General features: G+C 58.5%; 88 protein-coding genes and 1 pseudogene. 39 read left to right on the forward strand and 50 right to left on the reverse strand.

The genetic code is table 11. The features are described from left to right. Window positions 1–121: 121 nt before the first annotated feature. Both KGB24_RS08590 and KGB24_RS08595 read right to left on the reverse strand, forming a co-directional pair. A pseudogene (locus KGB24_RS08590) lies at window positions 122–493 on the reverse strand (DUF6124 family protein). Window positions 494–924: 431 nt separating this feature from the next. Then, window positions 925–1551: a LysE family translocator gene (locus KGB24_RS08595; protein ID WP_223415158.1), complete on the reverse strand. Its 627-nt coding sequence runs from the start codon at window positions 1549–1551 to the stop codon at window positions 925–927. Window positions 1552–1773: 222 nt separating this feature from the next. Here KGB24_RS08595 and KGB24_RS08600 point away from each other — a divergent pair, with 222 nt between their 5' ends. The 5 genes from KGB24_RS08600 to KGB24_RS08620 all read left to right on the forward strand — a co-directional run bounded on the left by KGB24_RS08600 (window position 1774) and on the right by KGB24_RS08620 (window position 10241). Beyond that, complete coding sequence (locus KGB24_RS08600; protein ID WP_223415159.1) at window positions 1774–3219, forward strand: sensor histidine kinase; 1446 nt, start codon at window positions 1774–1776, stop codon at window positions 3217–3219. A 183-nt stretch (window positions 3220–3402) separates the two neighbouring features. Continuing rightward, window positions 3403–6210: a multicopper oxidase domain-containing protein gene (locus KGB24_RS08605; protein WP_008034158.1), complete on the forward strand. Its 2808-nt coding sequence runs from the start codon at window positions 3403–3405 to the stop codon at window positions 6208–6210. Window positions 6211–6227: 17 nt separating this feature from the next. Then, entirely contained in the window at window positions 6228–7244 is a 1017-nt protein-coding gene (locus KGB24_RS08610) for an SCO family protein (protein ID WP_223415160.1), read from the forward strand. 104 nt (window positions 7245–7348) lie between these two features. Further along, the gene (locus KGB24_RS08615) at window positions 7349–8845 is read left to right on the forward strand and encodes a sensor histidine kinase (RefSeq protein ID WP_008034155.1); all 1497 of its coding nucleotides are present in this window, start codon (window positions 7349–7351) and stop codon (window positions 8843–8845) included. After that, the gene (locus KGB24_RS08620) at window positions 8814–10241 is read left to right on the forward strand and encodes a sigma-54-dependent transcriptional regulator (protein ID WP_207286177.1); all 1428 of its coding nucleotides are present in this window, start codon (window positions 8814–8816) and stop codon (window positions 10239–10241) included. The genes KGB24_RS08615 and KGB24_RS08620 overlap by 32 nt, the downstream gene beginning before the upstream one ends. On the opposite strand, the gene KGB24_RS08625 is transcribed toward KGB24_RS08620, so the two are convergent. Then, window positions 10232–10627 (reverse strand): hypothetical protein, encoded by a 396-nt coding sequence (locus KGB24_RS08625; protein WP_223415161.1) that lies wholly within the window; start codon window positions 10625–10627, stop codon window positions 10232–10234. The two genes, KGB24_RS08620 and KGB24_RS08625, sit on opposite strands and share 10 nt — an antisense overlap. A 169-nt stretch (window positions 10628–10796) precedes the next feature. On the opposite strand from KGB24_RS08625, the gene KGB24_RS08630 reads away from it, so the two are divergent. The 6 genes from KGB24_RS08630 to KGB24_RS08655 all read left to right on the forward strand — a co-directional run bounded on the left by KGB24_RS08630 (window position 10797) and on the right by KGB24_RS08655 (window position 17912). Further along, window positions 10797–11603: a class I SAM-dependent methyltransferase gene (locus tag KGB24_RS08630; RefSeq protein WP_223415162.1), complete on the forward strand. Its 807-nt coding sequence runs from the start codon at window positions 10797–10799 to the stop codon at window positions 11601–11603. A 197-nt stretch (window positions 11604–11800) separates the two neighbouring features. Beyond that, window positions 11801–12469, forward strand: a complete 669-nt coding sequence (locus KGB24_RS08635) for an ABC transporter ATP-binding protein (protein ID WP_223415163.1) — start codon at window positions 11801–11803, stop codon at window positions 12467–12469. Between the two features lies 1 nt (window position 12470). After that, complete coding sequence (locus KGB24_RS08640) at window positions 12471–14942, forward strand: ABC transporter permease (protein WP_223415187.1); 2472 nt, start codon at window positions 12471–12473, stop codon at window positions 14940–14942. Then, window positions 14932–15999, forward strand: coding sequence for a lipocalin-like domain-containing protein (locus KGB24_RS08645; protein WP_223415164.1), 1068 nt, complete (start codon window positions 14932–14934; stop codon window positions 15997–15999). The genes KGB24_RS08640 and KGB24_RS08645 overlap by 11 nt, the downstream gene beginning before the upstream one ends. A 158-nt stretch (window positions 16000–16157) precedes the next feature. Then, window positions 16158–16736: a hypothetical protein gene (locus KGB24_RS08650; protein ID WP_223415165.1), complete on the forward strand. Its 579-nt coding sequence runs from the start codon at window positions 16158–16160 to the stop codon at window positions 16734–16736. Between the two features lie 354 nt (window positions 16737–17090). Continuing rightward, window positions 17091–17912, forward strand: a complete 822-nt coding sequence (locus tag KGB24_RS08655) for a VanW family protein (RefSeq protein ID WP_223415166.1) — start codon at window positions 17091–17093, stop codon at window positions 17910–17912. A 44-nt stretch (window positions 17913–17956) separates the two neighbouring features. Here the strand turns inward: KGB24_RS08655 and KGB24_RS08660 are convergent, their stop codons facing one another. The 14 genes from KGB24_RS08660 to KGB24_RS08725 all read right to left on the reverse strand — a co-directional run bounded on the left by KGB24_RS08660 (window position 17957) and on the right by KGB24_RS08725 (window position 35838). Further along, window positions 17957–19030 (reverse strand): DUF6708 domain-containing protein, encoded by a 1074-nt coding sequence (locus KGB24_RS08660; protein ID WP_317846480.1) that lies wholly within the window; start codon window positions 19028–19030, stop codon window positions 17957–17959. Further along, window positions 19027–20130 (reverse strand): DUF6708 domain-containing protein, encoded by a 1104-nt coding sequence (locus KGB24_RS08665; protein WP_317846481.1) that lies wholly within the window; start codon window positions 20128–20130, stop codon window positions 19027–19029. The genes KGB24_RS08660 and KGB24_RS08665 overlap by 4 nt, the downstream gene beginning before the upstream one ends. 195 nt (window positions 20131–20325) lie before the next feature. Continuing rightward, a complete protein-coding gene (locus tag KGB24_RS08670; protein WP_223415167.1) occupies window positions 20326–21261 on the reverse strand; it encodes a DUF6708 domain-containing protein in 936 nt (311 codons plus the stop codon). 40 nt (window positions 21262–21301) lie between these two features. Beyond that, window positions 21302–22261, reverse strand: coding sequence for a hypothetical protein (locus tag KGB24_RS08675; protein ID WP_223415168.1), 960 nt, complete (start codon window positions 22259–22261; stop codon window positions 21302–21304). Window positions 22262–22279: 18 nt separating this feature from the next. Continuing rightward, window positions 22280–23233: a DUF6708 domain-containing protein gene (locus KGB24_RS08680; protein WP_223474766.1), complete on the reverse strand. Its 954-nt coding sequence runs from the start codon at window positions 23231–23233 to the stop codon at window positions 22280–22282. 135 nt (window positions 23234–23368) lie between these two features. Then, window positions 23369–24202 carry a hypothetical protein gene (locus KGB24_RS08685; protein WP_223415170.1) on the reverse strand — a complete coding sequence of 278 codons (834 nt, stop codon included), beginning with the start codon at window positions 24200–24202 and terminating at the stop codon, window positions 23369–23371. A gap of 86 nt (window positions 24203–24288) precedes the next feature. Beyond that, window positions 24289–25392 (reverse strand): hypothetical protein, encoded by a 1104-nt coding sequence (locus tag KGB24_RS08690; RefSeq protein WP_223415171.1) that lies wholly within the window; start codon window positions 25390–25392, stop codon window positions 24289–24291. Between the two features lie 26 nt (window positions 25393–25418). Then, the gene (locus tag KGB24_RS08695; RefSeq protein ID WP_223415172.1) at window positions 25419–26471 is read right to left on the reverse strand and encodes a DUF6708 domain-containing protein; all 1053 of its coding nucleotides are present in this window, start codon (window positions 26469–26471) and stop codon (window positions 25419–25421) included. Between the two features lie 78 nt (window positions 26472–26549). After that, a complete protein-coding gene (locus tag KGB24_RS08700; RefSeq protein ID WP_317846482.1) occupies window positions 26550–27587 on the reverse strand; it encodes a DUF6708 domain-containing protein in 1038 nt (345 codons plus the stop codon). A gap of 26 nt (window positions 27588–27613) precedes the next feature. Beyond that, on the reverse strand, window positions 27614–28666 hold the full coding sequence (locus KGB24_RS08705) for a DUF6708 domain-containing protein (protein WP_223415173.1): 1053 nt from the start codon (window positions 28664–28666) through the stop codon (window positions 27614–27616). Continuing rightward, window positions 28659–32099, reverse strand: coding sequence for a toxin VasX (locus KGB24_RS08710; protein ID WP_223415174.1), 3441 nt, complete (start codon window positions 32097–32099; stop codon window positions 28659–28661). Before KGB24_RS08710 ends, KGB24_RS08705 begins: the two co-directional genes overlap by 8 nt. A gap of 169 nt (window positions 32100–32268) precedes the next feature. After that, the gene (locus KGB24_RS08715) at window positions 32269–33156 is read right to left on the reverse strand and encodes a DUF4123 domain-containing protein (RefSeq protein ID WP_223415175.1); all 888 of its coding nucleotides are present in this window, start codon (window positions 33154–33156) and stop codon (window positions 32269–32271) included. Further along, complete coding sequence (gene tssI / locus KGB24_RS08720; protein WP_223415176.1) at window positions 33149–35191, reverse strand: type VI secretion system tip protein VgrG; 2043 nt, start codon at window positions 35189–35191, stop codon at window positions 33149–33151. Before tssI ends, KGB24_RS08715 begins: the two co-directional genes overlap by 8 nt. Window positions 35192–35322: 131 nt before the next feature. After that, on the reverse strand, window positions 35323–35838 hold the full coding sequence (locus KGB24_RS08725) for an Hcp family type VI secretion system effector (protein WP_007919523.1): 516 nt from the start codon (window positions 35836–35838) through the stop codon (window positions 35323–35325). Window positions 35839–36247: 409 nt separating this feature from the next. On the opposite strand from KGB24_RS08725, the gene KGB24_RS08730 reads away from it, so the two are divergent. Next, window positions 36248–36925, forward strand: coding sequence for a type 1 glutamine amidotransferase domain-containing protein (locus KGB24_RS08730; protein ID WP_223415177.1), 678 nt, complete (start codon window positions 36248–36250; stop codon window positions 36923–36925). Between the two features lie 114 nt (window positions 36926–37039). Here the strand turns inward: KGB24_RS08730 and KGB24_RS08735 are convergent, their stop codons facing one another. The 3 genes from KGB24_RS08735 to KGB24_RS08745 all read right to left on the reverse strand — a co-directional run bounded on the left by KGB24_RS08735 (window position 37040) and on the right by KGB24_RS08745 (window position 40959). Next, window positions 37040–38416 (reverse strand): VOC family protein, encoded by a 1377-nt coding sequence (locus tag KGB24_RS08735; protein ID WP_223415178.1) that lies wholly within the window; start codon window positions 38414–38416, stop codon window positions 37040–37042. A 109-nt stretch (window positions 38417–38525) separates the two neighbouring features. Continuing rightward, window positions 38526–39482, reverse strand: coding sequence for an alpha/beta fold hydrolase (locus KGB24_RS08740; protein ID WP_008026747.1), 957 nt, complete (start codon window positions 39480–39482; stop codon window positions 38526–38528). A gap of 22 nt (window positions 39483–39504) precedes the next feature. Beyond that, window positions 39505–40959, reverse strand: coding sequence for a flavin-containing monooxygenase (locus KGB24_RS08745; RefSeq protein WP_223415179.1), 1455 nt, complete (start codon window positions 40957–40959; stop codon window positions 39505–39507). Between the two features lie 185 nt (window positions 40960–41144). Here KGB24_RS08745 and KGB24_RS08750 point away from each other — a divergent pair, with 185 nt between their 5' ends. Then, window positions 41145–42218 carry a diguanylate cyclase gene (locus KGB24_RS08750; RefSeq protein WP_223415180.1) on the forward strand — a complete coding sequence of 358 codons (1074 nt, stop codon included), beginning with the start codon at window positions 41145–41147 and terminating at the stop codon, window positions 42216–42218. 159 nt (window positions 42219–42377) lie between these two features. On the opposite strand, the gene KGB24_RS08755 is transcribed toward KGB24_RS08750, so the two are convergent. From KGB24_RS08755 to KGB24_RS08765, 3 genes are all read right to left on the reverse strand, one after another. After that, complete coding sequence (locus KGB24_RS08755; protein ID WP_008026744.1) at window positions 42378–43247, reverse strand: oxaloacetate decarboxylase; 870 nt, start codon at window positions 43245–43247, stop codon at window positions 42378–42380. 146 nt (window positions 43248–43393) lie between these two features. Further along, on the reverse strand, window positions 43394–44428 hold the full coding sequence (astA, locus tag KGB24_RS08760; RefSeq protein WP_008026743.1) for an arginine N-succinyltransferase: 1035 nt from the start codon (window positions 44426–44428) through the stop codon (window positions 43394–43396). A 61-nt stretch (window positions 44429–44489) separates the two neighbouring features. Next, entirely contained in the window at window positions 44490–45506 is a 1017-nt protein-coding gene (locus tag KGB24_RS08765; protein ID WP_223415181.1) for an arginine N-succinyltransferase, read from the reverse strand. 543 nt (window positions 45507–46049) lie between these two features. Here KGB24_RS08765 and KGB24_RS08770 point away from each other — a divergent pair. Next, the gene (locus tag KGB24_RS08770) at window positions 46050–46622 is read left to right on the forward strand and encodes a histidine phosphatase family protein (RefSeq protein WP_223415182.1); all 573 of its coding nucleotides are present in this window, start codon (window positions 46050–46052) and stop codon (window positions 46620–46622) included. After that, the gene (cobF, locus tag KGB24_RS08775) at window positions 46622–47377 is read left to right on the forward strand and encodes a precorrin-6A synthase (deacetylating) (protein ID WP_223415183.1); all 756 of its coding nucleotides are present in this window, start codon (window positions 46622–46624) and stop codon (window positions 47375–47377) included. The genes KGB24_RS08770 and cobF overlap by 1 nt, the downstream gene beginning before the upstream one ends. Window positions 47378–47483: 106 nt before the next feature. Here the strand turns inward: cobF and ftrA are convergent, their stop codons facing one another. Continuing rightward, window positions 47484–48458, reverse strand: coding sequence for a transcriptional regulator FtrA (gene ftrA / locus KGB24_RS08780; RefSeq protein WP_223415184.1), 975 nt, complete (start codon window positions 48456–48458; stop codon window positions 47484–47486). A gap of 101 nt (window positions 48459–48559) precedes the next feature. Here ftrA and KGB24_RS08785 point away from each other — a divergent pair, with 101 nt between their 5' ends. Continuing rightward, window positions 48560–48994, forward strand: a complete 435-nt coding sequence (locus KGB24_RS08785; RefSeq protein ID WP_223415185.1) for a rhodanese-like domain-containing protein — start codon at window positions 48560–48562, stop codon at window positions 48992–48994. A gap of 130 nt (window positions 48995–49124) precedes the next feature. Here the strand turns inward: KGB24_RS08785 and KGB24_RS08790 are convergent, their stop codons facing one another. Then, a complete protein-coding gene (locus KGB24_RS08790) occupies window positions 49125–49775 on the reverse strand; it encodes a type 1 glutamine amidotransferase (RefSeq protein WP_263287237.1) in 651 nt (216 codons plus the stop codon). 162 nt (window positions 49776–49937) lie between these two features. On the opposite strand from KGB24_RS08790, the gene KGB24_RS08795 reads away from it, so the two are divergent. The 3 genes from KGB24_RS08795 (at window position 49938) to KGB24_RS08805 (ending at window position 52919) form a co-directional block, all read left to right on the forward strand. Continuing rightward, the gene (locus KGB24_RS08795) at window positions 49938–50717 is read left to right on the forward strand and encodes an ABC transporter substrate-binding protein (RefSeq protein WP_192228756.1); all 780 of its coding nucleotides are present in this window, start codon (window positions 49938–49940) and stop codon (window positions 50715–50717) included. Between the two features lie 203 nt (window positions 50718–50920). Beyond that, window positions 50921–52033, forward strand: a complete 1113-nt coding sequence (locus tag KGB24_RS08800) for a succinylglutamate desuccinylase/aspartoacylase family protein (RefSeq protein ID WP_223415666.1) — start codon at window positions 50921–50923, stop codon at window positions 52031–52033. Between the two features lie 169 nt (window positions 52034–52202). Then, window positions 52203–52919: an alpha/beta hydrolase gene (locus tag KGB24_RS08805; protein ID WP_223415667.1), complete on the forward strand. Its 717-nt coding sequence runs from the start codon at window positions 52203–52205 to the stop codon at window positions 52917–52919. A gap of 3 nt (window positions 52920–52922) precedes the next feature. Here KGB24_RS08805 and KGB24_RS08810 read toward each other — a convergent pair whose 3' ends face one another. From KGB24_RS08810 to KGB24_RS08820, 3 genes are all read right to left on the reverse strand, one after another. Next, on the reverse strand, window positions 52923–53483 hold the full coding sequence (locus KGB24_RS08810; protein WP_223415668.1) for a hypothetical protein: 561 nt from the start codon (window positions 53481–53483) through the stop codon (window positions 52923–52925). A 133-nt stretch (window positions 53484–53616) separates the two neighbouring features. Continuing rightward, a complete protein-coding gene (locus tag KGB24_RS08815; protein ID WP_223415669.1) occupies window positions 53617–54105 on the reverse strand; it encodes an RES family NAD+ phosphorylase in 489 nt (162 codons plus the stop codon). Continuing rightward, window positions 54102–54560 (reverse strand): antitoxin Xre/MbcA/ParS toxin-binding domain-containing protein, encoded by a 459-nt coding sequence (locus tag KGB24_RS08820; protein ID WP_207286155.1) that lies wholly within the window; start codon window positions 54558–54560, stop codon window positions 54102–54104. The genes KGB24_RS08815 and KGB24_RS08820 overlap by 4 nt, the downstream gene beginning before the upstream one ends. A 630-nt stretch (window positions 54561–55190) precedes the next feature. On the opposite strand from KGB24_RS08820, the gene KGB24_RS08825 reads away from it, so the two are divergent. Continuing rightward, on the forward strand, window positions 55191–55562 hold the full coding sequence (locus tag KGB24_RS08825) for a DUF6124 family protein (RefSeq protein WP_223415670.1): 372 nt from the start codon (window positions 55191–55193) through the stop codon (window positions 55560–55562). A 49-nt stretch (window positions 55563–55611) separates the two neighbouring features. Here the strand turns inward: KGB24_RS08825 and KGB24_RS08830 are convergent, their stop codons facing one another. From KGB24_RS08830 to KGB24_RS08840, 3 genes are all read right to left on the reverse strand, one after another. Continuing rightward, window positions 55612–55938, reverse strand: a complete 327-nt coding sequence (locus tag KGB24_RS08830) for a putative quinol monooxygenase (protein ID WP_192418420.1) — start codon at window positions 55936–55938, stop codon at window positions 55612–55614. A gap of 28 nt (window positions 55939–55966) precedes the next feature. After that, window positions 55967–56641 (reverse strand): glutathione S-transferase family protein, encoded by a 675-nt coding sequence (locus tag KGB24_RS08835; RefSeq protein WP_008026724.1) that lies wholly within the window; start codon window positions 56639–56641, stop codon window positions 55967–55969. An 84-nt stretch (window positions 56642–56725) separates the two neighbouring features. Further along, window positions 56726–57517 carry a hypothetical protein gene (locus tag KGB24_RS08840; protein ID WP_008044943.1) on the reverse strand — a complete coding sequence of 264 codons (792 nt, stop codon included), beginning with the start codon at window positions 57515–57517 and terminating at the stop codon, window positions 56726–56728. Between the two features lie 157 nt (window positions 57518–57674). Here KGB24_RS08840 and KGB24_RS08845 point away from each other — a divergent pair, with 157 nt between their 5' ends. Together KGB24_RS08845 and KGB24_RS08850 are read left to right on the forward strand one after the other, a co-directional pair. Then, window positions 57675–58208, forward strand: coding sequence for a chalcone isomerase family protein (locus KGB24_RS08845; RefSeq protein WP_223415671.1), 534 nt, complete (start codon window positions 57675–57677; stop codon window positions 58206–58208). A gap of 206 nt (window positions 58209–58414) precedes the next feature. Next, window positions 58415–59734 (forward strand): Nramp family divalent metal transporter, encoded by a 1320-nt coding sequence (locus KGB24_RS08850; RefSeq protein ID WP_223415672.1) that lies wholly within the window; start codon window positions 58415–58417, stop codon window positions 59732–59734. A 91-nt stretch (window positions 59735–59825) separates the two neighbouring features. On the opposite strand, the gene KGB24_RS08855 is transcribed toward KGB24_RS08850, so the two are convergent. After that, complete coding sequence (locus KGB24_RS08855; protein WP_223415673.1) at window positions 59826–60719, reverse strand: LysR family transcriptional regulator; 894 nt, start codon at window positions 60717–60719, stop codon at window positions 59826–59828. A gap of 112 nt (window positions 60720–60831) precedes the next feature. Here KGB24_RS08855 and KGB24_RS08860 point away from each other — a divergent pair, with 112 nt between their 5' ends. Next, window positions 60832–61434 carry an NADPH-dependent F420 reductase gene (locus KGB24_RS08860; RefSeq protein ID WP_223415674.1) on the forward strand — a complete coding sequence of 201 codons (603 nt, stop codon included), beginning with the start codon at window positions 60832–60834 and terminating at the stop codon, window positions 61432–61434. Between the two features lie 175 nt (window positions 61435–61609). On the opposite strand, the gene KGB24_RS08865 is transcribed toward KGB24_RS08860, so the two are convergent. The 3 genes from KGB24_RS08865 to KGB24_RS08875 are packed head-to-tail and all read right to left on the reverse strand — an operon-like array spanning window position 61610 to window position 64203. Beyond that, window positions 61610–62791 carry an acetyl-CoA C-acetyltransferase gene (locus KGB24_RS08865; RefSeq protein ID WP_207286150.1) on the reverse strand — a complete coding sequence of 394 codons (1182 nt, stop codon included), beginning with the start codon at window positions 62789–62791 and terminating at the stop codon, window positions 61610–61612. 11 nt (window positions 62792–62802) lie between these two features. Beyond that, window positions 62803–63468 carry a CoA transferase subunit B gene (locus KGB24_RS08870; protein WP_008026717.1) on the reverse strand — a complete coding sequence of 222 codons (666 nt, stop codon included), beginning with the start codon at window positions 63466–63468 and terminating at the stop codon, window positions 62803–62805. 36 nt (window positions 63469–63504) lie between these two features. Further along, the gene (locus tag KGB24_RS08875) at window positions 63505–64203 is read right to left on the reverse strand and encodes a CoA transferase subunit A (RefSeq protein ID WP_008026716.1); all 699 of its coding nucleotides are present in this window, start codon (window positions 64201–64203) and stop codon (window positions 63505–63507) included. Window positions 64204–64431: 228 nt separating this feature from the next. Between KGB24_RS08875 and KGB24_RS08880 the strand changes: the two genes are divergently transcribed. After that, window positions 64432–65331 carry a LysR family transcriptional regulator gene (locus KGB24_RS08880; protein ID WP_008026715.1) on the forward strand — a complete coding sequence of 300 codons (900 nt, stop codon included), beginning with the start codon at window positions 64432–64434 and terminating at the stop codon, window positions 65329–65331. Between the two features lie 12 nt (window positions 65332–65343). On the opposite strand, the gene KGB24_RS08885 is transcribed toward KGB24_RS08880, so the two are convergent. From KGB24_RS08885 to KGB24_RS08895, 3 genes are all read right to left on the reverse strand, one after another. Then, on the reverse strand, window positions 65344–67059 hold the full coding sequence (locus tag KGB24_RS08885; RefSeq protein WP_223415675.1) for an amidase: 1716 nt from the start codon (window positions 67057–67059) through the stop codon (window positions 65344–65346). A 134-nt stretch (window positions 67060–67193) separates the two neighbouring features. Beyond that, window positions 67194–67712, reverse strand: coding sequence for a G/U mismatch-specific DNA glycosylase (gene mug / locus KGB24_RS08890; protein ID WP_223415693.1), 519 nt, complete (start codon window positions 67710–67712; stop codon window positions 67194–67196). An 8-nt stretch (window positions 67713–67720) separates the two neighbouring features. Beyond that, window positions 67721–68344, reverse strand: coding sequence for a TetR/AcrR family transcriptional regulator (locus tag KGB24_RS08895; protein WP_207286147.1), 624 nt, complete (start codon window positions 68342–68344; stop codon window positions 67721–67723). A gap of 226 nt (window positions 68345–68570) precedes the next feature. Between KGB24_RS08895 and KGB24_RS08900 the strand changes: the two genes are divergently transcribed. The 5 genes from KGB24_RS08900 to KGB24_RS08920 all read left to right on the forward strand — a co-directional run bounded on the left by KGB24_RS08900 (window position 68571) and on the right by KGB24_RS08920 (window position 74685). After that, complete coding sequence (locus KGB24_RS08900; protein ID WP_223415676.1) at window positions 68571–69707, forward strand: HlyD family secretion protein; 1137 nt, start codon at window positions 68571–68573, stop codon at window positions 69705–69707. After that, the gene (locus tag KGB24_RS08905) at window positions 69707–71200 is read left to right on the forward strand and encodes a DHA2 family efflux MFS transporter permease subunit (RefSeq protein ID WP_223415677.1); all 1494 of its coding nucleotides are present in this window, start codon (window positions 69707–69709) and stop codon (window positions 71198–71200) included. Before KGB24_RS08900 ends, KGB24_RS08905 begins: the two co-directional genes overlap by 1 nt. Before the next feature lie 19 nt (window positions 71201–71219). Beyond that, entirely contained in the window at window positions 71220–72698 is a 1479-nt protein-coding gene (locus KGB24_RS08910) for an efflux transporter outer membrane subunit (protein WP_223415678.1), read from the forward strand. 31 nt (window positions 72699–72729) lie between these two features. After that, a complete protein-coding gene (locus KGB24_RS08915; protein WP_223415679.1) occupies window positions 72730–73680 on the forward strand; it encodes an aldo/keto reductase in 951 nt (316 codons plus the stop codon). A 66-nt stretch (window positions 73681–73746) separates the two neighbouring features. Continuing rightward, entirely contained in the window at window positions 73747–74685 is a 939-nt protein-coding gene (locus KGB24_RS08920; protein ID WP_223415680.1) for a LysR family transcriptional regulator, read from the forward strand. A 48-nt stretch (window positions 74686–74733) separates the two neighbouring features. Here KGB24_RS08920 and KGB24_RS08925 read toward each other — a convergent pair whose 3' ends face one another. Then, complete coding sequence (locus KGB24_RS08925; RefSeq protein WP_223415681.1) at window positions 74734–75006, reverse strand: DUF2790 domain-containing protein; 273 nt, start codon at window positions 75004–75006, stop codon at window positions 74734–74736. Between the two features lie 247 nt (window positions 75007–75253). On the opposite strand from KGB24_RS08925, the gene solA reads away from it, so the two are divergent. Both solA and KGB24_RS08935 read left to right on the forward strand, forming a co-directional pair. Continuing rightward, the gene (solA, locus tag KGB24_RS08930; protein ID WP_223415682.1) at window positions 75254–76414 is read left to right on the forward strand and encodes an N-methyl-L-tryptophan oxidase; all 1161 of its coding nucleotides are present in this window, start codon (window positions 75254–75256) and stop codon (window positions 76412–76414) included. 353 nt (window positions 76415–76767) lie between these two features. Continuing rightward, window positions 76768–77103, forward strand: coding sequence for a hypothetical protein (locus KGB24_RS08935; protein ID WP_008033343.1), 336 nt, complete (start codon window positions 76768–76770; stop codon window positions 77101–77103). 51 nt (window positions 77104–77154) lie between these two features. Here KGB24_RS08935 and KGB24_RS08940 read toward each other — a convergent pair whose 3' ends face one another. The 6 genes from KGB24_RS08940 to KGB24_RS08965 all read right to left on the reverse strand — a co-directional run bounded on the left by KGB24_RS08940 (window position 77155) and on the right by KGB24_RS08965 (window position 84112). Continuing rightward, window positions 77155–77574 (reverse strand): organic hydroperoxide resistance protein, encoded by a 420-nt coding sequence (locus tag KGB24_RS08940; protein WP_008033339.1) that lies wholly within the window; start codon window positions 77572–77574, stop codon window positions 77155–77157. A gap of 291 nt (window positions 77575–77865) precedes the next feature. Beyond that, window positions 77866–79422, reverse strand: a complete 1557-nt coding sequence (locus KGB24_RS08945; RefSeq protein WP_207286138.1) for an amino acid permease — start codon at window positions 79420–79422, stop codon at window positions 77866–77868. A gap of 108 nt (window positions 79423–79530) precedes the next feature. Beyond that, window positions 79531–80691 (reverse strand): iron-containing alcohol dehydrogenase, encoded by a 1161-nt coding sequence (locus tag KGB24_RS08950; RefSeq protein ID WP_223415683.1) that lies wholly within the window; start codon window positions 80689–80691, stop codon window positions 79531–79533. A gap of 3 nt (window positions 80692–80694) precedes the next feature. Continuing rightward, window positions 80695–82086, reverse strand: coding sequence for an aldehyde dehydrogenase family protein (locus tag KGB24_RS08955; protein WP_223415684.1), 1392 nt, complete (start codon window positions 82084–82086; stop codon window positions 80695–80697). Between the two features lie 7 nt (window positions 82087–82093). Further along, window positions 82094–83467, reverse strand: coding sequence for a glutamine synthetase family protein (locus tag KGB24_RS08960; RefSeq protein WP_223415685.1), 1374 nt, complete (start codon window positions 83465–83467; stop codon window positions 82094–82096). 159 nt (window positions 83468–83626) lie between these two features. After that, window positions 83627–84112, reverse strand: a complete 486-nt coding sequence (locus tag KGB24_RS08965) for an adenosine-specific kinase (RefSeq protein ID WP_008033334.1) — start codon at window positions 84110–84112, stop codon at window positions 83627–83629. 185 nt (window positions 84113–84297) lie between these two features. On the opposite strand from KGB24_RS08965, the gene KGB24_RS08970 reads away from it, so the two are divergent. The 3 genes from KGB24_RS08970 (at window position 84298) to KGB24_RS08980 (ending at window position 86264) form a co-directional block, all read left to right on the forward strand. Further along, window positions 84298–84687, forward strand: coding sequence for a c-type cytochrome (locus tag KGB24_RS08970; protein WP_008033333.1), 390 nt, complete (start codon window positions 84298–84300; stop codon window positions 84685–84687). A 103-nt stretch (window positions 84688–84790) separates the two neighbouring features. After that, window positions 84791–85498 (forward strand): TetR/AcrR family transcriptional regulator, encoded by a 708-nt coding sequence (locus KGB24_RS08975; RefSeq protein ID WP_223415686.1) that lies wholly within the window; start codon window positions 84791–84793, stop codon window positions 85496–85498. Beyond that, window positions 85488–86264: a pyrroline-5-carboxylate reductase family protein gene (locus KGB24_RS08980; RefSeq protein ID WP_223415687.1), complete on the forward strand. Its 777-nt coding sequence runs from the start codon at window positions 85488–85490 to the stop codon at window positions 86262–86264. Before KGB24_RS08975 ends, KGB24_RS08980 begins: the two co-directional genes overlap by 11 nt. Window positions 86265–86308: 44 nt before the next feature. On the opposite strand, the gene KGB24_RS08985 is transcribed toward KGB24_RS08980, so the two are convergent. Beyond that, entirely contained in the window at window positions 86309–88345 is a 2037-nt protein-coding gene (locus KGB24_RS08985) for an NADH:flavin oxidoreductase (RefSeq protein ID WP_223415694.1), read from the reverse strand. A gap of 320 nt (window positions 88346–88665) precedes the next feature. Here KGB24_RS08985 and KGB24_RS08990 point away from each other — a divergent pair, with 320 nt between their 5' ends. After that, window positions 88666–89571, forward strand: coding sequence for a glycine betaine ABC transporter substrate-binding protein (locus tag KGB24_RS08990; RefSeq protein WP_008033329.1), 906 nt, complete (start codon window positions 88666–88668; stop codon window positions 89569–89571). A 24-nt stretch (window positions 89572–89595) separates the two neighbouring features. On the opposite strand, the gene KGB24_RS08995 is transcribed toward KGB24_RS08990, so the two are convergent. Next, complete coding sequence (locus KGB24_RS08995; protein WP_223415688.1) at window positions 89596–90162, reverse strand: chorismate mutase; 567 nt, start codon at window positions 90160–90162, stop codon at window positions 89596–89598. A gap of 152 nt (window positions 90163–90314) precedes the next feature. After that, entirely contained in the window at window positions 90315–90638 is a 324-nt protein-coding gene (locus KGB24_RS09000) for a hypothetical protein (protein ID WP_223415689.1), read from the reverse strand. A 424-nt stretch (window positions 90639–91062) separates the two neighbouring features. Between KGB24_RS09000 and KGB24_RS09005 the strand changes: the two genes are divergently transcribed. Continuing rightward, complete coding sequence (locus tag KGB24_RS09005; RefSeq protein ID WP_223415690.1) at window positions 91063–92721, forward strand: tetratricopeptide repeat protein; 1659 nt, start codon at window positions 91063–91065, stop codon at window positions 92719–92721. A gap of 33 nt (window positions 92722–92754) precedes the next feature. Here the strand turns inward: KGB24_RS09005 and KGB24_RS09010 are convergent, their stop codons facing one another. Next, complete coding sequence (locus tag KGB24_RS09010; protein ID WP_223415691.1) at window positions 92755–93519, reverse strand: alpha/beta fold hydrolase; 765 nt, start codon at window positions 93517–93519, stop codon at window positions 92755–92757. 216 nt (window positions 93520–93735) lie between these two features. Between KGB24_RS09010 and KGB24_RS09015 the strand changes: the two genes are divergently transcribed. Together KGB24_RS09015 and KGB24_RS09020 are read left to right on the forward strand one after the other, a co-directional pair. Next, window positions 93736–95412 carry an MFS transporter gene (locus tag KGB24_RS09015; protein ID WP_223415692.1) on the forward strand — a complete coding sequence of 559 codons (1677 nt, stop codon included), beginning with the start codon at window positions 93736–93738 and terminating at the stop codon, window positions 95410–95412. Between the two features lie 832 nt (window positions 95413–96244). Then, the gene (locus KGB24_RS09020; RefSeq protein WP_223414048.1) at window positions 96245–97087 is read left to right on the forward strand and encodes a helix-turn-helix transcriptional regulator; all 843 of its coding nucleotides are present in this window, start codon (window positions 96245–96247) and stop codon (window positions 97085–97087) included. Between the two features lie 60 nt (window positions 97088–97147). Here KGB24_RS09020 and KGB24_RS09025 read toward each other — a convergent pair whose 3' ends face one another. Beyond that, the gene (locus KGB24_RS09025; RefSeq protein ID WP_223414049.1) at window positions 97148–97657 is read right to left on the reverse strand and encodes a YkgB family protein; all 510 of its coding nucleotides are present in this window, start codon (window positions 97655–97657) and stop codon (window positions 97148–97150) included. A 283-nt stretch (window positions 97658–97940) separates the two neighbouring features. On the opposite strand from KGB24_RS09025, the gene KGB24_RS09030 reads away from it, so the two are divergent. Further along, on the forward strand, window positions 97941–98396 hold the full coding sequence (locus tag KGB24_RS09030) for a hypothetical protein (protein ID WP_223414050.1): 456 nt from the start codon (window positions 97941–97943) through the stop codon (window positions 98394–98396). The last annotated feature ends 343 nt before the right edge of the window (window positions 98397–98739 follow it).

Consider the following 98739-nt stretch of genomic DNA (forward strand, 5'->3'; position numbering starts at 1 on the left):
ACCTGTAGGAGCAAGCTTGCTCGCGATGGGCGCTAACGAAGACGCGTGTTATCTGGATAAGCGCGGCGATCGTGAATCCATCGCGAGCAAGCTTGCTCCTACAGACAGCTGGACGCAGTCGCTACTCGGTGGGGGCTAATTGATCCAGCGCCCGATTCACCGCCAACTCGCCCAGCATGATGACTTGCGCAATCCCCAGCAGGGAGTTGCGGCATGTTCCGTCCAGTTGATCCGCCAGGTCCGTCGCCATGACATTGGCCGATGCCAGGGATTCACACGCATGGGCCAACAGGGTTTCGGTATCGAGCTCCGGGTTGACGATGAACAGGGTGGTGGGTGTTCGCGGAGTGGATTTGATGTGAGCGTTTTAGGCGGCAGGGTTGAAGTAGAAATCGAGGGCGCGATTGACAGCTTCGCGATGTGCTTCTGAATCGGGATTGTCTTGCGGCGATGCCGGATCGGTGTCCGGTGGATTGGGCGTTACTTTGAACATTACAGGTACTCCTAATTAAAAAAGGAGCCTTCACCCTCGCTACCAAACGATGGGTGGCGGCCATACGCGGGTTGGTAGACCGGTAATTAGGAACCCGGCGCCCCCGAGGGAGCCCTGCGCATGGCCACCATAAAACAGAGACTAAAAAGGTCTGCTAACAGTGACGCAATGCGCCTAATTGAACCGGGCTACCAAACCCCATCGCTGTATTTTTCAGCGACCGGAAAACGATAAAGCCCAAGATCAAGGCGCACAAGCCGGCGGATTCTGGCGCAAGCGTAGGCAATGGCGCAAGGCGTTGTAGCCTGCGCGAAGTAACACAAAGTGTTTTTAAACAAGCGTCGTTAAACATAAGCAGGCATTGCTAAACATCGCGGAAAACATCGGATATCTCTTCAGGGTTGGCGGCCCCGCGCGCGCCTACACGGACCCTATTTTTGACTGAGCGCCGCTATCGATACGCCCGAAGCAACGAAGGTGAGTCCTGCCCCTACGTTCAGGCCATTTATCAGCCGTGGCCTCTGACGCAAAAAACCGGACAGCGCCGTGGCAAATACGCCCATAAGTGCGAATCCCACTGCCGTAAGTGCGGCGAACCAGATGCCGTACACCAGCATCTGCACACTCACCGAGCCGCGTTGTGGATCGACGAACTGCGGGATGAACGCAAGGACGAAAAAACCAGGCTTCGGATTCAGAGCTGCCGAGAGGAATCCCGTGAGGAAAATGCTCGGCAGTGATTGCCGGGCCGCTGGCTGAAAGCTGATCAGGCTGCGAGAACGCAGGACTTTTATGCCAAGCCACAGTAAATAACCGGCACCGATAAGCTTGACGACCCAGAAGGCAACGGCGGACGTCTGCATAAGCAACGTCAGCCCCAGCGAAGCGGTTGCCACATGAAAGAGAATTCCCGCCCCGGAGGCCATGCCCGAGACGATAGCGGCAATCCTGCCCTGACTGAGTCCACGGCCTACGGCCAGCAGATTGTCCGGGCCTGGTGCGATTACCAACAGCAAGCACGCGGCCGTGTAGGCAAACCAGACGTTGATCGGAAACATGGCATTCTCCTTAAGCCTCACCGAGGCATCCATCCTCACGTAGCGCCAGACTGTGCTCGTGCCAGGGCGCAAAGTCAAAGCCACGGCATTTGTGGTTGCCGAACGGTTACGCGTGTATCGAGTGATGGATCCAACAGGGGGTCGTCACGTCAACACCCAATACCGGGCAAATGCCTGACCGTGGGCTATAACCAATGGGGGGAATCGCCGGGAAGTACGCCCATGAACATGCCCACACAAACGCTCCAGTCCGAAGAGGGCGATGTGCGCTTGAGCTCGCGAAAGCAACCGTTCAATCTGCTGCGCTGGTTTTCCCTCATCAGCATGGCGGTGATTGGTACGGTGGCGGTGGCGCTGGGGGCTGTGTCCACGCGATTTGTGATTACCGAGAGCGTGCAACGCGATGCATTGCTGACCTCACAGTTCATTCAGACGATTGCCTTGACCGAGGTGCGCCACGTCTCGATTCCCAATGTGCGCAGCATGGGCGAGCTGCTGGACCCGCGCAAAGACAAGGATTTCCCCGACGTAGACCCGATGGCCCGCGCCAACGCCCGGGGCGAATTTCTCGACCACATCGAGCACTTGCCTGACGTGATCCTTGCCAACATCTACGCCCCCGACCGCATGGTGATCTGGTCGACCAACCCGGCATTGATGGGCACCACGATCCATGCCGACGAAGACCTTGAGCGCGCATTCGTCTCCAGGACGGCTGTGTCGGCCAGTTATCACGACGTCGACAAGTCACGCATGGAGCAAAAGTTCGTCACGCCGCCGGAATTCATCTTCATCGAAAACTACGTTCCGCTGTTCGATGCCGACGGCGAGCACGTCACGGCGATGGTCGAGATCTACAAGGAACCCGAGGACCTGATCAGCCGCATGGAGCGCGGTCTGGTGCTGATATGGCTGGCCACCGCACTGGGCGGCGGGCTGATTTATCTGGGGCTGTACTGGATCGTGCGGCGTGCGGCGATCCTGTTGGCGGCGCAACAAAAACAATTGATCACCAACGAAACCTTTGTCGCCCTGGGTGAGATGTCATCGGCGGTGGCCCACAGTTTGCGTAACCCGTTGGCGACCATTCGCTCCAGTGCCGAACTGGCGCTGGAGTTCGACAATGGCCCGGCGCACCAAAACATCAACGACATCATCGGTCAGGTCGATCGCATGTCGACGTGGGTCAGGGAATTGCTGCAATCCTTGCGCCCGCTCACCGATGAACCGGAACCGGTGAACCTGGTGGCGGCGGTGCACGACAGCCTCATGGCCTTCGAGCAGCAGATCGCCAAGGCCTGCGTTCATGTGGTGTTCGAGCCGAAGGACACGCCCATGGTCCTGAGCCAGCAGATGCAGTTGACGCAGATACTCAACCGTCTGCTGGCCAACGCGCTGGAGGCCATGGACCAGGGCGGCACGCTCACCGTCATTCTGGAGCCGGATGCCCGAGACGTCAGCGTGGTGGTGAGCGATACCGGCAGAGGCATGAACGAGGAACAGCGCAGCATGGCTTTCCGGCCGTTTTTCACCACCAAGCAAGGCGGGCTCGGCGTCGGGCTCGTACTGGTCAAGCGGATTATGGAGCGCTGCGGCGGTACGGTGAGCCTGGACAGTCGCGAGGGCGAGGGCACAAGTGTTCGCCTATCGTTCCAACGCAGTCCCTGAAATGGGGACGAACTTTCCCCGGTTGCGGGTGTCATTCCCCAGTCGTTTTTTGGGGCGTGGCACATTGATGTTGATAAGCCATTGTTTCCACGAACATTAGTGCGTTTGTACAGGCTGTTGTAAGTCTGGCGAGCTCCTTGCAAAACCCCCATTACCCCCTTCACGACTTCGAGGCGGCTGGTGATGGACAGAAAAGCGCTGCACCCCTGCAAATGGTTTGGTCTCCTGACGCCCCTGAGCGTCTTTGTGGCCATGACGCTCAGTACAACGAGCCTGCGCGCCAGCCCGATCGACGACGAGGGGCAGCCGGGACCGTCCGATCCTTCGGCGTATCACGACGAGCCGGCTGACAAAGCAGGTGCCTTGAACGCCATTTTGACCATGCCCCCCGCCAACCTGGATGCCTTCGACTTGCCGGCTGGCGTCAAAGGTACCCGAGAGACCCCGCTCAAGGAAAACGTCCTTCCGCCGGCGATACAGACCAGCTTCAATTACCCTACCAACGGCAAACCCAGCCCGTTGTACGGTGCTCTGCCGTTCACTCAGCAACTGGTGCTGTTCGAAGAGTTCGGTCCGGAAAAACTCGACCCCACCACCCCGGCGGCGCAGTTGCCGTTTCCACCGGCCGCCATCGGCCCGCTGCCGCAACAGGATCCCACCAGCGTCGCTCGCAGCGCTCCGCCGAGTGCGGCGCTCGACGCTTTTATGCGGCAACCCGGACTGACCCCGTTCCCCAGCCATTATTCCAACGTGGTCGACCGCAACCCTTGGCAGAAGCAGATCGAATTTTTCCTCAACCGGCGTATCGGTTCGTCGGCTGAAGGCCGTCCACCAGGAAAAGGCTGGTCGCACCAGCGCTGGAACGAGTTTTACCCGCAGATCGCCTACAAGACTGTGCAATCCGGCGCACGGGTGAATACCGGGTTGCGTGACAGTCGTCAGATGCACCGCTATGCCATGGGCGAGTTTGGCCCCGGTGGCCTCTATTACAATGTGGCTGGCCTGCCGACGACCGTAGGCACCGCCAAAGGCGTCGATGCGCGTTTTCACCCGAAAATGCCGGTGCAGAACCACAAATCGGTCTGGACCTTCGACGGCACCTTGCCGCCAAAATTGCTCATGGTGCGTTACGGACAACCCGTGCTGATGCGCCATTACAACGCCTTGCCGATCGACCCGTCGGCGAACATGGGTTTTGGTCTGCACACCCTCAGCACCCACGAACACAACGGTCACCAACCGGCGGAAAGCGACGGTTATGCCAACGCATTTTTCTTCCCCGGGCAATTCTACGACTACCGCTGGCCGATCCAGTTGGCCGGCTACGACAGCATCAACACCAAGGCTGAGGACCCACGTGCAGCTTTTCCGTGCTCGCCGGGCGAAACCCTGTGGACCAACGACCTCATCCCCAGCCGCAAGACCTGCGACAACGGCACGATCAAGATCCGCGGCGACTGGCGCGAAACCATGAGCACCCACTGGTTTCACGACCACATGCTCGATTTCACCGCGCAGAACGTCTACAAGGGCAACGCGGCGATGATGAACTACTACAGCGCCCTGGACCGTGGCAATGAAGCGGTGAATGACGGCGTCAACCTGCGTTTACCCAGTGGCAACGCCTTGCCTTGGGGCAACCGCGACTACGACGTCAACCTGCTGTTTGCCGATAAAGCGTGGGACAAGAACGGTCAACTGTGGTTTAACCCGTTCAATACCGACGGCTTCCTCGGTGATCAGGTGCTGGTCAACTGGCAGTGGAAACCGGTCCTGGATGTGCGCGCCCGCAGCTATCGGTTCCGCATGCTCAATGGCTCGGTATCGCGCTACTTCAAACTGGCGCTGGTGCGCGAGATCAAGGGCACCGGTGGCGAGTTCCCAGGGCCTGTCGGGTCAGGCTTGTCGTACGCCCGCGTGCCGTTCCACATGATTGCCAACGACGGCAATATCATGGAACACGCCGTGCCGTTCGACGGCACCATGGACCTGGATGCCGACGGCGATACTCAAAATCACAACGCGATCCTGCCAACCATGGGCATCGCCGAACGTTTCGACATCATCGTCAACTTCTCGAAAAACGGGGTCAAGGCGGGCGACAAGCTGTTCTTCGTCAACCTACTGGTGCACGAAGACGGCAAGGGCCCGGAAGAACCCGTCGCCCTGGCTGACGTGCTGTCCGAGAAGTACAAGGCCGTCATCAGGCAATCCAGCAAGGGGCCGAAGTGGGAGGATGGTGATCCGGCGATAGGCAAAGTGTTGCAATTCAACGTCAAGGCCTATACCGGTCAGGACCTGGCCATGGACCCGGCGGCCTATGAGCCGGCCAAACCGGGCAAGGCTGAAGGCCTGGTGATGATCCCGCTGAAAATTCACCGCGATAATGTGGCCGACAAGGCGCTGCTGGCCAAGGCCCGTCATCGCACCTTCACCTTCGGTCGTTCCGACGGCACCGATTCGGCGCCGTGGACAATCAAGACCGACGGCGGTTTCGGTTTCAGAATGGACCCTCGTCGGCTGAACGTCTCGACCAAACTGGCCTCCGGTCCGACCGATGCCGGCGCCACGGGCTTCGGTACGCTGGAAGTGTGGAACATCAAGCTCGGCGGCGAGGGCTGGAGCCACCCGGTTCACGTGCACTTCGAGGAGGGGATCATCCTCAGTCGCGGCGGCAAGCTACCACCGGAATGGGAAAAATGGGCACGTAAGGACGTGTACCGCATCGGTCCGGAAAAGGACGGCCTGGACAGCGTCGAGATTGCGATCCACTTCCGCGAATTTGCCGGGACGTACATGGAGCACTGCCACAACACTCAACATGAGGACAACTCCATGTTGCTGCGTTGGGACGTTGAGAAACCGGGGCAACTGCAATTGATGCCGGTTCCGCTGCCGAGTTGGGATGGCGTGCGCTACGTGAACTCTGCTGCACTGCCAACCTTCCGCACCGGCGATGGCTACGGCCCACAAGTGGTGATCAAGCCATGATCCGCAGGGGAGCCGACATGACACTGCACACGCCGCGCTCCCGCGCACTGGGTATGCACCTGATTCTGGTACTGGTGACGTTTCTGCTGGCCAGCCAGGTGCTGCTCGCTCATGAAGGCGCACTGTCGCCGTCGCCGACGGATTCGGCGACACCCTGGGGGCGCGATTACTTTCCCAACACCTTGCTGACCGACCAGGACGGTCGGCAGGTGCGTTTTTTCGATGACATGATCAAAGGCAAAGTGGTGGTGATCAACTTCATCTTCACCACGTGCAGCGATTCCTGCCCGCTGGAAACCGCGCGCCTGCGTCAGGTGCAGCAGTTATTGGGGCCCCGGGTCGGCCAGGACATTTTTTTCTACTCGATCAGCATCGATCCTTTGAGCGATACACCCGAGGTGCTCAAGGCCTACGCGCAGCGCTTCAAAGTCGGACCGGGCTGGCAGTTCCTCACCGGGGAGTTCGAGGCCGTCACCGACCTGCGCAAAAAGCTCGGGCTGTTCATCGAGGGCGTCGACAACGGTCGCAGCAAGGACCACAACCTGAGCCTGATCGTCGGCAACCAGGCCACCGGTCGCTGGATGAAAGCCTCACCGTTCGAGAACCCATGGATCCTCGCCGATCAGTTGGCCAATACCTTGCAGAACTGGAAGCAACCCAGTGTTGAAGAAAATTATGCCGATGCGCCCGAGATCCGCCCGCCGAGCAACGGCGAAGAGTTGTTTCGCACCCGTTGCGCCTCGTGCCACAGCCTCGGGCCGCAAGACGGGCAGGGCATCGGCATGCGCGCCATCGGCCCGGACCTGATCGGCGTAACCCGTGTGCGCGATCCCGCCTGGCTCAATCGCTGGATCCGAGAACCGGATCGCATGCTGGCCGAAAAAGACCCGATTGCGCTGGAACTGTTTCAACGCTTCGACAAAATCCCGATGCCAAACCTGCGCCTGGATGAGAAAGCGGCGCAGTCCATCATTGATTTTTTGCAGGAGGAAACCGATCGTCAGCAATCGTTGCAAGCGGCGCAGGTGCCATAGCGGCGAATTACTATCATTGAACCGCCGACTCGATCAATGACACCTACACTGATGCGAAACGCCACTGAATAGGCTTCAAGCCAGTACCGAATTCAGGACCCACCATGCAGATACTCGAACAACAAAAAGTACCTGCTCCGTCGAACCTTCCGGCGGGGGAATGCACGAGCTGGCGTGGCGAGTTCAATCTGCTGCGCTGGTTTTCCTTTGCCAGTTTTTTGATCATTGCCGCCGTGGCGGCGGGGCTGGGGTACATCTCCACCCGTTTCGTGGTGGAGGAGAGCATCGAGCGCGATTCCATGCTGACCGCGCAATTTATCCAGGCCATCGGTGCTGCCGAAATTCGCCACGCATCGATTTCCCCGGAAAGAACCATGGGCGAAATGCTCGATTCTCGCCTGGATAACGCCCATCCCGACGTGAACCCGGGCGCACGTGCTGCGGCGCGCATCGAGTTTCTCGATCATGTGGCGAACCTGCCGGACCTGCTGTTGGCCACGGTGTATGCCCAGGATCGCACCGTGGTCTGGTCGACCAACCCGGAGCTGATCGGCGTACGTATCGAAGACGACGATGAACTGGACGAATCTTTCGAAATGAAGGAGCCCGTTTCCACCAGCTACCACGAAGTCGATGAAGAACGTCCCGAACAAAAACTGTTGCACGAGCCCCAGTACCTGTTCGTTGAAAACTACATCCCGATGTTCAACGCCGACAAAAGCAAAGTCATCGCCATGGTCGAGGTCTACAAGGAGCCTACTGATCTGGTTGAACGTATCCAGCGCGGTTTCAAGGCCATCTGGCTGGCCACCGTGCTCGGTGGTGCCGCCATCTACTTGGGGCTGTTCTGGATTGTGCGGCGTGCGGCGAAGCTGATCGAGAGTCAGCAGAAACAGCTGATCGCCAACGAAACCTTCGTCGCGCTGGGGGAAATGTCTTCGGCCGTGGCCCACAGTCTGCGCAACCCGCTGGCGAACATTCGCTCCAGCGCCGAACTGGCCCAGGAAATCGCCAGTCAGAGCGCGCAGAAGAACATTGGCGACATCATCAACCAGGTCGATCGCATGTCGCGCTGGGTTCGCGAGTTGCTGGTGTCGTTGCGGCCGGTGAATGACGACTACGAAACCGTAGACCTGGTGCTGGCCATCGACGACACCCTGAGTGCCTTTGACGCGCTGATCAAGCGCTCCGGTGTCGAAGTCCGGTTCACGCCGCAGGTTTGCCCACCGGTCGTCAGCCAACAGGTGCTGCTCACGCAAATTCTCAATAGCCTGTTCGCCAATGCCCTGGAAGCCATGCCCAAGGGCGGCGTGCTGAGCATCGATATCGAGTCGCCGCAGTCCGGACTCTTGCGCATGACCCTGAGCGATACCGGCAAGGGCATGACCAAACAGCAGCAACAAATGGTTTTCAAACCGTTTTTCACCACCAAACAAGGCGGGTTGGGTGTGGGCCTGGCCCTGGTCAAAAGAATAATGGAGCGTTTTGAAGGTTCGGTCGAACTGACCAGCCAAGAGCAGGAAGGAACCCGCGTTTGTCTGAACTTCAAAGTGGCAACGGGAGGGGAATATGGGGTACAGCATTCTGCTGGTCGAGGATGACGAAATCCTCGCCGGGAATCTTCAGACCTACCTGGAACGCAAAGACTTCGAGGTGACGGTCTGCCACTCGGCTGAAGATGCGCTGAAGCAAATGAACACGTTTGCCCCGGACGTCGTACTGACCGACAACTCGTTGCCGGGCATGAGCGGTCACGATCTGATCCAGAAGCTGCGTATCAGCGCGCCGGACCTGAAAGTGATCATGATGACCGGCTACGGCAATGTCGAAGACGCCGTGGTGGCGATGAAAGAAGGTGCGTTCCATTACGTCACCAAACCGGTGGCGCTGCCGGAACTCAAGCTGTTGCTGGACAAGGCCCTGGCCACCGAGCGGATGGAGCGCACGCTGTCGTTCTATCAGGAACGCGAAGCGCAGAAGTCGGGGGTGCAGGCGTTGATCGGCGAATCGGGGCCCATGGTCTTTCTGAAAAACACCATCGGCCAGTTGCTCGATGCCGAGCGCCGGATGGCCAACGCCGATTTGCCGCCGGTGCTGGTGGAAGGCGAGACGGGTACCGGCAAGGAACTGGTGGCCCGCGCGCTGCATTTCGACGGCCCGCGCAGCAAGGGCCCGTTCATTGAATTCAACTGCGCGTCGATTCCCTCCAACCTCGTGGAGTCGGAGCTGTTCGGCCACGAGAAGGGGGCATTCACCGACGCCAAGGACCGTCGCGTCGGCCTTGTGGAAGCGGCGGATGGCGGCACCTTGTTTCTCGATGAAGTCGGGGAAATGGACCTGCTGCTGCAAGCCAAACTGCTGAAGCTGCTGGAAGACCGGACCATTCGCCGGGTCGGTTCGGTGAAGGAGCGCAAGGTCGATTTGCGGGTGATCAGCGCAACCAATTGCAACCTTGAACAAATGGTCCAGCAGGGCAAGTTCCGCCGCGACCTGTTCTTCCGTTTGCGCATCATTTCGATCAAGGTGCCGCGCCTTTATACCCGTGGCGAAGACGTCCTGTTGCTGGCCCGGCACTTCCTCGCCATCCACGGCAAACGCTATGGCAAACCGAACCTGCATTTCAGCGAACAGGCCGAAGAATTGCTCATGAGCTACAGCTGGCCGGGCAACGTGCGCGAGTTGCGCAACATGCTCGAACAAACCGTGCTGCTGGCCCAGTACGACACCATCGCCGCGCACCAGTTGAACGTCTGCCTGAGCCTGGTGGACGAGCCGGTGGCGATGCCCGAGGCGCCCCATAACGAAGTGCGCCCGGCGTACAACGGCAACGAGTCGATGAACCTGCCGGAGGTCGAGCGCGACATGGTGCGCAAGATGCTCGACAAGACCGACTGGAACGTCACCAAGTCCGCACGGTTGCTGGGTTTGAGCCGCGACATGCTGCGTTACCGTATCGAAAAACTCGGCCTCGCCCGCCCGGACAAACGTCAGTGGTAGACGGGCGTCGCCTGGCCCTGTCGACTGAGGCAGGCCAGCAGGCACGTCGGGTCGACGACTTCTTCGTTCACGTAGACGCCGAGTTCCGGGTCATAGGAGCGGATGAACACCCGGACGGTGGCATCCGCGACGGTCGGCAACCGTGAGTCGGAGAACACGTGCTCGCTGGAGATCGGGATGAAATCCTGCGGCGCCGTGGGAATGTACGAGCGCGGTGGCACCGTGCTCAGCGTCGGCGGAACGGGGTGGGCGAACGGCTGGTTTTCGCCGTAATAGTTGAACTCGCTGCTGTACCCGGACGGCGGCGTCAGGTTGTCATCCGCGTGAACCCCCGTGGTGGCGGTCAGGCAGAAGATGAGCAACAGCGTCAAATCGGTGTGTTTCATGGCTGCACCTGCGAAATCGGTTGTCCCGCAATTCCCCAAGGCCATTAACTATAGCTGCCGTACGGGGGCGTTGCCGGCTTACAACATTCCAACAAACGCTACATGGGTTTTTCAAAAACGCTGATCTAGACTCGGGCCGGTCTGATAAACCCGAGTTCTGGAGCGTGCAATGGAAATGCTGACCAAAGAAAAAGCCATCGCCAGCAACCGCGATGCGTGGAATGACTCTGCCCGACACCACAAAGACAATCCCGAATGGCCGTCACTGTTGAAGGCTGTGGCACTGGGCGATTTCTGCTGCATCGACGACACATTGCGAGGCGTGCTGGAGCCGGTCGGTGTCGACGGCAAGGACGTGGTGCAACTGGGCTGCAACAACGGCCGCGAAAGTCTTTCACTGTTTGCGCTCGGTGCCCGCAGCGTCGTCGGCGTTGACCAGTCCGCGGCGTTTCTCGATCAGGCGCGGGAACTGGCTTCCCGCTCGCCGCACGCGCCTGAATTCGTCGAGGCCGACATTCATCACCTGCCGAGTGAACTGCACCACCGGTTCGATGTGGCCCTGATCACCATCGGCGTATTGGGCTGGATGCCGGACATTGGCGAATTCTTCCACCACGTCGCCCGCACCCTCAAGCCCGGCGGGGCGTTGGTGGTGTACGAAACCCACCCGTTCCTGGAATTGTTCGACCCCGAATCAGACGATCCCTTTCGCCCGGTCACTTCGTACTTCCGCCGCGAACCTTTCGTGCAGGACCAGCCGATCGTCTACGAAGGCAAGGTCGAACAGCAGGCCGCGACGTCCTACTGGTTCGTCCACACCCTCAGCGAGATGTTTACCGGCGCCATCGAAGCGGGGTTGCAGATCAGCCACTTCAAGGAGTATCCGCACTCCAACCGGGAGGAGATTTATGATCAGTATCAGCAACGAGAGGCGCAGTTGCCGTTGTGTTTTACGTGGGTGGGGGTGAAGTGCTGAGTTTTTGAGCCGAAAATGAGTTGCCCCTATCGCGAGCAGGCTCGCTCCCACCTTGATCTTTGGCACAACGAAGATCCAATGTGGGAGCGAGCCTGCTCGCGATGAGGCCCTAACGTGCAACGCAAACCTGAAATCTGCCCCAACTCCAGTTTCGCTGCAGCTATCCTTTTCCCCACGCCCCTCAAACAGGTTCACCCATGCTTTCGGTCCAAGGCGTTTTCAAAAGCTACGCCACTCCGCAAGGTCCGCTGTCGGTGCTGCAAGGTGTCGACCTGACGCTGAAATCCGGCAGCAGCCTGGCGCTGATGGGCGAGTCGGGCAGCGGCAAAAGCACCTTGCTGCACTTGATCGCCGGGCTGGACAAGGTCGATAGCGGCAGCATTCGCAGTGGTGAGCATCAGCTTGAACGGATGAGTGAAGGGCAACTGGCGAACTGGCGACGCACCGAAATCGGCCTGGTGTTCCAGCAGTTCAACCTGATCGGCAGTTTGCGCGTGGAGGACAATCTGGCGTTCCAGGCGCGGCTGGCGGGGCGGCATGATGCGCGCTGGCAGGCGCATCTGGTCAAGCGCCTGGGCCTGGGCGATGTGCTGCGGCGTTATCCCGAGCAGTTGTCCGGCGGCCAGCAACAGCGAGTCGCGCTGGGCCGGGCGCTGGCGTCGCAACCTAAACTGCTGCTGGCCGATGAACCCACCGGCAGCCTCGATGAAGCCACCAGCGATGAAGTGCTGAAGTTGTTGCTGGAACTGCTCGACGACAGTCCGACGACGTTGTTGATGGTCACCCACAGCCCGAGAGTGGCCGAGCGACTGGCAGAAAAAGTGGTGCTGCACCGTGGCCGTCTGGCTGGCGCGGACGAGCACTGAGGTGCGGGTCTTTCATGAGACGTTGCGGGCGCTGCTCAGCCATTGGCGGCAGCACCCGGTGCAGTTTTTCAGTGTGCTGACCGGGCTGTGGCTGGCCACCAGCCTGCTGACCGGCGTGCAGGCGCTCAACAGTCAGGCGCGGGATAGTTACGCGCGAGCCAGTCAGTTGATCGGCGGTGAGCCGCAGGCCAGCCTCAGCGCACCCGGTGGCGGGACTTTTTCTCAGGCATTGTTTATCGAACTGCGCCGCGCCGGTTGGCCGGTGTCGCCGGTGCTGCAAGGGCGGGTGACGCTCAAGGGCCATGAAGACCAGCGCTTGCAACTGATGGGCATCGAGCCGGTGTCGCTGCCGGCCGGTTCGGCGGTGGCCGGGCGGGCATTGGACATCGAGCAGATCGTCCGGTTTTTCAGCCCGCCGGGCAGCACCTGGATTTCGCCGCAGACGTTGCAAGCGTTGGGCATGGGCGAAGGCGAGCAGCCGCTGACGTTGAGCGGGGCGACATTGCCGCCGCTGCATGTACAAACTGACATGGCCCCCGGCGTGTTGCTGGTGGATATCGGCTTCGCCCAGCAGATTCTGGGGTTGCCGGAGCAACTGTCACGTCTGCTGCTGCCCAAGGATTTCACCGCCACCTTGCCGGATCAGTTCAAAAGCCAGCTCCAACTCAAAAGCAGCGGCGAAGAAAACAACCTCTCGCGCCTCACCGAAAGCTTTCACCTGAACCTCGATGCCTTGGGTTTTCTGTCTTTCGTGGTCGGCCTGTTCATCGTTCACGCGGCCATCGGGCTGGCGCTGGAACAACGCCGAGGGCTGCTGCGAACCTTGCGCGCCTGTGGTGTCAGCGCACGGATGTTGATCGCTTGCCTCGCCGTTGAACTGGGCGGCCTGGCACTGATCGGCGGCCTCGCCGGCGTTGCCAGTGGCTACCTGCTGGCCAGCGTGCTGCTGCCGGATGTCGCCGCCAGTTTGCGCGGTTTGTACGGTGCCGAAGTGGCGGGGCAGTTGAGCCTCAGCCCATGGTGGTGGCTCAGTGGCGTCGGCCTGAGCCTGCTCGGCGCGTTATTGGCCGGTGCCAACAGTTTGTTGCGGGCGGCGCGTCTGCCGTTGCTGGCCCTGGCCGATCCGCAAGCCTGGCATCAGGCTCACGCACGCTGGTTGCGGCGCCAGGCTTGGGTCGCGGCGATTGCCGGCGTGATCGCGTTACTGGCGCTGATCCGCGGCGACAGTCTCGCCAGTGGATTTGTGCTGATGGCGGCATTGTTGATCGGTGCCGCATTGGCGCTGCCGGTGGTGCTCAACAGCGTGCTGAACCTGACGCTGCATCGCAGCCGCTCGGTGCTCGGCCAATGGTTTCTCGCTGATTGCCGCCAGCAACTGCCAGCCCTGAGCCTGGCGCTGATGGCGCTGCTGTTGGCATTGGCGGCGAACATCGGCGCCGGCAGCATGACCGCCGGTTTCCGCCAGACCTTCAGCAACTGGCTCGAACAACGCCTGACTGCCGAGCTGTACGTGAACCCGCAAAATCCGGCCCAGGCCCGAGAACTGCAGAGCTGGCTCAAACAGCAACCCTCCCTCAGCGCGGTGCTGCCCAACTGGCAGGTGTCGATCCAGTTGCAAGGCTGGCCGGCGGACGTGTTCGGCGTGATCGATCACCCGACCTATCGCCAGCACTGGCCGCTGTTGGAGGCCTTGGGTGACAACCCGTGGGACCGACTGGCCAAGGACGACGCCTTGATGCTCAGCGAACAACTGGCGCGGCGATTGAAAGTGCATCTGGGCGACCACCTGACGATTCCCACACCGGCGGGCCCCTGGTCGCCGCGAATCGTCGGAATCTACGCCGACTACGGCAACCCCAAGGGCCACCTCCTGGTCAACGTCAACCACCTGCTGCGCGGCTGGCCGCAACTGACGCCGAACCGTTTCAACCTGCGCATCGACCCGCCGTTGATTGCGCCGTTCCTGCAAACCCTGCAAGCGCGCTTCGCCCTCGATGACAGTCGCATCGTCGATCAGGCCCGGCTCAAGGGCTGGTCCACGCAAGTGTTCGAGCGCACCTTCGCCGCCACTGCCGCGCTGAACAGCCTGACCCTCGCAGTCGCGGGCGTGGCGCTGTTCATCAGCCTGCTGACCCAGAGCCAGAGCCGCCTCGGACAACTCGCGCCCCTGTGGGCGCTGGGCGTGACGCGTCGGCAATTGATGCTGCTCAACCTCGGGCAAACCTGGCTGCTGGCGGTGCTGACACTGATGTTGGCGTTGCCGTTGGGCATCGCGCTGGCGTGGTGCCTGGACACGGTGATCAACGTTCAGGCGTTCGGCTGGCGCCTGCCGTTGCGGGTCTTTCCATTGCAGTTGTTGCAGTTGATGGGGCTGGCGTTGTTCGCGACCTTGTTGGCGTCGGCGTGGCCGCTGTACGCGCTGTATCGCTCGCAACCGGCGGACCTGCTGAGGACGTTTGCTCATGAGGATTAAGCTCGGTGCATTGTTGCTGGCACTTTTTTTGAGCGGCTGCGATGACACGGCGCCGGTTGAAAAAGGTTTTGCCGGGCTCGGAGGTGAAGCCGCCGCGTTCACACCGGTAGTGCCCGGCCGGGTGTTCAGTTTCCCGGCGGATCACGGTCCCCATGATGGTTTTCGGATCGAGTGGTGGTACGTCACGGCTAACCTCAAGGACGATCAGGGGCGCGAGTTCGGCGTGCAATGGACGCTGTTTCGCAGTGCGTTGAAAGCCGCGTCCGAGGTGGCGGGATGGGGCAATCAGGTGATCTGGTTGGGGCATGCTGCGGTGACGTCTGCCACGGTGCATCATGCTGCCGAGCGCTATTCCCGGGGCGGCGTTGGTCAGGCGGGGGTGAGTCTTGACCCGTTCAATGCGTGGATCGACGACTGGCGATTCAGCAGCCAGAGCGCCGATCCTCTGGCGGAGCTTCAACTCAGTGCCCGCGACAAGGCGTTCGGCTACCAGCTGCGGCTGACGTCCACGCGTCCACTGGTGCTTCAGGGCGACAAGGGTTTCAGTCAGAAATCCGAACAGGGCCAGGCGTCGTACTACTACAGCCAGCCGTTTTTCCAGGCCAGCGGCACGTTGGATATCGACGGCAAGGCCTATCAGGTCAGCGGTCCAGCCTGGCTTGACCGCGAGTGGAGCAGCCAGCCACTGACCGCCAATCAGACGGGCTGGGACTGGTTTTCCCTGCACCTGGACAGCGGCGAACAGGTCATGCTGTACCGCATGCGGCAGAAAAACGGCGAGCCGTATCTCACCGGCACCTGGATCGACGCACAGGGCCAGACTCAGTTATTGCACGCCGCCGACATCATCCTCACGCCACAAGACACCGCGACAGTCGCCGGTCGTTCGATGCCGGTGCGCTGGTCGATCAAAATCCCCGCCAAGCACCTCGACATCACCCTCGATGCCCTCAATCGCAATGCCTGGATGAGTTTGCGCATTCCGTACTGGGAAGGCCCCGTGCGCCTGAGCGGCAGTCACGCGGGGCAGGGCTATCTGGAAATGACCGGGTATTGAGTCGCAACTCTCGACAGCGCGTGCCTCGAAATACCGCGTCCACCCGTGCAAGAGACGGCGGACAATCGCTGAACAGCGTCTATGCTCAGTGGCACAGACGGCGCCGAACCTCGATTCAGAGCCGTCTGCTGCCATCCACCACAGGGAATGTCCCGCTTATGAAACTTCATGCTCTGACTAAAGCCATCACCCTCGCCACCGTGCTGTCCTCTGTCAGCTTTAGCGCCGTGGCGGCGGACATTCCGTTGTCTGCCGTCGTTGAAGCCGATCAAGTCACGACCAAAGTCCTGGCCGTAGACGCCGCTAACCACCAAGTCGTCCTTGAAGGTGCTGAAGGCCGTGAGGTGAATGTACAACTGAGCGACAAGGCCAAGAATCTGGGTAACCTGAAGGTCGGTGATAAGGTCACTGTCGAAGTGATCCGCTCGGTCGCCGCTTACCTCGACACTGATGTCGACAAAGGCCTGCCGGGCTCTACCGAACGCACCGGAGAAATCCGCGCCACCAAAGACGACCCCAACCCAGGGGGTGAAGCCTTCCGTCAGGTGCAGGTACAACTGCAAATCACCAAAATTGATTTGGCGAAAAATCAGGTGACCTTCAAGGGACCCCGCGGACACTCGAAAACCATCAACGTTGAAAAGCCTGAAGTTCAGAAAAAACTGAAAGACTTGAAAGTAGGGCAGAGCGTCGTCGTGACGTATACCGATGTATTGAAAGTGACCACTCAACACTAAAGTTGAGTCTTGGCTCTACAGCTTGATCATTCCTGTACAGTTTCTTGTATAGGAATGATCAAATTTAATGGTCTAACTGGTGGGTTTAAAAGTTGTCGGCGTGATATTGCAATCGACATTTTGTTAAACATTGTGTACACAAATTTCATGTTTATGCACACGGACATATCCGCCAACTTCTATTAAAATCCCTCCCGTTCGCCCAGTGTCAGGGCTCTTTACCAGTGCATGGATTGCCGAGGCCATTACACTGGGCGAACACCTTCTTCAAGTGCAATATGCACTGCATAAATCCGATAGGATGCCTAGCATTTCTTGTAAAGGATAAAAACGGCAGCCGCCGTTCTGACACGGATGAAACCTCTCTCCCTTTATCACCCGGCCCTCTACTGGCTGCGCGTGTGGCAAAAAAGACTGTTCCGCCAACTGGCGTGGCGCTTCTCCCGCAAACGTTACGCTCGCCCGAAAGACACCTTAGAGCGCTTGCCGTATCGATACCTCAAACACACCTCCAAACTGATCCGCAAGCTCGGCGACTCCGATGTACAGCTGCAACACAACAAAGTCGTGAACCTGAAATTGGCCGTGGCTTCAATTGACGGCGTGGTCATTGGCCCCGGTGAATACTTTTCCTTCTGCCGTCTGGTCGGCCGACCGACCCGAAAACGCGGTTATGTCGAGGGCATGGAACTGTCCTTTGGTGAAGCACGCAGCGGCGTCGGTGGCGGGATTTGCCAACTAAGCAACCTGATCCACTGGATGGCGATTCACTCCCCGCTGCTGGTGGTCGAACGATCGAATCACAGCTTCGACCCATTTCCTGACGAAGGGCGCGTGCTGCCATTCGGTTCCGGGGCGGCGATCTTTTACAACTACATCGACCTGGTGTTGCACAACCCGACGGATCGGCACTTTCAGTTGAAGTTGAAAGTGGCTGAGCAGCAGTTGGAAGGGGAGTTGTTGTGTGATCAGATCCGGGCGTTTCGGTATCACGTTTATCAACGGGAACACCGGTTTGTGCGTGAAGGCGGGCGGGTGTTTCGGGAGAATGAAATCTGGCGGGATGTGAGGAGCAAGGGGCAGGAGAGTCAGGTATTGGAGAGTGCGCGGCTTTATAAGAATCGGGTGGTGGTCAAGTATGAGGTTGAAGAGAGTTTATTGGCTGAGCGTGCATAAAAAACGGGCGATCATTTGATCGCCCGTTTTTCTTAACTTGTTTTTTACACCGGATGCTTACTGGCGTCGAAATACTCCATGAAGCTCTGGCCCTGAGCAAAGGCTTTTTCAATCCTGGCGCTCAGTGCAACCAACTCGGCACTTGGCGTTGCCCATTGCTCTGGGGGCAGTGGTTTCGACCAGTCTGCAATCGAGTCCGGCAGCGCTTTCATACTGTAGCCATGGTCCCACTCTGCAACCCAGTACGGAAAACGCCACCAAGTGATCAGGTGTGTCAGATACCACCAGCCAACGCCTAAAGCGGAACGCTCGTTGTGCTGGTATTCCTCATGCATATCGGCACGCTCTTGATCGAAGGTATGGCGGCCTTCGTAAGGTGCCTTGCCGGGGCAGTACTGCGGTCCTTTTTCCATATAAACGCGGATCGCTTCCCACTCGCCCAAGCCATGGATGGGTGTTGCTACGCCTTGGTTTACGAAGTGGACTGTGTCGGACCTGGGATCGTCGAAGGCCATGCCAAAGGTGTAAGTGCTGATGATGCCTTCGCCGGTTGAACCGGTACTGACTGAGAGCCAGGCGACCAGTTCTTCCCATGGCTGGATGACGGGTACGTCGGAGTTGTTGGGGAAAAAGCAGACTTCGCGGCGTTGGCGGTTGAAGCGGATGGGGCGGGTCTTGGATTTATTGAGGGTGGTACTGATCACCGCATACAGTCCTAAAACCGCTGCGCCTGCCGCTCCCCAAGCGCCGACGGCAGCACCCATGGGGAAAAACTCTTTGAAAATGTATATAAATGTTCGGTCGTAGGGATCACCGATACTCATCAAGCCTGCGATAAAAGGTCCTACTATCAAACTTACAATCAACAAGAGCATTACACTTGCGATCATCACTCTGGCTTGGAAAGCCTTATTGAAGTTGCTACTACCGACATCGAGATAAGTATCGTTGACGTCGAGAAAGCTTCCACCCAAATCCATTGGTGTCTGCCCGGTAGGAATGGGTAGTGGTGAAAAGAACAATGCCTCGCCAGCGGCAAAACGTCGGGTCTCACCAGCGACAGGGCGCTGATTGCTCAAGTCCCGCCAATCACCGGGCTGTTTGATCTCTACGCTCATAATGCAGAACTATCCGCTGATTCGTTTGCCTCGGTTTTGCTGAGGTTGGCCTTGAAGTACGTCATGAAATCATGTCCCTGAGCGAAAGCCTTCTCGATCTTGGCGCTTTGCTCGTTTAAAGCTGGGCTCGGTTTGGCCCATTGCTCAGACGGCAAAGGTTTAGACCACTCAGCAATGGATTCAGGTAGAGACTTCATGCTGAAACGGTGGTCCCATTCCGCTACCCAGTACGGAAAACGCCACCAGGTGATCAGGTGCGTCAGGTACCACCAGCCAACGCCTAAAGCGGAACGCTCGTTGTGCTGGTATTCCTCATGCATGTCTTGTCGTTCTTTATCGAAGGTGTGACGACCCTCGTAGGGTGCATTGCCAGGGCAGAGCTCTGGACCCTTTTCCATGTAGATACGTATGGCTTCCCACTTGCCTAGTCCATGAATAGGAGTCATGACCTCTTGTGTAAGAAAGTGCACCGTATCGGCCTTGGGATTATCAATGGCCATGCCAAAGGTGTAGCTACTGATTACGCCTACTCCTGTAAACGCGGTGCTGACTGAGATCCATGCAACCGTGTCTTCCCAAGGCTGGATCACTGGTTCGTCGGAGCCATCCGGGAAGTAACAGACCTCTCGGCGTTGACGGTTAAATCGGATAGGTCGGGTACGGGCTTTGCTTCTGGTGGTGCTGATAATCGCGTACAGACCGATCAGCGCTGCTCCTCCTCCACACCAGAGCGCTAGTGATAGTCCAAACTCAAAAAAATCGTTGAAGTAAAACCAAAAGCTTCTACCGAATGGATTTATGAATGCTGCGAAGCCCATCAAGGTTGGGAGAACAAATAGACAAACGAGAACTACGACTGTAGGAAGCGACACAGCTAAGCGTGCTTGGAAAGATTTGGTGAGGTTGCTGCTGCCTAAGTCCAGGTAGGTGTCGTTGACTTCAACGAAGCTTCCGCCGAGATCCATTGGGATTTGCCCGGTAGGAACTGGCAACGGAGAGAAAAATAGTGCTTCACCTGTGGCAAAACGACGAGTTTCACCCGCCATGGGATGGTGGTTTTTGAGGTCAAGTTCGACTTGCTGTTCTGGTCTGGATGGCATGCTAGCTCAATTGAAAAGTCGGATGACTACAGCGAGTCGATTGTTACTCGCAGCCAAGAGGCATCTGTGCGCGCGTCCTTAACTTAGATAGTCTTGGAAGCAGTTTGCCATTCTGCGCGTTTAGTGAGATGTCTGTAAATTGTTTAATGTGAGCTTGGCTAGTATTTAGTGCGCCTCATAAGGAACTATTTGTCTCTACTTCTCAATATCAACCAGTCTCGTGGTAGGACCATCTGATTGCAGGCGCTCCAGCACAATCTTCGGCCAACGATTACGCGAGCGACGTTTAGCTATTTTGTACGTGAAATCTTGAACTAGGTTCAGGGGGTGGAAAAACAAGTTTCCCAAGAACATTGCGGCATCAATGCCACTTAAATAGTTTTTGCCGTCGGTAGCAGCTTTTTTTTCTGCAATGACTTGTAGGGTGTGACCAAGAAACTCCGACTGTTTGAGGTTCGATGCTAGTAAATTTTTTACGAATGTATCTGATTTGCTTGAGTTGCCATTTTTGTCAAACCAAGGCCCGTTATTCATGTAAGCGCGGATGTACTCCCAAAAGCCCTTTTGCATTTCAAGGGTTTTTCCTATTGGAGAAACAAGGCTAATCATCAATGTATTTTCTGGGTCGCCGAATCGCTGAACCATGATTTCCAAAGAGGCATTTTTCATTTCGGCGGTATAAGGTCCGACCATCTGAAATTCGCACGTTAGTGCTTCCAGGCCATCCCAGGGGGCATGAAACAGTTCCCCGTTGTTGTCAAAATATACTTCGCGGGTGCGTCTGTTGAACATTATAGGTAACGGTAATCGGCGAAAAATCTCCCAAAAAAATGGGATCAGAACCAGTGGAGTTGCGACAATCAGAGCATTGCCGGTACCTGCGTAATTGCCATTTGCGAGTAACCACAGGGCTATAAGTAAGCAGGGAATCGATCCGAACGCCATTACGCCCGTGAGGAGACCTCGGTCCGTATCTCCTCCGGTTTTTAACGACAAAAAATTCTCAGCATGCTCATCGGTGATGAACAACTCCGTCGGTGCTTCGTCGGTAGTTTCATTCCATTTTAAGCTGGCATGAGGCACCGCCCCGTACTTGGCCCGGGCTTGATGGGCCAGATTCTTCACAACCATGCGAGTTCCTTGATTTCAATTAGTGGCAAGGTCATACCTTCTAGTGGTGAATAGCTAAGCGTGCCATCTTTTCAATGTCGGTAAGTTTCGTAGATGGCCCATCCGACTGCAAGCGCTCAAGTACGATTTTCGGCCAGCGATTACGGGATCTACGTTTAGCGATGTTGTAGGTGAAATCTTGAATGCGGCTTGAAGGATAAAAGAATAAATTTGCTAAAATCATTACAAAATCAATGCCGCTCAGGTAGTTTTTTCCTGCGGAGGTGGATTTTTTCTTAGCAATAGTCTGGCGAGTGTGTTTTAGAAAGTCAGATTGCTTTAGGTTTGCTTCTAACTGGCTTTTAACGAAGGCGTCAGACTGGCTGTGAGCACCGGTTTTGTCAAACCAAGGCCCGTTGTTCATGTAGGATCGGATGTATTCCCAAAATCCTTTTTGCATGTCCAGTGTTTTTCCTGTGGGGCTGCCAAGACTAACCATGAGTATGTTCTGAGGCTTATCAAATTGCTGGACGACCACTTCAAGAGATGCATTGTTTATACCTGCAGTATAAGGGCCGATAATCTGAAACTCGCAAGCAACCGCTTGGGCTACACTCCATGGTGAGTGAAATAGTTCGCCATTGTTGTCGAAATAAATCTCTTTAGTGCGCCGATTAAATAATACCGGTAGAGGGAGTGGGCGGAGAATTTCCCAGAGAAATGGAATCAGAAGCATTGGCAGGCCAACTAAAAGACCGTTTATTCCGCCTTCAGTTTTTCCTGTAGAAAAAAACCAAATAGCCATGAGTAGACAAGGAACAGCTCCTAGGGCCATCAGCCCGGTGATCAGTCCACGATCAGTATCGGCGCTGTTTTTTAGTGATAAATAGTTTTCTGTATGTTCATCCGTAATAAAGAGCTCCATCGGAGCTTGCCCGGTGGGCTCATTTGCGGTCAGAATAATACTGGACGCTTCGCCATACTTGGTACGCGCTTCTTGAATGATATCTTTTAAAGTCATGCTATTTCTTTGCTCCTTCTATGGAATAGCATCTGTATTTTCCAAGTCGATCAATCTGGTCGTAGGTCCATTGTGTTTTAGCCGCTCAAGTACGATGTGTGGCCAGCGATTGCGTGATCTTCGCTGTGCCATGTTGTAAGTGAAATTGTGTATTAAATTTGATGGGTAAAACATTAGGTGGCCGATAAACATAAGTGAATCTATGCCGCTTAAGTAATTTTTTCCGCCTGCTGTGGTTTTTTTGTTCGCGATGGTTTGGCGCCAGTGTCCAAGAAGTTGCGATTGATTGAGGTTTGCCGAAAGCTGCGTTCTAACAAAATTATCTGATTCACTATGGTTCCCGTTTTTATCGAACCATGGCCCATTATTCATGTAGGAACGGATGTATTCCCAGAATCCCTTCTGCATGTCGAGGGTTTTACCTATTGGTGAACCTAGGCTAATCATTAATGAATTGTCAGGGGCGAAAAAGCGATGAAGCATTATTTCTAAAGACGTATTTCCAATGCTTCCAGTATATGGGCCGATAATTTGAAACTCGCATGCCATTGCTTGAATTTCATCCCAAGGGGAGTGAAATAGCTCACCTTCATTTTCAACGTAGACCTCACGAGTGCGGCGATTGAATAGAATGGGTAGAGGAAGAGGTCGACAGACTTCATATAAGAAAGGAATTAAAAACATCGGGATCGCAATGGCGAGAGACAAAGCTGCCAGCGCCCATTCAGCTTCCATCGCCATCCATAGTGACAGAAGTAGGCCAAGCGGAGACGCGATACCTGCAAGCAAACCTGTCATTGCCCCCCGTTCAGCGTCGCCGCTCATTTTCAGGGTGAGATAATTTTCAGTGTGTTCATCGGTAATGAATAGCTCTATAGGGGCCTTGCCTGTTGGTTTCTCAGCCCTGAGAATTACCGTAGGCGGGGCTCCATATTTTGCATTCGACTGTCTTATAAGATCACCCAGTACCATGTGATTCCCTTGTTTTCTGGTAGGGATGTGCATTTCGTATGCATATCTTGAAAAAGATAGAATGACCTGTTTTCATGAGGTCGTAGTAAATAGATTGCCCTTTTACGCCTTATACAGAACAACATCTGTATTTTCCTAATCTGTCAGTCTGGTCGCAGGGCCATTATGCCTTAGTCGCTCAAGCACTATGTTCGGCCAGCGATTGCGCGATCTCCTTTTTGCGATATTATAAGTAAAGTTCTGTATTAGGTTTGATGGGTAAAACATTAAATGGCCAAGAAACATAAGTGCGTCTATACCGCTTAAATAATTTTTCCCTTCCGCCGCCGCTTTTTTTTCTGCGATAGTTTGGCGCCAGTGTCCAAGGAGCTGGGATTGATCGATGTTCGCAGAAAGTTGCGTTTTTACAAAGTTGTCTGAATCACTATGATTTCCATTTTTATCGAACCATGGACCATTATTCATGTAGGAACGAATGTATTCCCAGAATCCTTTCTGCATGTCCAGTGTTTTTCCTGCCGGAGATCCTAGGCTCACCATAAGCGCGTTTTCAGGGTTTTGATACCGATGAACCATAATTTCTAAAGATGCGTTTTTCATACCAGCAGTGTAGGGGCCGACTATTTGAAATTCACATGCAACGGCTTGGATACCATCCCATGGACAGTGAAACAACGCCCCTTCATGATCAAAATAGACCTCGCGAGTCCTGCGGTTGAAAAGTATCGGTAGAGGAAGTGGTCGAAGTGTCTCCCATAGGAACGGGGCAAGGAAAAGCGGAACGCCAAACACCACTGGCCATATTACGGCTTCCCATCGGCCTTGAAGCGCCATCCACAACCCCATGACAAGACAAAGACTTGAGCAAATACCGCCAAGAATACCGGTCAACATTCCTCGGTCAGAGTCCCCTCCAACCTGAAGTGATAGGTATTGCTCAGTGTGTTCATCCGTAATGAAAAGCTCCATAGGAGCCTTGCCTGTGGGCTGATCTGCACTTAGAACTATTCGGCTAGTTGCATGTGCGAGACCGCGGGGCTGTTCGATCTCTACGCTCATAATGCCGAACTATCCGCAGATTCTTTTGCCTCGGTTTTGCTGAGGTTGGCCTTGAAGTACGTCATGAAATCCTGTCCTTGAGCAAAGGCTCTTTCAATCTTCGCGCTTTGCTCGTTCAAAGCTGAGCTCGGTTTGCACCATTGCTCAGACGGTAAGGGTTTGGACCACTCAGCAATCGAGTTAGGTAGGGACTTCATGCTGAAACGATGATCCCATTCCGCCACCCAGTACGGAAAACGCCACCAAGTGATCAGGTGTGTCAGGTACCACCAGCCAACCCCGAAAGCGGAACGCTCGTTGTGCTGGTATTCCTCGTGCATGTCTTGTCGTTCTTTATCGAAGGTGTGACGACCCTCGTAGGGGGCTTTGCCAGGGCAGAACTCTGGACCTTTTTCCATGTAGACACGTATGGCTTCCCATTTGCCCAAGCCATGAGCAGGAGTCATTACGCCTTGTCTCACAAAGTGCACTACGTCAGCTCCGGAGTCGTCGAACGCCATACCAAAGGTATAGGCGCTTGCTACTCCCACTCCAGTAACCCCTGTACTGATTGAGAGCCAAGATACTGTCTCTTCCCATGGTTGAATGACAGGAGCGTCAGAACCTTCGGGGAAGAAGCAGGCTTCACGACGTTGGCGGTTGAATCGAATTGGACGGGTGCGGGACTTCGCTCTGGTAGTGCTCAAGATAACGTAAGTACCCAGAAGCGCGGCTATTCCTCCTCCCCAAAGACTAAAGGTCACACCGAAATGGAACATACCTGCAGCTCTGTCCCAAAAGGATTCGGAAAATGGATTTCCCCAAGTAGTAGATCCTGCAAGCAAAGGCAGAACAATCAGGCATGAGAAGATGAATATCATACCGAGCCCAATCATTGCCCTAGCTTGGAAAGCCTTGCCGAAATTACTACTGCCCACGTCAAGGAATGTCTCGTTGACTTCAACGAAGCTTCCGCCGAAATCCATGGGGATTTGCCCGGTAGGCACCGGCAGTGGCGAAAAAAATAGAGCCTCTCCAGTAGCAAAACGACGAGTTTCACCGGCGGCAGGGCGCTGCTGTTTAATATCGAACTCGTCGTGCTGCGCAGAGATAGGTGTCATTCGGAAAGCCATAAAGGGTGTTCGGCCTAGGACGCGCCCACTGTGGGCTCTTGAGCCGGTTCGGAAAATTTCACCTTGAAGTAATCCAGCAGGTTTTGCCCTTTGGCAAAGGCCTTCCGGATGTCAGCGCTTTCCTCGAGCAACGCTTCGCTCGACATAGCGTGCTGGTCAGGGGGGAGAGGTCTTGACCATTCCAGGACTTTTTTAGGAAAACCTGCTTTTGGCCGACTGTTCACCCAACCGGATATGTAGCACGGTATTGTCCAGCCGCTAAAAATTTGTATTGTCAAAAAGCCCCAGACGTAACGTAGAAATGAGTGATCTGCTCGATAACTACGACGACACAGATGGAAAAATTCGACGGAACCTTCCTCTAGTTCGTCCGATTGATCTGGGGGGAGGGCAGACATACCTTCCTCCATATAGGCACGGATTGCCTCCCACTCAGAAACGGCAAGGCTCAAATTACTGCTGGGTATAACGGACCACAATACATTTCCGGTGCCGGCATCCCGCAGGCCAATCATCAGTTTGTATTCTGGCATCACTGCATATTGGGTAATGAGTTTTCCCACTGAGACACAGGCTATAACATCTTCCCAAGGTACAAATCGTGGTTTATGGCCCTTTTGAGGTACAAATACGACTTCGCGGCGCTGCCTGTTAAAGCGAACAGGTGGGTGTGCTGAAACTTGTCGAGCGGCTTGATGGAAGAAATAAATATAGGTAAGTGCGATAGCGCCAATAATCAACCAAAGTATAGGGTTGAAAAAAAAGCTGAGCCAGCCACTCAAAAATGGCTCTGCGTTTCTTCTAAGGTAAGAGGCGAAAGCAGAGAAAAAAAATAGCAAAGTGACAATTAGTATTACCGCGCCGATGCCAATTCTAGCCATAAACTCAAAATTGCCTTGCCCGACAGCAAAGTCTAGAAAGGTTTCATTGGTGTTACGGTACAGTTGGCGCGCACTGAAAGGCGGCAGACCTGTAGGGACGGGCCTAGGTGATAGGTAGACAATCTCTGTGCCAGATTCACTTCTAAAGTCTCCAGCATGAGGTAGTTGGTCATATTTATGCTTCAAGGACGCGCCTCATCGTTTTCACTCAGTTATTTATTGATTTTTCTGTCTTATTTGCGTTTAGATTTGCTTTGAAGTAAGTCATGAAATCTTGTCCTGAGCGAAGGCCTTCTCGATCTTGGCGCTTTGCTCTTTCAAAGCTTGGCTCGGCTTGGCCCATTGCTCAAACGGTAAAGGTTTAGACCACTCAGCAATGGATTCAGGTAGAGACTTCATGCTGAAACGATGGTCCCATTCCGCTACCCAGTACGGAAAACGCCACCAGGTGATCAGGTGTGTCAGGTACCACCAGCCAACGCCTAAAGCGGAACGCTCGTTGTGCTGGTATTCCTCATGCATGTCTTGTCGTTCTTTATCGAAGGTGTGACGACCCTCGTAGGGTGCTTTGCCGGGGCAGAACTCTGGACCTTTTTCCATGTAGATACGTATGGCCTCCCATTTGCCCAAGCCATGGATGGCTGTTGCTACGCCTTGGTTTACAAAATGGACTTTGTCGGACTTGGGATCGTCGAAGGCCATGCCAAAGGTGTAAGTGCTGATGATGCCTTCACCGGTTGAACCGGTACTGACTGAGAGCCAGGCTACCAGTTCTTCCCATGGCTGGATGACGGGTACGTCGGAGTTGTTGGGGAAGAAACAGACTTCGCGGCGTTGGCGGTTGAAGCGGATGGGGCGGGTGCGGGATTTGGTGAGTGTGGAGCTGATGACAACATAACAGCCGATAATGGCAAATGCCGCGCCGCCCCAACCGGAAATCCACAGACCAAATTCAAAAAACTCGCTGAAATACCATGAGAAGTTACGTCCAAAAGGGTTGTTGAATGTTGATAATCCCATAATTGTAGGTAGGACCAGCAGGCAAGAAACTATGAAACCCATGCACAGACCAATCATTGCTCTGGCTTGAAATGCTTTACCAAAAATGCTGCTGCCAATGTCCAGATATATGTCATTTACCTCAACAATGCTCCCACCCAAATCCGAGGGTATTTGTCCGGTTGGCACCGGCAGTGGCGACAAAAATAGAGCCTCTCCAGTAGCAAAACGACGAGTTTCACCGGCGGCAGGGCGCTGCTGTTTAATATCGAACTCGTCGTGCTGCGCAGAGATAGGTGTCATTCGGAAAGCCATAAAGGGTGTTCGACCTAGGACGCGCCCACTGTGGGCTCTTGAGCCGGTTCGGAAAATTTCACCTTGAAGTAATCCAGCAGGTTCTGGCCTTTCGCAAATGCTTTTCTGATCTCAGCACTTTCCTTCATCAACTCATCGCTAGGTACCGCATGTTCTTCAATAGGACGTGATAGTGACCAATCCAGTACTTCCTTGGGGAATCCTGCTTTGGGGCGGTTATTGATCCAGGCTGCGATGTAGCAGGGTATCGTCCAGCCACTGAAAAATTGAATTGTCAAAAAGCCCCATATATATCGAAGGAATGAATGATGAGAGCGATATCCTTGTCTGCACATATGAAAATAGGCGACTGAACCTGCTTCGAATTCATCTGATTGCCCCATGGGTAATGCTTGAGGCCCTTCTTCCATATAGATGCGTATGGCCTCCCACTCAGCTATGGCTTGGTTCAAGTTCCCGCTCGGAACGCTGACCCAAAGCACATCGCCATTTTTGTCACGAAGTCCGATCATCAGTTTGAATTCGGGGATTACAGCATATTGAGTGATCAGCTTGCTCACTGAAACGCTCGCAATGACTTCTTCCCACGGAACATAACGAGGAGACATTCCCTTCTTGGGAACAAAAACAACTTCCCGGCGCTGGCGATTGAAACGTACTGGAGGTTGATTGCTGACTTGGCGAATGGCAAAGAAAAACACGCAAAGGTAAAGAGTGGCAAGCGCACCCACAAAGCCCCAAACCGCAATGCTTGTAAAGAAATCCAGCCAACTACTCCAGAACGGCTCTATATCTCTTCTTATCCAAGATCCAAGCCCCGTTGTAAAAAAAAGAAAAATCAACAGGAACATCACCGCCCCGATTCCAGCTCGGGCCATAAACTCAAAGCTTCCTCGAGAAATGGCAAAGTCTAAAAAAACTTCATTGGCGTAGCGGTGCAACTGGCGCGCACTGAAAGGCAGCACTCCCGTAGGTACTGGCTTTGGTGACAAATAAACTATCTCAGTACCCGGTTCTCTCTCGATATCACCTGCATGAGGCAATCGATCATATTTGTTTTCAAGCATGTAGGTGCTCCGGTTTCACGTCGACCCACTGTAATGCTGTTCGACTGGCTCGGACGGATGGTTCGCCTTTAACGACGCTATTTTTTTCAGCGCCAAGAAAACTTAAGGAGATGGGGTAATACAGGTATTCGTCCTTGGCTTTCAGGGGGGCATTTGCAATATCAGGTTGAACGCTCAATCGCAGCTTCAGTTGTGATTGCTCACCGCACCAGCTTTCGGGGACAACGAGCCGAGCTATAAGTGGATTGATATTTGCCAAGCTTAGTCCGTCTCTTACATCAATGCCCACATCAGCAGCATCACGATTCAGCTGCGCTGATAGCTCAGCTTGAACTCGTATTGGATGCTCTTTTAGTTCTTCTAAGCTTAATCCTGGAAATGTCAAAAGCAGTGTGCGTACGGGCGTTGTACCTTTGTTTTTTTCGCCAAGACCTAGGTCAGTGATAACTGGTCTGAGATTGGATTCTGCCAGGCCTTGCTTGTGGGTATCCATATCCCAGTTTTTATTTTCTTTACCCCAGCAACTAGAAATCATCCAGTTTTGTTGGTCGTCTAGGTTGAAATAGTTATAGATAGATTCCCCTGCCAATTGTAAGGCAGACAGTCCTAAAGACCATGGAGTCATGCGACCCGCAAAGCTGAAAAATCGCAGGCCGTTAGCACTCCAAGCAGTACTCAGTGCTTTTACTTTTAAACCGGGGGGGGACATGAAAAATTGCCAGCCGAGAGAACCTATTTCTTTCGACATTTTAACAGTGATAGCAGCATTCACACCTACGCTGCCGATGTCACCTGTCAGAGCCAAAAGTGCACCAGCTTGTTCCCCAGTTGTCCCTGTGCGAAGAGCGTCAGCCCACTTGTTCCAATTGTCCCACGCCGTACCTATTGAGTTTATTAGGGCAAGTGGAGATATAAGTACCCCGAGTCCAAGCCCCAATTTACCTAGCTTTACAGAGAAGAGTGTTCCTCCCTGTCCTGATGTACTTGCTTTTGTCGCATGAAACGCTTTGTCTACGATTGTTATATGCACATTCTGATAAACAGAAATGGCAGATGCTGCCGCTCCGGTTACTGCGCCGATGAAAATAACTCTTTCTTTGAGAGAAGGGGTCCCAGAGATTTTTCTCCATGTCGTGAGAGCCTCTTTTAAATTCCATACTTGCATGAAAAGCGCAGCCATTGGAAGCATGCTGCTTTTAAGTGCAGCAGCCCCGACGCCGCTCTCGCCAAAGCTCTTCCCTGCGCCCATTTTCAAACGATTGACCTCGTCGTCGAACATTTTTTGTTGAGCAGGGCTTAGCGGTGTTTGAAGGCCTATTTGGCCTTTAGCAAGTTTGTCAGTCGGGATAGTGGATTCTTTTATTTGGTGATTTAACGCCTTGATTTCGTTTTCTAGCGGCAATAGAAGATTGTTCAGCCTGATTTTTTCATTGTTTGCAACGTTTCTTTCTGCTGGGCTGAGGCTGGTTTTTTTGCTAAGGGCCTTTTGTTTGTCCCGATTGATAATTAATGGCTCATGTTTTTCTATAAGTTTTGCATGTTGGGTTACTCGCTTTATAAACAGATCTACATCTTCTTTGTTGGCGACTTTTAATTTGATCCCCCCTTGTTTTAAAGCATATAGGGCGCCCAGTCGTTGTCCGCGATTACTGAATTTTGATAGTTTGTCCAAGTGTGCTTGCAGGCCGGGGCCATCTAATTGTTTTTGCAACTCTGCCAGCCAGTCCTGCAAGCGCAATGCAATTGCAGGGTCGTACGCAGCATTTACGATATGACTTGCGGCTAAAGCATTTGGGTTTAAATCAGGGCTGTTTGCCCAATGATTCCCAAGTAGAGCTCCCATTTCGTTGACGCGTACTTGCACATCGCTAAGGCCGGCTTCCAGGTTTCTGGCGTCGTCGAACCACTTGAGTAGGTCGCCGTGTTTTTTAAATAGAAAATCTGTATCAAGTCGGCTGGCGAACCCTGGCAGGACAAAGTATGGCGCTCCATGAAAGTATTCGCCTAGTGCCCTCAGGCTCTCATCGGTCCGACAGATATCCCGAACGCAGTTTTGTTCTGTAATTAGTGTCGCCATTAACTGATCAGGAACATCCGCATCGAAATACCACGCACTCATGTGGTATTCACTTTTGGTAAACAATCCCACCCGGTCATCAGTAATGCGGTTCAAACGAGAGGTCCAGCGCTTCATGTGCGAGCGCTCGGTTTCCAGGTATTTGTTCATTTCCTCATAGCGGACGAGGTCGTGGATGCCACGAGCGCCCAGGCCTTTACCTTGTACAGCGGCGTGGCTTTTGTCTTCCAGCACCTCGATGTCATCTTCCAGATCGCTGTAAAGACTTTTGCCAAGGGAGTCGATCATCTCCTGCTTTTTGGTGTTCATGACCTTGTAAGCGGCGCCGACCTTGGGGTTGGGGACGCGAACCCGGCTTACTCTCTGTGGCAGATCAGTGGTGCTGGTTCTGGCTCCGTCGTATTCATTTCGCGAATTAACGTAGTCATAGATTTTTTGACGTTGCTCAGGCGTGGTTTTTTCGAACAATGCATCGCTGGTACCTGCCTGGCGGGCAGACTTTTCGCTGACTACCATGAGCGTTTCGATGTAGTTACCGATGGAATACTTGAGGTCGTTCTTCTCCTTGAGCACCCATTCATCGATCCAGCCAACCACTTTGTCCTGCTGTTCGGCAAGATCACGCATTACCCCAATGCTGTCTTTGAAAACCAAAAAGAAATGGTCTTTTTCATAGGCTGGCAATAACGACTTTTTAATCGTGCCGAGCTGAGTCGCCTTGAACAGATTCTTCTGGTCTTCCCAGATGTAGTCCTTACTTTCCTCGGGGTGGGCACCCGTAGGCGGTGCTTGTGTGGCGGGTTTCTCCGCAACCTCTGCGATCCATTTTTCAGCCTGTTTGTCGGTCAGCAGGTTTGGGCCACCTTTTTCAACGTCGCCTTTGGCGAGGTTTACTTTCTGCATGAACAGATCGCGCTCTTTACTCGACTTAAGCATTTGCGAGCACTTGGCAGCCGTCCATTGCACTTCGGCATAGGCTATGTGCAGAGAGCTGCCACGGGTGAATATCAAAGCGTTTTCGCCTGCAGAACCGGTGCGCTTGTTCTGGGTGGCTTCTTTGCCTTTCCAAATGCACTTGGTGACCACGCCGTTTTTCACTTCGTACTCGTGCAAGTAACCCGTCGTGTTGTCGATTACGTAAAGCCAGCCATCGCGCAGCAGGCGAATCCCCATTGGGCGCGAGGCGGTTTTGTAAGGAAGCGACAATTCAGTAGAAGGGTCGAGCCGTTCGACAAGACCATAGCGCAGGGGAATCAGTTGAAGCTTTTGCTTCATCTGCGAACAGCCACCAGTGGAGCACTTGGCATCGCTGCGGGGCAGGTCGACTGCGTTGGGGTTTTTTCCTGTCTGGCTCATATGGAATTCCTTTCCAGCATCGGGTAGCAAGGGCGGATCGATTCGCCCGTTTGCTCAGTTCTTGGTGATGACGTGAGTGTCGCTACCGGCGGGTTTTACTAACGCGCGGCGCAGTCTCACAAAAAGCTGCCTTTTAGGCAAAGAGTGAAGCTCTCTTGAGCGTTCTCTTTCAATTCGGTTTTGCCGCCCGTTCCTGGGCAATATCAGCGACCCGTTCGAGTCTCTGAGCGGGCGTTTGTTCCGACGGGGTCTTGAGTATCGCATCCAGGTCAGGATGCTCCTCCAGCGCTCGCTCGCCGAGGAACCCGTGAATGTTGGCGTAGAGGGTGATGTCGAGTTCGGTGTTGAAGCCGCGATCGTAGGAGGTCGAGGCCAGTGCGTGCAGGTGTTCCCAGCGGTGCAGCGGCATCGATTGTGCCTGATAGGACGGGAAGTATTCGTGCATGTGCTGGTCGAGACGCAGGACGATGCTGCGGAAATTCACTTCATCCAGTTGGCTGAGTTGCTCGTCGCTCAAGCGATAGCGTTTGCTGTTGTTCGGCTCGGGGGCTTTGCCCGGTCGCTGGTTGATGTGCCAGCAACCCAATGCCGCGTCGGCGGCGACGATCTGCGAGCAGGGGCCGAACAGGGTAGGGTCCTTGATGCTCTCGGCGTGACCGAGCAATGCGTGGGCCACGGCAGGGTCGGCGATGCGCAGCAGGACTTCTTCACCCTGAGGGTGCATGACGCTGGTCAGCCAGCGGAAGTGCTCGACCATTTGTGTCCAGGGTTGATCGCTGAACACCAGGTAGCCCCACTCTTGGCGGGGCTCGGCGAGAAACTTCGCGAGGATGGGATTGCTCTGTGCGTTGATCTGAACCAGGCACGGTGAGACGTCGCCTAATTCCGCCCACTGAGTGCCGAGGTAGAGAGGCTCGAACACCGGGTCATCCGACCATTGATAAAGGTGCTGGGGCAGTTTCTCGACGCTGACGCCATCCAGCAACAATCCGACGGTGCCATTCCACGGCAGGCCTTGGGGCAACCCGTTTTCCAGCGTCCAGTCGGACTTAAGCATTTTGCGCCTCCAGTTTGGCCTTCTCGCAAATCGCGCAGATCGGCTTCTTCTGCATCAACGCTTGTCGCTGCGCGGGCACCAGCAATTGCCCGGCCTTATCCGCATCCGCCTGCTTCAACGGCCCCGGCAATATCGGCGCCGCCCCCGTCCCGCTGCCCGGTCCGCCACCGGAGTTCATGTTGATCGCCGGCCCGCTCATGGTGACGCCGCCTGCATCGATCTTGATGAAGCTGCCGCCGCCGATCAGGGTCAGTTCGCTGCCGGCTTCGAGCACGATTTTCATGCCGCTGCTCAGGTGGATTTCCTGGCCCGCGTCGATGAATTGCCCGGTGCCGATCTTGATGTGCTGGTTCACGCCCACGGTCAGGTGGTCGTTGGCGCGGGCTTCGACTTTGCGGTCTTCATAAACGGTGTGGTGTTCTTCGGCCTTGAATTCGCTGTAGCTGTTCTTCTCCACGGTGTCGTGGCGTTCGTTGCCGACGCGGATCTTCTGGTCGTGTTCGACGTTTTCATCCCAGTCGCGCTGGGCGTGGAGGAAGATCTGTTCCTGGCCTTTCTTGTCTTCGATGCGCAGTTCGTTGAAGCCTGCGCCACCCGGTGAACTCAGGGTTTTGAAGGTGGTGCGGGTCTTGTTCGCTGGCAGGGCGTACGGGACGACGTTTTCCTTGTGGTACAGGCAGCCGCTGATCAGCGGTTGGTCGGGGTCGCCTTCGAGGAACGTGACGAGCACTTCCATGCCGATTCGCGGGATGGCGATGCCGCCGTAGTGAGCGCCGGCCCAGGCGGAGGAGACACGCAGCCAGCAGCTGGTCTTGTCGTCGGCCTGACCTTCGCGGTCCCAGTGGAATTGCACTTTGACGCGGCCGTACTGATCGCAGTGGATTTCCTCACCTTTGGGCCCGGTGACCACGGCGCTCTGGCTGCCGAGAATGCGCGGTTTTTTCTGCGTCAGCGGCGGGCGGTTCGGCACGTCCCACGGGGTGGCATGGAAGCGGTTGCGATAACCCTGATGGAAGTCGTCTTTCAGGTTGGTCGTGCTGCTGGTGACCGACTCTTCCAGCACTTGCGGCTGTTTGCCTTCGTGCAGTACTTCGGTCAGCAGCCACAGGTCGTTCCATTTAGCTTTTGGGTGCTGGGTCAGGGCCAGGAAATGGCCACTGACCAGCAACGGCTGATCGCTTTTGCCTTCGGCCAGCTGGAAGTCGCTGCGATGGCGTTCGAGGGCACGTTTGGCCAGGTGCTTGCCGCGTTCGCGGTCGATGAAGCGACCAGGGTAGTCGTAGTCTTCGAGGTCGGGCAGGGCGTCGCCACGGTGTTCGCTTTCGAGGTTGATGCGCGGTTTTTCGAAGTCGTAGTCGCGGCGGGTGATGCGGCTGGTGCGGGTTTCCAGGCGCAGGTCGAAGCGCTTGATCACCGGGTCGCTGGCGACCATGCCGGAGTCTTGCTGATAGGCCACGGGCGCGAGTTTCGGGAACACCGTCTGGTCATCGCCGAACACCAGTTTGTGGGCCGTGGCGCTGTGCTCGAAGTGGTAGTGGATACCTTCTTCCTCGCACAGGCGCTGGACGAATTGCAGGTCCGATTCATCGTACTGAACGCAGTAGATGCGCTCGGGATAAATCGCCCCGACTTTGAACTGGTAGGCATTGCTCTGGATGCCGTGCTCTTCGAGGACCAGGCCGATGATTTTCGGCACGGTGAGGTTCTGGAAGATGCGCTGGTTGATGCGGTGCGCGAGGTAGGACAGTTGCGGGCGCAGGGTCACCGCGTAGCGGGTCAGGCGTTTGCCGGAATCACCCTGGGCGGTGCGATAGATCTGGCCATGAATGCCGCTGCCGTCGGGCGAGAGCTGCAAAAAGGCCGGTTTGTGCAGCAGGCTTTCGAGGTCCAGGGACGGCTTTTCACTGACCAGTTCCACCTCAAACACAAACGGCTGGCTGATGGCTTCCCGACCTTGCAGGGAAAGCACCTGGAAGTCGTTGGGGAGACCTTCGATGGTCAGGGCAAAGTGAGTCTGATTGGCCGGCGCGAACATCCCTTGTTCCTCGTGCTGTGGAGCTGCGTTCGTCGACAACCGCAAAGCGGATCAACGCACGCGAAATTCTGGAGGGGCGTAAACAACATCGACCAGCAGAGCTGGCCGATGCTTGTAACGATCAGCCGTAATTAAACGACTGGAGCACGCCAGTCATCGGAACCCGAAGTACCGGATACTTCGTGGGTCCAGGTGATTTTGCGGTAGGTGAACTGCACTTCTTCCAGGTGGGTGAAGTGCGAGTTGCCTGGATCCTGGCAGTTGTGCATTTTGTTGTTGATGGCGACGATGATCGCGTCTTCCAGTTTGGTGGTGTAGTAGTGCTCTTGAGTACCTTGAGCCGAAGTACGGAACCACTGGATAACGATTTCGCTCATGCGCTCGCCGGAGGTCAGAGCAGCTTGCAGCAGAGGCGAAGCCTTGTCGTAGACCTTGGTGATCACGACTGGCTTGTGTACGCGCTGACCGGTCGGTTGGCCGGATTGCGGGTCACGCGGGATGATCACGTCGTGGCTGAAAGCCTGAACCATGACCTGGTCTTCGTGACCTTCCTGGTAGGTGTTGCCAACGGAGTCGGCAGTGAAGGCGCCGGCAGTGATCAGGCCTTGTTTTTCGCCAGTGACGGACATGTACGCTGGTGTTGCCATGGATGCTCTCCTTGCTGAATAAATAAAGGTGCCCGGGAGGCGGTATCGCCCGGTGGGTGCATGACTGTTATCAAGGTCCGTGCCATAAACGATAAAAACCATATAAAACAAATATTCGAGATGGTTTTTCGACTGTTTTTGAAACGCCGCGCAAGGATCTACGCGTAATGTGCGCAAGAAGTTGCGCAGCACTGCGCAACTTCTTGCGCACTCGGCTGGAGGCCCTGATTAGCCGGATGTTGTGCAGTGAAACCGGACGATTTGCTCGGTCGATTGCGCAACTTCTTGCGCATCAAGGCGGTTGGCCATCACTGAGAGAACCCGTGTAACAAGTGCAACGAACTGCGCAGCCGGGTGGTCAAATCTGCGCTGAGATAACCGTACATTTCCCACATTCAAGGAGCGCGACATGAAAATCCTGATGGTTTTGACGTCCCACGATCAATTGGGTAATACCGGTAAGAAAACCGGCTTCTGGCTGGAGGAATTCGCGGCACCGTATTTCGCTTTCAAAGACGCCGGCGCTCAGCTGACGCTGGCGTCGCCCAAGGGAGGCCAGCCGCCACTGGACCCCAAAAGCGATGAGCCCGATGCGCAGACCGCTGCGACGGAGCGTTTTCGCAAGGATTCTGCAGCCCAGTCCGCATTGGCGTCCACCGCGTTGCTCGGCAGCGTGCGAGCCGAAGATTACGATGCGGTTTTCTATCCGGGCGGGCATGGCCCGTTGTGGGATCTGACTGAAGACAAGGTTTCGATCGCATTGATCGAGGCGTTTTACAAGGCCGGCAAGCCGGTTGCTTTGGTCTGCCATGCGCCGGGTGTGTTGCGTCACGTCAAGGGCGCGGATGGCCAACCGCTGGTCAAAGGCAAACGTGTGACCGGTTTCACCAACTCCGAGGAGGAGGCGGTGCAACTGACCAATGTGGTGCCGTTTCTGGTGGAGGACATGCTCCAGGAGAAGGGCGGGATTTATTCCAAGGGGGATGACTGGGCGAGTTATGTGGTGACCGATGGTCTGCTGCTGACCGGGCAGAATCCGGCGTCGTCCGAGGCGGCGGCTGAAGCGCTGCTGGCGAAGCTGAAATAACCACTGAAGATCGCCATAAAACCTGTAGGAGCCAGCTTGCTGGCGATGGGGCCCTTGGATTTGTATTGCTCTTAAGGGCTCCATCGCCGGCAAGCCGGCTCCTACAAAGGTTGATCAGCGGAGCGTTGCGAAGCATTCCTCGATCGAGCGCCGTTGCGTCTCGGCATACAACCCCAACTCATCGATGGTCGATCGTCCCAGGGCTTGCTCGAATGCTTGCCGATTCGAATGCTCGCCGTAGTGGGTTTGCGCGGCATCCCCCAGATTTGACTGGAAAATCCCCGCCGCGCTGACCGGCAGGAAATCTTCGTAAACCAGCGGTTCAACCCGCAAATAGCCATCGCTGAGCAGATCTTCCAGCGACAAGGATTTAAGCGCCTGCGCTCCGACGCCTTTCTCCGTCACGAAATAGCGAAAGTACGCCAGTTCCTGTAGGCGCATGCCCTCGACGGTGTCAGGGAATTCGCTGAAATGCTGCGTCATTAGCGCGTTATAGCGTGCGGCGTTGCCTTCGTTGGGGAAGTCCCCGAGTTCGTCGCGAGCAGCATTGAGCAAACGGTCATACAGCGCTCGTCCTTTAGGTGTGAGCGCCGCTCCGCGCTGCTCGATTTCACCGAAGCGGGCGCTGTGGCTGCCGCGACTTTCGGCCTGATCGGTGAAGGCGACAGGCTCGTCCAGCGCCTTGAAACTAGTCTGGCGCAACAGGATCGGGCACTGCCGACGGGGCGGGCCTTCGATCACTGCTTTAGGGGTAATGCCGTGGGCCGGCATTTGCGTCTGCACGATGTCGATGTCCAGCGTGCGCGGCGTCAGGTGATTGATGTGCGGGCCCTTGAACGCCACCACGTCGGCGATCAGGCGATGCTGGGCGCTGAGTTTCTGGTACTGCTCGGCGGTGACCGTCGCGCTGTGGTGCCAGCGGAAGGTTTCCAGCGCTTGCTCGACGAAGTCCTGGGCCTCGGACTCGGTGAGGCCACCTTCGGTTTCGGCACGATCAATGAGGTTCAATGCTTTTGGCGTGAAGATCGAGCGCTTATTCAGCATCGATTGCGCAAAGGCGCGCAGCTCCAGGTCTTCGATCAATTCCAGACGCAGCAACGAGGTGAATACTCGAAACGGGCTGACTTGCAGTGCGGCTTCATGCACCGCGCGGAACGCAGTGGAGTGCACCGGCACGCCGGCCGGGGTCAGGTCGTAATAGCCGACCGGTTGCATGCCCATCACCGCAAACAGCCGGGCGAGGGTGGCCAGTTCAGCGGCGGTGCCGACGCGGATGGCGCCATGACGCTCCAGGTCCAGACGCTGGATTTCGCCGGTGCTGTTCAACTGTCGGGCGATCTGCGGGTCGCTTTCCAGTACATGGCGGTTGGTCTGTTCCACCAGTTCCATCAGCGCGCCGTACAGCGGCACTTCTTCGCGGTACATGTCGGACATCGCTTTGGAGAAGCGTTGGCGGATCAGGTCAGGGCTGACAAAGCTCGGGTGGCTCATGAAAAAATTCCTGGCGCGGTGACGTAAAGGATGCGGAAAAGATCGCAGCCTTCAGCGTCGCCGACAAACGAAGAATCTTACGGACTTCATTCTTCCAAGGACTGCTTGCTCAATGCATCCTCTGGTCCTGAGGGCTTTCCGAGCGTTGGGATGCCAAAAACTCCCGATATAACCGCGCCGTGCTCCCTGGTTCTTCGACCATCGGCATATGGCCGATGCCGTCCCAGATTTCTACACGCAGGTCCTCGATGCCTTTGCTCCAGATCGCCACGCTGCTGACATCGATCAAGCGGTCCTTGCGCCCCCACAGCAGCAGCGCCGGGCACTTGATGTCGGGCAGTTTTGGCTCCATCGGCGGGCTGGCGCGAAAATCGCTGAAGATTTCTGCCAACTCATCCCGGGACTGTTCATAACGCTGGGCGATGGCGTCCAGCACCACGCCGGGCACCCACGGTGGTTCGGCCATGGTCATGGCGTAGAAGCGCCGGAATTCTTCTCGGGAGTGAACCAGGAACGGGTTGTGCCCCTGGGCCAAGTGGCGTTCCAGGTCACTGATTTCGGGGGCGGTGACACCGGCCGGGTCGATCAGCGCGACCGACGCGATGCGCTCCGGGTAGGTGGCCGCGAGCCAGGCTGCCATGTAGCCGCCCATCGAGTTACCGATCACGTGGACCTTCTCGACGCCGCAGACGTCGAGCAACTGGATCATTCGTTTGGCCTGCAAGGGAATGTCATAACCGCCGCCGGCCTTGAAGCCGGTTTCGCCATGCCCTGCGATGTCGGGAATGATCACCCGGTATTTGCCGACAAAGTGCCGGGCGAAACGCAGCCAGATATTCTTGTCGGCGCTGTAGCCGTGGAGCATCAGCACACTGCTTGACGCTTCATAAGGCCCCCCTTGCCAGGTCGAGACGGTCATTTCGGCGATGGGCACGACGATTTTGTGCAGCCGATACAGCTTGGCTTCGGCCGCCATGTTCAAGTCATAGAGCCAATAACCGATGGCCGGGTAGCTCAACCAGCTCCAAGCCGCGAAAACTGCGATAGCGACAACCAACAAAAGCATCAGGCGTCTCCCTTCTCTCTGATCAGGACAGCATGTGATCGGCGGGTTTCAGTGCCCGGGTCAATCGGTGGTAGCTGAAACTGAACCCCGGAAACATGGCGATTACATGACCGCTCTCGCTTTGATACCAACTGTGGCAGCCTCCTGACTTCCATACAGTGCGTTCCATCTCCCGGTGGATCATTTCAGTGTAGGTACGTTCTGCCTCGGGGCGTACTTCGATGCTGCGCAAACCCTGTTCTTTTAACGTGCGAATGCAGTCGAGGATGTAATTCATCTGCGATTCGATGATGAACAGCGCCGATGTATGGCCGATGCCGGTGTTGGGACCGGTGACGATAAACAGGTTGGGGAAGTCCGGCAGGCTGGTGCCGAGGTAGGCGCGAGGGTAGGTCGCCCAGAAATCCCTGAGTTGCTTGCCGTTTTTTCCGCTGACCGGGTAGGAAATGACCCCGTCAGTGGCGTCGTAACCGGTGGACCAGACAATCAGGTCCACGTCGATATGCTGCCCGTCCTGCATGACAATGCCTGTTTCGTCGATGGCGGCAATGCCTTGCTCGCGGCTATGCAAGGTCACGTTGTCGCGGCCGAGTGCCGGGTACAGGGTGCTTGAAACAATGACCCGCTTGCAGCCGATGGCGTAGTCCGGTGTCAGTTTTCGTCTGAGTTCAGGGTCGGGCACTTGTCGTTTGAGGAAGCGCAGGGCGTGTTGCTGGACCATGCGGATGGCCGGTTTCGAATATTTGAAGGCAATCACCCGGGTTTCGAATTGCCAGTAGATCATCCAGCGCAGCAGCTTGTAGGCGGGTTTGAGGCCGAGTAACCAGCGCTGGAAAGGCCCAAAAGTGCGGTCGCCCCGTGGCAGCACCCAGTGCGGTGTGCGTTGGAACACATGCAAATGCGCGACGTCCGGAGCAATCGCCGGGATCACCTGGGCCGCGCTGGCGCCACTGCCAACGATGGCGACGCGTTTATGCCGATAGTTGTAGGCGTGATCCCAATGGTTGGTATGAAAAGTCTTGCCCTGAAAGCGCTCCTGGCCCTCGAAGCGTGGGACGACGGGCTGGCTCAGCGGCCCTGTGGCGTTGATCAGGAACTGCGCGTAGAACGTGCCTTTGCTCGCGGTGTGCACTGCCCAGCGTTTGGCGTCGTCGTCCCATTCGACGCGTTCGACGTTCGCCTCCAGTTCCACCCTGTCGCGCAGGCCGAACTGCTCCACCACGTGCTGCGTGTAGCGGTGCAATTCGGCTTGTTCGGCGAACATTTGCGTCCAGCGATAGGGCGCAAAGGACAGCGAATACAGCGGCGAGGGCACATCGACGGCGGCGCCGGGGTAAGTGTTCTGGCACCAGGTGCCGCCGAAGAAGTCTCGACGTTCCAACAGACGAAAATCATCGATGCCGGCCTTGAGCAAATTGATCGCCGCGCACTGGCCGCCGAAACCGCTGCCGATGATCAACACTTGGAAAGTCTGCATGGTCCTCCTTTTTTCTCGTTATTTGTCTCTTCAGGTATAGCCAAACATTCGGGGCTCGCCTCCTGTCTATACCGCGGTATTCAGACTGCTGGCCGGTGATGGCTATTTGACGTTGCCCTGTTAGACTTCGAGCACACCCGCAACCCCAGGTGTGATCAGGTTCCGTTCAGCGGTACAGAGGCCTTATGGGAAAAACGGGAGGAAAAGGACTTTCACTGGCCAGGAGGCTCTATGCATCGCGAAGCCTGGGGCTAGCCGCGGGGCTGGTGTGCGTGGCCGCCGCGATGTACCCGCTTGATCCGCCATTGTGGGTCTGGGCGATGATGCTCTTCAACGGAATCTTCTGGCCACACGTGGCCTACCAATGGGCGCGTCGGGCGAAGGTTCCCTACCACGCCGAACACCGTAACCTGCTGGTCGATGCCTTTCTCGGCGGCTTCTGGGTCGCCGCCATGCAATTCAATCCGCTTCCCAGCGCAACCACCATTGCCATGATGGCGATGAACAATGTGGCCATTGGCGGTTTGCGATTCCTGCTGGTGGGCACGGTTGCGCAACTTTTGGGCGTTTGCGTCGGATACTTTCTGTTTGCGCCGGCCTTTACTCCTGAAACCAGTCAGCTGCAGCTGTACGCCTGTTTACCCTTGCTGTGTCTGTATCCGTTGGCGCTGGGCTGGATCTGCTTTCGCCAGGCCACCACACTTGGCCGGCAAAAGCGCGAATTGCTCGCCCTGAGTCGCACCGATAGTCTCACCGGCCTGCTCAACCATGGTGCCTGGAAGGACCAGTTGGAAGTCGAATTCCAGCGCTGTAAACGCCAGAATCGGGGTGGGGCTATTGCGTTGATCGACGTCGATCACTTCAAAGCCATCAACGACACCTACGGGCATGTCGCCGGCGATATCGTCTTGCGGCAGTTGAGCAAGGTGCTCAAACAGAACCTTCGGGCGACTGACGTGGCCGGCCGCTACGGCGGTGACGAGTTCTGTGTGATTCTCCCGGACCTTGCGCTCGGCAGCGCCGCGGCGGCCATGGATGCCCTGCGGGATCGTTTCGCTACCCTCAGTTACGAACAGAGCCCGGCGCTGAAAGTCAGCCTGAGCATCGGCCTTGCGGCTTTCACCCAGGCGCACACAGACGCGACGCTCTGGCTCAACGACGCCGATCAGGCGCTCTACCAGGCCAAGACCACCGGTCGCAATCGGGTCATTTGTAGCGGCGAGGGCGAGCCTCGTCACGAACTGTTCGACCCGGTCTGAAAGCCTGCACAAATCCCTTGTAGGAGCCGGCTTGCCGGCGAAGAGGCCGTCAGCTTTACATCTTCATTGGCGGTTGCACCGCTATCGCTGGCAAGCCAGCTCCTACAGGGTTTTGCACTGTCCTTGCTGGCGATGGCGTCAGAACGGCTCACACTGCAATTACTCTTTAACGCTCATAAACTCTTCTGCCCAACGGATGTATTCCTCAGGCTGCGTATAGGTATGCGTCAGTTCCGTCGCGCTCAAGTCCGAGGTCTGGGTGAGGATCTGCCGCTGTTCGCGCAGGCTGTCGTAAGTCGCCTTGATCGCCGCAAAGTAAGCGCCATGACCGTCGATGGTGACCCGCACGCCCAGCTCTGCCAGACGTTTGTCGTCGCGCAGCAGCGGGTTGCCGTAAGTGACCAGCATCAGTGGCACGCTCAGGTGTTCGGCGATCTGTTCGAGGTGGTCGAAGTCGCGCACGCCCACCATGCAAATCCCGTCCGCACCGGCCTTCTGGTACTGCTGGGTGCGGCTGATGATTTCCTGCACCGGCAGGATGCCCGCGTGAGTGCGGGCGATGATGGCCATTTCCGAGTCGACCCGGGCTTCCAGCGCTGCGCGGATCTTGCCGACACCTTCGGCGACGCCGATCAGGTCGGTGGACTTGCGGCCGAATTGCGCCGGCAGCAGGGTGTCTTCGATGGTCAGGGCGGCGATGCCGGCACGTTCGAGTTCGACGATGGTGCGCATCACGTTAAGGGCGTTGCCGTAGCCATGGTCGGCGTCGGCGATCACCGGCAATTGGGCGACACGGCCGATGCGAGTGGCCTGCTCGGCGAACTCACTGAGGGTGATCAGGGCGAAGTCGGGTGCGCCCAGCACTTGTAGCGACGCGACAGAACCACCCAGGATCCCCACTTCAAAACCCAGGTCTGCGGCAATGCGTGCCGACATCGGGTCGAAAACCGACGCGGTGTGATAGCAGGTTTTGGAAGCGAACAGTTCACGGAAGTTACGGCGCAAATCTTGATGTGAAAGCCTGGACATATGAGTTCCACCAATGGAATGGAAGGGCTTGAGCAAAAGTGTCAACGCCGAAAAAACAAAAGGCTATCACGCTAAGGGGGGAAGAATGATGACGAATTTGCAGGGCGGGCCTGATCGAAACCGCCATTGAGAGGCGTGAGGTTGCTTCAAGCCGCCGCAGCCTGCTGCTGTTGGTTGAGCAGCGGCACCGCGCGTACCGAGTTGCCGGGTTGCAGTTGCAAGCGTTTGGCGGTGAGCCGGTCGACGATCAGGCTGTTGCCCACCCGCCTGGCGGGGGCGGCGGTGATGCGGCAGTTTTCCAGTCGGCGGTTGTGGATCAGCCAGACCGGCGCCTGGTCGTCTGGCGTGCCGATGACCAGCGATAGCGCCTGGCTGTCGCGCACCGTGCGGATTTTCGACAGCGGTGCTTCGATGACCGGGCCGGCGTCAAAGATGTCGATGTAGCCCTTGTGCGTGAAACCTTCTGCGGTGAGGATTTTCAATGCCGGTTCGGTATTCGGGTGAGCCTTGCCGATCACGGCCTGGGCCTGTTCGGTGAGCAGGCAGGTATACAGCGGTTGGCGTGGCATCAGTTCGGCAATGAACGATTTGCTGCCCAGCCCCGACAAGTGATCGGCATGGTTGAAATCCATCTTGAAGAAGTGCCGGCCCAGGCTGTCCCAGAATGGCGAGCAGCCTTGCTCGTCGGCGCTGCCACGCAGTTCGGCGATGAGCTTCTCGCCGAACAGGTGCGCAAACTCGGCAGCAAACAGCAAGCGCGCCAACGACAACAATCGACCGTTACTGCCGTGGCGTTGATCGTGACGCAGGAACAGGGAGCAAATCTCCGATTGCCCGGTCATTTCGTTGTTCAGGAACAGTGTCGGGATTTGCCGCCGGATGCCCAGATCCGGTGACGCACTGACTGTCAGTCCCACTCGATAGTTGTACCAGGGCTCACGCAGGCCAACGGCCCCCGTCAGGGCGCTGACACCCACTACTTGCTGATCGTCGTCTTCGAGCACGAACAGGTAGTCGGCATCGGCGCGTTCAACCTGCTCCGCGAAAGTCCGTTGCGCCCAGCGCACCCGGTGCGCCAGGCGGTCCTCGCTGGCGGGCAGGGTGGTAAAGCCGGGGCCGGCCTGCCGGACCAGCGCCAACAGGGCGGGCAGGTCGGTGATCTGGACCGGACGGACAATCATTTTGCAGCTCCTTCTACACGCAGGTTCGAGCGCTGTCGTTGGGCACTGGACGCGAGGATGCTCACAGCGCGATCACCCGGATCGGGCTGCCGTCGGTGACATTCAGTGCCTCGCACATCTCGGCGCTGAGGACCACGGGTTGCCCGGCGGTGTAGTCCAGATCGGCGACGATGGCGCGATAGTTTCGCAGTGAATCGTTGCTCACCAGGTAGCGTCCGCGGGCATCGATGGTCGAGCCCGGTGTGGCGGTGCCATTCTGGCTTTGCGCGATAGTGCGGATGTTGGCGAGACGTGCATACAGGGTCGGGCCGCCGTCGAACAGGTCGATGTAGCTGTTGGTCTCGAACCCCTCGCGTTCAAGGATATCGAAGGCCTCCTGGCCGTCGGGGTGAATACGGCCGATGCAGTCCCGCGCGGTCTGGGGCAACATCGGCACGTAGATCGGATATTGCGGCATCAGTTCGGCAAGAAATGTCCGGCTCTCCAGTCCGCAAAGGCGCTCGGCCTCTGTGTAGGGCAGGTCGAAGAAGTGTTTGCCCAGTGCATCCCAGAATGGCGACCGTCCTTCTTCATCGCTGAAGCCGACGATTTCGGTGATGACCGCTTCGGCAAAGCGCGGCAGGTGCGCGGCGATGAACATCAGGCGCGCCCGTGACAGCAATTCGGAGGACGGTGTGCGCACCAATGCCGCATCGATGTGAAACCCACGCAACAAGGTGTGGCCACTGAGGTCGTGGCACAACGAAAGCGCCGGCACGCCGTGCTCGATGTTCAGCTCCCGCGAGGCGCTGGTGAAGTGCCGGTTGCGCAGGCTGTAGAAGGGTTCGCCGAAACCGGCAGTGGCGAGGATTTCCGAACAGCCCGCGAGGCGTCGGGTGGTCAGGTCCTCCAGCACGAAGAAGTAGTTTTCCGGGCCATGCTGTTGCACGTTTTTATCGAACGAGGCGCAGGAGTCGAGAATCCGCTCGCGCAAGCGTTCGGTGTCGTCCGGCAGGGACGTCACGCCGACCAGGCTTTCTTGCGCCAGTCGCTGCAACTGGGGCAGGTCGGTTAACTCCACTGGGCGTAAGACCAGCATGGATGCACTCCTGTATCAAAGGGTTCGGCGGTTGGCACGAACCTGACTATCACTGTCGGTTTCCACGCATTGAATCGGCGGTCGCTTGATGCTGTTTGCCAGGCGCCACTCTTTTTCTTATCCAGTCAGTCGCTGCTGGCCGCAGGCAGCGTCATGCTGACACTGTCGGTCGGGTTCTGGGTGCGGAGGCGGTGGTGCATGTTGCTGGAAGCGGGCATCCGGGCTCCTGCTGGATGAGGGTGTTGTTTAGATTAGCCGTTACGGCAGTATTTATGGAACGATCGCCCCATGTCTAGTGAATTTTTGCTCGGCCATTTCTGGCCCTAAAATGGGGCGAAATGCCCGTATGTCGGGGGCTACACCAAAGTCGCTCAGCCTTGTAGGTCCTCGCTTACAGGGGTGTCGGAGATAGCGGTTTTTTAAGGGCGACAAGCGTTGGCAAGGGGTAAAACGAAACGCCCCCAATCGTGTTTCTTACGGCACAATTGCGTGATTGTTGGCGGCGTGACGCTGTTTTCCTTTCCTTTTACCGAGTGATCCTTCGTGCAGGCGACCCGTTTGACCCTGATGTGCCACGCTCGAACCGTCGCACAGAAATTGGCGCGTTTTCCTACGGATGAGCCGGTGGAGATGGATTGGCAATCGGCAAGAGGTTCGTTGGGTTCCCGACTCAAGAAGGCATCGCGCCTGTTCTGCGGTCCGGAATTGCGGACCCGGCAAACGGCCGGGTTGTTCGCCGATGACGTGGAGATTGTAGAGGCGCTGAGGGATTGTGATTTCGGACGCTGGAATGGCTTGCGGATCGACGACCTGCAGTGTTCCGAACCCGAGACCTTGCAGGCCTGGCTCGATGATCCGCGTTCGGCGCCTCACGGTGGCGAGTCGGTAGCGCAACTCGGCGAGCGGGTGGCCGCCTGGCTGAAAACGCTGGAGGCAACACCGGGGCACAGCGTTGCCATCACCCACCCTTTTGTCATTCGCGCGGCGCTGACCCATGTGCTGCAAAGTCCCGCGTTCAATCTGATCGATGTCGAACCGCTGTCAGCCATCGAATTGCGCTTCAATGGTCGCTGGCGCTTACGTGTGTTGGGCACAGACCTTGAGGGAGCCTGTTGATGAAAAAACTGATGGTCATCGGCATCGGTGCCGGCAACCCCGACTACATCACGATGCAGGCCGTGAAGGCTCTGAACCTCGTCGATGTGTTTTTCCTCATGGACAAGGGCCAGAGCAAAGACAAACTGATCGACCTGCGCCGTGAGATTTGCCAGCGCTACATCACTGATCACACCTACCGTTTCGTTGAAGCCCACAGCCCGGAGCGCGAGCGCGGAGAGGTGGACTACAAGGCCAGTGTGGAAGACCTGAACCTTGCCAAGCAGATGACCTTCGAACGGCTGATCAATGAGGAAATGTCCGACGGCCAGTGTGGCGGATTTTTGGTGTGGGGTGATCCGGCGTTGTACGACAGCACCATTCGGATCTTGCAGGCTATTCTGGCGTCCGGCCGCTGCGTCTTTGAGTTCGACGTGATCCCCGGTATCACCAGCGTTCAGGCATTGGCAGCCCAGCATAAAGTGCCGCTGAACCGGATTGGGCGCTCATTCGAAATCACGACGGGCCGCCGGCTGGCGGCAGGGCAGGTGAGCGATGCCGACAGCCTGGTGGTGATGCTCGACGCGGAAGATTCCTACCATCAGGTGGCTGATCAGGAGACAGAGATTTACTGGGGGGCTTACCTGGGGACACCGGATGAAATCCTCATCAGCGGCAAGCTCAAGGACGTGGCGGATGAGATCGAGCGAGTGCGCAAGGCGGCGCGGCTGGCTAATGGTTGGATTATGGATACGTACCTTTTGCGTAAGCCATGAAGCCGCCTTCGCGGGCAAGTCGGATCGCCGCACCGCTCGCTCCTACAAAGATCACGTATACCTTGTAGGAGCGAGGCTTGCCCGCGAAGGGGCCCTCAAACGCACCTCAAAAATTCGCTTTGGCCTCCCGCCCAAATCGCTCCCGATACACCGACGGCGGCACGCCGACCACATTGCGAAACGCCACCCGGAAACTTTCCACTGAGCGATAACCACACTGCTCGGCGATCTGGTCGGTGTTTCTGCTCGTGCTCTCCAGCAATTCACGGGCCCGCGCCAGGCGTTCATGCTGCAACCACGCTTTGGGCGGCATGCCTGTGGCTTCGGTAAACCGACGCAGGAATGTCCGTTCACTCATGGCCGCCTCGCTGGCCAGGTCGCGGACCTCAAGCGGTTCATGCAAACGCTCCCGAACCCATTGCATCACGCGGGAAAGATCGCTGCGCGGCGTAGGACTGACTGGCGTCGGAATGAACTGCGCCTGGCCGCCGGTGCGTTGCGGCGACATCACCAACCGTCGTGCCACCGAGTTGGCCACCTGAGTGCCGAAATCCCGTGCCACTAGATGCAGGCACGCATCGATACCAGCAGCACTGCCCGCCGAAGTGATCAGTTGGCCCGAGTCGACGTAGAGCACGTCAGGGTCCACCAGGATGTTCGGGAAACGCGCCGCCAGTTCCGAGGTGTAGCGCCAATGCGTGGTGGCACCGTGACCGTCGAGCAAACCGGTCGCTGCCAGGACGAACACGCCTGAGCAGATCGACAGCAACCGTGCGCCCCGCGCATGGGCCTGACGCAGGGCGGTGATCAACGCTTCAGGCACCGCAGCGTTGCGATCACGCCAACCGGGAATGATGATGGTTCGGGCGTCGCCGAGCAGTTCCATGCCGCCATCGGCCAGCACCTGAATGCCGCCCATGGCGCGCATCGGGCCCTGATCCACGGCGACGATCCGGTGTTCGTACCACGGGAAATCGAACTCCGGGCGCGCCAGGCCGAATATCTCCACGGCGATGCCGAATTCGAAGGTGCAGAGGCCGTCGTAGGCCAGAATCGCGACTAATCCAGGGTTGGGCTGCATTTGGCGGAAAATTCCCGGTAGGTGTCTTGTGCGCCACTTTAGCCGCAAGCGCACGGCGGATAAAGTCTTCTCACACCCACCCAAACGTTGGAGTACCGCTCATGACCAGCCTGGTCCGCAACATTCCCGCCGCCCCATCGGCCATTGCCCTGATGCATTTCAGCAACCGTCTGACCTTTGAGACCGATTGTTCCGACGTCCACGGCAGCCAGCAGGCAGGTGAAGTGGATTTTGTACTGGTGGACGTGCGCGGTCCGCTGGCGTTCGAGCGTGGTCATGTGCCGGGCGCGATCAATCTTCCGGGACGACTGCTGACTGCTGAAGGGGTGGCTGGCTATGCCAAATCCACGCTGTTCGTGGTGTATTGCGCCGGGCCGCATTGCAATGGTGCCAACAAAGCCGCGGTGAAACTGGCGGCGCTGGGCTACCCGGTCAAGGAAATGATCGGCGGAGTGACCGGGTGGCTGGATGAAGGGTTTGAGTTGAGTACTGAGGTGCAACGGCCAGCCACAACCGCAATCGGCTGCGAATGCTGAAAAACGCACTTCCGACATGAAATGCATTCCCCTGTAGGAGCTGGCTTGCTAGCGATAGCGGTGGATCAGTTGGCACATTTATCGCCTGAACGGACGCCATCGCCAGCAAGCCGGCTCCTACAGGTTGCGATCATCGATCAATTGCCGAATGCCACTCATCCAGCGTCACCTGCAACCAGTCAAAAACGGCGGCATGGGCGGCGCTGTCCGGTGCTCCCCGTGGCAGCGGCGATTCCTCGGCAAAGTGCGCATTGAGCGTTGCCACCGATTCGGCATTCCACTCCGGATGAAACTGCAAACCCACCCGCGCAGGCCCTGCGCGATACATCTGCTGCTCGCACTGATCGCTGCTGGCCAGTAGCTGCGCGCCAGGCGGCAAGTCGATGGCGTCTTCGTGCCATTCCAGCACCTTCAATACCTGGCCATCGGCAAAGCGCACTGGCGTCCAGCCGGTTTCGGTCCGATCCATTCGCCGCACATTCCCGCCCAGACTCAGCGCCAACAGCTGCGCCCCCAGACAAATCGCAAACACCGCCGCGCCCTGTTCCAGGCTGCGCGCGAGCCACTGGCGTTCAGCCTCCAGCCATGCGGGGCCGGCGTTGGACTCATAGGGCCCGCCCAATAAAACCGCCGGTTCCGCGCTGACTGGCGGCAATTGACCGAGGTCGGCGCGGTAGACGTTCAGCGACAATCCCCGGGAGGCAGCCCAGTCGGCAATTGCACCCGGTCCTTCGGCGGGGTGGTGCTGGATCAGGTTCAACGTGCGAATCTCATCGTTCATTCAGCTCGCCTTTTCTATAAGTATTTGTCGCATATGCACAATTTACGCGCCTGAAGCCGCTCTAGACTGCCCGCCACTTCGGTTTTCTCCAACAAAAAAGCGCTGACCGAACGCTACCAATCGAACGCTGCCAATAAAAGCCTCCGCCCACAGGAGTTATAAATGAAGAAGCTAGTGATGTTCGGTGCCCTGGCACTGTCGATGTTGTCCCTGACCGCTGTGGCCGATGACGCCAAGCCGATCCGCATCGGTATCGAAGCCGGTTACCCGCCATTCTCGATGAAAACCCCTGACGGCAAACTCACCGGTTTCGACGTCGATATCGGCGACGCGCTGTGTGAGCAGGCGAAACTGAAATGTACTTGGGTCGAGCAAGAGTTCGACGGCCTGATCCCGGCCCTGAAGGTCAAGAAAATCGACGCGATCCTGTCGTCCATGACCATCACCGACGACCGCAAGAAAAACGTCGATTTCACCATCAAGTACTACCACACCCCGGCGCGCTTCGTGATGAAGGAAGGCACCGACGTCAAGGATCCGCTGACCGAGCTCAAGGGCAAGAAAGTCGGTGTGCTGCGCGCCAGTACTCACGACCGCTTCGCCACTGAAGTGCTGCAACCGGCCGGTATTGTCCTGGTGCGTTACGGCTCGCAGCAGGAAGCCAACCTGGACATGGTCTCCGGTCGCCTCGATGCGATGCTGGCCGACTCGGTCAACCTCGACGACGGTTTCCTGAAAACCGACGCAGGCAAGGGCTTCGCTTTTGTGGGTCCAACCTACGAAGACGCCAAGTACTTCGGCGGCGGCGCCGGCATCGCTGTGCGCAAGGGTGATCAAGAGCTAGCGGACAAATTCAACACCGCCATCACTGAAATCCGTGCCAACGGCAAGTACAAGCAAGTGCAGGACAAGTACTTCAATTTTGATGTTTACGGCGAGTAATCCAGCCGTATAAGAAAGTGGCAACCGTGAAGGCGGTTGCCACTTTTTTTATGTTCTCTTTAATGAAATGAGAACCCTGTGGGAGCGAGCCTGCTCGCGATAGCGGTGTATCAGTCAACATTTGTATCGACTGACACACCGCTATCGCGAGCAGGCTCGCTCCCACAGGGGGTCTCAGTGTTTGATATTGAAGGAGTAGTTTCATGCAACGCATCGACCACCCATTGCCCTGGAGCCACCTGGGCTCCGAACGCACCCTCAGCGTATTTCGTTACGGCACGGGCTCGCGCAAGGTCTACATCCAGGCCAGCCTGCACGCGGACGAACTGCCGGGCATGCGCACGGCGTGGGAGCTGAAAAAACGCCTGGCCGAACTCGAAGCCCAAGGTCAGTTGCAAGGCGTGATCGAGTTGGTTCCAGTGGCCAATCCCATCGGCCTGGACCAGCACCTGCAAGGCAGTCACATGGGCCGTTTCGAACTCGGCAGCGGCAAGAACTTCAACCGCTCGTTCGTTGAGCTGAGTGCGCCGGTCGGTGAGCTGATCGGTGATCAGTTGGGCGCCGATGTCCAGGTCAACATCGCGTTGATTCGTCAGGCCATGGGCCAGGTTCTCGACGGATTGCCTGCACCGAAGTCGCAGCTGGAAGCCATGCATCGCTTGCTGCTGCGCCATGCCTGCGATGCCGACATCACCCTCGATCTGCATTGCGATTTCGAAGCGGCGATTCATATTTATGCGCTGCCGCAACACTGGTCGCAATGGAAGTCCCTGGCGGCTCGGCTGAAGGCGGGCGTTGCGCTGCTGTGTGAGGATTCCGGCGGCAGTTCTTTCGATGAATCCTGTTCTTCGCCATGGTTGCGCCTGGCAAGGGCATTCCCCGAGGCGACGATTCCACCGGCCAACCTGGCGACAACGCTGGAGCTGGGCAGCATGGGCGATACTCGCGTCGATCAGGCTCAGGCCAATTGCGAGGCCATTCTCGGCTTTCTTGCCGAACAGGGTTTTATCAAAGGCACCTGGCCGGCGGCACCGAGTGAATGTTGTGAAGGCATGCCGTTTGAAGGCACGGAATACCTGTTTGCGCCGCATCATGGCGTGGTCAGTTTCCTGCGCGAGGCCGGTGAATGGGTCGAGAAGGGCGATGCATTGTTTGAAGTGGTCGACCCGTTGAGCGACCGGGTGACCACCGTGTGTGCTGGCACCAGTGGCGTGTTGTTTGCGATTGATCGCGGGCGGTATACGCAACCGGGGACGTGGCAGGCGAAAGTCGCGGGGCGCGAAGCGATCCGGGCCGGAAAATTGATCAACGACTAACGCCGTAACACTTGTAGGAGCCGGCTTGCTGGCGATTCAGGCAACGCGGTCTGCCTGACACACCGAGTGGTCTGAATCGCCAGCAAGCCGGCTCCTACAGGGGGGCGTGTGTGATTTGAAAGAGATGTTAGGCTCTGCCCCGAATCCTGCGCTCTGTGAAGGAAGGTTTATGTTGAAGGTTCTCGCTCTGCTGACACTCCTGGCGTCCGCCGCCGTCCACGCTGAAACCCCGCTGCACACCGATCTGCCGCTCAAATACCTGGAGCAGGCCAACCCCGAATCGGTCAATCAACCCCTGGTGATTTTCCTCCACGGCTACGGCAGTAACGAGCAGGACCTGTTCGGTATCAAGGATGAATTGCCTGTCCACTACAACTACCTGTCGGTGCGCGCACCGATGGTCATGGAGGAGGGCAGTTATCAGTGGTTTCGCAAGAAGGGTGAAGGTGCCTACAACGGCGAGACGGATGACCTGAAGGCCAGCGGCCCGGTGTTGCTGGATTTCGTCGCACAGGCTGCGAAGAAATATCACACAGTACCGAACAAGGTTTTCCTGGTGGGCTTCAGCCAGGGCGCGATCATGTCTTACGAGGTCGCGTTGCGTCATCCCGAAGCCGTGGGCGGGATCGCGGCGTTGAGCGGGCGAATTTTGCCGGTGCTCAAGTCCGAGCTCAAACCCGATGAAAAACTTCAGAAGCTGGCGATTTTCATCGGGCATGGCACGGCGGACAAACGCCTTCCCTTCAACGATGGCACCGAGGCGAACAGCCTGTTGCAGAGCCTGTCACTCAAGCCCGAATTTCATGCCTACCCAGGCGTTGGCCACAACATCAGTGCCGCCGAAATGCAGGATTTGAGCGCCTGGTTGCAGCGCCTCAACCCCTGAGCCTTACTTGCCGCTGACGATCTGTTTAACCAGCGCTTCGTGGCCGGCATTGTCGCTGAGACGGGAAATCACCTTTACCAGCGCCATGCGCGTGCCCGAGGCGGCCATCAGCGTGGTATCGAGCGTCTTGCCGCCGCCCTGGGTGGCGATGCTGTCGATCTCCCGCAGACCGAGGCCGGTGCCTTTCTGGGTCAGGCTTTTCTCGCTGAGCTTGGTGAAATCCGGCAGTGCCTTGGCTTGTTGAGTGGCGAAGTCGGACGCCGTGGTATCGAGGAACTCACCGTCGTTGTCCTTGGCGTTGACGCCACCAGGAATGGTGTTTTCAGCGGCAATCACTACGGTTTTCGTGGTTGCGTTGGTGTACATGGTGCCACTCGCACCGGTCGCGTCCGCCGGCAGCGGGTTGGCAACGAAGCCCTTGGGCAGGTTGAATTTGAGTTTTCCGCCCAGCATCGAGACGTTTTGCGCGGGCGCTGTCTCTTTAGCCGCCTGTGCATTCAAAGCCCCCAGGCTGGCAGCCACTGCAAGCAGCAGGACAACGGCTTTTTTACTCAACAGTGACATTCAAAATCTCCAGGGTGGTCTCGCGGTGGGGGCGATCATCCCATGGAGGTCGTGACGCATTCCAGTGTGGGCTAACGGGCGGTCGGGTTCTGTTGAACGAACCGGGGATAAACAATCATGGTTACCCTGACGCTCATTTGACCAACCGGGTATCCAGTCCAAAGCGCTCCTGTGAAACAAGCTGGAACTTATCCGCCGCAAGGTCACAGCTCACGAGCAAATTCCATGAATGATCGCTCACCGCAGAAGGGATGAGTACGAAAGGATGCTCGGCCAGTAACTCATCAGCAAAATGCTGTTGATTGGGCGAGGGTTGAGACGGAGTGAGCCAATTCGGGTTTGGTACATCTTCGGGTTGAACAATCTTGATCAGGTCCGAATCCAGTACTTCGAAACGCGTCAGCACGTGCGGCACCCTGTCGAGCATGTCGAAACCAGCGTGGGCCGCTACTTCCAGAATGGCAGTAGAGGGATCCGCCGACGCGTAGATAACCCGGCGCCCGGGAGGGTTCCATCGGCCGCCGGATTGTTGGGCTCCGATCCCACTGTCCCATGTGTTTTTAAAGACTTCGCGGTCAAGCCGCCATGCATGCCATTTCCCATCCCAAGGCAAAGGGTTCATTGGTAGACACCGTGTTCAATTCGGGTCAAGTAATCCTCGACTACCTGGAAGCCAAGCGAATTGTCGATCAGCTCCAGCGGGATATTACCCTCCAGATATTTGCAGGGTTTCTTCAACCAATCCTCGGCCAACAGTTGGTCACCGAACACGTTGATGGCGTGTTCCAAAGCATGTGCATACTGGAAGGCAATTGTGCTTTGTTGCTGGTTTAGCCGCACTGGTTTGGTCTCCTTCGCCAAGCGCTGCACCGTTCTCACGGATTTCCCCGTGATGCGCTGAACGAGGCCGTACTCCATGTACAGCGTCGATGTGGAAAGCATGTCCCTGACGTCGTTCAGGTCAAAGCCTTCCTGGGTGTATCGGATGATCAACATACGCGTATCACCTTTGCGGCCCCGTAACAGCACCTCCGTAGGCTTTTGGGCAACGCTCTTTGTCTTGGTCACTGCGGGCATACCGAATACCTCCTTGCGCCATTTGACGTCATCATAGCGCCAAATGTCGCGAGCTGAGCAAGGGGTATCGACCAACGTATTGCTCCCGTAATGGATCCGTGTTGGAGCGTGACACCTTGCTTGCCGGATGCCAGTTGGACCCCTGTCATGCCTGATTTGGAGCTACCACGCTAACCTTCAAACTTCCGAAGGCCAACCCGAAAAACGCGTGGGAAAAATCCCTGGGTTTTTGATTTTTGACGTCGTTTGTGGGAACCGCGATGAGGACAAATCCACGCATTCACGAATGTTGTTTAACCGCGCTCAGCGTTACTTCATGAAAGCTACAACACCTTGCGTCGTTGCCTACAGGTACGTAAGAATCCGCCGGCTTGTGCGCTTTTGGGGTGGGTTCTATTGTTTTCCGGTCGCTGAAAACACAGTGATCGGGTTTGGTAGACCCTCAGCATCGACGCATAGCGTCACCTTGTTCGGCCCTTTCTCAGGGCTGCGTTTTATGGTGGCCATGCGCAGGGCTCCTTCGGGGGCGCCGGTTCCGATGCCCGGTCTACCAACCTTCGTATGGCCGCCACCCTCCGTTTGGTAGCGAGAGGTTGATGGCTCCTTCTAAGTAGCATCGGAGCTCCATCTATGCCCAAACCAACACCCAATCCCCCGAATCCGGACCTGTCCGCTCCAGCCCAAAGCGCTGACCAAGAGAAGCTCGAAGAGACCATCAAACTCGCCCTCGACTTTTACGCCAATCCTGCCGCGCACATTGCCCTGATCAACGCCACGCCAAGGCAACTCGACAGCATGTTCAGCGTCAATCCGGAGCTCGATGTCCAGACCCTGCTCAGCCATGCGTGCGAGTCGCTGGCATCGGCCAATGTCATGGCCATGGACCTGGCGGATCATATGGAGGGGACCCGTCGCAATTCGCTGTTGGGCATTGCGCAGGTCATCATGCTTGGGGAGCTGGCGGTGAATCAGGCACTGGATAAACTCGACGCCGCCGAGTAATAGGGGGGCCCGTGGTGAGAGGCTGGCCCTCACCACGGGGATTACGCTGTTACACGTCGCGGCGCACCGGGTAGCTCTCGATCACGTCCAGAAACTCGATCCGACGGTCGCTGGCCAACAGCTCCGGCAACAGCTTTTCGTAGTCCTGGCGATACGGCTTGCTCAGGTGACGGGTGATGAAGTCTTCCTTGCTGCAGTTCCAGGTTTCGTAGAGCACCAGAGTGTTCGGCTCGTCCTGCAACTGGTGGACCCAGGTGTTGACGAAGTCCGGCTCGGCCGACATCTGGTGCACCACATCCAGCAGGCGCTCCTTTGTTTCGGCGAAGCGTTCCGGTTTGGCTGGCAGGTAAACGATAAACGCGACTTGATCACTCATTTCATCACCTTCGCATGCGGGGAATGGATTACTGCGCCTGGTTTTGCGGGAACAGGTTGCGACGGGTTTCTTCGTCGAATTCCGCTTTCAGTACCAGCTTCTCTTTGAGGCCGTGAGCACGTACGGCCGCCGGGCGAGCGCTGATTTCATCGAACAGGCGCTTGACGTTCGGGTACGCCGCCAAACCGTTTTCGCCGAGGATGTACGGCGCGTAATTGGCCCAGCCCCACAGCGCCATGTCGGCGATGCTGTAGGTGTCGCCGGCCAGGTATTGATGGTCGGCCAGGCGCTGATCGAGCACGCGGTAATGACGCTCGACTTCCTTGAGGTAACGGTTTTTTGCGTAGGCCAGGTCTTCCGGGGCGTGGTGCAGGAAGTGCACCGCCTGACCCGAGAACGGCGACAGGCCGGTGGCGATGAACATCAGCCACGACAGCAGTTCGGCCTGGCCGGCAACGGAGGTCGGCAGGAAGCGCTGATGTTTTTGCGCGAGGTGCAACAGGATCGCCTGGGAGTCGAACACGGTGGCGTCGCCATCGACCAGCGCTGGCACTTTGGCGTTCGGGTTGATCGCCAGAAAGGCTGGCTGGTGTTGCTCGCCCTTGAAGGTGTCGACGCCGATCAATTCGTACGGCGTTTGCAGTTCTTCAAGCAGCAGGGCGACTTTCATCGGGTTTGGCGAAGGGTGGAAAAAGAATTTCATGGTGTAGGCCTCAGTCAGTGGTTGGTCAGGAACTGAGGCTGATAGTGGGCGAAACCCGTTCGATTGACGTACGGGGTTGTTGTTCTACTCGTTCGAAATAGTTGAACGGGTTGCGGGCGTTGCCACCGGTTTGGCCAACAGGCGCCGGGTGACGCCGAGCATGGCGACCGACACCGCGACGCCCAGGCCAAAAGCCTTCAGGCCCATGCCCGGCAAGGTCAGCGCCAGGACCAGGCAGAACGCGCTGAACGAATACATGCCGGTGGCCGTGGCGCGCAACAAGGCGGCGGTAAACGCCGGGCCACGGGTTTGCTGGGAAAACACCGCCATCACGCTGCCCAGCACCGGGAACACCGCGAGCAGGCCGCTCCAGCGTTCGCCGACGGTGCTGGCGAGCCAGGTGACCGCGAGAGTGAGAAGGGCGCCGGCAATCATGCGCAGCAGCAATTTGTCGGACTTCGGTGCCGGGCCGGAGACGATCGGCTGCACCTTGGGAAACAGATAAGGCGCCGCCAGCAGCGCGGTCGCGGCGGCGATCACCGAGAACACCAGGGACGGTGGAATCACCGACAGCACCACCGCCGCTGTCGCCCAGACCAGCAGCGAAACCGTCAGCGCCCAAGGCCATCCCGCGCGTTGGGCGACCTGGGCGTAGGTTACGCAGAAGGCAATCATCGCGAACATCGCGGATAACGCGGCGGTCGCCGATTGCGCGGCAAACACTTCGCCTTGTTCGATGGCGAGGAAGAACAGAATCGGCCCGACTACCACCGGCAACCCTGACAGCCAACCGGCGACACTCGGGCCCCAGCGTTTGCCCGCGAGGGAGATCAGTAAGAGAAACCCGGGAATGACCAGCAGTTTGAGCAGCAGCACGTAGGCGCCTCCGACCTGAGTGAAGCGGCAACGTTAGCATTGCGACAAGTAGATTGCTCTAAGGATTGGCTGTTTTTGTATACAAAGTTGAAAGCTTGTACAGCAACACTTTATGCGTATAAGTAACAGAACCCATACGCGCTGAATCGAGCCGATCATGACCCGACCACGATCACCTCTGCGTCATACCCTGTGGCTGTTGGTATTGCTGGGCAACCACGCGTTGGCCAATTGGCAGGAGTCTTTACCCGGTGCTCAAATCATTGGTACCGGCGAGTTCCGGATGTTCGGTTTCGATATCTACAACGCTCGTCTGTGGAGCGCCACTCAGCCATTTGCGAGCGACCAGCCGTTCGCCCTGGAGCTGATTTATCAGCGCAGGATTTCCCGGGACGATCTGGTCCAGGCCAGCGTCGAAGAAATCAAACGACTGTCGGGCGCATCGGTGAGTGCCGGGCAACTCGCGGCATGGCAGGCGCAGATGCAGCAGGCGTTTGTCGATGTGCAGGCCGGGACCCGACTCATCGGGGTTTACTTGCCGGGGCAGGGCGCGCGCTTTTTTGTCGGCCCGCAGTTGCAGTACGAGGTGACGGACCCGGTGTTCGCCCGGGCGTTTTTTGATATTTGGCTCGACCCGCGCACGAGCAATCCCGAGTTGCGGGAGCAGTTGTTGGGCATTGCCAAGCCCTGAACATCACCCGCCGTTGATATTGTAGGAGCGAGCTTGCTCGCGATGGATTCAAGGGCGCCGCGTTCAATCAGGATGCACGCGTTATCGTTAACGTCCATCGCGAGCGGGCTCGCTCCTACAAAAGCAAAAAGCTGCGTTTTGTCTGTACACCGAAAAGCGCGAAACGTCTAAGCTGCGCCCTCCCGCCTGTTTTCTGGAATGTTTGCGTGAAATTCAGTTTGCCCAAAGTCGCCACTGCGCCGTTTTGTCCGCCGGAAGTGGCGGGCAGCGTTGCCGTTGATCCTCGCGCGTCATTTTTCAAACGTGTCCTGCGTTTCGCCGGACCGGGCTTGCTGGTGTCCATCGGCTACATGGACCCGGGCAACTGGGCCACCGCCATCGAGGCCGGTTCGCGGTTTGGTTACAGCCTGTTGTTTGTGGTGTTGCTGGCGAGTCTGGCGGGGATGGTGGTGCAGTGTTTGTGCTCGCGACTGGGCATTGCCACCGGGCGCGATCTGGCGCAGTTGTCCCGCGAGCGCTACAGCACGCGGACCGCACGGACCCAATGGGTGCTGGCGGAAATCTCGATCATCGCCACCGACCTCGCCGAAGTACTCGGCTGTGCGCTGGCGTTCCATCTGCTGTTGGGCTGTTCGCTGAGCGTCGGCATCGCCCTCACGGCGTTCGACACGCTGCTGGTGCTGGCCCTGCAGAACCGTGGCTTCCGCCGACTGGAAGCGATCATGCTGGTGCTGGTGAGCACCATCGGTGTGTGTTTCTTCGTTGAATTGTTGCTGATCAAGCCTTACTGGCCGGACGTCGCACGGGGTTTCACGCCGTCACTGTCGGCCATCGGCGATGCGGCGCCGCTGTACCTGGCCATCGGGATTCTCGGGGCCACGGTGATGCCGCATAACTTGTACCTGCACACCTCGATCGTACAGACCCGGATGATCGGCAAGGACCTGGCCAGCAAGCAGGACGCGGTGAAACTGGCGCGCATCGACACCATCGGTTCCCTGGCACTGGCACTGCTGGTGAACGCGGCGATCCTGATCCTCGCGGCCGCGGCCTTCCACAAGACCGGGCACACCGATGTGGTGGACATTCAGGACGCCTATCACTTGCTCGACCCGCTGGTGGGCGGCGCGTTGGCCAGCGTACTGTTCGGCGTCGCGTTGCTGGCGTCCGGTCAGAGTTCGACGTTCACCGGCACCATCGCCGGGCAAGTGATCATGGAGGGTTACCTCAACCTGCGGATTCCCTGCTGGCAACGGCGGTTGATTACCCGGGGGCTGGCGTTGATCCCGGCGTTTATCGGTGTGTGGCTGATGGGTGACAACGCGATTGGCAAGCTGCTGGTGTTGAGTCAGGTGGTGCTGAGTTTGCAGTTGCCGTTTGCGTTGTATCCGTTGATTCGCATGACCAACGATCACAAGTTGATGGGGCCGTTTGTGAATCGATTGCCGACGCGGGTGTTGGCGTGGGGGTTGTTTGCGGTGATCAGTGGGGCGAATAGTTGGTTGATTCTGCAGTTTTTTGGGTGATTTTTCGGCCGCCATCGCCAGCAAGCTGGCTCCTACAAGGACATGGTGAACCTGTAGGAGCCGGCTTGCCGGCGATGAACGATGACACGGTCTACCGCTGAAACGCCTCAACCACAAAATCAATGAACACCCGGGTCTTGGCCGGCATCAGCGTCCGGCTTGGGTAATACAGCGAGATCGGCCCCGCATCGGCGTGCCAGTCCGGCAGCAGGCGCACCAGTTCCCCGCGCTCGATGTTCGCTGCCACATCCGGCAACACTAGCAGCGTCACCCCCAGCCCCAGGAGCGCTGCCTCACGCATGGCGGCAGGATCGTTGAGCACGATGCTTTCGTTCAGACCGGCGCTCTCTTCATGGCCTGCTCGATCGTGCATCACCCACTGACGAATCCGCCCGGTGCGAATGCCGCGCATCACAATGCCGGTGTGTCCGATCAGGTCGGCCGGCGTGCGCGGCAGCGTGCGTCCTGCCAGGTAGGACGATGAGGCCACTGCGACGATATCGGCCGCCGCCAACGTCCGTGAGATGACTCCAGGCGTGAGTTCGAAGCCGCCGCCGATGGCCGCGTCATAACCTTCAGCAATCAAGTCCACCTGGCGATTTTCGAAGTGCCATTCCGGGCGAATCAACGGATAACGCGCCAGGAACTGCGGCAACAACGGCAACACATGACCGATGCCAAACGTCGGCGCCAGGCTGACCTTGAGCACACCGGCCGGCTCCCCGCGATCGCTGCTCACGGCACTGATCGCCGCTTGCAACGCCTCCAGGTTGTCGCCGATGCCGGCCAGAAAACCCTCACCGGCTTCAGTGAGCGACAGCTTGCGGGTCGAACGCTGAAACAACCGCACACCCATATTGCGCTCCAGCATCGCTACGTTGCGGCTGACCGCGGCGGGTGTCAGCGCCAGCAAACGTGCCGCGGCGGAAAAACTGCCCGTTTCAGCGCTGCGTACAAAAGATTCGAGGTTGGCGAGGGTTTCCATGTCTGGTACCTGCTATGAATGCTTGAAAATCATTCAAGTCATTACCCGCTAATCAAGGGCTAATGACAAGCGCAGTATTCACGCCAACGACAACCCCTTGGAGTGAATCACCATGAGTACTATCGGCATCATCGGCGCTGGCGCCATTGGTTCAGCGTTTGCCAGAGCCTTGTCCCGTCAGGGCATCGAAGTGGTCATTGCCAACAGTCGTGGCCCGGAGACCTTGGCCGCCCTGGTGGCGGAGCTCGGCCCGACGGCACGCGCCGGCACCCGTGAAGAAGCGGCCGCCCAGCCAATCGTTCTGGTGGCGGTCAACTGGTCGAAGTTGCCGACTGCACTTGCTGGTTTGCCTGATTTCGGCGGGCGGATCGTGATCGACGCCAATAACTCGATTGAGGCGCCGTCGTTCAAGGCTGTGGATTTGCACGGCCGTACATCCAGCGAAGTGTTTGCTGAATGGGTGCCGGGGGCGAGGGTGGTGAAGGCGTTCAATCACCTGGCGGCGCGCTTGCTGGAGAGTGATCCGGCGGCGGAGGGTGGTCGGCGGGTGCTGTTTGTGTCGGGCGATGATGCCGAGGCGAAAGCTCAGGTGGTTGTGTTGACCGAGCGCTTGGGCTTCTTCGGGATTGATCTTGGGGAGTTGAGTGTCGGCGCGCGGTTGGCGCAGTTTCCGGGTGGGCCGTTGCCAGTGTTGAACCTCGTGAAGTTCGCCTGAAACGGTTTGCGGCAATAAACGCAAATCCTGTAGGAGCCGGCTTGCCGGCGATGGCGGTGTGTCAGACGACATCAATGTTGAATGTTGCACCGCCATCGCCAGCAAGCTGGCTCCTACAGGGGTGTTGCCGGATGGCGCGGATCTTCGTGGGTCCCCGCGCCGTCCGTTGAACGCGTTAAGCCCGTTCGATCGCCAGTGCCACGCCCTGACCACCACCGATGCACAGGGTGGCGAGGCCTTTTTTGGCGTCGCGCTTGATCATTTCATGCAGCAAAGTCACCAGCACACGGCAGCCCGACGCACCGATCGGGTGACCGAGGGCGATGGCGCCGCCGTTGACGTTGACCTTGTTCAAGTCCCATTCCAGGTCCTTGGCCACCGCCAGGGATTGCGCGGCGAAGGCTTCGTTGGCTTCGATCAGGTCCAGTTGGTCGATGGACCAGCCGGCTTTGCTCAGGCAACGGCGAGTGGCCGAGACCGGGCCGATACCCATGATCGCCGGGTCCACGCCCGCGTTGGCGTAAGCCGCGATTTTTGCCAGCACCGGCAGGCCCAGGGCCTTGGCTTTGTCCGCGCTCATCAGGATCACGGCGGCGGCGCCGTCGTTCAGCGACGAGGCGTTACCGGCAGTCACCGAACCGTCTTTCTTGAAGGCCGGTTTCAGTTTGCCCAGGGCTTCGGCGGTGGTGCCGGCGCGTGGCTGTTCATCGGTGGCGAAGGACAGCGGATCGCCCTTGCGCTGCGGAATCAGGATCGGCGTAATCTCATCGGCAAAACGCCCGGCTTCGATGGCGGCCGTGGCTTTCTGCTGCGAGGCCGCAGCGAAGGCGTCCTGTTGTTCGCGAGTCAGGCTGTACTTTTCAGCCAGGTTCTCGGCGGTGATGCCCATGTGGTAATCGTTGAACGCATCCCACAGGCCGTCGCTGATCATGGTGTCGACGATTTGCGCGTGACCCATGCGCAGACCGGTGCGTGCACCGGGCATGACGTAGTTGGACAGGCTCATGTTTTCCTGGCCGCCGGCAATGATCACCTCGGCGTCGCCGCAGCGAATCGCCTGGGTGGCCAGGTGCAGGGCCTTGAGGCCCGAGCCGCAGACCTTGTTCAGGGTCATGGCCGGCACGGTGAACGGCAGGCCTGCCTTGATCGCGGACTGACGCGCAGGGTTTTGCCCGGCGCCGGCGGTCAACACCTGACCCATGATCACTTCATCGACTTCAGCCGGGTTCAGGCCGGTTTGCGTCAGCAACTGACGGATCACCGCAGCACCGAGGTCTACGGCGGACACATTGGCCAGCGAGCCCTGGAAGCTGCCGATGGCAGTACGGGTGGCGGCGACAATGACGACTTCTTGCATGGAATGATTCCTCACTGGGCAGCGAACTGCATTTCCGGAACGTGATCCGGCACGATCAGTTTACCGGCAGTCTTGGCGACGATCTCTTCGACGCTGACGCCCGGCGCACGCTCTTTGAGAATGAACGCGCCGTTTTCGATTTCAAGATACGCCAGGTCAGTCAGTACGCGCTTGATGCAACCGGCACCGGTCAGCGGCAGGCTGCATTGGGACAGCAGCTTGGACTCACCGTCCTTGGACGCGTGGGTCATGATGACGATGATGTTGTCTGCGCCGGCCACCAGGTCCATCGCGCCGCCCATGCCCTTGACCAGCTTGCCGGGGATCATCCACGAGGCGATGTTGCCTTGTACGTCGACTTCAAAGGCGCCGAGCACGGTCAGGTCGACATGACCCCCGCGAATCATCGCGAAGGACTCGGCCGAGGAAAAGATCGACGCGCCGGTACGCGCGGTCACGGTTTGCTTGCCGGCGTTGATCATGTCGGCATCGATGGTTTCTTCAGTAGGAAAAGGACCCATGCCGAGCAGGCCGTTTTCCGACTGCAGCATGACTTCCATGCCTTCGGGAATGTAGTTGGCGACGAGGGTCGGAATGCCGATGCCCAGGTTCACGTAGAAGCCGTCCTGCATTTCGCGGGCGACGCGTTGAGCCATTTGTTCGCGGGAAAGTGCCATTGTTGTTATTCCTTCATTCGGTCCGGGGGCAGGGGATCACTTACGCACGGTGCGCTGTTCGATGCGCTTCTCGAACGTGCCGCAAATGACCCGGTCGACGTAGATGCCAGGGGTGTGGATCTGCGCCGGGTCCAGCTCGCCGGGTTCGACGATTTCTTCGACTTCGACCACGGTGATCTTGCCAGCGGTGGCGGCCAGCGGGTTGAAGTTCTGGGCGGTGTGGCGGTAGATGACGTTGCCGAAATGGTCGGCTTTCCAGCCTTTGACGATGGCGAAGTCACCGGTGATGGATTCTTCCATCAGGTACTTGCGACCGTGGAATTCGCGCACTTCCTTGCCTTCGGCGACCGGGGTGCCGACGCCAGTAGCCGTGAAGAATGCCGGGATACCGGCGCCGCCTGCGCGCATTTTTTCGGCGAGGGTGCCTTGAGGTGTCAGGACGACTTCGATTTCGCCTTTCAGCAGTTGGTCTTCGAACAGCTTGTTTTCGCCAACGTAGGAGGCCACTACTTTTTTGATCTGCCGGTCTTCCAGCAACACGCCAAGACCGAAACCGTCGACGCCGCAGTTGTTGGAAACCACGGTCAGGTCACGGGTGCCTTTGCGCTTGATCTCGGCGATCAGGTTTTCCGGAATGCCGCACAGGCCGAAGCCGCCGGCAATCACGGTCATGCCGTCTTCAAGACCTGCCAGAGCTTCCTCGTAGGAACTCACGCGCTTGTCGAAACCTGCCATATGCACCTCTTTTATTCTTTGTGGGCGGCTGGCTAGCCGTATGGGATGGAGTGTCGCGCTGGAGGATTTATTTGTTAAGTTGATTTTTAAGGTTGATTGATAGATAAAACTCACCAATAAATCCTGTAGGAGCATGGCTTGCCCGCGATGACGATCTCCAGGACGCCATCGCGGGCAAGCCATGTTCCTACAGAAAGCACCTGCGCTCATTACTGGAGCAGTTAGCCTATGACAGTCAAGCAGATCCGCGCCTTTCTGGCGGTGGCCCAGAGTCTGAGTTTTGCCGTCGCCTGCGAACGATTGCACCTGTCGCAATCGGCGCTGAGCCTGACCATCAAGGCGCTGGAGGAGGGCCTGGGCGGGCGGCTGTTTACCCGCAACACGCGCAACGTGGCGTTGACGCCCGAGGGTGAGTCCCTGGTGCCGTTGGCCCGCCGATTGATCGCGGACTGGGACAATGTCGAGGACGAATTGCGCCAGCGTTTTACCCTGCAGCGCGGGCGCGTGACGCTGGCGGCGATGCCGTCGTTTGCCGGCAACTTGCTGCCGCCGATCCTCAAGACGTTTCGCGCACGCTATCCCAAGGTCAACGTCACGGTGAATGACGTGATCAACGAGCAGGTGCTGGAAATGGTGCGCGATCGGCAGGTCGAGTTGGGCGTAGCGTTTGAACCGACGCAAAGTTCGTCGCTGCAATTCACGCCGTTGTACCGGGACCGGTTTGTGGCGGTGGTGCCGTTCGATTCGCCTTTTTCAGAACGCGAAGACATTGATTGGCAGACGTTGCTTGAAGAGCCTTTCATTACCTTGCAGCGACCGTCGACGGTGCGGGTGATGCTGGAGGAGCACTTGCAAACGCGGGGGATGAAGTTGCCGGTGGAATTTGAAAGCCATCAGTTGGCGACAGTCGGGAGAATGGTCGCCAGCGGCCTGGGGGTGAGCGCGGTGCCGGCGTTGTGTGCCGGGCAGATGCGCGAGTTGGGCGCACGGTGCATTACCCTGCGTGACCCGGTGGTGGAACGGGCGATCGGGGTGTTGACCAAGCCTGGGGTGGAGTTGTCGGCGGCGGCGCAGGCGTTGTTCGATATTCTCAAGGAAGAAAATTTCGACCAACGCCTTGCCCTGTGAAACCGCTCGGTTCTACTTTTTAGCGGTCGACAACGGTGGGGTTCGAGGCGGGATCATGCGCTTGGTCCCCGTCGATTCGAATGCCGATGCGAAGCGCAGCAGCGTCGAATCGTCGTAGGCGCGACCGGCAAACGTCAGGCCGACGGGCATGCCGATGTCCGGCATCACGCCCATCGGTACGGTGACCGTTGGCACACCCAAATGCCGGATGGCGAGGTTGCCGTTGGCCACCCAGATGCCGTTGCTCCAGGCGATGTCCGCAGAGGCCGGGTCGACATCGGCATTCGCCGGCGCAACGTCGGCCACCGTCGGGAACAGCACCGCATCGAGCCCCAGCCGATCCATCCAGTCTTCCAGGTCGATTCGACGGGTTTTTTCCAGCCCGCGCAAGCCATCAGGCACTGTGGAAATCTGATCCCACGGGGTGATGCCGCGCTCGGCCATCCGCACGTATTCGTCCATGCCGGCGACCAGGTCGCCTTCGCGGTTGGGCAGGGTTCCCGGGTCGTGCGGGAAAATCAGCGGCCCGTCGACATCGACCAGACGGTTCAATTTCGGGTCGCCGTTGGCCTGCAGGAAATCATCGAATGCCCAGGCCGTCAGGTCCCACAACTCATGGTGCAGGAACTCTTTCGACACCAGGCCTCGGGTAAACACCGTCGGCGCACCCGGACGATCACCCTCGCAATTGGAGACCAGCGGGAAGTCGACTTCAATCACTTCGGCACCCGCCGCTTCGAGTGCCTTACGGGCCTCTTCCCAGAGCCCGATCACCGATGGACGCGTGTTGATGCGCTGCCCCGTCGGCCCACCGATGCCCGGTGCGTCGCTCGTTCCCGCGTCGGGATCGGCGTTGATGTACATGCGCGGAACGCCGAGGCGTTTGCCGACGAGTGCATCGGTGTTCGCCGCAAGTTCGGCATAGGACGCCGGGCGCACCGAGGCGACGCTCGGAATCGGCACCCAGGGTTGCAGCCGCCACAGATCGCCACGGGTGTCGGGATCTTCCGCCACCACCACGTCGAGCACTTCAAGCAGGTCGGCCATGGTTCTGGCGAAGGGCACGACGACGTCCATGGTCGGCGTCAGCGGCCAGTTGCCGCGCACCGAGATCACCCCGCGCGACGGCGTGTAGGCGCACAAACCGTTGTTCGAGGCCGGACCGCGACCGCTCGACCAGGTTTCTTCCGCGAGACCAAAGGCTGCGAAACTGGCGGCGGTCGCCGTCCCGGCGCCATTCGACGAGCCCGAGGCGAAAGGGGCGGTGAGGTAGTCAGCGTTGTACGGGCTTTCGGCACGGCCGTAGACCCCGCGCTGCATGCCGCCGTTCGCCATCGGTGGCATGTTGGTTTTGCCCAGGCAGATCGCACCCGTGGCGCGAAGCCGTTCGATGGTGAACGCATCGCGATAGGCAATCAGGTGGGCGAAAGCGGGGCTGCCAGAGGCGGCGGTCAGCCCTTTGACCAGATAACTGTCTTTGGCGGTATAGGGAATGCCATCGAGCGGCCCCAGCGTTTGACCTTTGGCCCGACGGGCATCGGACGCCCGCGCTTCATTGAGCGCCTCGGGATTGCGCACCACCACGGCGTTGAGCGCGGTGGCGGTGTCCGGGCCATCGTAGGCATCGATCCGGGCCAGGTAAGCCTGCACCAGTTCGACGGCGGTGGTCTGCCCGGATTCGAGCGCCGCGCGCAGTTCGGCAATGGACACTTCAGTGACTTCGATCATGCGCTTACCACCGGCTGCTGAGGGGTGACGGGTTGAATGTTTCCATCACGCGGGAGCGTTGGCTCAGGGGCATCACTTTTCTCAAAATGGGTTCTCATATCCGTTCTCGTTGCACTGCATTACGCGACAGCGTGCTATTTAACACCAAGTTGGGCCAGATAGAGTTGTCGATACGCGTCAACCAGTTGATCCAGGGTGAAAGCGCGATTGCGGCCACTGGGGTTGGGCAAGACCCAGACCGAGGCGTTACCGAACGTTTGCGACTGAAGCCCCCAGGCCACGTTGCGCTGGCCGGATAACGCGCCATAGGCGGCCTTGCCGAGAAAAGCCACACAGCGTGGCGCATAGTGCGCGATCTTCTGTTCAAACTGCGCGGCGGCGGCGATGAATTCATCCACCGACAACTGATCCGCGCGCGCCGTTGGTCGCTCAACCACGGCGGTTAATCCGCATTGATACTGCACGATTGTCCGGTCATCTTCCGGACGAACTTCCTGCGGCGTAAAGCCGGCCAGATGAAGGGTGCGCCAGAAGCGATTGCTGCGGCCCGCAAAATGGTGCCCTTGGGCGGCGGCCATCATGCCGGGGTTAATGCCGCAAAAAACCACCGCCAGATGCTCGGCCAGCCTGTCTTCGAGTCTGTTGCCCGTCATGATGTCGCTCAACCGCAGATCACATTGACCGCATTGCGTGCCAGCCCGGTCAGTTCCGCCCGGGATTTGCCCGCCCGCGCACGGATGGAAATGCTGTGCAGCAGGGAGGAGGCGAGCACGGCGAGGGCCGCAGCGTCGACATCGTCCTTGAGCTCTCCTTTATCAATGGCCACGCGCAGACGCGCTTCCAGGTCGGCATCCAGTCGGCTGAGTCGATCCGACAGTACATCGCGAATTTCCGGATCTTCGACCGCTTCGGTGGTCGCCGTGCCAATCGCAAAGCAACCACGGGGTTGGCCGTCACCCGAGAAGTAGATCGATAACTGCCCCTCGTAAAACTGCATCAATGCCTGGCGCAACGTCAGCTCTTCGCTCGTCAGCGCCTCGTGCATGGCGGCGGCGGCGAACTCCCAATACTGCTCAAGCGCTTTGATATAGAGCGCGTGCTTGTCACCGAATGCGGCGTACAGGCTCGGCCGGTTCATCCCGGCTGCGCTGGCGATGCTGTCCAGAGACGCACCGGAATAGCCGGTGTTCCAAAACACACCGAGCGCTTGCTGCAAGGCGGTCTGCGGGTCATAGGCGCGAGGACGGCCGCGTCCTTTGCCCTCGGTAGTTTTATTTTGTGCCATGTCGTACAAAATCCTTGAGTCTGGGGGTGGCGTGGCTATATTCTTACACCATCGCACAAAATTAAGGAATCAGAAATTCCTTGCTTGCGGGTTTGTTGTAGCGGAGCTCGATCGGGGTATTGCGGCTACGAAACAGGTGCGGCGGAGCGATCCTCCCGACCGCACACGGTAAGGCGCTGTTCCAGTGGGTGTTAGCCCGATTTCCCGGTTAAAGGTGTATTCGATCATGACAAAACAGTTCGATCTCTCAGCGACACAGACCCTCGGGCATCCCGGTGCGAACCCGGCTGACGCGCCCGTGAAGAAACCGCTCAAAGCGAAAATGCGGCCCGTGCTGATGGTCGGTGTGCCGCTGCTTTTCGCCGCGTTTGGCTACGCACGCTATCAGGCAGGCGAGCCCTTTGTTTCGACCGACAACGCCTACGCCCGGGTGGCCAAGGCCTCGATCAATGCACGTGTTTCCGGCCAGGTCGTCGAGATTGCGGTTCAGGACAATCAGCCTGTGCACAAAGGCCAGGTGCTGTTTCGCATTAACCCGGAGCCGTTTCAGATCGCGGTCAACCGTGCAGAAGCACAGTTGAGCGTCGCGCGGCTGCGCATCGATGGGCTCAAGGCCAGTTACCGGCAGCAGCAGGCCGAGTTGCAGTCCGCCAGGGAGTCGGCAGATTTCGACCAGAAAGAGTTCGCCCGCAAGAAAGCGCTGGTCGCCTCCGAGTTTGTTTCGCGGGCCGTTTACGAGCGCGCGGACACCGACCTGAAAGTGGCACGGCAGCGCATTGCGTCGATCGAACAACAGATCGCCAGCACCGTCGTCGCGCTCAGCGGCAACCCGAACATCGACGCGGACAGTCACCCGACGGTGCGCGAGGCCAGGGCACAACTGGACGAGGCGCAGCTCTACCTCGGGTATGCGACGGTGTACGCGCCGGACGATGGCATTGTCGCCAAGGTTGACGACTTGCAGGTGGGCAACTTCGTCAGCAATGGCGCGCCGGCGTTTGCGCTGCTGTCCGATCGTGAGATCTGGGTCGAGGCCAACTTCCGCGAGACGCAGGTCACCCATATGCGCCCCGGGCAGGCAGCGACCATCAGCATCGATACCTATCCCGATCACGTATTCAAGGCCCACGTCACCAGCATGAGCCCGGGGGCCGGCTCGGACTTCGCCCTGCTGCCGCCAGAAAACGCGACCGGCAACTGGGTCAAGGTGGTGCAGCGCGTTCCGGTACGCCTCGAACTCGATGAGGCGGATCCTGCCCAGGCGCTGTTCTCGGGCACCAGCGCCACGGTCAAGGTTGATACCGGCTATCGCACGCCGTGGTGGCATCCGCTCAAGGCATTGTTGACTGCGGGTGGCGCCTGATGAACAGCCAACAGAGTGGACACCCGGCGGGAGAGGGCGCGCATGCGCTGAGGTTCGCGGCGCTGCTGGCGACGTACATGCAGTCGGCGAACCTGCCTGTTCCGAACGCGGTACTCAGGTTGATTCAGGGCAGCCTGTCGATGACCGACGATCAGGCAGGCTGGATCTTCACCTCGTACCTCGCGGCAAGCGCCATCACCCTGCCGGTCGCGCAATGGCTCGCCGGGCGTTATGGCTTGAAGCGTGTTTATCTGACCGCTCTGGCCTTTTTTGCCCTTGGCTTGCTGCTTGCGACGCTGGCCACGACGTCGCTGGAATTCGTCGGCGCGCGGATCATCCAGGGGCTCGCGAGTGGCGTGCTTGCGCCGCTGTCGATGGCGATTTCAATGGAGACCCTGGCCCTCGAGAAGCGTGCGAAGTTTGGCGCGACGTGGACCGCCATTGTGCTGTTCGGCATCGTCAGCGGGCCGAGCATCGGCGGCTGGGTTGGCGAACACTTCGACTGGCGGCCAATCTTCTACATCAGCCTGCCGTTGTCGGCCTACATCTTCCTGGTGATGGCGCTTTTGCTGAAGGAGAAGAAGGCCGTGCAGCGGCCGTCATTCGACTTCTTTGGCTTCGGCACTTTCACGCTGGGTTTGATCAGCCTGCAAATGCTGCTCGACCGTGGTGAACGGCTGGACTGGTTTGCCTCGACCGAGATCTGTCTGGAAGCGCTGGGCAGTGCACTGGGGTTCTATCTGTTCGCGGTGCATGTGCTGACGGCGAAGGTGCATTTTCTCAACAAGCGTTTGTTCGACGACCGCAATTTTGTGCTGTCGACAGTCATCTTTTTCGCCGTGGGTTTCGTGCTGTTGTCGACCATGGCGCTGACCTCGCCGATGCTCGACGAAATTCTCGGCTACCCGCCGGACACCACGGGGTTCCTGACGATCCCGCGTGGCGTCGGACTGGTCGGCGCTTTCCTGCTGATGGGGCGTGTTCCCGAGCGTTTCGACCGCCGCGGGTTCGTGGCGGCAGGCGTCGCCCTGGTGGTCTATGCCAACTGGCTGATGCTCGGTTATTCGCCGTTGATGGACGAGTGGCCGGTGGCGGTGGCCGGTGCGGTTCAGGGCATTGGCATCGGCGTGCTGATGCCGTCGCTGACCAAGGTTGCGTTCAGCACGCTCGACCCCGCGTTGCGTCCGGAAGGCACCGGTTTGTTCAACCTGTCACGGGTGTACGGCAGCACGCTGGGCGTTGCGATTGTGCAGTTGTTTTTCTTCAACAACACGCAAGCGATGCACTCGGCGCTGGTCAGCAACCTGACGCCTTATCGCGCCGCTGCGCTTTCCGTGCCGACGTCCCTGCAAGCCCTGGAAGGGCTCAACGAAATGATCACGGGCCAGGCGGCTTTTATCGCGCTGATCGGTCAATTCAAGATTTTGCTGGTGGTGATGCTGGTGGTGAGTCCACTGGTGGTCTTCCTTCGCAAGCCGGCTGCGGCCAACTAGTTTTCGTGGAGTGTGCCAAATGAAATCCCATGCGCTCGCAATCAACAGACAGACGTTCAAAACCACGTTCGGCGCGGCGGCAGTGCTGGTGTTCCTGACCGCCTGTACCGTCGGCCCCGACTACCAGATGCCGGCGCCGAGCCAGTCGCAGCACTACGATCAACAGGCCGAACAGCGGCTCGGTCAGCGTGGCAACCAGCAGATTGATCTGGGCCAGAAGGTCCGCGGTGACTGGTGGACGGCGTTCCGTTCGCAGAAGCTCGACACGGTGGTGCGTCGGGCCATTGCGGGCAATCTTGAACTGGTGGCGGCGGATGCAACCATTCGCCAGGCGGCGTCCTCGGTGACGGCGGCGGAAGGTGCGTTGTACCCGCAAGTCGATTTTGGCGCCCAGGCGGGCCGTCAACGGGTTCATAACGCCAAAGAACCGGCCGTCTCCAACTTCTATGCGATCGGGCCACGGGTCGGTTTTGACCTGGACGCGTTCGGCGGCAACAAGCGCTTGGTGGAACAACAGGAAGCGTTTGCCGATCTGCAAAAGCATCGCTACGAAGCGGCGTACCTGACCCTGACCGGTAACGTCGCCAGTCAGGCGTTGCTGGTGGCGTCGGCGAATGCGCAGATGCAAGCCGTCGAAAAACTGCTGGCCAACGACGCGAAAAACCTCGACCTCGTGCGCATGGCCCACGCCAATGGCAGCACCACGCAGATCGATGTTTCGCTGGCCGAGACCCGGCTCGCTCAAGACCGCACGTTGTTGCCGCCTCTGGCTCAGCAGCGCGACTCGGCACGCCATGCGCTGTCGATTCTGACGGGCAAAGGCCCGGGCGACTGGATCGCGCCGGACTTCGACCTGGCCGAGTTTGTATTGCCGGCCAACGTGCCTGTCAGCTTGCCTTCTGAAATGGCCCACGACCGGCCGGATGTGCGCCAGGCAGAAGCAGAACTGCACATGGCCAGCGCTGCCGTCGGCGTCGCGACCGCGAACCTCTATCCCCACGTCACGTTGTCCGCGTCGCTGGCACAGGCCGCTTCGGGCAATGGCGGCGCCGCACTCTGGGGCTTTGCGGCAGGGCTGGCGGGGCCGATCTTTGATGGCGGAACGCTCAAGGCTGAACGTCAGGCTGCCATCGACGGCTACAACGCGACACTCGCCGGTTACCAGCAAACCGTGATCAGTTCGTTCGGCCAGGTCGCCGACACGTTGCAAGCCATCAACCATGACGCCGAGGAAAACCTCGCCCAGGAAGACGCATTGCGCGCGGCCGAAACCAGTTTGCGCTTGAACCAGCAAGCCTACGCGCAAGGCGAGAACAGCATTCTCCAGGTGCTGGAAGCGGAGCGCGCTTATCAGCAGGCGTTGCTGGGCCGAATCCGGATCAAGACGGCGCAATACCTCGACACGGTGCGCCTGTACGTCGCGCTCGGCGGTAATTCCGTTGGCGCATTCGAGCAACGGGTGGCCACACGCGAAGCACAGAACCCTGCGTATCAATAGCGGCTGCGGCCCCGACAATTGGAGTAAAGAGATGCCTTACGAAGCCTTTCACGATGCACTTCGCGATCAGCGTTTTGCGCTCAACCATGGCGCGGGTGAAATGCCGGCGGTTGGGTTCGGCACGCTGTTTCGAGATCTTGCGGTCACCACACAAGCGGTCAAGGAGGCCCTGCACGCGGGCTTTCGTCATTTCGATTGTGCAGAGCGCTATCGAAATGAAGAACAGGTCGGCATTGCCCTGCAAGAGGTGTTGGCGAGCGGAACAATCCGCCGCGAAGAGCTGTTCATCACCACCAAGCTGTGGAACACCAACCATCGTCCCGAGCGGGTTCAACCGGCGTTCGAGGCCAGTTGCCGACGGCTGCAAGTGGACTACATCGACTGCTACCTGATCCATACGCCGTTTGCCTTTCAACCCGGTGAAAACCAGGACCCGAGGGACGAGCAAGGCAACGTCATCTACGATTCAGGGGTCACGTTGATCGAGACATGGAGGGCTCTTGAGCGTCTGGTGGATGAAGGGCGATGCAAGTCCATCGGCTTGTCGGATATCACGTTGCCGGCGTTGCAGGCGATTGTCGCCGAGGCGCGCATCAAGCCTGCCGTCGTGCAAGTCGAGTCCCATCCTTATTTGCCGGAATGGGAACTGCTTGAGTTTTGTCAGCAACATGGAATTATCGTCCTGGCGTTTGCACCACTCGGCCATGGCATGGAGCCCAATGTGCTGGAAGATTCGGTGATTACCGGGATCGCCCGGCGCGTGCAGAAGACCCCGGCGCAAGTGGCGCTGGCCTGGTCGGTGCAGCGGGGCGTGGCGTTTCTGACCACGTCGGCGACACCGAGCCACATCCGGGAAAACTTCGATCTGTCCACGCTGCCACACCGGGCGATGCTTGAAATCAAGGAAGAGATCACCACTCGGGTACGGTTCAACTCGGTGGTGGAAACCGGTGTTCCCGGGTTTATTGCGCGCAAGAAGTAATCCGATTCGAGAGGGGCGGCTTTCTGTAAGGCCGCCCTTTTTTATCCAGACCCTTGAGGCCTAACGATGGACATTTTCCAGACCATGCGTTTTTTCGTGGCTGTCGCCCAAACCGGCAGTTTTACAGCGGCGGCGCAGATGCTGGACACCACCACGACCAACGTTTCCAAAGCGGTGACCAGTCTGGAAGCCCGGCTTCAAACACGCCTGATCAACCGGACCACTCGACGCCTGGCATTGACCGAAGCCGGTGTGCGCTACTTGCAGCGCTGCGAGAAAATTCTTGATGAGGTGCGTGAGGCCGATGAGGAAGCAGGAACCGCTCACATCACGCCGGTGGGCCGGCTGAAGATTCACGCGATGTCCGCCATCGGCAACCATTACGTGATCGATGCGATTGCCAAGTACCGAGAGACTCACCCCTCGGTGATGTTTGATCTGACCCTGACCAATCGGCTGCCCGATTTGCTGGAGGAGGGGTATGACATGTCGATTGTGTTAGCGCGGGACCTGCCCGATTCCGGGTTTGTCGCTCAAAGGCTGGGCATCACTTACAGCATCCTCTGCGCTTCGCCGGCGTACTTGAAGAAACGCGGACACCCTGATTCTCCAGGGGCGCTTGGCGCACATGATTGTCTGCGGATTGTGAATACGGTCATGCCGGTTGAAAACTGGGCATTCGAGGGGCCGGACGGCGTGGAGACGGTGAACGTTCCGGTCTCTCCCTTCCACGTCAACACCGCCGATGCGATGACGGTCGCGATCAAGAATGGAATGGGGATTGGTATTCAACCCATTGCGTCTGCCGTGGACGGACTGAGAGCCGGCACGTTAGTGCGCGTATTGCCGGATTATCATTTCGAGGAATTCAACTTGTTTGCGATCTACCCGTCACGAAAGTTCGTGGATGCGAAGATCAAGACATGGGTGGAGTTTCTGAAAGACTACATTCCGGGTCTGTTGGCCTCCGATGAGGACATTGTCGGTTCGCCAGCAAAACCCTGACAGGCGCGGCAGGCATGGAGTGTCGACCCTCCATCGTCCGCACGCTACTCAACCGTTCGAGCAGCCTGTGCCCATGACTTGATATTGCAGGATATGCCGTTGACCGTGAGAGTCTTCATACGTCATTTGGGCCGGCACCGGCGCGCATTCGTTCGCGATGTCTGACACCGTAATGATCTTCTGAATATCGAGCTTCATTCCGTAGGTGTAACTTTCAACGGGTACCTGGCCGGCTTCTGCATTGGTATGGCTTTCGTCTGCAAAGGCCTGTGCGGTTAAACTTCCAAGAGCAAGGAACAGCGCAGCTTTTAAAACGTTCATGGTATTCACCTTGGCATCGACTATTTCGGGGTTGTTGCCTGGCGAGCAATTTGCTGACAACTTCAATGGCTCGCTGGGTTGAGTCGATGCTAGGTGTTTATGGCTTAGCCATATATTGGTCGACCGGACAAACACTGTTGTCGGATTTCACATGAATCCTGAATCGGCAGGCTCAGGCCGCCTGTTTTCGTTCTTGAGTTTTCAGCGGCTTTCAGACTCAAATGGTCCTTTTCGGGACGGTGACGATATGGAACATCGGTGTGAAGTAGCAGTGCTCGGACTCGGCGCGATGGGCGCCGCGACGGTGTATCAACTGGCGAAATCCGGGGTCAGGGTCATCGGCGTCGACCGCCACCATCCTCCCCACACTCAGGGCTCCAGCCATGGGGACACGCGCATCACTCGGCTTTCGGTCGGCGAAGGTGCGGCGTACGTGCCCATTGTCCGCAACTCGCATCGGATCTGGCGAGAGCTCGAAGCGCTGTCCGGCGAGTCGCTGTTCGAGCAGTGCGGCGTGCTGGTGTTGAGCTCCAGCCCCGGCTATGACGCCGACGATGCCAACGACTTCACGAACCGCACCCTTCAACTGGCGAACACCTACGGCATCGAGCATGACGTGTTGTCCGCCGAACAGATTCGCCAGCGATTCCCACAGTTTTCCCAGGTGCTGGACACGGCCGTCGGCTACTTCGAACCGAGTGGCGGTTACGTCCGGCCGGAACGCTGCATCGCGGTGCAATTGCAACTCGCCGAGGAACACGGCGCCACGTTGTTCAAGGGCGAAACCGTCACGCACATCCGCTCGGACGAGCAGGGCGTCACCCTCACCACCGACCAGCGCACGATCCGCGCCGACAAAGTCGTGGTCAGTGCCGGCATGTGGTCCCGGGATTTGTTGGGGCAGCCGTTTGACCGCTTGTTGCGGGTGTGTCGGCAGAAACTGTTCTGGTTTGAACAGGGGGAGCACGCCCGGTTTGCCGAGGTGTCACCGACGTTCATCTTCAGCCACGGTCCGGCGCAGTCCTTTTACGGCTTCCCGCCGTTACCGGGCGAGGGCAGCGTGAAGGTCGCGACGGAGCAATACACTGAAGAATCCTCGCCAGACACGCTGGACCGCACCGTCAGCGCCGCTGAAGAAAACGACATGTTCGAACGTCAGGTGCGCGGCCGGATCGCAGGCGTGACTTCGCGTGTGGTCAAGTCGGCGGTGTGCACGTACACCGTCACGCCGGATTCGCACTTCATCATCGACGAGCATCCGTCACTGAAAAACACCCTGGTGGTGTCGGCCTGCTCGGGACATGGTTTCAAGCATTCCGCGGCATTGGGCGAGGCGGTTGCGCAGTGGTGCGTGCGTGGCAGCAGTGACCTGGACCTGTCGGCGTTTTCGTTGAAGCGGTTTGCCTGACTTGCCGATCCCGGCCACCCCACGATCCGTAGGAGCCAGGCTTGCCGGCGAAGGCGCCCGTGAAATCGCCATCGCCGGCAAGCCGGGCTCCTACAGGTTTGGTGTGAATCCCCAATCCCGGACATCCCCCAATCCGTAGGAGCCGGCTTGCTGGCGATGGCGTCCATGAAATCGCCATCGCCAGCAAGGCGGGCTCCTACAGGTTTGGGGTGAATCCGTCATCCCGGACACCCCGCGATCGTAGGCGCCAGGTTTGCCGAGGTGGGTGAGATGATGCCAATTAGCCATCATTTCCGGTAAAGTATGCGCCGCCCGAGAGACGGATCCCGGGCGTTTACCCAAGGAGTCATTCAGTGAATCACCTCAGCAAAGTTGTTGCCGTTACCCTGTTCGGCCTGGTTCTGGCGGGTTGCACCGGCGCCCCGATGAAGACTCAGCAATACGATGCCAGCCAATACACGGTGGTTGGTCACAGTGAAGCGAGCGCCACGGGTCTGATGCTGTTCGGCGTCATCCCGATTCGTCAGAACAGCCGTTTTGTTCGCGCGCAAGACGCGGCGATCAAGGCCAAGGGCGGCGATGCACTGATCAACACCCAAGTGCAGGAAAACTGGTTCTGGGCGTGGGTCCTGAGCGGTTACACCACCAAGGTTTCCGGTGATGTGATCAAGCTGAAAAACGTTCAGTAAGCGATCGCCAGCGCGGCCTGCCGCAATGGCAGGCCGCGCTTGTCGTCCCGGTCAGATCAGGTTGATCACGACATCGATGTTGCCACGGGTCGCCTTCGAATACGGGCAGGTCTGGTGCGCGGCATCCACCACCGACCGTGCAACGGCCGGGTCCAGACCGGGAAGGCTGACGTTGAGGCGCGCCTGCAGGAAAAAGGCGTTTTCGGTCTTGCCCAGGTCTATTTCGGTATCGACAGACACGTCAGTCGGCAAGGTCACTTTCAACGCGATGGCTGCCTTGCCCATGGCGCCGATGAAGCAGGCCGACCAGCCAGCGCCCAGCAGTTGTTCAGGGTTGGTGCCGCTGCCGGAAGAACCTATGGCGCTAAGCTTGACGTCCAGACGGCCATCGTCGCTTCGCGACTCGCCATTGCGGCCTCCGGTTGTGTGGGTTTTGCCGGTGTAAAGCACGGTGTCGATTTGATTGATCATGGCGGTTCCTGCTGAGGTTGGTGGGCGCTTCTAAATCGCTGTTCATCGGAGAACATCTGAATTTCCGATGTGGCCCACTTTTCCACTTCCATGTAATGCGGATGTGTCCTGAACCGGCGCTTGTGTATCGCCGTGTAAGATCACCCCGCAAAAATACACACTGATACAAATCGACAGTGACTGTAGGAGCGAGCTTGCTCGCGATGGACTAATGAGCGACGCGTGTGTTCAGAGAAACCGCGTGATCGTTAACGTCCATCGCGAGCAAGCTTGCTCCTACGGGTAAAGCCTTCACGCCTGCTTGTTCAACGCTGCCTCCGCCGCCGCGATTTCCGCCTGGCGCTTGATGATCAGGTCACCCATCGGCGGCCCCTGAAAGCGCCGCGCTTCAAAACCGAACCAGACGATGGCCGTCAGCACCAGGAAGCCGATGGTGATGTACAGCGCCCAATCATTCGGTGGCTGGATGCCGATGACGAAGATCACCACCATCGAGAGCACCGAGAGCACGGCGAACAAGGAGTAAAAAGCGTGCCCCATGTTCCACGGCCCCATGGTTGGCCACTTCGAGGTTCCGTAGGCGAACAGGCCCAGCACGATGGGAATGATGAAAGAGAAAAACAGGAAGATCACCGTGCAGGAGACCACGATGGTGTAGACCGGCGTTGCCCCGATCGAGATCACCGACGAGCCCCAGTCGAACAAGACCGCCAGGGTTGCGCCGGTCCAGATGGCTGCCACCGGGCTGCGATATTTCGGCGAGACCGAGGCCAGTGCTTTCGAGCAGGGCAGGCCACCGTCGCGGGAGAACGCGAAGATCATGCGTGACACCGAAGTCACGGTCGCCAGCCCGCAGAGAAACTGCGAGATGAAAATCGCCACGTACAGCGCGAATTTCACGTTAGGGCTCACCTGGGCGTTCATGCCCCAGAAGAACACGTTCCAGCCCTGTTTCGCCGCTTCGTCCATGTTCGGCAGCATCAGCACGAACGAACAGAGCATCACCCAACCGAACAGCAACGACCAGACCACCGACATGACCATGCCGCGCGGCACCGACATCGCGGCATTGCGGGTCTCTTCGGAGGTATGCGCCGACGCGTCATAACCGGTGATGGTGTAGATCGGCAGCAGCAGGCCGAGCATGAACACCCAGCTGTTCGACACCTGTGGCCAGACACTGCCGCCGGCTTCACCGGAATAGTTGCCGAAAGTCCACAACCGGGCGAACTCATAGCTGGGTGCGGAAATCAGGCAGACGATGGTCAGCGCGAGCGCCGTGGCGAAAATCAGGTAGCCCGAGAAGTCGGTGAGTTTCGCGGTCAGGCCGATGCCCAGATGGTTACACAAGGCCTGGATGCCGGTCAGGATCGCCAGGAAAATCACCCTCACCGTGGTGGTGTCTTCCATTCCCAGCGCCGGTCCGAAGGCCCCGAAAAAGAAGTAATAGGTGCCGACGTTGATCGCGCCGAGCACCGTGACCAGTCCCAGCAGATTGAACCAGGCCGTCAGCCAGCCGGTGAAGCGGTTTCCGAGAATCGAGCCCCAGTGATAGAGACCGCCTGCGGTGGGGTAGGCCGAAGAAATCTGCGCCATGGCCAGCGCGAATACCCCTGAGATCAGGCAACCGATGGGCCAGCCGATGCCAATCGCCGCACCCCCTGCGCCCGAGGTGCCCTGGGCCAGTGAGTTGATGCCGCCTGAAAGGATGCAGATGATCGAAAAGGAAATCGCGAAGTTGGAGAAAACGCCCATTCGTCGCGAGAGTTGCTGGGCGTAGCCCATGCTGTGCAGCACCTTGACGTCCTCGTCGTGCGCGTCGGTGCCGGGCTGGCTTGCTGGGTTCATGCTGTGTACCCCATCAGGTTTTGATTCAATCCATTGGCGTGTGCGCAATGGGCTGGCCTTCAACACCTTGTCGTACTGCTCCTTTTTCCAACCGATACTGCTCTGAATCTAAACGCGGCCGTGATAAGCCGCGTCGAAAATGCTGGCCACACCGAGCTTGGTCAATGGCAGGGGATTGCCGCTGGCCGAGGGATCGACAATCGCCATGTCCGCGATCAGGTCGGCCTGCCGGTCATCCACGCCCAACTCAACCAGCGTGTGCGGCACACCGATGTCTTTGCGCAGCTTGAGCACGAAGGCCAGAAAACTGTCGAAGCCGGGGGAGGGCAGGCGCAGATAAGCCGCGAGGCGGATGATGCGTTCCTCGATGGCCGGGCGATTGAACTGCAACACATACGGCATGAACGTGGCATTGGTCATGCCGTGATGGGTGTCGTACAGCGCGCCCACCGGATGCGAGAGCGCGTGCATTCCACCGAGGCCTTTCTGGAATGCGGTGGCGCCCATCGCGGCGGCGGCGAGCATGTGTGCGCGCGCTTCGAGGTCCGAAGGTGTGTGTACGGCGCGCACCAGGGCGTTGGCCACCAGGCGCATGCCTTCCACCGCAATGCCGTCGGCCAGCGGGTGAAATCCGGGAGCGCAATACGCCTCCAGGCAATGGGCGAACGCATCCATACCGGTGCCAGCGGTGACTTTTGCCGGCATGCCGACGGTGAGTGCCGGATCGCTGATGACCACGCGCGGCATCATTTTCGGGTGGAAGATGATGCGTTTGGTGTGCGTGCGCTCGTCGATGATCACCGCCGCACGACCGACTTCGGAACCGGTTCCCGCTGTGGTCGGCACGGCAATCACCGGGGCGATGTGGCTGTCGTCGGCGCGAGTCCAGTAGTCGCCGATGTCTTCGAAATCCCACACCGGTCGGGTCTGGCCGCTCATGAACGCGATGAGCTTGCCCATGTCCAGGCCGCTGCCACCGCCGAAGGCGACCACGCCATCGTGCTGGCCGGTGCGCCAGGCTTCGAGCCCACCGGCCAGGTTGGCCTCGACCGGATTGGGCTTGAGGTCACAAAACAGCGCGACGCCAAGGCCGGCGGCGCGCAACGCATCCACCGCCGCCGTGGTGATCGCCGCACGCCCCAGGCCGCTGTCGGTGACCAGCAGCGGGCGTTGGATACCCTGGTTGCGGCAGACCTCGGCCAGCTCGGCGATGCGCCCGACACCGAAGCGAATGCTGGTGGGGTAGTTCCAGTTTCCAGTCAGGTTCATGGCCTACACCTCGTGGCGCAGATGAAAGGATTTGGCGCGGGTCAGGTGCTCGTAGCCCAGGCGCGACAGGGTGACGCCGCGTCCGCTGTTCTTGACCCCGGTCCAGGCCAGCGCCGGGTCGAGGTAATCGCAGCGGTTCATGAACACGGTGCCGGTGGCGATCTCGTTGCCGAGGCGTTCGGCGGCGGCGAGGTCCTCGGTCCAGATCGACGCACTGAGTCCGAACTCACTGTCGTTCATCAAGGCGATGGCTTCGTCGTCGCCAGTCACCGGCATGATGCCGACCACAGGGCCGAAGCTTTCGTCGCGCATCACCGACATTTCATGAGTGACGTCCACCAGTACCTGCGGCGCCAGGTAGGCGCTGCCTGGTGCGTCGGCGGGAAACGCCTTCGGATCGATCAGCGCTTTGGCGCCCTCGGCCAGTGCGTCGGCAATCTGTCCGCGAACAAAGTCTGCGGCGGCCGGCGAGACCATCGGACCCAGCGTGGTGGCTTCGTCCAACGGGTTGCCCAACACATGCTGGCGAGTCAAATCGGCGAAGCGCTCGACGAAGGCGGGATAGATTTTCTCGTCCACATAGATGCGCTCGACCGCGCAGCAGCTTTGCCCGGAGTTGAAGAAGCTGCCGTCCACCAGGTTTTCCACGGTGTGTTCGAGATTGGCGTCGGCGCGAACATAGGCCGGGTCTTTGCCGCCGAGCTCCAGGCCCATGCCGATGAAATCCGTGATGGCTGCTTGTTGGACTTGCAGGCCAGCGTCCACCGAACCCGTGAAGTTCACCTGTTGTACGTCGCCAGTGACGATGGCTACTGCGGTACTGGCATGACTGAGCAGCAGGTTCTGGAACAACCCTTCAGGCAGATTGGCCCGGCGAAAAGCTTCAGCGAAACGCTCGCCGACCAGCAGGGTTTGCGATGCATGTTTGAGGATGACGCTGTTGCCCGCCATCAACGCCGGAATAATCGTGTTGACGGCGGTTAGGTAGGGGTAGTTCCACGGGGCGATCACGAGCACCGTACCTAGCGGCTCGCGCTTGATGTAACGCCGAAAACCCGCGACCGGTGCAGGCTCTATGGCTGCAAGCGCTTCGGGCGCAATAGCGATCATGTGCCGGGCCCGCTCTTCGAAACCGCGCAGCTCGCCAGCGCCATAACGCACCGGTCGACCCATTTGCCAGGCCAGCTCCGGCACGATTTCATCTTTCATGGCGAGCATCGCGTCCACAGCGGCACTGCAAAAAGCTGCGCGCTCGCTCAGTGGTCGGCGCTTCCATTGCGCCTGGGCCGTTGCAGCCGCCTCAAGCGCCTGAAGGAGCCGGGCGGTATCTATTTGTTGGCGTTCGACGTACACCCGGCCATCGACCGGAGAAATAAGCTGAATCTTCGCAGTCATGGTGTGCTCAATAGCGCTCGAAGCCGCGCTGCAGTTCCCAGTCGGTGATCCGCCGGTCGTACTCTTTTTGCTCCCACTCGGCGGTGTGCACGTAGTGATCGACCACTTCATCGCCGAACGCCTCACGCAACATGCTCGACCCCTTGAGGGCGGAGCAGGCATCGCGCAGGGTTTTCGAGACTTCCGGCAAATGCTCATCGAGGTAGGCATCGCCCTCGAACGGCGCGGCGAGTTCGAGCTTCTCGTCGATCCCGGCCAGGCCCGCCGCGATAAGCGCGGCGAAGGCCAGATAAGGGTTGAGGTCGGCGCCGCCGATGCGGCATTCGATGCGGATGGATTTGCTGCCTTCGGCACACAAGCGAAAGCCGGCGGTGCGATTGTCGCGGCTCCACACCGCACGCGTCGGCGCGAAAGTGCCGGCCTGGAAACGCTTGTACGAATTGATGTAGGGCGCCAGAAAACAGGTGATGTCGTTGGCGTACTTGAGCTGCCCGGCGACCCAGGCACGCATCAGTTTCGACATGCCGAACTCGGCTTTGGCGTCGAAGAACAACGGCTTCTTGGCGTTCTTGTCCCACAGCGAATTATGGATATGGCTGCTGGAACCGGCGGCGTCATAACGCCACTTGGCCATGAACGTGATCGCCTTGCCTTGCAGCTGCGCGATCTCTTTGCAGGCGTGCTTGATGATGACGTGGTGGTCGGCCATGGTCATGGCATCGGTGTAACGAATGTTGATTTCTTCCTGGCCGGGGCCCCATTCGCCCTTGGAGTTTTCCACGGGAATGCCCGACGCTTGCAGATGCTTGCGAATCGCCCGCAGCACCGGTTCCTCGCGGGTGGTCTGGAGGATGTTGTAATCCTCGATGTAATGCCCGGCGGTTTTCGGTTGGTGATAGTTGCGCTGGTGGATCGCCTCGTAGCTCTCATCGAACAGGTAGAACTCAAGCTCCGAAGCGAACATGCCGGTGTAGCCTCGTTCACGCAGGCGCTCGACCTGTTTTTTCAGAATCGCCCTCGGGCTGTGGGGCAAGTCCTTTCGATGGTGATGATCGAGCACATCGCAGAGCACCAGCGCCGTGCATTCCAGCCAGGGCACGCGCCGCAGCGTGGACATGTCCGGTTTGAGGACGAAGTCGCCATAGCCTTTGCTCCAACTGGCTGCGGCGTAACCCGGCACCGGTTCCATGTCGATGTCGTCGGCCAGCAGGTAATTGCAGCAGTGGGTTTCTTCGTGGCCGCTGTCGATAAAAAACTCGACCTGGAAGCGCTTGCCGACCAGGCGTCCCTGCATGTCGACCATGCAGACCAATACGGTGTCGATTTCGCCAGCGGCAGCCGCGCGCTTGAGTGCATCAAAGCTGAGGAGGGGCTCGGTCATCACGTCAATCCTGCGTGAAAGGGTTGGGCCTGTCTGAGATAGCTGTTGCAGACGCTCTCCAGAACAACCAAAACCCTGCAGAATCGAGCATCGTAAGCAATGAGCTGATCCAAGCTTAGCCTACTGTTGAAAACTGCAAGTCCTTATGAGCCGCTAAATTCAAAGCTTGTAGCCAATCTGCCGCAACAGGTTTTTGCGCCACAGAATGTCTTCGTCGCCTTCAATTTCCTTGGCGCAGAAGCCATCCACCACACCCAGAATCGCGCGTCCCTGTGCTGTCTCGGCGAGCACCACTTCTGTGGGGTTGGCGGTTGCGCAAAAGATCCGGCACACCTCTGGAACCGTCTTGACCGTGTTCAATATGTTCAGCGGGTAGAAGCCGTCACCCAGGAAGATGATGAAGCTGTGCCCGGCGCCGATGGCTTGGGCATTGCTCTGGGCCAGTTCGATCATGGCGGGATCGGTGCCGGACCAGCGCACCAGGCATTTGCCCGAGGCTTCGCAAAAAGCGACGCCGAAGCGAATGCCCGGCACTGCGTTGATCAACGCTTCGTGAATGTCCTCGACGGATTTGATGAAGTGGGTCTGGCCCAGAATGAAATTCGTGTCTTGCGGCTTGTCGATTTTCTGCGTGATGAGTTGCATCTCGAACACCTCCTTTCACCGCGGTGTTGCCAGGGGCTGGCAACCGTTCAAGTCTCACGATTCATTTTAGGAGATTCGCGCCCAGGCCGACGCCTGGGCGACCGGTGCACGTCGGGCGGCGGTAATCGGGTAAGGTAGGCGCGAAAATGCACCGGGTGCGCCGATTGACTTCACTGGAACCGAACATGATGAAAGCTGTAACCCTCACCTTCGTCCTTTCACTGACCGCAGGGGCATTTTGCACGCCGGCGGCAGCGGCGGGGGATGCTGAAGCCGGGGCGAAACTGTTCACGCGGATCTGCGGCGGCTGCCATCAAGTGGGCGAGTCGGCGCGGGGCGGCTTCGGCCCGCAACTCAATGGCATTTTCGGCCGTCCCTCGGGAAGCGTGACGGACTACCAGTACTCCGACGCGATGAAATCCGCCGGCATTGTCTGGACGCGCGAGACACTGACGGCTTACCTCGAAGCGCCGAAGAAAGTGGTGCCCGGCACCCGGATGATTTTCTGGGGGCTCAGCGATCCGGAAAAGATCGAGGATGTGCTGGCGTACTTGCAGACGTTTCAGCCGAAGTAATCGAATGCGTCGTTGAAATGTACGTCGATGTACATTTTGTGTACGCACGAGGGCGTGCAGCGTAGAGTGGAGTGACATTTTCAGAACACGGTGGTACCCGAGGATGTCGCAGGCAGGAAAGACACGGACCAAGGCACAGGACGCCGGCTGGCGCGGCTCGGTCAATGGCTGGCTGGACGCCGCCTACGATGCCCTCAAGGAATCCGGTGTGGACGCGGTGCGCGTGATGCCGCTGGCCAAGCGGCTGAACCTGTCGCGCACCAGTTTCTATTGGTTCTATGAGGATCGCGAGCAACTGCTGGCGGCGCTCCTGACCCGCTGGCGCGACAAGAACACCGGCGGGCTGATCAGCCAGTGCGAGAGTTACGCCGAAAGCATTTCCGAAGCCATCCTCAACGTTTTTGAATGTTGGGTGAACCCCGAGCTGTTCGACTCGCAGTTCGAGTTTGCCGTGCGCAGTTGGGCGTTGCAGTCCGCCGAGGTGGCCGACGAAATCGCCGCGGCTGACGAGGCGCGGATCAATGCCCTGGCCGGCATGTTTCGCCGGTTCGGCTACGAGACCGACGCCGCCGATGCGCGGGCCAGGACGATCTATCTCACGCAGATCGGCTACATCTCGATGAAAACCACTGAGGACATCGTCGTGCGTTTCCGGCGCATTCCGCAGTACGTCACGGTGTTTACCGGCAAGGCACCGAAGCGTCGCGAGCTCGACCGTTTTTTTGGCAAGTTCGGCTACGCGGAAAAAGAGCCGGGTGTTTTCGTGTCGCTGGTCGACACCTTCGAGGAGGCGACGCCCGATGCCGAATAGAACCCTGGGCATCATCGGCGGCACCGGTTGGTTGGGCCGTGCAATCGCTGATGCGGTGCTGGAAAGCGGCTTCATCGCTGCCGATTGCCTGCTGATTTCGAACCGTTCCGGCAGCAGCACGTTCGGGCCAGACGTGCGGGTGCTGGCGGATAACCAGGCGTTGGTTGAGCTTAGCGACGTCGTGGTGCTGTCGATCCGCCCGGAGCAATTTCGTGAACTGCAGATCGACGCCCGTGGCAAACGGGTGATTTCACTGATGGCCGGTGTTCCGGCGGCGACCATCAGCGCCGCCACCGGTGCGCAGGTCGTGGTGCGGGCCATGCCGAATGCAGCCGTGGAAATCCGCCAGTCATTCACCCCTTGGTACAACGCCGGTGAGTTGAGCGAACAGGACCGCGAGTGGGTGCAACGACTTTTTGAATGCGTCGGTTCGGCGGACGAAGTGCCCAATGAGGATTGCATCGATTACCTCAGTGCACTGTCCGGCACCGGGCCTGCTTTCCCGGCCATGCTTTACAGGGCGCTGGTTGAATCGGCGGTGGTCGCCGGGATTCCCGAGGCGATCGCACAACGTGCCGCGCACGGCGTGGTGGTGGGTGGCGGTCAGTTACTGGCCAGCCGCGATCCCCTGCAAATGATCGACGCCCTCATGGCTTATCGCGGTGTGACGGCAGCGGCGTTGCAGTCGATGGCTGATCAACATCTCGACGCCATCGTGGGCCAGGCTGTACAGGCCGGTGCGGCTGTCGCCCGACGCGGGATGTAAAAAAAGAGGGAGCAAAAGCTCCCTCTATTCATGTTTGACAGGGTTCAGATTTCCTTCACCAACCGCAAGGCATCGTAGATCGCCGCATGTGTGTTGCGGGCCGCCACGGCGTCACCGATCCTGAACAGCTGGAAACGCCCTTGAGGGTTGGTGACGATGTGCTGCGCGTGACCGGCAATCAGGTCGTGCTGTTCCACCGCGCCGCCATTGCTTGAGTGAGGGCGAAGATCGAAATACAGGTCGTCCAGCGGCAGCGTGCCGTGGTTGACCACGACCTGATCGACGACACGTTGCTTGTTGACCTTGCCGTAGTCGCTGCCGAAGGTCGCGACCAGCTTGCCATCGCGCTTTTCCACCGACTCGACGCGGTACGTGACGGTAAAAGTGACGTCGAGGTCTTGCAGGCTGCGCATGTAGGGCACCAGGTTCATCGCCATCACTTCCGGCGCAAATGCACGGTCAGGAGTGACGATTTCCACGGTCGCGCCGCTTTGTGCGATGACTTCGGCAGCCTGCAAGGCGGCATGGTCGCCGGCATCATCGAAAATCAGCACGTTGCGGCCAGGCTTGATGTCGCCGGAAATAATGTCCCAGGTCGACACCACCAGTTCGTTGCCTCGGGCAAGCACCTCGGTGTCTGGCAGGCCTCCGGTCGCGACGATGACCACGTCGGGCTCGTGGGCCAGCACGGTGTGGGCTTCCGCCCAGGTGTTGAAGTGAAACTTCACGCCAAGGCGCTCGCACTGCGCCATTCGCCAGTCGATGATGCCGATCATTTCGCGGCGGCGTTCGTTCAGCGACGTCAGTCGGATCTGCCCGCCGGGCCGGTCCGCCGCTTCCAGCACGGTGACGTCGTGGCCGCGTTCGCCCGCGACACGCGCCGCTTCCAGCCCGGCGGGGCCGGTGCCGATGATCAGCACTTTGCGTTGGTGCGCCGCCTTGGGAATCTCGTGGGGCATGGTGGTTTCGCGACCGGTCGCCGCGTTGTGAATGCAGTAGGCGGCGCCGCCCTGATAGATCCGGTCCAGGCAATAGTTCGCGCCCACGCAAGGGCGAATGTCTTCCTCGCGCTTCTCGATGATCTTGCGCACGATATGCGGATCGGTCATGTGCGCGCGGGTCATGCCCACCATGTCGACCTTGCCCGAGGCAATCGCGTAGCGCGCCGTGGCGACGTCGGGAATCTTCGCCGCGTGGAAGGTCGGGAAGCCCGTCGAGGCGCGGATCTCACCGGCGAAATCAAGGTGCGGCGAGTTGCGCATGCCCTGGATCGGGATGACATCGGTCAGGCCCGCGTCGGTGTCGATGTGGCCGCGCACCACGTTGAGGAAGTCGATCAGCCCGCTGTCCTTGAGCATGTGCGACACCTGCATCCCTTCACTGGCGTTGAAGCCGCCCGGCAGCGTTTCGTCGCCGGTGTAGCGCACACCCAGCAGGAAGTTTTCGCCGACACGCTGGCGAATCCCGCGCAGGATGTCGAAGGTAAAGCGCATGCGGTTTTCCAGCGAGCCGCCATAAGGGCCGTCGAGGTCGTTGGTCAGCGGCGACCAGAACTGATCCATCAAATGCCCGTAGGCCTGCAATTCGAGGCCGTCCATGCCGGCGGCCTGCATGCGTTCGGCCGCGTCCACGTAGTCCTTGATGATCCGCTCGATGTCCCAGTCTTCCATCTTCTTGGGGAACGAGCGGTGCGACGCCTCGCGGCGGTGCGAAGGCGAGACCACGGGCAACCAGTCGGCCTTGTCCCAGCGAGTGCGCCGGCCCAGGTGGGTCAACTGGATCATGACGGCGGCGCCATGTTCGTGGCATTCATCGGTCAGGTCCTTGAGCCATCCGACCACCTCGTCCTTGTAGGCCAGCACGTTGTTGAACACCGGCGGGCTGTCCCGGGAGACCGCCGCCGAGCCCGCCGTCATGGTCAGGGCAACCCCGGCCTTGGCGCGCTCGACGTGGTAGGTGCGATACAGCGCCTGGGGCATGCCGTCGATAGGGTAAGCCGGCTCGTGCGCCGTGGTCATGATCCGGTTTCTGAGGGTCAGGTGCTTGATCTTGTAGGGTTGCAGCAAGGGATCGCTGGACATCGTGGTGCGCTCCAAAGTGGGCTTCATCAGGCTCGGCGACTTGAAATTAGGATAAATGTACATAGGTGTCAATTGATCATGACACACATGTACATTTTTCTTGCGCAACACAAAAGTCACCGATAAGATCAGGCTCGAAAGGGTGCAGAGGAGCTACCGGACAGTCGTGCCTGGCACGATGTGAAAAAGGATTGCGAGGGATTCGGTGGAGAAGGGCTGTGCTGCCCGAATTCGAAGCAGCGAAGACTGCACTGTTCACGACCGTAAGGCCGTTCAAACGAAGACAACCTGCCTATCACCGTAAAATAGGAAGACGCCTGATGAACGCTCATTCGTATCGAAAAACAGCCTGTGCCTGCCTGTTCGGACTGGCGCTTGGAACCCACGCGGCGCTGACTCAGGCGGCGGAACAGCAACCCGTGCGCATTGGCTGGGTCAACTGGTCCGACACCGAAATCACCGTCAAGCTCGCCACCACCGCGTTGCAGGAACATCTAAAACAACCGGTGAAACTGGTGATGGCCGACATCGGCATTCAGTTCCAGGCCCTGGCCAACGGCAATATCGACCTCATCCCGATGGTCTGGCTGCCGAGTACCCACAAGGCGTTCTACGACAAATACAAGGATCGGCTCGAGGACCTCGGCGTGCTCTATGAAGGACGTATCGGCATGACGGTGCCGACTTCGGTGCCGATCAGCGAAGTGGCGAGCGTAGAGGACCTGAACAAACCGCAGGTCAGGGAAAAGCTCGACGGCAAGATCCTCACGTCCGAGGTCGGCAACGGCCAGTACAAGCTCACGGTCAAGGCCATCGAGGAGTACAAGCTCGACGGTTACAAGCTGGTGGCTTCATCGGAATCCGGCATGCTCAACGAGTTGGACCGTAACCTCAAACGCGGCAAATGGTCGTTGGTGAATGCCTGGAGTCCGCACTGGATGTTCTCCAAATATCCGCTGCGCTATCTGGATGATCCCAAGAAGATCTTTGGCGGCGCCGAGCAGATTCACGCCATGGCGCGCAAGGGCTTCAGCCAGGAGTATCCGGAAGTGGCGTACTTCTTCGCCCACTACTCGATCCCTCAGGCTGATCTCGAAGCGTTGATGATGCAGGCGCGCCAAAGCTCTTCCGACCAGGCCGTCGCCGCTTATTACGCCGCCAACAAACCTCGTTTCGAAGCGATGTTCGAGAAGGGCGCGCAGAGTGTCAGCAGTCGCCAGCCTTGAGCGCACTGGCAGACGGCAGGTGACTCATCGACCGATGATGCACAAATCCCCGGTGGCGCGGATCAATGCCTGGCCATGCAGGCCATCCTTGATCAGCGCCGACCGCTCTTTGGCCAGCCACTGGGCGCAGTTCGGGTCTTTGCGATAGGGCGCGAAATCGGCGTAGTGCTGCAACAGGCGGTTTTGCAGCTCATCCAGTTGTGGCCGGATTTGATTGGCAAGGTCCGGCCGCGGCACATCAGGCGCGTTGCCTGCCGCTTGCCATTGCGCGAGCAGTCCGTATTGCACCAGTTTGCTGGCTTCTATCTGCGCCGCGAGCAACTCGGCGACCTCGTCCGGGTCGAGTTTGCGCGAACCCGCCTGCTTCCTGGCGTTGTCGATGACTTGCGCTTCCCGGGCGCTGTCCTGGATCGGTTTGTGGCTGTCCCATTTGGTCAGCGCCACCAGATCAGCAATGTTCAGGCGTTCGTTTATCGTCACCAGCAGCGGTTGCAAACTGGCGGGCGCCGGGGAGGGCGTGCCGGCTTGTGCGCCGCAAGCGAGTAAACCGGACAGGGCGCAGGTCAGCAGCAGGCGTGGGGAGAAAAACATGGGCAACCTCATTGGATACGGGACTCGCAATCAGGAGCTATGTATCACAGGTGTGCCAGTGGCATTAAGGGGGAGCTGATTTTATTTGTGCACGAAAAAGCCCGGCGGGTCAGGCCGGGCTTCTTTTTGAGTACCGCGGTAGGGCAATTCATTCATACAGCGCGGCTTTCGATCAGACGGTCGGAACCACCTTCGGCAACACGGTTTTCGATCAGGCGGTCGGAACCACCTTCGGCAACGCGGTTTTCGATCAGGCGATCGGAGCCACCTTCGGCAACGCGGTTTTCGATCAGACGGTCGGAACCACCTTCAGCCACACGATTCTCGATCAAACGATCGGAACCACCCTCAGCCACACGACTTTCAATCAGACGATCCGAGCCGCCTTCAGCGACAACCGGGTGAGCAGAAGAAGCGGCAAAAGCGTTAACTGCAAAAACCGAGAAAGCGATGCTGAGGAAGAGTTGGCGTTTCATGGTGGTGTGCTCCGGGGTGTAGTTGTTTGGTATGGAGCTGATGGTACGCCGCACAATTTTTAAGAGAACTTCATTGAGTTGATGGTGACTATCGACGCCGGCAATGGTTTGCAATTGATGCGAAAGGGCGTTTGGGCGCATGCCTGCTCACTACCGCATCCCCTTGTAGGAGCCAGCTTGCTGGCGATGGAGTGTCAGCTAAGGAAATGTCGACTGACACACCATCGCCAGCAAGCTGGCTCCTACAGGGGGGGCAGGTGAAAAATGTCCTCAAAACTCCATGGCGCCAGCCTGTCGTCGGCTGCACCGCCCGGCTGGAACAGCCGGGGTATGCTGGATCTCCCGAACTATCGACGGTCTCCGGCAAGTCAGGCCGTGAGGCATTTTCTGCGAGGTTCCAGGCTCTGATCGAGAGGGTAAACCGATGCACGACTATTACGATTTGGGCACCTACAGCCGCCCCGTAACGACTCATTCGCCACAGGCTCAGCTTTGGTTCGACCGCGGATTATTGTGGTGCTACGGCTACAACCACGATGAATCCATCCGCTGTTTCCGCAAGGCGATCGAACACGACCACGATTGCGCGATGGCCTACTGGGGAATCGCCTATGCCAGCGGCCCCAACTACAACAAGCGCTGGGACGCGTTTATCGAACAGGAGTTGAAAGACGCCGTCGCCCAGGCCCGACTGGCGACGCGTACTGCGCTGGCGCATTGCGACGGTGCCAAACCGGTGGAACAAGCGCTGATCCGGGCGCTTGAGCAACGCTATCAGGCCGACGCTGCCGACAGTGTTGAACAACTATTCACCTGGAACGATGCCTACGCGGCGTCGATGCGCGATGTCTATAAAGCCTTTCCCGACGATCCCGATGTGGCGGCGCTGTTTGCCGAAGCCTTGATTGACCGCACACCCTGGCTGCTGTGGGATCTGAAAACCGGTGAACCCGCGCCGGGTGCCGACACCCTCGAAGCGCTGGCTGTGCTGGAGCAGGCACTGGGCGGTGCGCCGCACCCCGGCGTGCTGCACATGTACGTCCACACCCTGGAAATGTCACCCCATCCCGAACGAGCGTTGCGCGCCGCCGATGTTCTGCGCGACCTAGTGCCGGACGCCGGGCACCTGCGCCACATGCCGTCGCACATCGACGTGCTCTGCGGCGATTACCGTGGGGCCATGAACACCAATAGCCAAGCGATCCTGGCCGACCGCAAATTCCTGGAGCGGGAAGGGCCGCTCAACTTCTACACCCTGTATCGATGCCACAACTACCACTTCAAACTCTACTCGGCGATGTTCCTCGGGCAATACCAACCGGCGCTGGACGCCGCCATCGAGCTGATGTCGACCATCAAGGAAGAACTGCTGCGCGTCGAACAACCGCCCATGGCCGACTGGCTGGAAAGCTTCGTGTCAATGAAGGTCCATGTGCAGATCCGCTTCGGCAAATGGCAGGACATCCTCGCCACTCCATTGCCCAATGACCAGGAACTGTACTGCGTGACCACCGCGATGCTGCATTACGCCAGAGGCGTGGCGCACGCGGTCAACGGGCATATCGCCGCCGCGCAAGCCGAACAACGGCTGTTCATCAATGCGCTGACCCGCGTGCCGCCAACGCGTTACCTCTTCAATAATCAATGCACCGACATCCTGGCGGTGGCCGGCGCCATGCTGCACGGGGAAATCGAGTACCGAAAAGGCAACTACGACAGCGCGTTCGCTCACCTGCGCGAGGCGCAGTCACTGGACGACAACTTGCCGTACGACGAGCCATGGGGCTGGATGCAACCGGTGCGACACGCGCTGGGTGCGCTGCTGCTGGAGCAGGGGCGGGTGGAAGAAGCCTTGCAGGCCTACCGGGCCGATCTGGGGCTGGACGACACGCTGAGCCGTGCGTCCTGGCATCTGGACAATGTCTGGAGCCTCCACGGTTATGTGGAATGCCTGAAACGCTTGGGGCGGGACGCCGAAGCCGCGGCGGCGCGAACCCGCCTCGATCTGGCCATGGCGCGGGCCGATGTGGAAATCACCGCCTCCTGTTTTTGCCGTGTCGGGGCGCGCTGCTGTCAGGGCTGAGCCCTCTGAAAACGGGCGTCACGACGCCCGTTTTCAGGCATCGAGAAACGCGTCGATCATCGGCACCAGCCATTCGGTGCGCGTGGTCACCTGCATGTGATCGGTGCCGGGGAGCACGGCAAGCTGCGCGTGTGCCAGGCGCCGGAACATCTGCACGGCATGTTCGGGACGGATGACGTCGGCGTCGCCGACCACCACCAATGTCGGCGCGGTGATGCGGCGGATATCGTCGTCGGGGATGTCCTTGAAATCGCGCATGCGCCGGGCTGCCTTGTCATGCATCAGCCGCAGATTGCCGGGCTGCGGCGCGACCTTGAGGTACGCCTCCTGCAACTCTGGCGGCATGTTCTCCAGCGTGGCGTTGGCCATCGCTTCCCAGAGCCATGGATAGGCACCGTCGCGATTGACCAGCGCCGACGCCGCCACGATCTTGCGCACAACATCCGGATGCCTGATCGCCACCTGCAAGGCGATGGTGCCGCCATTGCTGAAACCGAACAGGTCCGCTCGCCCGATGTGCAGATACGCGAGCAAGCCCGCCGTGTCGTCCGCGGATTGCTCGAAGCTGAACGGACGGTCGACGATGTCCGCTGTGTGCCCATAACCCTGTTGTTCAATGGCAATGACCTGACGCTCAGCCGCCAGCACCGGCAGGATCTGACCGAATGAGGTTTCAAGGGTGTCGCCGCCGCCATGCAGCAGGACGAGGGGCGGTCGCGTGGGGTGCGCTGCGCCGTGAATCTCGAAATAGATCCGCAGGCCGTTGACGGGGGCGTAGCCGGTTTTGCGCTGATTCATGGCGGGTTCTCCGCGTATTTGAGGGTTTGCAGGCTGGCGAGTGGATATCTGCACGAAGGTGATTATGCTTCATGAAACCTTGCAGTGATGTGAGGCGGTCAGCCTGTTGCCAGGCTTTGTGCATTCCGTAGTCCGATGACTTCAGCCCCAGGGCCTGGGTGCGACGATGCTAGTGAGGTGCTCCGGCCTACAACAAGAGCAAGACGGAGAAGACTCATGGCCGCAATCGACACCACCACCACGGGCAACGTGCCCAACCACGGGATCACCAGGGAGGAGCGCAAGGTCATCTTCGCCTCGTCCCTGGGCACCGTGTTCGAATGGTACGACTTCTACCTTTACGGCTCTCTCGCCGCGATCATCGCCAAGCACTTCTTTGCCGGCGTCAACGAGACAACCGCCTTCATCTTCGCGCTGCTCGCGTTCGCTGCGGGGTTTGCCGTGCGGCCTTTCGGCGCGATTGTGTTTGGGCGACTGGGCGACATGATCGGACGCAAGCACACCTTCCTGATCACCATTGTCATTATGGGTATCTCCACCGCCATCGTCGGGTTTCTGCCCGGCTACGCGACCATCGGCGTCGCGGCGCCGATCATCCTGATCACCTTGCGACTGCTGCAAGGCCTGGCGTTGGGTGGTGAGTACGGCGGGGCGGCGACCTACGTCGCGGAGCATGCGCCGAAGGGCAAGCGCGGTTATTTCACTTCGTGGATTCAAACCACCGCGACCCTCGGTCTGTTCCTGTCGCTGTTGGTGATCCTTGCGTGCCGCACCGTTCTCGGTACGGAAGCGTTCGAGGCCTGGGGCTGGCGGATTCCGTTCCTGCTGTCGATCCTGCTGCTGATCATCTCGGTGTACATCCGCCTGCAACTCAGCGAATCGCCGGTGTTCCTGAAAATGAAGGCCGAGGGCAAGTCGTCCAAAGCGCCGCTGACCGAATCCTTCGCCCGTTGGGAAAACCTCAAAATTGTGATCATGGCGCTGCTCGGTGGTACTGCCGGCCAGGCTGTTGTCTGGTACACCGGACAGTTCTATGCGCTGTTCTTCCTCCTGCAAATGCTCAAGATCGACCCGCAGACCGCCAACCTGCTGATCGCCGGTTCGCTGCTGATCGGCACGCCGTTCTTCGTGATATTCGGCAGCCTGTCCGACCGCATCGGCCGCAAGGGCATCATCATGGCCGGTTGTATTCTCGCGGCGGTGACTTACTTCCCGATCTTCCATGCGTTGACCCAGTACGGTAACCCCGACGTGTTCGCGGCACAGGCGAAAAACCCGGTCACGGTGGTCGCTGATCCAGACCAGTGTTCGTTCCAGTTCGACCCGGTGGGCAAAGCCAAATTCACCAGTTCCTGTGACCTTGCCAAGACGGTACTGGCGAAGAAAGCCATCCCCTACATCAACGAAAAAGCCGAGCCGGGCACCGTTGCGCAGGTTCGCATTGGCGGCAAAGTGGTCGAGAGCTTCGAGGGCACCGGCATGCCGGCCGCCGACTTCAAGACCCGCAACGATGCCTTCGTCGCTACCCTTGGCACCTCGCTAAAGGACGCCGGTTACCCTGAGAAGGCGGATCCGGCGAAGACCAATTACCCGATGGTGTTGTTGCTGCTGACCATCCTGGTGATCTACGTGACCATGGTCTATGGCCCGATCGCGGCGTGGCTGGTGGAACTGTTCCCCGCGCGCATCCGCTACACCTCGATGTCGTTGCCGTACCACATTGGCAATGGCTGGTTTGGCGGCTTCCTGCCGACGGTTGCGTTTGCCATGGTCGCGGCCACGGGGGATATCTACTACGGGCTTTGGTATCCGATCGTGATTGCGGTGATGACGGCTATTCTTGGGACGTTCTTTTTGCCGGAAACCAAGGATCGGGAGATTCATCACACTTAGGGTTGGGAGGGTTTTTGGGATTGGGTGGGGGCATATCCGTTGCTGCGGTGATGGCGGCTGGCGGTTTCGCCCTTACGGCGAGTCACTTGGAGAAGCCCCAAGTAACCAAGGGCTCTTGCCCCTTTCGTTCGGTGCCTCGCCTAGGCTCGGCATGCCCTCGCTCCGGTCCTGCTCCGTGGGCCCGCCGCCATCGGCCATCCATGGCCGGGGGCGGCTAACCCGGCATCCTTGCGGGGTTGCCCACTGCGCAGAACCTGCGCTCGGCCTCTCGAGGGGGCGTGTACCTCAAGATCAAAAGCTGAAGGCGAGCTAACGCTCGGCCTGATGAGTGGTAAAAATCAAAAGCGTACGCGATCCCTGTAGGAGCCGGCTTGCCGGCGAAAAACGTCGGGGCAACGCGTTTATTCAGACAGCCCGCGTTATCGTTGCCGACCATCGCCGGCAAGCCGGCTCCTACAGGGGAATGCGTACGATCTATGAGCCAGGTCGGTTGGCAGGCCGCCTCGCTTTGGCTTTTGCTTGGCTTTTGATTTTGATCTGCCCCGTCGGAAGGCCGAGTGGAGGTTCTGCGTAGTGGGCAACCCGGCATGGATGCCGGGTTAGCCGCCCCCGGCCATGGATGGCCGATGGCGGCGGGCCCACGGAGCAGGACCGGAGCGAGGGCATGGCGAGCCTTAGCGAGCCACCGTACGTCAGGGGCGCGGGCGCTTGGTTACTTGGCGCTTCTCCAAGTGACCCGCCGTAAGGGCGGAACCAATAGCCGCCGTTACCGCAGGAATGGATATACACCCAGTCAAAGACCTCCGGTCTGTACCACTCCAAGAGAATGCCCATGGATCGCCTGTCTACGTTGTTTTCGCAGTTCGGCGTACGCGCACATCTGTTTTACAACGGCAGGCTGTGCGGTATGGCGTCGTACGATGGCGCCGACCAGCGTGGTCATATTCACCTGCTGCAGGCCGGTACCGTCACTTTGCGAGGCGGCGACCGTAAGGACGTGCTCCTGACGCAACCCAGTCTGATTTTTCTGCCACGCCCAAGCCGGCATCAACTGTTCGCCGGTGAGCCCGAGGGCGCTCAACTCCTGTGTGCGTCAATGGAGTTTGAGGGCGGGGTCGATAACCCATTGTCTGCCTCGTTACCCGATTGCCTGGTGCTGTCCCTGGAAGAGTTACCGCTGCTGGCCGATACGCTGCGATGGATGTTCGTTGAGGCGGCAGCCGGACATTGCGGCAGGGAAGCGGCGCTGGATCGCTTGTTCGAATTACTGATCATCCTGCTGTTTCGACATCTGCTCGATCATCACCAACTGCGTACCGGCATGATGGCCGGGCTCGCGGATTCGCGACTGGCGCGCTCGCTGGTGCAAATGCATAACGCACCTCACCGAGCCTGGTCGGTGGCGGAACTGGCGAGCGAGTCGAACATGTCGCGTGCGGCCTATGCCGTGCATTTTCGGGCCGTTATAGGGCAGACACCGGCGGACTATCTGTTGAGCTGGCGTATCAGCCTGGCGCAGAAGCGATTGCGTGAAGGGCGGCCGATTACGCTGATCGCCGCGGAAGTCGGTTATGAAAGTCCTTCGGCACTTGCTCGCGCGTTTCGTCGCAAGACGGGCTACAGCCCTCGGGACTGGCTGAAAGATTTGGCGGGAGAGGGGGACAGACTTTCTTGATGGGGCATGGCCTGAAAACATCGAATTGCTTCAGGCCATCCCAAGAGAAGGATCATCGATTCAGCGGTTTTCCAGCGCGGTTAAAGAATGGCCGGCCACGAAGATGGACGCGGCAAGCAACCCGATGTCTTTCAGGAGAAACTGGCCCGGTGCAACCGAAATGGCCGGGAAACCGAGGCTGGGTTCGATCACTCCTGGTGTCGACAACATAAAGCTCAACGTCGTGAAAAACAGCCCGGCTGACAACGCGCCACCGATCAATGAAAGCTTGGGTGACAACAGTCGACCTGTAATAAGAGCACCGATCGAGACTTCCAGGACGCCGAGTAAACTGGAGAAGGTATCGACGCTGAAAATGTTGTAGACCCAACCCAGGAAAGGGCTGTTGCTCACCAGCGGAACCAGGCCTTGCGCTTCGTAGTGAGTGAATTTCATGCCACCGAACCAGAAGTAGATCACGGCGAGGGCAAAGTACGCTCCGTAAGTTCCAATCGCTGTGGTTTTGCTCCCGAGCGATGATTTTCCAGAGGCGGCATTGGTTTTGTAGTTCTCGATGCTTAAGGTTTTCATGAGTCAGGCTTCCAATAGTGGGGTGGCGATACCTTTCACAACACAACTCGGTGTGCGTTGGGAGTGGAGACAGTGTTGCCTTTGATGCCGCGCTATTGGGTTCTGAACGTATTGAGTCCGATGCAGATCGTCTTGACTCATTGCCGATGCTGAATGAGAAGGGCCTCGGCGCTAATCCTCTCGCGGTGGAGGTCGGGCTTGTTTTACCATTCGGGCCCACCTGCTTAAGTGGCACGCGACCCGATGGTTGCGCGCCGTATTCAAATGGAAGGATCCCTGCGTCATGTCCAATTCGTTGTTTCGCAAGCTCGTCTTGTCCAGCCTTCTCTTGCTCGCCGGTTGCGCTGCATCAACCCCGAATGCTCCGATTCCCGTCAAGTCCAAGGCCATTGAAGCTTTCACCGACATCTGCCTGAAGACTGCGCCATCGTTCGCCGGTTCGGCCGAAGCAGCCAAGCGTTACGGTATCGATGATCTGCAGGATATGGGCTTTACCCGTATCGGCTTCACGGCTGACAAAAACCTTGCGGTGCAGTTGTCTGCGAAAGAGTGCGTAGTCACGACCCCGAGCCAGTCCGACAGCAGCCTGACCCGACAATTGCTGAGCGCTGTGCAGCCTTATTCGCAGACAGCGGTGGCGGATCGTGTGCCGTCGAAGGTTAGCCTGCAGGGCGCAAACTTCATTCTTCAGCATGACCGTAATGGTGGTGAGGCTTACGTGCTGTTGCGCAATAACTGAGCCGCGGTTTTTTAGTTTGCGGCGGAGTTGGATTTGGGAAGGGTGTACATATCCGTTGCTGCGGTAACGGCTACTAATGGTTTCGCCCTTACGGCGAGTCACTTTCGAAAAGCGCGAAAGTAACCAAAGCGCTTTTGCCCCTTTCGTTCGGTGCCTCGCTGTGGCTCGGCATGCCCTCGCTCCGGTCCTGCTCCGTGGGCCCGCCGCCATCGGCCATCCATGGCCGGGGGCGGCTAACCCGGCATCCATGCCGGGTTGCCCACTGCGCAGAACCTGCGCTCGGCCTCTCGAGGGGGCGACTACCGCCACAGCCGCCGAGGCGGCCTGAAAGCCGACCTGGCTC

It is taken from the genome of Pseudomonas sp. BF-RE-25, from assembly GCF_019956105.1.
GTDB classification, from domain to species: Bacteria; Pseudomonadota; Gammaproteobacteria; order Pseudomonadales; family Pseudomonadaceae; genus Aquipseudomonas; species Aquipseudomonas migulae.

What these genes read in the sequence shown, in the direction of transcription:
- KGB24_RS08985 (WP_223415694.1), bottom strand. Translation starts at nt 88,345, where the DNA reads ATGTCCAGCGATCCCTTGCTGCAACCCTACAAGATCAAGCACCTGACC.
- KGB24_RS08635 (WP_223415163.1), top strand. Translation starts at nt 11,801, where the DNA reads ATGCTTTCGGTCCAAGGCGTTTTCAAAAGCTACGCCACTCCGCAAGGT.
- KGB24_RS08800 (WP_223415666.1), top strand. Translation starts at nt 50,921, where the DNA reads ATGCAACGCATCGACCACCCATTGCCCTGGAGCCACCTGGGCTCCGAA.
- KGB24_RS09025 (WP_223414049.1), bottom strand. Translation starts at nt 97,657, where the DNA reads ATGAAAACCTTAAGCATCGAGAACTACAAAACCAATGCCGCCTCTGGA.
- KGB24_RS08740 (WP_008026747.1), bottom strand. Translation starts at nt 39,482, where the DNA reads ATGCTTTTGTTGGTTGTCGCTATCGCAGTTTTCGCGGCTTGGAGCTGG.
- KGB24_RS08860 (WP_223415674.1), top strand. Translation starts at nt 60,832, where the DNA reads ATGAGTACTATCGGCATCATCGGCGCTGGCGCCATTGGTTCAGCGTTT.
- KGB24_RS08665 (WP_317846481.1), bottom strand. Translation starts at nt 20,130, where the DNA reads ATGCCATCCAGACCAGAACAGCAAGTCGAACTTGACCTCAAAAACCAC.
- mug (WP_223415693.1), bottom strand. Translation starts at nt 67,712, where the DNA reads ATGACGGGCAACAGACTCGAAGACAGGCTGGCCGAGCATCTGGCGGTG.
- KGB24_RS08865 (WP_207286150.1), bottom strand. Translation starts at nt 62,791, where the DNA reads ATGCAAGAAGTCGTCATTGTCGCCGCCACCCGTACTGCCATCGGCAGC.
- KGB24_RS08755 (WP_008026744.1), bottom strand. Translation starts at nt 43,247, where the DNA reads ATGTCCAGGCTTTCACATCAAGATTTGCGCCGTAACTTCCGTGAACTG.
- KGB24_RS08905 (WP_223415677.1), top strand. Translation starts at nt 69,707, where the DNA reads ATGAACAGCCAACAGAGTGGACACCCGGCGGGAGAGGGCGCGCATGCG.
- KGB24_RS08995 (WP_223415688.1), bottom strand. Translation starts at nt 90,162, where the DNA reads ATGTTTTTCTCCCCACGCCTGCTGCTGACCTGCGCCCTGTCCGGTTTA.
- KGB24_RS08685 (WP_223415170.1), bottom strand. Translation starts at nt 24,202, where the DNA reads ATGGAGCTTTTCATTACGGATGAACACACTGAGCAATACCTATCACTT.
- KGB24_RS08600 (WP_223415159.1), top strand. Translation starts at nt 1,774, where the DNA reads ATGAACATGCCCACACAAACGCTCCAGTCCGAAGAGGGCGATGTGCGC.
- KGB24_RS08920 (WP_223415680.1), top strand. Translation starts at nt 73,747, where the DNA reads ATGGACATTTTCCAGACCATGCGTTTTTTCGTGGCTGTCGCCCAAACC.
- KGB24_RS09000 (WP_223415689.1), bottom strand. Translation starts at nt 90,638, where the DNA reads ATGAAACGCCAACTCTTCCTCAGCATCGCTTTCTCGGTTTTTGCAGTT.
- KGB24_RS08895 (WP_207286147.1), bottom strand. Translation starts at nt 68,344, where the DNA reads ATGGCACAAAATAAAACTACCGAGGGCAAAGGACGCGGCCGTCCTCGC.
- solA (WP_223415682.1), top strand. Translation starts at nt 75,254, where the DNA reads ATGGAACATCGGTGTGAAGTAGCAGTGCTCGGACTCGGCGCGATGGGC.
- KGB24_RS08670 (WP_223415167.1), bottom strand. Translation starts at nt 21,261, where the DNA reads ATGGTTGTGAAGAATCTGGCCCATCAAGCCCGGGCCAAGTACGGGGCG.
- KGB24_RS08975 (WP_223415686.1), top strand. Translation starts at nt 84,791, where the DNA reads ATGTCGCAGGCAGGAAAGACACGGACCAAGGCACAGGACGCCGGCTGG.
- KGB24_RS08855 (WP_223415673.1), bottom strand. Translation starts at nt 60,719, where the DNA reads ATGGAAACCCTCGCCAACCTCGAATCTTTTGTACGCAGCGCTGAAACG.
- KGB24_RS08810 (WP_223415668.1), bottom strand. Translation starts at nt 53,483, where the DNA reads ATGTCACTGTTGAGTAAAAAAGCCGTTGTCCTGCTGCTTGCAGTGGCT.
- KGB24_RS08715 (WP_223415175.1), bottom strand. Translation starts at nt 33,156, where the DNA reads ATGCTTAAGTCCGACTGGACGCTGGAAAACGGGTTGCCCCAAGGCCTG.
- KGB24_RS08690 (WP_223415171.1), bottom strand. Translation starts at nt 25,392, where the DNA reads ATGACACCTATCTCTGCGCAGCACGACGAGTTCGATATTAAACAGCAG.
- KGB24_RS08615 (WP_008034155.1), top strand. Translation starts at nt 7,349, where the DNA reads ATGCAGATACTCGAACAACAAAAAGTACCTGCTCCGTCGAACCTTCCG.
- KGB24_RS08610 (WP_223415160.1), top strand. Translation starts at nt 6,228, where the DNA reads ATGACACTGCACACGCCGCGCTCCCGCGCACTGGGTATGCACCTGATT.
- KGB24_RS08950 (WP_223415683.1), bottom strand. Translation starts at nt 80,691, where the DNA reads ATGAACCTGACTGGAAACTGGAACTACCCCACCAGCATTCGCTTCGGT.
- KGB24_RS08875 (WP_008026716.1), bottom strand. Translation starts at nt 64,203, where the DNA reads ATGGCAGGTTTCGACAAGCGCGTGAGTTCCTACGAGGAAGCTCTGGCA.
- tssI (WP_223415176.1), bottom strand. Translation starts at nt 35,191, where the DNA reads ATGTTCGCGCCGGCCAATCAGACTCACTTTGCCCTGACCATCGAAGGT.
- KGB24_RS08870 (WP_008026717.1), bottom strand. Translation starts at nt 63,468, where the DNA reads ATGGCACTTTCCCGCGAACAAATGGCTCAACGCGTCGCCCGCGAAATG.
- KGB24_RS08815 (WP_223415669.1), bottom strand. Translation starts at nt 54,105, where the DNA reads ATGAACCCTTTGCCTTGGGATGGGAAATGGCATGCATGGCGGCTTGAC.
- KGB24_RS08680 (WP_223474766.1), bottom strand. Translation starts at nt 23,233, where the DNA reads ATGGTACTGGGTGATCTTATAAGACAGTCGAATGCAAAATATGGAGCC.
- KGB24_RS08965 (WP_008033334.1), bottom strand. Translation starts at nt 84,112, where the DNA reads ATGCAACTCATCACGCAGAAAATCGACAAGCCGCAAGACACGAATTTC.
- astA (WP_008026743.1), bottom strand. Translation starts at nt 44,428, where the DNA reads ATGATTGTCCGTCCGGTCCAGATCACCGACCTGCCCGCCCTGTTGGCG.
- KGB24_RS08620 (WP_207286177.1), top strand. Translation starts at nt 8,814, where the DNA reads ATGGGGTACAGCATTCTGCTGGTCGAGGATGACGAAATCCTCGCCGGG.
- ftrA (WP_223415184.1), bottom strand. Translation starts at nt 48,458, where the DNA reads ATGCAGCCCAACCCTGGATTAGTCGCGATTCTGGCCTACGACGGCCTC.
- KGB24_RS08845 (WP_223415671.1), top strand. Translation starts at nt 57,675, where the DNA reads ATGACCCGACCACGATCACCTCTGCGTCATACCCTGTGGCTGTTGGTA.
- KGB24_RS08660 (WP_317846480.1), bottom strand. Translation starts at nt 19,030, where the DNA reads ATGAGCGTAGAGATCAAACAGCCCGGTGATTGGCGGGACTTGAGCAAT.
- KGB24_RS08605 (WP_008034158.1), top strand. Translation starts at nt 3,403, where the DNA reads ATGGACAGAAAAGCGCTGCACCCCTGCAAATGGTTTGGTCTCCTGACG.
- KGB24_RS08630 (WP_223415162.1), top strand. Translation starts at nt 10,797, where the DNA reads ATGGAAATGCTGACCAAAGAAAAAGCCATCGCCAGCAACCGCGATGCG.
- KGB24_RS08795 (WP_192228756.1), top strand. Translation starts at nt 49,938, where the DNA reads ATGAAGAAGCTAGTGATGTTCGGTGCCCTGGCACTGTCGATGTTGTCC.
- KGB24_RS08675 (WP_223415168.1), bottom strand. Translation starts at nt 22,261, where the DNA reads ATGACTTTAAAAGATATCATTCAAGAAGCGCGTACCAAGTATGGCGAA.
- KGB24_RS08750 (WP_223415180.1), top strand. Translation starts at nt 41,145, where the DNA reads ATGGGAAAAACGGGAGGAAAAGGACTTTCACTGGCCAGGAGGCTCTAT.
- KGB24_RS08880 (WP_008026715.1), top strand. Translation starts at nt 64,432, where the DNA reads ATGACAGTCAAGCAGATCCGCGCCTTTCTGGCGGTGGCCCAGAGTCTG.
- KGB24_RS08700 (WP_317846482.1), bottom strand. Translation starts at nt 27,587, where the DNA reads ATGACACCTATCTCTGCGCAGCACGACGAGTTCGATATTAAACAGCAG.
- KGB24_RS08925 (WP_223415681.1), bottom strand. Translation starts at nt 75,006, where the DNA reads ATGAACGTTTTAAAAGCTGCGCTGTTCCTTGCTCTTGGAAGTTTAACC.
- KGB24_RS08725 (WP_007919523.1), bottom strand. Translation starts at nt 35,838, where the DNA reads ATGGCAACACCAGCGTACATGTCCGTCACTGGCGAAAAACAAGGCCTG.
- KGB24_RS08910 (WP_223415678.1), top strand. Translation starts at nt 71,220, where the DNA reads ATGAAATCCCATGCGCTCGCAATCAACAGACAGACGTTCAAAACCACG.
- KGB24_RS08825 (WP_223415670.1), top strand. Translation starts at nt 55,191, where the DNA reads ATGCCCAAACCAACACCCAATCCCCCGAATCCGGACCTGTCCGCTCCA.
- KGB24_RS08960 (WP_223415685.1), bottom strand. Translation starts at nt 83,467, where the DNA reads ATGACCGAGCCCCTCCTCAGCTTTGATGCACTCAAGCGCGCGGCTGCC.
- KGB24_RS08805 (WP_223415667.1), top strand. Translation starts at nt 52,203, where the DNA reads ATGTTGAAGGTTCTCGCTCTGCTGACACTCCTGGCGTCCGCCGCCGTC.
- KGB24_RS08765 (WP_223415181.1), bottom strand. Translation starts at nt 45,506, where the DNA reads ATGCTGGTCTTACGCCCAGTGGAGTTAACCGACCTGCCCCAGTTGCAG.
- KGB24_RS09030 (WP_223414050.1), top strand. Translation starts at nt 97,941, where the DNA reads ATGTCCAATTCGTTGTTTCGCAAGCTCGTCTTGTCCAGCCTTCTCTTG.
- KGB24_RS08900 (WP_223415676.1), top strand. Translation starts at nt 68,571, where the DNA reads ATGACAAAACAGTTCGATCTCTCAGCGACACAGACCCTCGGGCATCCC.
- KGB24_RS08625 (WP_223415161.1), bottom strand. Translation starts at nt 10,627, where the DNA reads ATGAAACACACCGATTTGACGCTGTTGCTCATCTTCTGCCTGACCGCC.
- KGB24_RS08830 (WP_192418420.1), bottom strand. Translation starts at nt 55,938, where the DNA reads ATGAGTGATCAAGTCGCGTTTATCGTTTACCTGCCAGCCAAACCGGAA.
- KGB24_RS08790 (WP_263287237.1), bottom strand. Translation starts at nt 49,775, where the DNA reads ATGAACGATGAGATTCGCACGTTGAACCTGATCCAGCACCACCCCGCC.
- KGB24_RS08785 (WP_223415185.1), top strand. Translation starts at nt 48,560, where the DNA reads ATGACCAGCCTGGTCCGCAACATTCCCGCCGCCCCATCGGCCATTGCC.
- KGB24_RS08705 (WP_223415173.1), bottom strand. Translation starts at nt 28,666, where the DNA reads ATGCTTGAAAACAAATATGATCGATTGCCTCATGCAGGTGATATCGAG.
- KGB24_RS08645 (WP_223415164.1), top strand. Translation starts at nt 14,932, where the DNA reads ATGAGGATTAAGCTCGGTGCATTGTTGCTGGCACTTTTTTTGAGCGGC.
- KGB24_RS08735 (WP_223415178.1), bottom strand. Translation starts at nt 38,416, where the DNA reads ATGAGCCACCCGAGCTTTGTCAGCCCTGACCTGATCCGCCAACGCTTC.
- KGB24_RS08940 (WP_008033339.1), bottom strand. Translation starts at nt 77,574, where the DNA reads ATGATCAATCAAATCGACACCGTGCTTTACACCGGCAAAACCCACACA.
- KGB24_RS09015 (WP_223415692.1), top strand. Translation starts at nt 93,736, where the DNA reads ATGGCCGCAATCGACACCACCACCACGGGCAACGTGCCCAACCACGGG.
- KGB24_RS08745 (WP_223415179.1), bottom strand. Translation starts at nt 40,959, where the DNA reads ATGCAGACTTTCCAAGTGTTGATCATCGGCAGCGGTTTCGGCGGCCAG.
- KGB24_RS08970 (WP_008033333.1), top strand. Translation starts at nt 84,298, where the DNA reads ATGATGAAAGCTGTAACCCTCACCTTCGTCCTTTCACTGACCGCAGGG.
- cobF (WP_223415183.1), top strand. Translation starts at nt 46,622, where the DNA reads ATGAAAAAACTGATGGTCATCGGCATCGGTGCCGGCAACCCCGACTAC.
- KGB24_RS08835 (WP_008026724.1), bottom strand. Translation starts at nt 56,641, where the DNA reads ATGAAATTCTTTTTCCACCCTTCGCCAAACCCGATGAAAGTCGCCCTG.
- KGB24_RS08955 (WP_223415684.1), bottom strand. Translation starts at nt 82,086, where the DNA reads ATGACTGCGAAGATTCAGCTTATTTCTCCGGTCGATGGCCGGGTGTAC.
- KGB24_RS08885 (WP_223415675.1), bottom strand. Translation starts at nt 67,059, where the DNA reads ATGATCGAAGTCACTGAAGTGTCCATTGCCGAACTGCGCGCGGCGCTC.
- KGB24_RS08650 (WP_223415165.1), top strand. Translation starts at nt 16,158, where the DNA reads ATGAAACTTCATGCTCTGACTAAAGCCATCACCCTCGCCACCGTGCTG.
- KGB24_RS08820 (WP_207286155.1), bottom strand. Translation starts at nt 54,560, where the DNA reads ATGCCCGCAGTGACCAAGACAAAGAGCGTTGCCCAAAAGCCTACGGAG.
- KGB24_RS09010 (WP_223415691.1), bottom strand. Translation starts at nt 93,519, where the DNA reads ATGAATCAGCGCAAAACCGGCTACGCCCCCGTCAACGGCCTGCGGATC.
- KGB24_RS08655 (WP_223415166.1), top strand. Translation starts at nt 17,091, where the DNA reads ATGAAACCTCTCTCCCTTTATCACCCGGCCCTCTACTGGCTGCGCGTG.
- KGB24_RS08915 (WP_223415679.1), top strand. Translation starts at nt 72,730, where the DNA reads ATGCCTTACGAAGCCTTTCACGATGCACTTCGCGATCAGCGTTTTGCG.
- KGB24_RS09005 (WP_223415690.1), top strand. Translation starts at nt 91,063, where the DNA reads ATGCACGACTATTACGATTTGGGCACCTACAGCCGCCCCGTAACGACT.
- KGB24_RS08710 (WP_223415174.1), bottom strand. Translation starts at nt 32,099, where the DNA reads ATGAGCCAGACAGGAAAAAACCCCAACGCAGTCGACCTGCCCCGCAGC.
- KGB24_RS08730 (WP_223415177.1), top strand. Translation starts at nt 36,248, where the DNA reads ATGAAAATCCTGATGGTTTTGACGTCCCACGATCAATTGGGTAATACC.
- KGB24_RS08990 (WP_008033329.1), top strand. Translation starts at nt 88,666, where the DNA reads ATGAACGCTCATTCGTATCGAAAAACAGCCTGTGCCTGCCTGTTCGGA.
- KGB24_RS08945 (WP_207286138.1), bottom strand. Translation starts at nt 79,422, where the DNA reads ATGAACCCAGCAAGCCAGCCCGGCACCGACGCGCACGACGAGGACGTC.
- KGB24_RS09020 (WP_223414048.1), top strand. Translation starts at nt 96,245, where the DNA reads ATGGATCGCCTGTCTACGTTGTTTTCGCAGTTCGGCGTACGCGCACAT.
- KGB24_RS08980 (WP_223415687.1), top strand. Translation starts at nt 85,488, where the DNA reads ATGCCGAATAGAACCCTGGGCATCATCGGCGGCACCGGTTGGTTGGGC.
- KGB24_RS08595 (WP_223415158.1), bottom strand. Translation starts at nt 1,551, where the DNA reads ATGTTTCCGATCAACGTCTGGTTTGCCTACACGGCCGCGTGCTTGCTG.